The organism is Spirillospora sp. NPDC000708 (genome assembly GCF_040299565.1).
Lineage (GTDB): Bacteria > Actinomycetota > Actinomycetes > Streptosporangiales > Streptosporangiaceae > Spirillospora.
Map to the genome: position 1 here is coordinate 97,843 of NZ_JBEPCJ010000001.1, position 83,816 is coordinate 181,658.

The window sequence follows — 83,816 nt, forward strand, 5'->3', positions numbered from 1 at the left end:
CTGGCTTCCCGGGGCCGCCCCCCCCGCGGAGCCGCCGCGGGGGGGGGGCCCCCCGCGGGACCGCCCGGGGGGGGGGCCGGGCGGGGGCGAGGTCACTGCGGCCGGCTCTGCCGCTCCGGGTCGCACATCTTCCAGGTCCCGCCCTCTTTGCGCAGGTAGAGCGTTGCGGGCTGCTGCGAGGGGCGCGTCAGCCGCACCCGGGCCACGTCACCGGAGATCTTGATGTCGGACGTCTTCACCGGCCGTTCGTAACGGGAGCCGAGGCCGTGATCGGTCGTGGAGGCCCCGGACTCGACCGCGCTCTGCTCCTCCTCGGCGCACATCAGGCCGAGCGCCGTGGCCGAGTCCTCCCGGTCGACCGCGTGCGCGAAGTCCGTCACCGCGCCGCTGACCCGCCTCTCGTCCCGGTGCGTCCACCAGTGGACCCCGTAGACGGCGGCTCCGGCGAACACCGCCAGCGCGGTGAGCGCTCCGGCGAGCAGGACGAACCGACGGCGCCTCCGGCCGTGCGGGGGCGGGAGCGGCGGGCCCGGGTACTGGATCTGTTCGTACATCCCGGATCAGCTCCTCTGGCTCTTGAGCAGCGCGTCGATGAGTTCCTGGAGTTCGGATTCGGCCTTCTGCCGGAGCTGGGCCTGCTGCTGCCGCCACGCGGGCGAGGTGCCGGAGGTGAGCGCCGCGCTTCCCGAGCCCTTGGAGAGGTTCGCCGAGCCGGAGAGCCATTGGCCGTTGGCGGGCGAGTTCGCGACGATGTACATGTTGCCGGGAGTCAGTTTCAGGAAGTCGCGCATGGAGACGAGCCGCCGCAGCGGGACGATGTGGTCCATGTGCGTGCTGTTGACCACCCGCCCGCTCGAAGGCGGGTACGCGGGGTCCGGCGTCCCCGTCTTCGGCGCCTGCACTCCTTGCAGGTAGGCGGTCTTGGGGAACGCCGGGCGCGTCTGGTCGAGCGCCTTGTACACGCTGTAGACGGACGGCGGGAGCTTGGCGGGCCGCCGATCGACCCGCTTGGTCATCCCGGCCTTTCCCTGCCCGTACTTGAGATAGTCGTAGGTCTTGGCGTTCCAGCGCGTGGCGGCCTGCTTCTCCGCGTCGGTCACCTTCTTGAGCGCCGTCCCGATCTTGGTGACGTCGTCCGCCGACGGGCTCATGATGGTCGACTTCGGATACCTGGCCTGCATCTGGTCGAGACTCCGCTCGCAGGCCATGAGCCGCGAGAGCGCGCGGTTCTGTTCGCTCCTCAAGGTGGCCGCCTCGGAGTCGTAGGCGGCGGCCGCCGCGCTGTAGGGGCCGGTGTGGGGACGGGCGTTGTGCTCTCGGATGCGCGCCTGGATCGCCTGGAGTTCGGCGACCGGGCCGGCGCACAGTTCCTGGTAGGCGGGGTCGGCCAGCGCCTGCGACGACCCCGCGGCCGTCAGGAGGGCGGCCAGGGGCAGGGTGGCCAGGAGTCCGGCGATCCGCAGTGGAGTCCGCATCATGCTTCCTCGTCCTGTGGGGCAACCATACTCATATAGACGCCAGTGTCTGTATGAAGGTTCGACCCCTCCGATGAACATCCGGTGACGCAGCCGCCCGAAGCACTCCGGCCCGCCGCGGGACACAGCCGTACGTCTTGCTGCTGCGGGTGAGAGGTGGCGGGGTGGGGTGCGGTGAGTTTTCGGTGGGTCGGCGGTCTGAGTTTGCGAGTGATCGGGTGGTGGACGCTGAGGGGTGACGAGCTCATGCAGCGCCCCGTCCCGGCGTGGAAGAAGTGCTTGGAGGCATCGGATGCGGAAGTTGATTCTGGGCTTTTACGTCTCGCTCGACGGAAAGAGCGCTGACGGGGACAACGGGATCCGGGACGTCATGATGAGCATCGACGACCCCGAGCAGGAGGAGTACTTCGTCCGCCGGCTGTGGGAGGCCGGGGCCTTCCTCATGGGCCGCAACACCTACGAGATCATGGCCGGGTACTGGCCGGGCTCCGACCACCCGTCCGCCCGGGCCATGAACGAGATCCCCAAGGTCGTGTTCTCCCGCACGCTGGAATCGGCCGACGACTGGCCCGAGACCCGGATCGCCGGCGGTGACACGGCCGAGGAGATCGCCAAGCTCAAGGCCGAGCCCGGCAAGGACCTCGTCGCCGCCGGCGGCACCCGGTTCATGCATTCCCTGATCAAGCTCGGCGTCGTCGACGAATACCGGCTGTGGGTGCTGCCCGCCGCCACCGGCAGGGGCGCGCCGCTGTTCCCCGAGCTGGATCAGCCCGTGAACCTGCGCTTGGTGAAGAGCACGGCCTTCCCGTCCGGGATCCTCGAACTGGTGTACGTGCCGGCCGACGCGTAGCGGGCGGTTCGGCGCGGTCAGAGGTTGTGGCGGAGGAGGAGGTCGTCGGGGAAGGGGGCGAGGTAGGTCTGCTCGGCGATGTAGGCGAGATGTTCGCCTTTGGCGTGGTGACGCAGCAGGGCGATGGGGACGCTCAGTGGCGCCTGCCCTCTCCGGTAGGAGTCGATGGCGGTGAGGATGTCGTGGCGGCGCGCGGGGTCGAGGTCGCCGGTGATGAAGCCGAGGATGTGATGGAGCGCGTTGGTGTGGCGGCCGCGTCCGGCGCGGATGGCGAGGGTGGCGGTGAACGCGTGGCGGTAGTCGCGTTCCAGCTCGTCCTGGGGCCGCTCGCCCGCGCGGGCGACGATGCGTCCGGTCTCGCGGTAGCCGTCGGGGGCGTGCGCGAGCAGCTGGAACTTGTGCCGGCTGTGGAAGGCGACCAGGTCGCGCGGGCGCCAGTCGCCGGCGAAGAGCTCCCGCAGCCGAGCCTGAGCGAAGACCTGCTCGATGAAATGCTCGCGCAATACGGGATCGTTGAGCCGGCCGTCCTCCTCGGTGGGCAGGTCGGGGTAGGCGTCCAGGAGCAGCGCGGCGAACACGCCGCGGCCCTTCCGGTCGACCGGCTGCCCGTCGGTGCGCTCGTCCGGCCCCCCGGCGGCGTACCGGGGCAGGTTGGACAGGCCGCAGCTGGGAGAACGGGACTTCAGGATGTATCCGTCGATGCCGCCCAGGTCGGGGAGGCGGCGCTCGGCGAGGGCGGTCATGGCCGCGGTGTGGTCGGACGCGCCGTCCTTGGTGACGATGTGCCCATCGGTGCGCAGCCGCATCGCGGGCCGGGGCGCCGCGAGCCCGATCTCCATCTCCGGGCAGACCGGCACCCAGTCGACGTGCCGCGACAGCATGCCGGTGAGGAACCGGTTCCGGCTGTGGCCGCCGTTGTAGCGGACGGGCGCGCCGAGCAGGCAACTGGACACCGCCAGCCGCGGCCGGGGGTGCCCGGTCGGTGTGGTCACGCAAAGTGAGATGCCCGCGATGCGCTGGGACAACCGCCTGGCGCCGCACCCATCGGGCCGGGCGGTCACCAGCACCGTTCATCCGGGCCGCCCCGGGGAAGCACGCTCGTATGAACCGGGAACGGCGGCAAGGGCCTTCGGCGGCCACGCGATGGAAGACCTACGGCGCCACGACCGCGGCGGTGACGGCGGCCGCCGTGCTCGGTGCCACGGCGGTCGACACCGGTGACGGCTGGTACCGGTCGTTGTCCAAGCCGCCGTGGCAGCCGCCGTCGTGGGCGTTCGGCGCGGTGTGGACGCCGCTGTACGCGTCGATCGCCTGGGCCGCCGGACGCGCCCTGCTCAGGGCGCGCGGGCCCGAACGCCGGGCCCTGGCCGCCAGCGTCGGGACGAACCTGGCCCTGAACACCGCCTGGAACCACCTGTTCTTCGGGCTCCGCAGTCCGAAGGCGGGCGTGGCCGGGACGGTCCTGCTGGACGTCAGCAACGCCGAACTGCTTCGGCGCGCTGCGCGCGTCGACACCGCGGCGGCCATCGCGCTGGTGCCGTACGCGGCCTGGTGCGGTTTCGCCACCGCCCTGAACGCCGACATAGCCGTCCGCAACCGGCGAAGCGCGGCCACGGGCTGACGCGGCGGCCGAATCTTTGCCGCGCTTTCACGCCGGGACGCCGACCTGTCGCGGGCGCGGAGCCGAGGATTGCGGTGATGAGCACATCGATCATGCTGTTCACCCGTGATCTCCGGGTGCGCGACAATCCGGCGCTGGCGGCCGCGTGCCGGGCGGAGCGGGTCGTCCCGCTCTTCGTCTTCGACGACGCGCTGCTCGGCGGGCCGTTCGCCGCGCCCAACCGCGTCCGGTTCCTCCTCGACAGCCTTGCCGACCTGCGCGCATCACTCCGGGAGGCGGGGGGCGACCTGGTGGTGCGGCGCGGTGACCCGGTCACGGAGGTCGCCCGGCTGGCGGAACGGACGGAGGCGGCGGCGCTGTTCCTGGCCGACGAGCGGTCCGCCTACGGGGCGCGGCGTCTCGACGGGCTCCGCGGCCTCGGGCTCGAGGTGTCGGCGCATCCGGGCATCACCGTGGTCCCGCCCGGGGACCTCACCCCCGCGAGCGGCGACCACTACCGGGTGTTCACCCCGTACTGGAGGGCGTGGGACGCCGCCCGCCGCAGGCCGGTCGCGAAGACGCCGCGGAAGATCGCGCTGCCGCCCGGGCTCCGGCCCGGGGCGCTCCCGGACATGGCCGACCTGGTGCCCGGCACGCCGTCCCCTGACCTGGCGGACGGCGGGGAGCGGGCCGGCCGCCGCCGGATGGAGACCTGGCTGCGCGAGGCCGCCGCCGACTACGACCGCGTCCACGACGACCTCGCCGCCGACCGCACGTCCCGGCTCAGCCCGTACCTGAAGTTCGGCTGCGTCTCGCCGCTGGAGGCGGCGAAGGCGGGCCCGGAGGGGTTCCGGCGCCAGCTCGCCTGGCGCGACTTCCACCACCAGGTCGCCGCCGCCTTCCCCGCGCTCCCCCGGGCCGACTACCGGCCCCGCGGGCGCCGCTGGAACCGGGACGAGGACGCCCTGGCCGCCTGGTGCGAGGGCATGACCGGCATCCCGATCGTCGACGCGGGGATGCGGCAGCTGCACGCCGAGGGGTTCATGCACAACCGCGCCCGGCTGATCACCGCGTCGTTCCTGACCCGGAACCTCGACATCGACTGGCGGCATGGGCTGCGCCATTTCAACGACTGGCTGCTGGACGGCGACGTCGCCGACAACGCCGGGAACTGGCAGTGGGTGGCGGGGACCGGCAACAACACCCGCCCCAGCCAGGTCATGAAGCCGCTGCGCCAGGCGTCCCGTTTCGACCGCGGCGGCGACTACGTCCGCAGGTACGTGCCCGAGCTCGCCGAGATCGAGGGGTCGCGCGTCCACCGCCCCTGGTCCCTGCCCGCCGACCGCCGGCACGCGCTCGGCTATCCGCCGCCGATCGTCGACCCTGAATGACCCGCCCTCAAGCGCACGGTCGTCGTCCCATTGCCGGCGCGTTACCGTGCCCGGCCGGTTTCCGGAGGCGGGCGGCCGCTTGTCGGCAGGACGAACGGAAAGATCCTCGGGCGGGGCAGCCGATGGACGCCCGCGCCGATCGCCGGCCCGGGGCCGAGCGCGCATGTCCGCCCGATGCACGGATGTGGAGTTGACGGTGCGGCCTAAGAATCGGCGGCGAAAGGGCACGCGGCGAGGACCGGACGGGTTCGCCGCCGCCGGAGCCGGTTTCCTGGCGTCGATGGTGGCCGCGCAGGTGACGTCCGGGGTCGGTGCGGAGCCGGTGCGGTGGATCAACCCGGTGGTGGGCGCGCTCGCGGCAGCGGCCGGTTGTTTCGCCGCTTCGCGACGGGGCGCCGTGCGGGCGGCCGGCGCGGTGGCGACCGCGATGGCGTTGGGGCACACCGTGGAACGGATCGGCGTGCGGACGGGGCTGCCGTTCGGGCGGTACACCTACACACCGGTGCTGCGGCCCCAGGTGGGCGGTGTCCCCGTGGCGGTCGCGGTGGCGTGGTCCGGGATGGGGCTGGCGGCGCACGCGGTCGCGGCCGTTCTGGTCCCGGACCGGCGGCCGGTGCGCCGGATCGCGGTCGGAGCGCTGGCGCTGACCGCATGGGACGCGTTCCTGGATCCGCAGATGCTCCGGCACGACCTGTGGAGATGGGCGCGCCGCGGAACCTACCGGGGGGTGCCGGCGAGCAACTTCGCCGGCTGGCTGGGCGTGTCCGCGCTGCTCATGGCCGCGACCGAGGCGTGGGTCGGCGGGCCGGACGCCTCGGAGGGGCTCGTGGCGTCGGAGGGGCTCGTGGCGACGTACGGGCTCATGGCCGCGATGGAGACGCTGGCGTTCGCGGTGGTGTTCGAGCCGGCCGATCCGGTCGTGGCGGTGACGGGCGGGGCGGCGATGGGCGCGTTCGCCGTGCCCGCCGCGGTGCTGGCCGTGCGACGCCGGGGCACCGGAACGGACACGGCAAGGCCCTGATCCGGCGGAACGCGTTCGCGTTCCTGCCCAGACGGGCACCGCTCACTTCGAGCGCTTTCGCTTGCGCAGCGCCGAGCCCTTGTGGACGGCCTTCTTACCGCTCTTCTCGCTCCGCACGGCGTACTGCGGCTCTTCGGGCGAGGCCGCGACGGTGCGGCCGGCCTCCTCACGACGGTCGGTGATCTTCTCCTCCACCCGGCCCTCGGCCGTGGAGCCGTGGCTGCGCCAGGTGACCTCGTCGCCGACGGCCGGGTCCTTCTTCTTGTCCCCCATGTGCGTCGCGGTACCCGCCCCCGGCCGGGCTAGGCATGGGCGGCGGCAACGCCGGGAGCGGGTCCGGGAGCGGCCGCCATCGGAACGGTGCACGGCGGGCAAAATCCACTTCAGGCGCGCTTGTGCAGGTCAGAGGAGGGTACGGGCGGACGACCAAGGAGGGGACATGGTCGGCGCACTGCACATGACGGGCATCGGGCGCGGCTTCGTGTCCACGGTGCGCCGTGGCGGGCGCTGATGGCGGAGAGCGGTCCGGTCGTCGTCATCGGGGCGGGTCTGGGCGGGCTGTCGGCGGCGATCCATCTCGCCGCGGGCGGCCGCGAGGTCGTGGTGGTCGAGGCTCGGGACGAACCGGGCGGATGCTGCGGAACGGCGCACGCGGGCCGCTACCGGTTCGACACCGGTCCTTCGGTGCTGACCATGCCGCAGGTCCTGGCGGAAACGTTCGGCGCGGCGGGCGAGGACATGGAGAACCTGCTTCCGCTCCGGCGCCTGGACCCGTTCTACCGGCTGTCCTTCCACGACGGCTCACGGCTGGACGTGGTGGCGGGCGCGCGGCGGATGGCCGACAACGTCCGCGCCCTGTGCGGGCCGGACGAGGCGGCCCGCTACCTGCGGTACCGGCGGCGGCTCGCGGCGATGTTCGAGGCCGAATGGCCGTCGTTCATCGACGCGGACATGACCCGGCTGCGCGGCATGGCCCGTCCCGCCGCGCTGCTCAGGCTCGCGGCTGCGGGCGGGTTCCGGCGCCTGGACCGGTTCGTGGCGGCCCAGCTGACCGACGAGCGGCTCATCAGGGCGCACACGTTCCAGGCCCTGTACGTCGGGCTTCCTCCCGGCAAGGCGCTGGCCGTCTACGCGGTCGTCGCGCACATGGACACCATCGGCGGGGTGTACTTCCCGACGGCAGGCGGCATGCACGCGGTCCCGCAGGCCCTGGCCGCCGTGGCCGAGAAGGCGGGCGCCGTGCTCAGGTACGGCGTGCGCGCCGAGCGGGTGGAGACGGACGCGTCCGGGGTGGCGGCGGTACGGCTGGAGGGCGGCGAGCGCCTCACCGCCGGAGCGGTCGTGGTCGCGTGCGACCTGGCGCGGGCGCACCGGGGGCTGCTGCCGGACGCGGCGGGCGACTGGCGGCTGCGCCGTCCGCGGTACTCGCCGTCCTGCCTGGTGATGCACTTCGGACTCGGCCACCGGGCGCCCGGCCGCGCGCACCACACGCTGCACTTCGGCCGGGAGTGGGCCGGAACCTTCTCCGCCCTGACCGCCGGGCGGCCGCAGCCCGACCCGAGCCTGCTGGTCACCTGCCCCGAGGGGGACGCCGCCACGGCACCGCCCGGCCACTGCACGTTGAGCGTCCTGGAACCCGCCCCGAACACCGCGAGCGGAGCCGACTGGGACCGTCTCGCGCCGCGGCTGGAGCAGCGCCTGCTCGCCCGCCTGTCCGACCTGGGGTACGGCGACCTGTCGGCGGCCCCGAGACGGACGTTCGACCCGCGGGACTGGTCCCGCCTGGGCCATTCGGCGGGCACGCCCTTCGCGCTCGACCACCGGTTTTCGCAGACGGCCTGGTTCCGGCCCGCCGGCCGCAGCCGCCGCGTCCCCGGCCTGCATTTCGCCGGGATGTACACCGCGCCCGGTGTGGGCGTCCCACCGGCTCTGATCTCCGGACGGCTCGCCGCCGCCCGCATCCTGGAAGGCCGCCGATGACGCTGACCGCGAGCTACGAGCACTGCCGCCGTCTCAACGCCCGGCACGGCCGCTCGTTCTACCTGGCCACGATGCTGCTGCCGGCGTGGAAGCGCAGGCATGTGCACGCGTTGTACGGGTTCACCCGCCATGTGGACGACATCGTCGACGCGTGCGGCGGGACGGGCGCGGACACCGGCGACCGGGCGCGCGCGCTCGACGAAGTGACCCGGCGGCTGAGCGCGAGCCTGGCGGGCGAGACGGTCGAGGACCCGGTGCTACCCGCCTTCGTGCACACCGTCCGTTCCTTCGGCATCGAGCGCACCGATCTCGACGCCTTCCTGCGGTCCATGCGCTCCGACCTGACCGTCACCCGGTACGGCACCTACGACGACCTGCTGGTCTACATGGAGGGCTCGGGCGCCGCGATCGGGCTGATGATGCTTCCCGTCCTGGAGACGGTGCCCGGTGCCGGGCGGCGGGCCCGCGAGGCCGCCCGCGAGCTGGGACGGGCGTTCCAGCTGACGAACTTCCTGCGGGACGTCGCCGAGGACCTGGCCCGGGGCCGCGTCTATCTGCCGCAGGAGGACCTCGCCAAGTTCGGCGTCACCGAGGACGACCTCCAACGCGGCGCCCCGGCACGGGCGCTGCGCGACCTGGTCGCCTTCGAGTCGGACCGCGCCCGGGACCATTACCGCCGCGCCCTCGACGGCGTGGAACTGCTGGCGCCGTCCTCCCGTCCCTGCATCCGCGCCGCGTACGAGCTGTACGGCGGCATCCTGGACGAGATCGCCGCGGCCGGGCACGACGTGCTGACCGCGCGGGCGCGGGTGCCGCGCCGCCGCCGGGCCGCGATCTTCGCGCGGCACATGCTGGCCGCCTCCGCCGCCGGCCGCGCCGAACGGCGGCGGCCTCTCGAGGCGGCCTGAGATGGGCGGGACGGCGCGTCCGGTGGTGCTGGACGCGATGAGCGGCGACCACGGGCCGTCCGAGACGGTGCCGGGGGCGCTGGCGGCGCGCCGCGAGCACGGCGTTCCGGTCGTTCTCGTCGGACGGGCCGACGACCTGCACCGCGAGCTGCGGCGGCACGGCGGCGCCGGCGAAGTGGAGGTCGAGCACGCCGGGGAGGTCGTGCCGATGGCCGAGCGCGGCGCGCGGGCCGCCGCCCAGCGGGATTCGAGTCTCGCGGTCGGGTGCGCGCTCGCCCGCCGGCGGGGTGCCGCATTCGTCTCGGCCGGGTCCACCGGAGCCGTGGTGACGTGCGCCGTCCGTGCGTTCGGACGGCGGGAGGGCGTGCTGCGCCCGGCGCTGGCCGTGGCGCTGCCGACGCCGACCGGTTCCACCGTGCTGGTCGACGCCGGCGGGACCGCGGACCCGACTCCGAAGATGCTCGCGCAGTTCGCCCTGCTCGGCGCCTCGTACGCGCGCAGTGTCCTCGGCGTGCCCGACCCGTTGGTGGGCCTGCTGTCGATCGGTGCCGAGCCGGGGAAGGGCAACCGGCTCGCCCGGGAGGCCGCCGCGCTGCTGCCGGGCTTGCCCCTCCGCTTCCACGGCAACGTGGAAGGGCACGATGTGTTGGCGGGAACGGTCGACGTGGTCGTGACGGACGGCTTCACCGGCAACGTCGTGCTGAAGAACATCGAGGGCTGCGTCCGGACGACCCTGGGAATGGTCGCCGGAGCCGGTATCGCCCCGCCCGCCCGGCTGGCGGAAGTCGCGCGCCTCTACACCGCGGACACGCACGGTGGCGCCGCCCTGCTGGGGCTGGCCGGCACGGTCGTGGTGGGCCACGGCTCTTCGCGATCCACCGCCGTGGCCCGCGCCTGCGTGGTCGCGTCCGAACTGGCCGCCTCCGAACCGCCAGCGTCCGAACCGCCAGCGGAGGGCAGGCCCGTGCCCGTCGACGGCCGCGCTTCCATGGGACCGGTCGCGTGACGCGCTCACTCCGTACGGCGAGCACGCAGCGGGTCATGCCCGTCCCAGGTGCCCCGGCTCGCGTAGGGGGTGAAACGGGCGAACAGCTCCTCGGCGTACCAGCCTTCGCTGCGCACCCGCCCGATGACGGCGCGGTGCGCCTCCGCGCCGTAGGCGAACCGCGCGATGGCGGCGTCGCCGTCCCACAGCGAGAAGGTCGCCTGCCGGGCCAGCGGCCACTCCCCCACCCCGATCGACGCCAGGCAGCCGTCCTCCCGGCGCAGCCGCCGGTCCACGTCCGGAATCGACCGGTAGAACGCCACCAGCCGGCTGGGACGGATCGACGCCCTGGTCAGCACGGCCACCGGCCCGTCCCCGGGCTTCCTGACGGGCGCCGCGAAGGCATCCGCCGCGAACGGATCGCGCCCGCCCCAGCGGCCGCGGGAACCGAGTGGCGCGAGCCGCACATGCCAGGACTCCTCAGCCTCCTCCCCCCACCGGGCTGCCACCGGCGAGCGCGCGAGGAACTCCTCCAACGCGGGCTCCCCCTCCCACACCGCGAACAGCGCCCAGCGGCGCAGGTCCGCGCTCAGGCCCATGGACCGGCCGCGGCCCGTGCCCAGCAGCCGCCAGAACGACAGCCCGGCGGTGCGGCGCAGCAGCGGCCGATCGAACGCCATGTGCCGCATGGCGTCCACACCCGCGTACCTGATGAGGTGGAACGAGGCGATGACCCTGGTATCGGCGGCTCCCGTGCTCGGCGCGTCCATCGGCGGCTACCTGCTCGGCTCGGTGCCGGTCGCGGTGCTCGTCGGGCGCGCCCACGGCTTCGACCCGCGCGACGTCGGCGACCGCAACCCCGGCTTCTGGAACATGATGGAGCAGCTCGGCTGGAAGGCCGCCGTTCCCGTGTTCGCAGGCGACATGCTCAAGGGCACGGCCGCGGGCCTCGTCGGGCTCGCCGCGGGCGGAGGCGGGACCGGGGCGCTCGGGACGGTCGCCGGGGCGAGCGTCCTCCCCGTGTACGCGGCGGTGGCCGCCGCGATGGCCGGGCACGCCTGGCCGGCGTTCGCGGGACGGCGGGGCGGCCGCTCGATCCTCACCTTCGCGGGCGGTTTCGCGGTGATCTGCCCGCCCGCGTTCACGCTCGGGGTCGCGTTGCTGGCCGGGGTGGGCCTGGCGGCGCGCTCGTTCGCCTGGGGCACGCGCGCCGCGGTCTTCTCCCTGCCCGCGCTGCAGCTCCTCTTCGCGCCCGCCGGGCACGTCGCGGGCACCGGGGCGCTGATGTGCCTCATCGGGCTGCGCTTCGGTCAGGCCGCCGCGGCCGGGCGCCGCGCGTGACCGCCGGACGGCCGTAGCTCCGCCCCCGCCAGGTGCGCGGCGGCCGCAGCGCCGACCACGTCAGCCGCACCGCGGTCAGGACGTCGAGGAACGGCGAGACCGCCAGGCCCGGGCCCGGCCGGGCGTAGCTGCCCCGCAGCGCCGCGACCAGGAGCAGCCGCTGGGCGAGCAGGCCGAGGTCCAGCGCCGTCGGACGCCCCCTCGCCAGCCGCATCACCGGCAGGGCGAGGGTCAGCCAGACGACCGCGAGATCCGCCGCCAGCGCGCCGCTCCCCGTCACGTCCCGCAGGGAGATCGACCGTCCCCACTCGCGCCACACATCGGCGGCCGACTCGTGCATGTCGACCTCCAGCAGGGCGCCCGCGTCCCGGAAGGCGACCCGCCAGCCGTCCCGCGCGAGCAGCCGGCCGAGGGCGATGTCGTCGGTGAGGTGGCCGCGGACCCGGGCGAACCCGTCGGCCCGCAGCATCGGGGCCCTGCGGAAGGCCATGCACTGGCCGTTGAGCAGGAGCCGGCCGGGCGACGCGGCGGCCGGGCCGATGGGGCCGAGCCGGTAGACCAGCCCGGCCAGGAACGAGGCGTGCAACGCCTGCTCGGCCGCGCCGCCGCAGACGAACCTCGGCCCGGCCGACACCAGGTCGAAGGTGTCGAGCAGCGCCACCAGCTCCGCGCACAGGCCCGGCTTCGGACGCGTGTCGGCGTCCAGCAGGACCACGATCGGCCCCGCCGCGGCGCGCACGCCCTGATCCAGCGCCCACTGCTTGCCGACCCAGCCGTCCGGCGGCGGCGCCCCGGACACGACCTTCGCGCCCAGCCGCGCCGCGAGCCGCGCGGTGCCGTCGCGCGACTCGTCGTCCACGACGATCACCTCGGACACGTCGGGATCCGCGAGCAGGGGCCGGACGCAGCCCGCGAGCCGGGCCTCCTCGTCGCGTGCCGGGATCACCACGGAGACCGGCTGCGGCGGCGGGTCGGCGTGCCCGGGCACGAAGGGCGCGGGGCGGTTCCTGCCGCGCGCCAGCCGGGCGGCCACCACCGCGGCGGCCCATGCCTGGAGCGGTGTCAGCGTTCTCATCCCGCCCGCACGTCCTTCCGCACCGGAAGGTCCCGCTCGACGAGGGAGGCGACGATCCGGCCGCCCATCGCGACCAGCGGCAGCCCGCCACCCGGATGCGCCGACCCTCCCACCAGGTACAGCCCGCGCCGCGGCCCCCGGTTGCCCGGCCTGCGGAACGGCGCGAACGCGCCCTGGTAGGCGGTCCCGTAGATCGCCCCGCCCCACGCGCCGTACCGGTCGCGCAGGTCGGCGGGGGTGAACGTCTCCGCGAACCGCAGCCTTCCCGACAGGTCGTGGCCGCGGAGCGCCAGCCGTTCCAGCACCAGGTCGCGGTAGGCGTCCGGGGACATCGGCCACCGGCCCGGATCGCCGGCCGGGACGTTGACCAGCAGCACCAGGTTCTCGGCTCCGGCCGGCGCCTGGGACGGGTCGTCCACCGCCGAGCAGCCCATGTAGATCGTCGGGTCCTCCGGCGGCGTCCGCCGCTCGAAGATGTCACCGAACTCGCGCCGGTAGTCGGCCGAGAAGACGACGGAGTGGTGCGGCAGCCCCTCGGTGCGCCCCTCCACGCCGGCGAGCACCAGGAACGCCGACGAGGACGGGCCCAGCCGCCCGATCCGGCGCGACCTGCGCCGATCCGGCAGCAGCCGGCCGTACAGCGCCGCGGCGTCGGCGTTCACCACCACCGCGTCCGCGCTCGTACGCTCCCCCGACGCCAGCACCACGCCCGACACCGACGACCGGTCGGCGACCACCTCCGCCACCTCGCTGCCGGTGCGGACGTCGACGCCCGCCTCGACGAGCAGGCGGGTCAGGTCGTCGGCGAGCCGGGGCAGCCCGCCCGGCACGTACCAGCCCCCGTCCCCGTGCTCGATCGCCGGAACGCAGCCGAGCGCGGCCGGCGCCCGGTACGGGCTCGACCCGGCGTACGTCGCGTACCGGCCGACGTACTGCCGCAGCCTCGGGTCGCGGAAGAACCTGCGCGCCAGGCCGTCCAGCGTCCGGCCCGGCGCGACCGAGAAGAGGTCGCCGATCCGGGCCTGCTCGGGCCGGCGGCCCAGCGGCCCGGCGAAGAACGTCCGCCGCGACGCCTCCAGGCAGCCCGCCGCCCAGCGGTAGAAGGCGCGCCACGCGTCCCCCTCGCCGGGGGCCAGCCGCTCGACCTGCGCCGCCATCCGTTCCGGGTCACGGTAGGCGCGCAGTTCGGACCCGTCGGCGAAGCGGTAGCGGCACAGCTCGTCCAGCTCCACCAGCTCGCGTGCGACGCCCAGCTCGCGGAAGATCTCCGGGAGGGTCAGCAGCGACGGCCCCAGCGAGAAGACGAAACCGTCCCGCTCGCGCTCGGCGAGCTTCCCGCCGAGCCGGTCCAGCCGCTCGTACACCCTGACGCGGTGGCCGCTCCGCGCCAGCAGCAGCGCGGCGACCATCCCGCCGACACCGCCGCCGACGACGATCACCTCGGCCATCGACGCCTCCCCGCCAGGACGGCGAACGTCCCCGTCGCCACCCCGCCGAAGACCGCCACCCCGCCGAAGGCCGCAACCCGGCCGGTCGGCTCGTGCACCACCGCGAACGCCGGAGTCTCCCCCACCCTCATCCCCCCGTGGATCGCGGCGCTTCCCGGACACGGCCGTGCCCGTCCGGCCGGCGATCACCACGATCATTCCCACGACGAGCGGAAGCACCACCGGCACACCCGTCCATATAGTTGATTTACTAAATCAACTATGTGTAGGGTGCGGCCATGCCACCACGCGAAGAGGGAGTCACGCGCCTGACCGAGGCCCTGTTCGCGGTCTTGGAGAACATGCGGCGCGCGCGCAGGGCGATCCCCGACGCCGCGGCGCTCGCCGTCCTCCAGGTCATCGGCGCGGCCCAGCGGGACGATGCCTCCGGGGGCGTCCGCCCTTCGCAGATCGCCGACCGGCTCGAGGTGCACCGCTCGGCCGTCACCCACCAGCTGCGGACGCTGACCCGGGCCGGGTACATCACCGCGGGCCCCGATCCCGCCGACCGGCGGGCGTCGATCCTGACCCTCACCGATGCCGGGCGCGAGACGGTCGACCGGCTCACCCGGCAGGGCAAGGCCCGTTTCGCGTCCTTCGTCGCGGACTGGACCGACGAGGAGGTCACGGAACTGGCCCGCCTGCTGGAGAAGTTCCGCGCCTCCGCGCAGGCCGTCAACGAGAAAGAGCCCCCTCCCAGCGCCCCCGGCTGGAGAAGCCCCTAAGGAACACCGTTGAAGCGTCTCGCCACCCTCCTCCCCCTGCTGCTCGACCTGGTGGTCCCGACCGCCGGCTACTTCCTGCTGCACGCCCTGGGCATGGACGACGTCTGGGCGCTCACCGTCGCCGGCTCGGCGGCCGGCGTCACCACGGCCGTCAACAGCGTCCGCAGGCGCCGCGTCGACCTGCTGGGCGCCCTGGTCTGCGCGGAGCTGGTCCTCTCGGTCGGGCTCGCCCTGGCCACCGACAGCCCGCGCCTCGTCCTCGCCCGCGCCGCGCTCTACCTCGCCATCGGTGGAGGGGCGCTGCTGGCCTCCAGCGCGGCCGGGCGCCCGATCACCTACCCCGCGGCCGAGCCGATGGCCACCAAGGGCGACCCCGTGCGCGCCCGCGCGTACGCGGCGGCCTGGGACCGCTCGGCCGAGTTCCGCCGCATCCACGTCCGACTCAGCTCGATCGTGGGGATCGGGATGCTGGCGTACGCCGCCCTGCGCCTGGTCATCATCTTCACCGCCTCCTCGGTCGCCGACGCGGTCTGGGCCCAGGAGGTGCCCGGGATCGTCCTGCTCGCCGGAGCGCTGGGCCTGATCCGCCTCCAGGTGCCCAAGCTGAGGCGGATCGTCGACGCCGAAGAGGCCGCCCTGGCCTCCGGCGACCTGGCCCCGGACGCGGTCGGCACCGATGACCGGGCGCGTCTCACCAGGAACGCGGACAGCCGATGATCAGGCCGCGCGGGCCGGTGCACGGTGACCTCCGTGAATGATCTCCGCGTTCCGTCCGTGAATCAGTTCTCCGGGGCGACCAGGCAGACGCTCATCGCCCGGTCGATCCCGGCCATGGGGCTTGAGCCTGCGCCCGGGGTCTCAGGAGTCGTCCGCGCCCGCGAAGCGCACGGTGGCCAGTTCGCGCAGGCCGGAGACGGTCAGCACGGGCTCCAGGAGCGGCGGGGCGATCAGTTCGAGAAGCCCGGCGCGGGCGAACAGGACGCTCAGCCCGGCGCTGTCGAGGTACTCGACGGCCGTGATGTCCAGGACGAGGCGGCCTCCGTCGCGGCGCGCGGCGTCCAGGGCGTCGGCGAGGGCGTCGCTGTTGCTCATGTCGATCTCGCCGGAGGCCGTCACGAGCGGGGTCCCGTCCGGCCGGTGGACGGTCGTGAGCGTGAGAGGTGTGGTCATGAGCCAATCCGGGTGTGCATCTTGACGGTGGTGCCGCTGGGCCCGGGCGTGATCGTGAGCCGCTGCGTCAGCGCGCGCATGAGAGTGGTGCCGCGTCCCCGGTCGCGGCCCGTCCCCGGGCGCGGCGGCTTCCAGCGGCCGGTGTCGGTGACGGTGAGGTGGAGCTGGTCGACGAGCGCCTCGGCCCGCAACCGGATCGTGGGCACGTCGGCGCCGGCGCCGGGGCGGCCGTGCTCGACGGCGTTCGCGCAGGCCTCTCCGGCGGCGACCAGGAAGCCCTGGGCGGTGCGGCGCGGTATCCGGCACTGGGCGAGCCAGCCGCGCAGCGCGTCCCGGATGGGCGCGAGCTGCGAGGACTCGGCGGGGAAGGTCACGTCCAGCGGGGCCGGATGCCGGTACAGCATCAGCGCGACGTCGTCGTCGTAGCCGTCCGGCGGGGCGAGTCTCGCCATGATCCGGGAGGCGAGATCGTCGATCCCGTGCTCGCGGAAGTCCTGGACGGCCCGGCCCGCCCGTTCGATGCCCTCGGTCAGGGACCTGCGGCGCCGTTCCACGAGCCCGTCGGTGTACAGCAGGACGGTCGCCCGCGCGGGGATGGTCGTCTCGGCGTCGGACCGGGCGCCGCCCAGGGAGACGGCGATCGGGACGGACCTGCCGCCCTCCAGCAGCCGGGTCGTGCCGTCGGGCAGCGCGAGGATGGCGGGCGGGTGCCCCGCGCTGGAGTAGGTGAGGGCGCCGGTCGCGGGATCGAGGACGCCGCAGAAGACGGTGGAGCAGTGGGCGCCGGGGACGTCTCCGGCGAACCGGTCGAGGGCCGTGAGGGTCCGCGCGGGGCTGGCGTCCTGCAGCAGCAGGGCACGGCAGGCGCTGCGCAGCTGGCCCATGACGGTGGCCGCCTCCAGTCCCCGGCCGACGCAGTCGCCCACGATGATGCCGATGCGGCCGTCGGGAAGGGCGAAGGTGTCGTACCAGTCGCCGCCGACCTCGAGCGGCTGCGCGGCGGGCTCGTAGCGGACGGCGAACCCGGCGGGCAGTTCGGACGGGCCGAGGATGGCGCGCTGCAGGGCGAGGGCGGTCTCGCGCTGCTGGTCGATCTGGTGGGCGCGCGACAGCCCCTGCGCGAGATGCGCCGCCAGGAGGGTCAGCAGCAGCCGGTCCTGGTCGGTGAAGGGGCGCCCTTCGCCCAGTTCGAGCCAGATGACGAGGGTGCCGCGGGGATGTTCGAGGGTGATGGCGGTGGGGTGCTCGGCGACGGGCGTGAGCGTCGGGTGCTCCCGCAGCGCGAGCAGCTCGGCGCGGCGCTCCTCGGGCAGCGCCTCCCAGGTCAGCTCCGCGTCGGTGGACATCAGTTCGGGGGCGCCGCCGGTGACGAGGACGGCCAGCGCCCGGTCGGCGCGCCACTGGTCCCGCAGCTCCTCCAGCGCGCCGGCCAGCGCGTCGGGCAGGCTCACGGCCTCGGCGAGGCGCATGCCGAGGGCCACCTGGGCGCTCTCGCGCTGGATGGCGTACTGGTCGGCCGTGACGTCCCGGAAGGTGCCCACGATCACGCGCCGCCCGGTCTCGGGATCGCGGACGTAGGTGAACGCGGCGCTGACCCAGACCCGGTGCCCGTCGCGGTGGGTGACCGGGACGGTGCAGCCGCCCCGCTCCCCTTCGAGCAGGTCGGCGAAGGCGTCCGCGACGAGCCGGTGCGCCTCGGGATCGGTGCTCTCGTCCGGCCACCAGGGCTGCAGCGGCGGATAGGGCAGCCCCGCGGCGCCGTAGCCGAGGAGGTCGGTGAACGCGGCGTTGATCTCGATGACGGCGCCGTCCTCGTCGCAGACGAAGAACGCCTCCTGCAGCGAGTCGACCAGCGCCGTGCGCCAGCGGACGTGGTGGTCGCGCAGCCGCGCCAGCTCCACGCTGGCCCGCACCCGGGCCAGCAGTTCGGCGGCGGTGAACGGCTTGACCAGGTAGTCGTCGGCGCCCGCCCGCAGCCCGTCGATCGACGCCTCCTGCCCGGCGCGGGCCGACAGCAGCAGGACCGGCACCGACGCGGTGCGCCGGTCGCCGCGCAGGGCCGCGACGAGCCCCAGCCCGTCGAGGCGGGGCATCATCACATCGCTGACCACCATGTCGAAGGCGCCCTCGCGGGCCGCCTCCAGGGCGGCGCGGCCGTCGGCGACCGCGCTGACCTGGTAGCCGGCGCCGCGCAGCAGCCGGGTGAGGTAGTCCCGCATGTCGGCGTTGTCGTCGGCGACGAGCACCCTCGCCGGCGTCCCGGGCGCGGCGGCGGAGGAAGGGTCCGGGCCGGTGCCCGCCGTGCCGGCCGGGACGCCGTCCCCGTCGCCGTCCGGCTCGGCGGGAAGCCACCGCAGCGCCTCCTGGACGTACGGGTCGGCGGTTCCCGACACCGCGTTGGGACGGCCGGGCGGCGCGACGGCGTCGGCGGGCAGGTGGGCGGTTCCGAAGGGCAGCCGGATGGTGAAGGCGGTGCCCTCGCCCTCACGGCCGGCGGCGGTGATGGTGCCGCCGTGCAGGCCGACGAGCTCCTTGACGAGGGCCAGGCCGATCCCGCTGCCCTCGTTGGAGCGGGAGCGGGCGTTCTCGGCGCGGTGGAACCGCTCGAACAGGCGCGGCATCTCCTCCGCCGGCACGCCGACGCCGGTGTCGGCCACCGTCACCTCGGCCTTCCCGTCCACCGCGCGCACCCCGACCCGGATCGACCCCTCGAAGGTGAACTTCAGCGCGTTGCTGAGCAGGTTCAAGATCACCTTCTCCCACATGTCGCGGTCGACGTGGACCGGCCCGGGAAGCGGCTCGCACTCCACGGCGAAGTCCAGGCCGGCCCGGTCGACGGCGGACCGGAAGACGCTGGCCAGCTCGGTGGTGACCGCGGGCAGGTCGACCGGCTCGTAGCGCGCCTGCATCCGGCCGGCCTCGATGCGGGAGAAGTCCAGCAGGGTGTTGACGAGCCTGCCCAGGCGGAGCCCGTTGCGGTGGACGGCGTCCAGCTCCTGCAGCACCCGCTCGTCGGCGCCTTCCAGCCGGGCGCGCAACTCCTGCACGGGTCCCATGATCAGGGTCAGCGGGGTGCGGAACTCATGGCTGATGTTGGAGAAGAAGGCGGTCTTCGCGCGATCGAGTTCGGCCAGCTCCTCGGCGCGCCGCCGCTGCGCCTGGTAGCTGCGGGCGCCGGCGATCCCCGCCGCGACGTGCCCCGCCGCCAGCTCCACGAAGCCGCGGTACGCCTCGTCCAGCGGCCGGTACGGGTTCAGCCCGGCCACGAGGAATCCGTAGGGCGCGTCCCCCTGCCGCAGCAGCGGAACCGCCAGCGCCCGGATGGGCGGCCGGGTCCAGTCGCCGGACGGCAGCGCCCCGAGACCGTGGTCGTCGAGCCGCACCAGCACCGGTCGTCCCCGGGCCGGCACCGCGGCGGGCCAGACCGCGTCCCGCTCGTCGAGCGGGATCTCGGCGGGGGCCGCCGGATGCCCCTCGTCGATGCCGGCCGTCCCCGCGAGCCGTGCCGTCCCGTCGCCGAGCAGGTAGGTCAGCGTGAAGGGGAGGTCCTTGCGGTTGAGGCCCAGCTGCCGGTGCGCAAAGGCGAGCGTCTCCTCCTCGGTGCGGACCACGCTTGGATCCGATCCCAGGTTCCGCAGGGTCGTCATCCGGCGCTCGCCGATGACGCGCTCGGTCTCCTCGTTCACCACGCACAGCATCCCGACCACACGCCCCGTGTCGTCGCGCAGGGGGCTGTAGGAAAAGGTGTGGTAGGTCTCCTCGGGGTATCCCGACCGTTCCAGGAAGAGCAGCAGCGCCTCGTCCCAGGTGGCCCCTCCCGTGCTGAGCACGCTGTCGATGCGGGGGCCGATGTCGTCCCAGATCTCCGCCCACACCTCGCGGGCCGGGCGCCCCAGCGCCCACGGGTACTTGCGTCCGAGCGTGTCGCGCCGGTAGGCGGAGTTGCAGAAGAACGTGAGCTCCGGCCCCCAGGCCATCCACATCGAGAACCGGGACGACAGCAGGATGTCGATCGCCGTCCGCAGGCTCTGCGGCCAGCCGTCCGGCGGCCCGAGCGGGGTCGCCGCCCAGTCGACCGCGGCGAGGTCCCGGCCGAGCTCGCCGTCCGCCGAGAACACGCCGGAGCCGCGCGCCGACCGCGCCTCGCGCCCGGAGTCCTCGGGTCCCGCGCCCCCGGAAAGCGTCACCGCGTCCTCTCCCGCTCGAATGAACCGCCGCGGTTCCCCCGCTTGCCCGAGGCGCGGCGCCCCGTGCGCCTCGCGCCGTCCATCACGGTCGCAGCCCCAGTGATAAGTACCCCAAAAATAGGGTAAAGCGGTGTCGTTTACCGAACTAACGCGAGGTCGATCCGGATCGCGGTGGGCGAGTCGGCGGAACCCGGCCGCTCTCCCCTGCCCGCTCCGGACTGTACGGGGGGTGGACGGTCTGCCGGCGAATATCCATACACTGCTCACGGAACAGGTCCCGAGTTCTGGCGCCAGTACACCACCGGCCTTCCTCGCGTCCGCACGCCCAGCACCGTCCGCAGAGGAGCCCCCTCGGTGACCAAGCAAGGCCTCACCGTCACCCTTCCCGCCGAGGGGTCGGAGCACCCCGTTCTGCGCGTCGCGGGGGACCTCGACTTCCACACCTCCCCCCGCTTGCGCGAGGCACTGGAGTCGGTGACGTTCGCGGCGGGCGGCGGCGTCGTCCTCGACCTGTCGGGGCTGGCCTATTGCGACTCCACGGGCGTCACCGTGCTCGTCGCCGGCTACCGCCGCGCCCAGGCGGCGGAGAGCCGGATCCTGTTCGCGGGACTGAACCCCGACCTCCTCCAGATGTTCCGGATCCTCGGACTCGATCAGGCCTTCTCGTTCTATCCCGACCCAGACGAGGCCGTCGAGGCGCTGCGCCGTCCCTGACGCGGCCGACACCCACCGAAGGCACCGGCGCCACCGGAGGCGTCGGCTCGCGGCGCCTCATCACGCTGAGTAACGACCCAGGGTCGTCGCGCCTATGCGATACCGGCCACATAGTTGCCGGATGGCAAATATTCGTACTGGCCGGTACTGTGCAGCTCGTCCCCTGTTGGACCAGTTGATGCAGTGATGGGAGCGCGCCTGGTGAAGGGTGGTTCGGTGGAACACGTGGCAGGACTACTGCGGTCGGAGCGGGAGGGCGTGCTCGAGCGGTGGGTCCGGGTGGCCACGGAGGGTGTCCGAGGCCGGATCACCGAGCGCGAGCTGCGCACGGAGCTGACCGAGCTCTACGGGCTCGTCGAGGCGGCCGTCGCCGACGGGGACGGGTCGGGCGGCGGCGAGCTGCAGGCCGCCCTGGCCGAGATGTCGCGCAACCGGGCCCGGCAGGGCTTCAGCCCGGCGGAGACCGCGATCAGCGTCTTCTCCCTCAAGCAGGCCGTGCACGAGCACGTCGAGGCCGCCGGCGACACCGCCGCCTACGGCGAGTTCATCAGGTTCTCCTCGTTCATCGACGACCTCGGGCTCCTGACCTTCGAGACCTACGCCGCCACGCGCGAGCAGGTGATCGCCGACCAGGCCGAGCAGCTGCTGGAGCTGTCCACGCCGGTGGTGAAGCTGTGGGACGGCATCCTCGGCGTCCCCCTGGTCGGGACCCTGGACTCCGCCCGCACCCAGGTGGTGATGGAGACGCTGCTGCAGATGCTGGTCGACACCGGCTCGCAGTACGCCGTCATCGACATCACCGGGGTGCCCGCGGTGGACACCGAGGTCGCGCAGCACCTGCTGAAGACGGTGATGGCGGCGCGGCTGATGGGCACCCACTGCGTGGTGTCGGGCATCCGCCCGCAGATCGCGCAGACGATCGTCGCCCTCGGCATCGAGTTCGGCGACATCGTCACCAAGGCCACGCTCGCCGACGCGCTGGAGTACGCGCTGGACCGCAAGGGCATCCGCGTCGTCGGCGGGGAGAGCGCCTGATGGAGCGGGTGCCGATTCTCAAGATCGGTGCGGTCCTGCTGGTGTCCATCCAGGTGGACCTGCAGGACCAGACGGTGCTCGCGCTGCAGGAGGACCTCGCCGAGCGCATCGTCGCGACCCGGGCGCGCGGAGTGATCATCGACATCACCGCGGTGGACATCGTCGACTCCTTCATCGGCCGGATGTTCGCCACCATCGCCGCGATGTCGCGGCTGATGGACGCCGAGACGGTCGTGGTGGGCATGCGCCCCGCCGTGGCGATCACGCTCGTCGAGCTGGGGCTGTCCCTGGGCGGCATCCGCACCGCCCTGGACCTGGAGCAGGGCATGCGGCTGCTGGGCGCGCCGCTGCCGGCCATCGGCGCCGGCGCCCTGGACGGCCGGTGACGACCTCCGGGGAGGAGGCGCCGCTGCGCTCCAACGACGACGTGGTGCGGGTGCGGCAACTGGTGCGCGTCGCGGCCTCCGCGGCGGGCATGTCCCTGGTCGACCAGACGAAGATCGTCACCGCGGCGAGCGAGCTGGCCCGCAACACCCTCGTCTACGGCGGGGGCGGTGCGGTGAGCATCGAGCAGGTCGCGAGCCCGGGCGGGCGGGCCGGCATCCGGATCACGTTCCGCGACGAGGGGCCGGGCATCCCCGACGTGGACCTGGCCCTCACCGACGGCTGGACGAGCGGGAGCGGGCTCGGGCTGGGGCTGTCCGGCGCGCGCAAGCTCGCCGACGAGTTCGAGCTGGACACCGAGGCGGGCCGGGGTACGACCGTCACGGTGGTCAAGTGGGCGCGTTGACCGGCGGGGGCCGGGAGGGCGGCGCCGCGGCGGGCGACGTGCTGTGGATGCGGGTCGAGGAGCGCAGCGCCGCCGCGGGCGCGCGGCGCCGGGCGACCGTGCTCGCCGAACGGCTCGGCTTCACCGGCGAGCGGCTCGGCCAGGTCCAGCTGGCCGCGACCGAGATGGCCACCAACCTGATCAAACACGCCCGCGAGGGCGAGATGATGGCGCGGATCGCCCGGAACGGGGCGTCCGCCGAGCTCGAACTGCTCAGCGTGGACAGGGGCCCGGGCATGGCCGACGTGCCCGGTTCGCGGGTGGACGGCTACTCCACCAGCGGCACGCTGGGCCTCGGGCTCGGAGCGATCGAGAGGCTCGCCGATCGCAGCGGGCTGCATTCGGTGCCGGGCCACGGCACGGTCCTGTTCGCCCGCTTCCACCAGCCCGGTGAGGATGCCGCACCGGAACCGGTGTTCTGCGGGCTGACCAGGCCGATCGACGGCGAGCAGGAGTGCGGGGACGCCTACGCCGTCCGAGCCGAGGCGGGGGTGGTCTACGCCATGCTCTGCGACGGCCTGGGGCACGGGCCGCTGGCGGCGCGGGCCTCGCGGGAAGCGGTCGAAGCGGTGCGGAGGATGGCGCTGCCGGCGCGGCCGGCGGAGATCCTGCGGCACGTCCACCGGAGCCTCTCCTCGACCCGCGGCGGCGCGGTCGCCGTCGCGGCCGTGGACCCGGCGGCCCGGCAGGTGCGTTTCGCGGGGCTCGGCAACGTCGCCGCGTGGACGGTCGGCGCCGGCCGCCGGCACGGCATGATCTCCGTGCCGGGCATCGCCGGGGCGCAGGCCAGGACGTTCCGCGAGCACGTCTACGACCTGCCCGCCGGGGCGGCCGTGGTGCTGCACTCCGACGGGCTCACCGACCGGTGGGACGCCGCCCTGCAGCCCGATCCGTCCGGCCACGACCCGCTGCTGGTCGCCGGGGCCCTGATGCGCGACGCCGGGGTCCGCCGCGACGACCGGTGCGTCCTCGCGGTCGTCCCGCGGGACGGCCGGTGACCCCGGTGATCGTCGACCTGCTCCGCGTCGAGATCGCGGACGAGGAGGGCGTGTTCGCCGTCCGCCGGGCGGGCCGGCGGGTGGCCGGCGCCGTCGGGCTGGACCCGCAGGACCAGGTCCGGGTGGCCACCGCGCTCAGCGAGGTCGGCCGGGACCTGTTCGCGCACGCCGGGCGGGTGCTGGTCGTGTTCCTGCTCGACCAGGGGACGCGGCCCGGCCTGCTGGTCGAGCTGAGCCTCCGGCCCCGGCCCGGCGCGGACCGCTTCACCCCGGGGACAGCGGCCGCCGCCCGCCTGGTGGACCGGGTGGAGCAGGAGGACGGCGCCGACCGCCTGCTGGTCAGGATCCGCAAGGACCTGCCCGCGCCCTCGGCGCCGGCCTCCGAGGCCGCCGTGGCGGACCTGCGCGAGCAACTGGTGCGCCTGGCGCCGGTCTCGGTCCTGGACGAGCTGCGCACGCAGAACGCCGAGCTCGTCCAGGCACTGGAGGAGGTGCGGTCGCAGCGCGAGGAACTGCGCGCGCTGAACGCCGAGCTGGAAGAGACCAACCGCGGCGTGATGGCGCTGTACAACGAGCTATCGGAGGAGCTGGAGAAGACCAACCGGGGGGTCGTCGCGCTGTACGCCGAGCTGGAGGAGAAGTCCGACCAGCTCCGCGAGGCCGGAGAGGCCAAGAACCGGTTCTGGGCCACCGTCAGCCACGAGCTGCGCACCCCCGTGAACGGCATCATCGGCCTGGCCCGGCTCCTGCTGGACCCGGCCGCAGACCCGCTGACCGAAGAGCAGCGGCACCAGATCTCCCTGATCGCCGACACCAGCGACATCCTCGTCGCCCTGGTCGACGAGCTGCTGGACATGGCCAAGGCGGAGCGCGGGAAGCTCGAACCGCAGCCCGCCCCCGTGCGCGTCCCGGGCGTCCTCGCGCGGCTGCGGGAGCTGCTGGCGCCGATGGCCGAGGAGGCCGCGCTCACGCTGACCGTGGACGACCGGCTCGCCCCGCCCGTCCTGGTCACCGACGAGGTGATGCTGACCCGGATCCTGCGCAACCTGCTGGCCAACGCGCTGACCTTCACCGCCGAGGGCGAAGTCCGCCTCACCGTCGACGCCGCGCCCGCCCACGTGGAGTTCAGCGTGACCGACACCGGCATCGGGATCGCCCCTCAGGACCAGGAGCGGGTCTTCGAGGAGTTCTACCAGGTCCCGGGCAACCGCCGGGGCGGGACGGGGCTGGGGCTGCCGTACGCGCGCAAGCTCGCCCGGCTCCTCGGCGGCGAGCTGCGGCTGGAGAGCACGCCGGGGCGGGGCACCACGGTGACGCTGCGGCTGCCCCCGCACCGGTCCCTGCGGGAACTGGCGCTCGGCCGCGTCCTGATCGTCGACGGCGAGGAGGCCGCCCGCCGGGTCCTGCGCGGACTCGTCGAGGACGCGGCCGCGCGGGTCGGCGAGGCCGCCGACGTCCGGTCCGCCTCCGCCGCGGTCGCCTCCGCTCCCCCAGACCTGGTCCTGCTGGACGCCCGCCTCTGCGGCGCCGGGGACGTCCCGCCGCTGGACGGGCTGCCGGACGGCACCGCCGTGGTCCTGCTCACCTCGATCGACACGGCGAACGTGCCGGGAGCCCGTCCGGAACGGGCCGACGCGGAACTCGGCAAGGACCGCCTCGGCCCCGAGATGCTGGCCGACGCCGTGCTGCGGGCGCGGGCGCGGAGGGCGCGCGTCAGGGAGGACGCCCATGACCGCTGACCACTGCACCACCCTGGTCGTCGACGACATCGACACCAAGCGCTACATCATCGGCAGCTGGCTGCGGCGCGCCGGGCACACCGTGGTGGAGGCGTCGACGGCCGCGCAGACCTGGGAGCGGCTCGCCGCGCACCAGGTGGACCTGGTGATCCTGGACGTCCGCCTGCCGGACATGAGCGGGATCGAGGTCTGCGAGCGGATCAAGGCGGCGCCGCGGACCGCGTCGCTGCCCGTCATCCACATCTCGGCGTCGGCGGTCGACGTCACCGACCGCACCCACGGCCTGCGGCAGGGGGCGGACGCCTACATGGTCGACCCGATCGACCCAGGCGAGTTCATCGCCACCGTCGACGCCGTGCTCCGCTACTCCCGGGCGCGCCGGAAGGCCGAGCGGACGGCCGAGCGGCTCGCGGCGTTCACCAGGACGTCCCTGGCCATCAACGCGGCGGAGAGCTTCGACGGGCTCGCGGAGGTGGCGGCGTGCGGCGCCTTCGAGGTCTTCGGAACGCCGACGGCGGTGTTCATCATGCCTCCGCACCGGCGGCCCCGGCGGACCGTGTGCCTCGACGGCGACCCCTGGCACCGGGACTTCCCCGCCGGCCTGTTCGACCGGCTCGCGCGGCGCACCGGGCTCCGGGAGGGCACGGGGACGGAGGTCGTGCGGATCCCCGCGGCCGACTGGCGGGCGGCGCTTCCCGACACCGCCGCCGAAGGCGACGTCGTGGTGGTGATGTCGCTGGTGAAGACGGGCCGCCCGCCGATCTGCATCGCGCTCCAGGCGCCGGACGCGATGGACGAGGACGACACCAACCTGCTCCGCCAGCTCGGGCAGACGCTCGCCCTGGCGATGGAGGCGATGCGGTCCTACAGCGAGGAGCACCTCATCTCGCTGACCCTGCAGCGGAGCCTGCTGCCCGAGACCCACCCCGTCATCCCGGGCTGGACGTTCGCGGTCCGCTACGAGCCGGCCAGCGACCAGGCCGAGGTCGGCGGCGACTTCTACGAGGTGCTGGAGCAGGGCGACCATGTGCTCGTCGCCATCGGCGACGTCCAGGGGCACTCGCTGCACGCGGCCACCGTGATGGCCGAGATCCGCCACGCGCTGCGCGCCTTCGCCGACGAGGGCCACGACGCCATCACCATCCTCGGGCTCCTCAGCCGGGTCCTGCAGCGGTACCACGACAACGAGACCGCGACGATGTGCCTGATGACGCTCGATCCCCGCACGGGCGCCCTGCATGTGGCCAACGCGGGGCACCTGGCACCGCTCTACATCGACGAGGACGGGGCCCGGTACGGCAAGGGAGGCGGCATCCTGCTCGGTTTCCCCGTCGAGAGCGTCGGGAGCGAGGAGGTCGTGGTGCCGCCGGGGGGCACCGTCGTCCTCATCACCGACGGCCTCATCGAGGACCGCGGCATCTCGCTGTCCGACAACCTCGAACGGCTCGCCTCCGTCGCGGCCGACGTGGACGACGACCTCGAGGAGTTCAGCGACCGGGTGATCTCCGAGTTCGGTCCCCGCGAGGATGACGTCGCCTTCATCGCCCTGCGCCGGGCGCGCTGACCGGGCGGGTCACCCGCTCTCGTGCCCGGGGTCCATGGCGGGCAGGGAGCGGAAGGTGAGCGGCGCGGTCTCCGCCCCGGCCTGCACGTCCACGGGGTCGAGCAGGAAGCCGACGTGATCGCCGAGTTCGGTGCGCTCCAGGACGCGGCCGACCAGGTGGCGGCGGGCGGCGGTGAGCAGGGGGACGCCTTCGGGCCCGGGCCGCCACGAGCAGCGGGCGAACTTGTCGACCTCGTCGCCCGTCCGCTCTCCGAACAGGGCCGCCAGGTCCTGCTGCTCCTCGTCGAGGACGTGCACGGCCAGCACCGTCGCCTCCCGGGCCACCCGGTACGTGCGGTTGCGGCGGGAAATGCACACCAGGAACCGGAAGGGTTCGATGCTGGTCTGCGTGGCGAACCCGACCAGGCAGCCCGCACGCGCGCCCGTGCCGGGATCGACGGTGGTCACCACGAACATCGGGTAGTCGAACCCTGCGACGAACTCATCGGCGTCCACCGCACAAGCCTATGTCCGGGTCCGAACGCGCATGACGCGAAGACTGCCGCCACCGACAACGGTGTGATGGGCGAGGCGTTCGCCGTGCAGCGTCAGGGGGCCGACGACCGGGTGGTGCAGCCGGTACGAACGGGACCGGACCTGCGCCGCCGAATGTTCCGCCGCCCGGCTCAGCCGGACGGGTGGCGGCCGCGCCATTGGTCGGTGGTGACGCCGGACAGGATCACGGCCACGACGTCTTCGGCGAGGTCGGGCGTGACGGGCAGATGCCCGAAGAGGACCCGGTAGTAGGTCGTCGAGGCGAGCATGTCCAGCAGGAGATCGATGTCGATGTCCGGCCGCAGGTCGCCACGGTCGATGCCGCGGCGGAGCGCGGCGGCGGTGGTCGCCCGGCGCGGGTGGAAGAAGAGCTCGAAGAAGTGCCGTTCGAGCGCGGGGTCGCCCGCGAGGTCGGCGACGAGCGCGGGCAGCGCCCTGCGGCCGAGGGCGGTGGTGAAGGCCTCGCTGAGCGTGCTGATCCCGGCGACGAGATCGCAATGGGTGCAGCCGGTGTCCGGCGTGGGCGCGGTGCCGACGGTGGTGGCCAGGGCGTCGACGACGAGGTGCTGGCGGGAACGCCAGCGGCGGCGGATGGCGGGCTTCGTGGTGCCGGCGCGCGCCGCGGCCGCCTCCATCGTCAGGCCGCTGTATCCGGCCTCGTTGAGGATCTCGACGACCGCGCGCCGGACCGCGTCGTCGATGCGGGCGTCGCGAGGGCGCCCGCCGGCGGCGGGGGCGGGCGGGCCTGCGGACCGGCTTGTCGGGGTGGCCATGAGGGCAGTATAAGGGTTACGTTCCGTTCCGGAACGAAACGTAACCTGGAGGCTGCCATGGTCCGCCCCGCCGACGATCCGTCCACCGGATCCCCCGATCACCACGTCCACGAGGACGAGAGCGCGCCCGCGCCGCCGCTCAACGCGGTCCGCGCCCGCGAGAGCGTGTTCGGCGGCGCCCATCGCGCGCTGACGCTGGGCGTCCTGCTGTCGGTCGGGCTCGTGGCCTTGGAGTCCCTCGGAGTGGCCACCGTGCTGCCTGGCATCGCCGAGGACCTCGACGGCCTGGGCTCCTACGGCTGGGGCCTGTCGGCCCTCATGCTGGCCAACGTCATCGGCACCGTCGTCGCCGGGCGGGACGCCGACCGGCGCGGACCGCTGCGTCCGATGGCCTGGGGCATGCTGACGCTGGCGGCGGGTTGCGCGGTGGCCGGAGCCGCGCCCACGTGGCCGGCGTTCCTGGCCGGCCGCTTCTGCCAGGGGCTCGGCGTGGGCGCGGTGATGGCGATGGCCTACACCGTGATCGGGCTGGCCTACCCCGAGCACCTGCGAGCCCGGATGTACGCCCTGCTCTCGTCGGCGTGGACCATCCCCTCGCTGGTCGGCCCGGCCACCACCGGCACCCTCGCCGAACGGACCACATGGCGGTCGGTGTTCCTGCTCATCACGCCGATCATCGCGATCGCCGCCGCCCTCACCCTGCCCCCGTTGCGCGCACTGCGACGGTCCGGCGGCGCCGAGACCACCAGCGCCGCGCTGCCCTGGTGGAAGCGCCCGCTGGGCAGTGCGGTGCTGCTCACCGCGGGGACCGGCGTCCTGCTGGAGGCACTGCTGCTGACCGACGCCGTCGCCCTGGTCGTCCTGGCCGCCGTCGGCGTCCTCACCACGGTCCCCGCGCTGCGCTGGGCGACGCCGCCGGGCACGCTGAGCGCCCGTCGCGGCCTCGGGGCCGGCGTCGCCGTCCGCGCCCTGCTGTGCGGGGCCTACTTCGGCACCGAGGCGTTCCTTCCGCTCGGCCTCCAGGAGTCGCGGGGCATGAGCGCCACCGTGTCCGGCCTCGGCCTCTCGGCCGGGGCGATCACCTGGGTGGCCGGTTCGGCGCTGCAGGCGAGAAGGGACGCCGGCGGCGCCGGGCGCGCCGCCGCCACCGCGGCCGGCTTCGCCGTCCTGGCCGCCGGGGTCGCCCTGATCGCGGTGACGACCCTGTCCAGTGCGCTGCCGTCATGGACGGCGCTGCTGGGATGGTCGATCGGCGGCCTGGGAATGGGCGTCGGATTCAACGCCTCCACCACCCAGACGCTGCAGCAGGCTCCCGCGGAACGGCAGGGCGAGGCGAGCGGCGCGCTCCAGCTCGCCCAGACCTTCGCCACGGCCGTGGTCGCCGGGCTGGGCGGAGCGGCCATCGCCTTCGGGAAGGACCACGACTCCTCGATGCGGACCACGCTGCTCGGCGTCTTCGCCCTGACCGGACTGCTCGCCGTGGGCGGGATGCTTCTCGCCCATCGCCTGCGTCCCGGGACCGCCGATCGTCCGGCCTGACTCCCCCGTCAGAAGCGCTTGCCTTCCTCGCGGGCGCGGGCGTGGGCCTCGCGGCGTCCCGTCTCGGCGTCGGCGGTCGCGAGGTTGGGACGGAACTGCACGGTGGCGATGTCCGTGATCCCGGCCCAGCGCAGCCAGCCCTCGAAGAACGTGCTCTGGAAGTCGGCGCCGAAGCCCAGTCCGCGGCCGTCGCCGTAGACGGCGCTCGTGTAGACGACGGCCGCCTTCTTGTCCCGCAGAAGGCCGGTGTAGCCGTGCTGGGCGTCGAAGCCGAACACCCAGCCGGGCTGGGAGACCACGTCGATGAACTGCTTGAGGATGTACGGCACGCCGGAGTTCCACATGGGGACGCTGAACAAGTAGCGGTCGTAGGAGTCGAAGCGCTCGAAGACGGCGCGGGCGGCCGCCCAGGCGCGCTCCTGGGCGCCGGACGGGTCGGCGCCTCCGAAGACGGTCATCTTGGCCCCGGCTCCGGCGGGGCCGAACTCCGGGAGCGTGCCGTCCCAGAGGTCGTGGTGGTCGACGGTGTCGCCGGGGTGGGTCTCCCGGTAGGCGTCGAGGAACGTGGTGGCGAGCGCCAGCGACTCGGAGGACGTTCCGCGCGGCGAGGCGGAGACGTGCAGCAAACGGCTCATGACCTGATCCCTCCAGTAAGCGGACCGCAGTCCGAATCTCTCCGGGGAGATTAGCGGACCACGGTCCACTTAGCAAGGAAGGGCGGCTCGCCTTGACGGGTCGCGGAAGCGGGGCGCTACCGGCCGCGCCGATCGGCGCAGGTCGTCACGCCGTGAAGAAACCGATGAGGGCGTCGGCGATCCGGCCGGGGGCGCTCTCCGTGGGGATGTGGTCCGCCCCCGGTATCCGCACGAGCGTGGTCCGCGGCACCTCACCGGCGAACTTCTCGGCGTACTCCACCCTTTCGAAGCCGTCGTCCTCGCCCCAGATCAGCAGCTTGGGCGTCATGGACCGCCGCAGAGCGGGGACGAGGTCGAGGGTGTAGCGGCTGTCGGCCGCGCCCGCCATGGCCAGCCAGGAGCGGCGGACCCGCGGGTCGGTCCACGGATCCACGTAGTCGGCGATCAGGTCCTCGGTCGCGGCGCCGGCCAGCGCCGCCGCCACGGCCCGCCGCCGGGCGGCGAGGAGTTCTTCACCGGTGGTCGCCGCGGCGACCTCCGGGTCCCGGAACCTCGCCACGTGGGGCGCCGGCCAGGAGTCGTAGAGGACCGAGTTCACCAGGGCCAGCCGGGACACCTCCACCAGATCGTGGACGAGGAGGTGCTGGGCGACGGCGCCGCCGATGTCATGGCCCGCCACGGCGATCGGCCCGGACAGGCCCAGCGCGGACGCGAATCGCCCCACCCACCCCGCCAGAGCCGGGATCGTCGTGGTCTCCGGGGTCAACTCGCCTCCCGAGCGCCCCAGCCCGGGGAGGTCCACCGCGAGGGGCCGCAGCCCCGCCTTCGCGAGCCGGCCCACCACCGGAAGCCAGACCCGGCTCCAGTACGTCCCGTGCAGCAGCAACACCGGCGGACCGTCCCGCTCGGCGGTCAGGTAGCTGGCGGATTCCCCGTCGACCTGGACCGCGGTCCTCAGCACGTCCGTTCCAGTCGTCTCGCTCATGCGACCACTGTGCTCCGGCCCGGCCCCCGCGACCGAGAGTCCAAAAAGACATCCATGGGTAGATTCGTGCCATGGACCGTCATCGGGTCGTGGCCCTGCTCCATCCGCCCCAATCGCCCTTCGAACTCGCCTGCGCCACCGAGGTCTTCGGCAACGCCCACCTGGACGTGCCGGCCCGCTACGACTTCCGGATCTGCGCCGAGCGCCCCGGCCCCCTGCGGACGACCGCCGGCTACGCCATGCTCGTCGACGCGGGACTGGCGGCCCTGCGGGAGGCGGACACCGTGATCGTCCCCGGCTGGCAGCCGGCCGCCGAACCGGCGCCGCCGGCCGTGACCGAGGCGCTGCGGACCGCCCACCAGCGCGGGGCGAGGATCGTCGCCATCTGCACGGGCGCGTTCGTCCTCGCCCAGGCCGGACTCCTCGACGGCCGCCGCGCCACCACCCACTGGCGCCACACCGCCCGGCTCGCCGCCGCCTTCCCCGGCGTGCGCGTGGACCCGGACGTGCTCTACGTGGACGACGGCGACGTGGCGACCAGCGCGGGAACCGGCGCGGGCATCGACCTGTGCCTGCACCTCGTGCGTTCCGACCACGGCGCGGCGTACGCCGCCCAGATCGCCCGGAACATGGTGCTGCCGCCGCACCGCGAGGGCAGCCAGCTCCAGTACGCCGCACAGCCCGTCCCCGCCAAGGCGGACGCGTCGCTGGCGCCACTGCTGGAGTGGGCCGCCTCCCGGCTCGACACCCGGCTGACCGTCGCCCGGCTCGCCGAACGCGCCGGACTGTCGAGCCGGACACTCGCCCGGCAGTTCACCGAACAGCTCGGCACCAGCCCAGGGCAGTGGCTGCTCGGCCGCCGCCTCGACGCGGCACGAGTGCTCCTCGAACGGACCGACCTTCCCGTGGAGGCCGTCGCCACCCGGGTCGGCCTCGCCTCGGCGGTCAATCTGCGCCGCCACTTCCGGGCGCACCTCGGCACCACACCCGGCTCCTACCGGAGGACCTTCAGCGAAACCCGTTGACGGCCGCAGAGCCGACGCCGCACCCGCGAGCGGCGACGGACGCCTTTCGACGATTCGCGGACCGCGCCTGCCTCTCATCCGGAATGATGTCCTCGTGCCTGGATCTCTGACGGTCGCCGTAGCCCAGCCCGCGTGTGACGAGCTGGATGTCGTCCATAACGCCAGCCGCCAGGCCGGGGTGGTGCGGCGCGCGGGCGCGCGTCTGGTGGTCTTCCCGGAGCTGTCGCTGACCGGTTACGACCTTGCGGCTCCCGCCGTGGCCGCGGACGACGCGCGGCTGGATCCGATCCGGGCCGCGTGCGACAGCGCCGACGCGGTCGCCCTGGTGGGCGCTCCGGTGCGGGAAGACGATGGGCGTGAGTACATCGCGACGCTGGCCGTCACGGGCGAGAGCACGACGGTGGCATATCGGAAGATGCACCTTCACGGCGAGGAGGTCCGCCGGTTCAGTCCCGGCGAGAAGCCGGAGGTCCTGGAGATCGACGGATGGCGGCTGGGCCTGGCCGTCTGCCGGGACGCGGCGGTGCCGCAGCACGCGGCCGACACCGCGGCGTTGAGCATCGACGCTTACGTGGCCAGCACCCTGTACGGGGCAGGGCGGGAACGGGCGGCCCGCCGCGACGAGCACATGCGGGATCGGGCCGCCGCACACGGCGTCTGGGTCGTCCTGTCCACCGCTGCGGGAGCGAGCGGCGAGTACCGCGAGACGTCCGGCGGCTCCGGCGTCTGGGCGCCGGACGGGAACGTGCTCGTCCAGGCCGGCGCGGAGCCCGACGCCGTGGTGACGGCGACGCTCCGCTGACCCGGAACGGCGGCCGGGTCGACGGCCGGAACGGCGGCCGGGGCGCCGGCCGGTTCAGGCGCTGGTAAGGGATCGGGTGGAGGCCTGGAGGATGTCGCCCAGGGCCGCTCGGGCCTGGGCGAGGTCGGCGATGCGGGAGTCCAGCTCGGCCATCTGGGTTCTGAGGTGGTCGAGAACGCAGGCCTGCACCTCGGTGCCGTCGCCCGCGAAGCAGGGCATGATCTCCCGGATGACCCGGGTGGGGAGCCCGGCGGCGAGCAGGGCGCGGATGCGGGCGACCGCCGCGGGGGCCTCGGGGCCGTAATGGCGGTGGCCGCCCGGGCTGCGGTGCGAGGTGAGCAGGGCTTGGGCCTCGTAGTAGCGCAGGAGGCGGACGGACACGCCCGTCCGGCGGGACAGCTCCCCGATCTTCATGTGACCCACCCCATAGGCACGCGGCTTGAACCTCACATCGATGTCACATCCTACGTTGATCGCATGACGACGACTTCGGCCACCTCAGCGCCCGTTTCGCTCTACGGATTCCTGACCCCCAAGCCGGGGCACGCCCACGAACTCAGGAGGCTCCTTCTGGATCTCGTCGAGCCGTCCCGGGGACACGAGGGCAGCCTCCAGTACCACCTGCACGAGCAGGAGGACGGCCGGTTCTTCCTCTACGAAATCTGGCGTTCGCAGGAGGATCTCGACCGGCACAACGCGACGCCGCTGCTGCGGGCCTTCATGAGCGAAGCGCCCGAGCACATGGAAGGGGCACCCGAGGCCTACTTCGGCGCGATGATCAGCCCTTACCCCGGCGGCGCGGCCTGACCAGGGGCGCTGTCGCGCCTGAGCCGAGAACCGGCCCGCCTCGGCGGGCCGGGTCCGGGGCTTGACGGCCGGGTCCGGGGTGACGGTCGGGTCCGGGGTGACGGTCGGGTTCGGGGCTTGACGGTCGGGTTCGGGGCTTGACGGTCGGGTAGGGGCCGCCGAACGGACGCCCGAAACGGCGGTCCGTTCATCGAGCGTTGGGGAACGCGCCTTCGGGCCGCCCCGCGACCGTCCCGGCGCCGAGGAGCGCCGGTGACATCTTTCGGTCGCCGGGCTCACCCCCCGTCGCCCGGCAGCGGACGCATTCGCAGGAGGCCCCGTGCCCGAACGAAACGCCCTCTCCCGTGCCCCATGGCCGGCCCCGCGCCGGCCGCTGCCGATCGCCCTCGCCGCCGCCCTCGCCGCGCTGGTGTGCGCGATCGCGGTGACCGCCACGAGCGCGCGTCGCGAGGCGCACGCCGCCACCGTGCCGACCCCGGACCACGTCGTCGTGGCGATCTTCGAGAACCACTCGTACTCGCAGGTCATCGGCTCTTCGAGCGCGCCGTACCTCACCTCGCTGGCGAACGGCGGTGCCAACCTCACCAACTTCTACGCCGAGACGCACCCGAGCCAACCGAACTACTTCGCGCTGTTCTCCGGCAGCACGCAGGGCACCACGGACGACACCTGCCCGCCGCCCGGATCCCCCTACAGCACGGCGAATCTCGGCGCCGAGGTCCGCACCGCCGGCCGGACCTTCGGCAGCTACAACGAGGGCCTGCCGTCCGAGGGGTCCACGGTGTGCAGCAGCAGCTCGGGCAAGTACGCCCGCAAGCACAACCCGTGGTTCTCCTTCAGCAACCTGCCGGCGTCCACGGGCCACACGTTCACGCAATGGCCCACCGACTACACCACGCTCCCGACGGTGTCGTTCGTCGTGCCGAACCTGTGCGACGACATGCACGACTGCTCGGTCAGCACCGGTGACACGTGGCTGAAGAGCAAGCTCGACGGCTACGCCCAGTGGGCCAAGACCCACAACAGCGTCCTCATCGTCACCTTCGACGAGGACAACGGGCTCGCCGGCAACCGGATCCCGGCGGTCGTGTACGGCGCCCACGTCAAGACCGGCGCGGACGCCACTCAGTACAACCACTACAACCTGCTGCGCACCATCGAGGACATGTACGGCACCACCCACGCCGGGAACGCGGCGTCGGCCTCCCCCATCACCGCGATCTGGCAGTGACGACCACGGCCCCGGGGGGGCGTCGCGCGGCGGGACGCGGGACGGCGCGCGCTGCGGCTCGTGGCGCCTCACCGTCCTCGACCTGCGGGCCATGCGCGAGACCCCGCTGGCCGAGACCAGGAGCGTCGACGACCAGGCCGTCTGGATCGGCGGCACGCAGGTCGCCTACTCGCTGCCCGGCGACTACGGCTCCGACCTGTGGACCGTCCCCGCCGACGGCTCCCGCACCCCCCGCCGATTCCTGACCGCCGCCCTCAATCCCGTCTTCTGACCACGATCACTCGTCAGCTCGCGTCGGTCCTCCCGGGGTCAGGACGGCCGCCACGAGGGCCGCCGCGGCGGCGGCCGCGGAGGCGAGGACGAAGCCGTCGGTGAAACCGGACAGGGTGTCGCCGACGATGCTCGCCGCCGCGACGCTGGAGATCACCGCGGCGCCGATCGAGGCGCCGAACTCGTGGAAGGTGCTGACGATTCCGGAGGCGATGCCGGCTTCGTGCGGAGCCACCTGTCCGAGCGCGGTCGCCGACGCGACGACGAAGACGGCGCCGGTGCCCGCGCCCGCGATCGCGATGCCGGCCACCACGGTCGCGGGATGCATCGACAGGGCGGGCACGGCCATGCCGACGGCGGCGGTGAGCAGGCCGGCCACGCCCATCCGGCGGGCCCCCGCCTTGGCGATCACCCGTCCGGTGAGGTCCGCGCCCAGCATCGTCGCCCCCGCGACCGGGAGGAACAGCAGCCCGGTGAGCAGAGCGCCGTAGTCCCGGCCGTGCTGGAAGTAGAACGTGCCGAGGAAGAAGACCGCGACCATCAGGGCCGTCGCCATCGCGATGAGGAACGTGCCGGTGGCCACCGGCCGCCGCACCAGCAGCACGACGTCCATCATCGGCGACGCGGCGGTCCTCTGCCTGACGGCGAACGCCAGGTAGCCGACGACGGCGACCAGCGCGAACCCGCCGGTCGCGGCGGTGAACCAGCCGTGGTCGCCGGCGCGGTCGATCGCGTAGATCAGCACGCTGGAGGAGGCGGTGACCAGCGCCGCTCCGAGCACGTCGAGCCGGGGCCGGGGCGTCACCGCGGGCTGCCGCGGCAGCATCCAGGCGAGCGCGACGAAGATCGCCAGGCCGATGGGCACGTTGACGAAGAAGACCCACGGCCAGCCGGGACCGGCGGTGAGCAGGCCGCCCAGCAGCACGCCGAGGGCGGCGCCGCCACCGCCGAGCGCCGACCAGACGCCCAGCGCCTTGTTCCGCTCGTCCCCGTCGAACATGCTCACGACGAGCGACAGCGCCGACGGGGACAGCATCGCCGCGCCGACGCCCTGGGCGACGCGGCCGCCCAGCAGCACCCCGGCCGATCCGGCGAGCCCGGTGGTGAGCGACGCCGCCGTGAAGACCAGGAGCCCGGCGAGGACCACCCGCTTGGCCCCGATCAGGTCGGCGGTCCGCCCGCCCAGCGGCATGAGGCCGCCGAACGCGAGGGTGTAGGCGCTGACCGTCCAGGTCACGGCCTGGCGGCTCAGGCCGAGATCGGTCTCGATGTGCGGCAGCGCGATGGCCACGACGGTGACGTCGAGGATCAGCATCAGCTGGGCCACGCCCAGGAATCCGAGGATGCGCCATCGCAGCGGATGAACCGCTGCGACCTGCGCGGACGTGCCCTGGATCTCTTCTGTCATCGAACCCCTCCCCTAACTCGTATGCAGAAGTACGACTTACAACGGGGAGCGTAACATGTATGTTCCAGTACGAGTTAAGATGGCGGGCATGCCTTCCGCCGCCGGACCGCGTCGCCGTGCAGACGCCGAGCGCAGCATCGCCCGCATCGTCGCCGCCGCGCGCGAGATGCTCAGCCGCGATCCGGCCGCCGGGATCGACGACATCGCCAAGGCCGCCGGGGTGGGCCGGATGACGCTCTACGGCCACTTCCGCACCCGGGCCGACCTGGTCGAGGCCGCTCTTGCGGACGCGTTGCGCGCCGGTGACGAGGCGCTGTCCGCCGTCGACCTGACAGGCGACGCGCGGGACGCCCTCAGCCGGCTGCTCGGCTCCAGCTGGACCCTCGTCGCCGAATCCGCCGCCCTGCTGACAGCCGCTCAAGGCGTTCTTCCCGCCGAACGCATCCGCGCGCGGCACGCCGCCCCCGCTCAGCGGATGGAAGAGCTCATCAAGCGAGGCCAGGACGACGGCGTGTTCCGCACCGACCTGCCGATCTCATGGCTGGTCAACGTCATCCACTACGTCCTGCAAGGAGCCGCCGAGGAGAACCGCGCCGGACGCTTGAAAGCCGAGGAGACCGCCCAGGTCGTGACCGCCACCGTGCAGTCGATCCTCGCCCCGTCCACCGCCCGCCCCTGAGCGGTCGGCATCGGGCTGCCTGGAAACGAGGCGTCCCCGTCACCGGGGGGCAGGTGACGGGGACGCGGGCTCGGACGGCAGGCGATCGAGCAAGGCGGTCAGGCGAGGCGGACGCCTCCCGCGAACGGGCGGCCGGCGATCGGGGCGATCTTGACGACGTCGCCGGTCTGCGGGGCGTGGACCATCTTGCCGTTGCCGATGTACATGCCCATGTGGTGCAGGTCGCTGTAGAAGAAGACCAGGTCACCGGGCTTGAGCTGGCTCTGGCTCACATGGGTTCCGGCGCTGTACTGGCTCCCGGTGTAGTGGCCGAGGCTGATGCCGACCTGGGCGTAGGCGTACAGGGTGAGGCCGGAGCAGTCGAAGCCCTTGATGTTGGCGCCCTGCGCGGTGCCGTAGCTCGGCCCGGACGCGGTCCCGCCGCCCCAGGAGTAGGGAACCCCGAGCTGGCTCAGCGCCGCCCGCACCGCCCCCATCGCCTTGGCCGAAGCCCCTCCCGACCCCACGCTCGGGATGGAGCCCGGACGTGAGCCGGTGCTGGAGTAGGTCCCCAGCTGGCGTTCGACCTTCTTGAGCTTGACCTGGAGTTCCCCGCGCTTCTTCTTCGCTTCGTCGGTCAGCCGACGAACCTGGCTCGCGCGCGCTTCGGCGGCCTTGCGCGCGCGCTCGGCGCCCTGCATCGTCTGCAGCAGCTGGACGATGCGCGTGTTGTCCTGACTGGCGAAGTAGTTGAGCGCCGCCGACCGATCCAGCACGGCCTGCGGATCGCCGGCCGAGGCGAAACTGATCGCGGGGTCGACCGGGCCGTTCTTGTAGGTGTCCGCGGCGAGCTTCGCGATCCGGTCGCGCGCCTCGGCCAGCGTCTTCTTCTGGCGGTCGGCGCTCGTCTTGGCGACCGCGGCGGCCTTCTGGGCCTGCCGGAGCCGCTCCCGCAGCCCGTTGTACTGCTCGCTGAGCTTCTCGGCCTCGTCGGCGAGCTTCTTCTGCTGCGCCGTCAGCTCCTTGCGCGTCGGCTTGGGCTTCGCCTCGGCGGGCACCGGCGTCAGGAGCCCGACGGAGAGCACGACCGAGGCCGTCCAAGCCGTGCTCGCGGTGATCCGGCGGCGGGCTGACGTGCTGGTGCCGGCAGCTCGTCGCTGCATGCGCTGTCCTCTCCGGTAACGCCTACCGGTCGTCGGCCGTCCCCGGCGGGGACGCGTCACCGCGACCTCCTACGAAGCGTAGGAGGTCCCGTGCTCCTTCGCCACCCGAGTACCAGATTTCACACGAAGGCCGACAAGTCCCTCAGCAGGTCGTGGACAGCTCCGCGATCGCGACGGCCCCCACCAGGAGCGGCGTGGCCACGGCCGCCGCCGCGAAGGCGCAGGTCGCGAGGCGAACGGACCGGCGCGCCCGGACGGGGGCGGCCGCCTCCAGGCGCAGCACCCGCTCGACCAGCGCGGCCGACCCGGAATCCCCCGCCGCTCCCAGCGCCCCCGCCACCCCGGGGACGGCGGAGAGCCGGCACAACGCGTCGACCAGCGTCCGCCTGCCGTAGGCGCTCGCCGCGGCGTCGTCGGCGGCCATCTCCAGCAGGAGCGGCAGCCTCGACTTCGCGCGCCGGACCGTCGGCAGCCACGGCAGGAGCGCATGGACGACGTCCAGCATGAGCAGCAGTGCGTGGTGCCGCTGGCGCAGGTGGGCGCGCTCATGGGCCAGGACCGCGCCGAGCTCCGCCTCGGTGAGCGTCTCCTGCGCGCCGGTGCTGACCACGATCGCGCGCCGGCGGGCGGGCAGGGAGTACGCCACGGGGACGGGGTGATCGAGCACCAGGACGTCGGCATGCCGGCCGTGCTCCCGGGCGACCAGGCGCAGCAGCTCCCGATGCCGGCGACGGTGGCGCACGGCACGGCCGAGCCGCGGAAGGCCGCTCGCCAGCCGGGAGCAGCAGGCCGTCATCAGCACCAGGGTCGCCGCCGCCGCCATGATGACGGCCAGGGATCCGTGGTGCGGCAGGCAGTCGCGCAGCCACTCCAGGAGACCGTGGCCCGGCCCCGGCGGAGAGATGAGGGCGACCACCACGACGGCCGTGTTCGCGATGAACGTCCCGGCGAGAGCCGCCGCCCAGCAGGCGATGGCGGCCCCTGGGCCGACGGCGGGCCGGCGCAGCCGATCGAGCACCGGCCCGGCGAGGCAGCCCAGCAGCACCGCCGACGCGATCAGGGCGAGCACCGAGAAGAGCATGCGGTCAGGCCCCGTCGCCGGAGGCCCGCCGGCGCAGGACGTCCAGCAGGTGCCGGGCGTCCTCGGGCGGGACGCTCTCGGCGAACCTCGCCAGGATGGCCCCGTGGTCCGGGGCATCGGTGAGCACGTCGAGCATCAACTCGACCGCGTACTCCTCCCGCGGCCTGGTGGGGCTGTAGCGGAAGGCCAGGCCGTCGGGCGTGCGCTGCAGCATCCCCTTCTGCGCCAGCCGTTCGGCCACCGTCTGCACCGTGTTGTAGGCGAGCTTCTTCTCGGCGTTCTCATTCAGCCTCGCCAGCAGCTCGCGGACCCGCAGCGGGCCGGGCGCCGCCCAGAGCACGTCCATGATGGAGCGCTCGAGCGATCCAGCCAATCCGGCCACGCGGCCACCTCCGTCCTCCCCACATTGTGCCGGAACTCCCGCCTGCCACCGCCGTCCGGTGGATCAGTGGTGGTACTGATGCACCACGGCGTGCCCCCGGCCCCGGCCGATCATCCAGCGGTTCACCGGCGTGGTGAACACGAAGGCGATGACGAGGGCCGCGGCGAGCGCGCCCCAGAACAGCACGTCCCCGAGGCCCGCATGCATCGCTCCCGGGATCACGACCACGGTCGCGTTGTCCAGGATCTCCATCACCACGATCGACACGGTGTCGGCGGCCAGCGCCACCCCGAACGCCGCCCGCACCGACAGCCCCGCCTTGAGGACGCCGCGCATCGTCAACGCGTACCCGAACACGAAGGCCAAGATGACCGCCGCGACGATCGTGGCCGCGTTCGACCAGCCGAAGGCCGTTCCGAGCACCATGCCGAGCACCTCGCCGATGGCGCAACCGGTCAGGCAGTGCAGGGTCGCCCGCGCCGCCGTCCCCCAGGAGACCGGACCGCCGTGGCCCTCGTGGTGGGCATGTCCGGCGTCCATGGCGCCGTGCTCGGGCGGCGCAGGGTGATGATCTCCATGGCCCTCCGCGACATGCTGATGAGATCCATGCTGGTCATGAGTGGTCACCGATACCTCCGTGATCCGGTCAACGATCACGGTCAGTATGTCCTACAAGGCGTAGGAGGTCGACGTGGCGCCATCTCTCGCCGCGCGGACTCAGTCGTCGCGCCCGGTGCCGCGGTCGGGAGCGGTCATGTCCCCCGTCGCGGGAGTGCCGTCGGCGAGCCCGTAGCGCAGGTACACGGTGCCCTTCGGGCTGGCCGCCGGCGGTTCGAGGAGCGTGACGTTCGCGGGCACCGCTCCCCCGTCGAACACCTTCTTCCCGACGCCGAGCAGGATCGGATGCACCCACAGGTCGAGACGGTCGAACAGCTTCTCGCGCAGGAGCGTCTGCACCAGGTTCAGGCTCCCGACGACCTTGACGTTCTCGTGCCGGTCGCGGATCTCGCGCACCGCGGCGGCCAGGTCCGGGCCGAGCTGCGAGGACCCGGCCCAGGAGAGGTCGGGCCTGCCGCGGGAGGCCACGTACTTGGGGACCCTGTTGAAGAGCGTGGCGATCTCGTTGTCCTGGCCGCCCTCCTGGTGCGGCCAGTAGGCGGCGAAGATGTCGTACGTCCGCCGGCCGAGCAGGAGCGCGTCCGTGCCCTCGTACGCGGCGCCCACCTGGGCCCCGGCGACGTCGTCCAGCAGGGGCGCCTGCCAGCCTCCGAACGGGAACCCCACCGGGTCCTCGTCGGGGCCGCCGGGCGACTGCCCGACCAGGTCGAGGGTCGCGAACATCTCGATGTGGATGAGGCCCATGCTTGCTCCCGCTGAGTCGGCTGTCTCGGTTGAGAGGTAGACCCGGGGAGACCGGCGGACTCATCGCGCCGACGCCACCAGCGCGGTTCATCGCCGCCGGGCTCGCAGAACCCCGGGATCCCCTCCTCAGCAATGCCCAATCCCATGAGCGACTCCCCAGGTCAGGCGCTCGCCGCAGTGTTCAAGGCGATCGCTCCGCTGTCGGTGCGGACGGTGATCGAGCGGGAGGCCGAGGCGTCCTTGGGGACGTCAGCGCGGACGTCGCCGCTGTCGGTAGTAGTGGTGACCTTGTACGGGGCGCGCGGGACGGTCACGTTCACCTCGCCGTTCTCGGTGGTCACGGCCACCTGCCGCGGCGCGGCGGCGAACGACAGGTCGACCTTTCCGCTTTGGGAGGTGGCCGAGAGCTGCGGTGCCCTGGTCGCGGTGGAGCGCAGTTCACCGTTCTCGGTGCGCAGGTCGAGCGGGCCGGTCGCACCGGCGACCCTGATCGCTCCGTTGGTGCTGCGGATGCGCAGCGCGGTCCCGAACCCGGTGGCCGAGATCCTTCCGTTCTCTCCCTGGATCTCGACCGTGAGGTCGCGGGGCACCAGCACCTGGTAGCGCACGGCGCAGCCGCCGACCAGGGTGCCGCAGTCGGTGGACAGGGTGAGCCGGTCGCCGGTGAGATCCCAGGTCGCGGCCGGCTTCCCGCCGATCAGCGCCCACCGGTCGAACCAGCGTGTCACCTGCACCTTCCCGACGTCGGCGGGCCGGATGTCCAGGTCGCCCCGGTCCTTGGCGATGGTGAGGCGGGAGCCGGCGGGGCCGAAGTCGCGCCGTTCGGGAGAGGCGTCGCCGGCCGAGGCCCCGCAGCCGGTGAGGGACGCGAGCAGGAGCGCTCCGGTGGCCGGGAGCGCGGAGCGGCGGAATGAGGGGATCAACGAGCCTCCGAACTCGATACTGAAAGTATTGAATACTTTCAGTATGCTACGGTCCGGTCATGACCGACAACCCAGGGCCCGCGCGGCGGGTCCCCCGCGCGGAAGTGCGGCGGCGGCTGCTGGCCGAGGCGGTGCGGGCGTTCACCGAACACGGCTACGCCGACGCCCGGATCGAGGACATCGCCCATGCCGCCGGCTTCACCAAGGGCGCCGTCTACTCCAACTTCGGTGGAAAGCAGGAGCTGTTCGGGGCCGTCCTCGACCAGGGGGCGCAGGACGAGCTGGCCGCCGTGACCGCCGAGATCGACGGCGCCGCCGACGCGGGTGCGGTGATCGAACGGGTCGCCGAGCTCATCGCCGACCGGATCACCGGGGACATCCAGCACGGCCGGCTCGGGCTGGAGTTCGCCGCCCGCGCCGCGCGCGACGAGCGGACCAGGGCCGTGCTGGCCCCGATGCGCCGCGCGCAGCGCGACGCCGCCGCCCGCTCCGTCGCCGAGGTGACCGAGCGCACCGGCACCGGTGCCGCCGTCCCGGCGGAGCTGGCCGGCCTGATCCTGCACTGCCTCACCAACGGCCTGGTCAACGAGCATCTCGCCGACCCCGAGACCGTCACCGCAGACGTGATCAAGCAGGCGTTCACCGCCGTGCTCGGCGCACTGCTCCCCCCGCCCGCGAACGCAGGATGACCCTCGTCCCCGCCGTCCTCACCCTGACCGGCAACCCCCGCCACGTGACGCCACTCCCCGGCGACACCGCGGGCACCCGGACGGAGCGCGTGTCCTGTCCCCCAGTCGGGGGCTAGGGGGCGGTCGTCACGGGAGCGGCGTCCGGGTTGGTTTCGCGGGAGCCTGGGGCGTCGGTCAGGCCGAGCCTGAGGTGCTCGACGTGGTAGAGGGCTTGGTCCAGAAGTTCGGCGACGTGGTCGTCGTACAGCGTGTACACGACCGACCGCCCCTTCCGCGTGCCCGTGACCAGGCCGAGGTTGCGCAGCAGCCTCAGCTGGTGGGAGCAGGCGGACTGCTCCATGCCGACCTCGGCCGCCAATTCCGTGGCCGGGAGCGGGCCCTCTCGGAGCCGGGCGAGGATCAGCAGCCTGGAGGGAGTGGCCAGGGCCTGCAGTGTGGTGGCCACCCTCGCGGCACCGGCCGCGTCCAGGCGTCCGCGCGGGACGCCGCCGGCCGATCGATCAGCTCCGTGGCCCATGCGGCCATCGTACGCCGCGCCATGCATACATGAACCAATGTTCATTCGTCCCCGCATGGCGGCTCCGCCGGTACCGCGTCCGCCGGCGAAGCCTCACCGGTGTGCGGGGCGGGCGGCGCGGCGCCAGGCGCCCTCGGTGAGCAGGCGCAGCCCGTTGAGGCCGACGATGACCGTGGAGCCCTCGTGCCCGGCGACGCCGAGGGGCAGCGGCAGGGTTCCGGCCAGGTCCCAGATCACCAGGCCCGTGATGACCACGGCGGCGATGGCCAGGTTCTGCACCACCAGCCGGCGCGCCCGCCGCGACAGGTCGACGACGGCGGGGACGGTGGCCAGTTCGTCGCGGACGATGACGGCGTCGGCGGTCTCCAGGGCCAGGTCGGATCCGGCGCGGCCCATGGCGATGCCGGTGTGCGCGGCGGCCAGCGCGGGAGCGTCGTTGACCCCGTCTCCGACGAGGAGCACGTTGCGGCCGGAGCGTTCCAGTTCCTGGACGGCGGCGACCTTGTCGTGCGGCAGCAGGCCCGCGCGGACGTCGCCGATGCCGGCCTGGTCGGCGAGGTGGGCGGCGGCACGCGGGTTGTCACCGGTGAGCAGGACCGGTGCGGTGCCGGTTAGGGCGGTCAGGGCGGTGACGGTGGCGGCGGCGTCGGACCGGAGCCGGTCGATGATGCCGAGTACGCCGATCGGGGCGCCATCGAGTTCGACCAGCACCGCGGTGCGGCCCTCTTCCTCCAACCGCTCGGCCATGACGAGCGCGGGGTGGGCGCCGCGTCCGCTCCGAAGCCGCGCCGGGCTGCCGACCTCGACCCGGTGGCCGTCGACGGTCGCAGTGACGCCGGCCCCGGGGGCGGAGGAGAAGTCGGCCGCGGCGGGCACGTCCAGACCGCGGGCGCGGGCGGCCTCGACGATGGCGCGGCCCAAGGGGTGCTCGCTGGGATGCTCCGCTCCCGCCGCCAGCCGCAACAGGGCGTCCTCGGTCAGGCCCGCGCCCCTGAGCGGGCGGATGTCGCTGACCTGCGGGACGCCTTCAGTGAGGGTGCCGGTCTTGTCCAGAGCCACCTGGTCGACCTGCCCGAGCCGCTCCATCACCACCGCCGACTTGACCAGCACGCCGTGCCGTCCGGCGTTGGCGATGGCCGACAGCAGCGACGGCATCGTGGCGAGCACCACCGCGCACGGCGACGCGACGATCATGAACGTCATCGCGCGCAGCAGCGCCCCGGTCGGGTCGGCGCCGAAGGCCAGCGGGACGGCGAACACCGCCAGCGTCGCCGCGACCATTCCCGCGCTGTAGCGCCGCTCGACCTTCTCGATGAACAGCTGGGTCGGCGCCTTGGTCTCGGACGCCTCCTCGACCAGCGCCACGATCCGGGCGATCACCGAGTCCGACGGATCGCGTTCGACCTTCACCCGGAGCGCACCGGTGCCGTTGAGGGTGCCGGCGAACACCTCGTCGCCGGACTGCTTGGCCACCGGCAGCGGCTCACCGGTGATGGTCGCCTGGTCGACCTCGCTCGCCCCGGAAAGGACGCGGCCGTCGGCGCCGACGCGCTCGCCGGGCCGCACGAGGATGGTCTCGCCGACGGCGAGCCGGTCGGTGGGGACGGTGTGCTCGGTGCCGTCGTCGTCCAGGCGGGTCGCGGTCGCGGGGGCCAGGTCGAGCAGGCCGCGGACCGAGTCGGCGGTGCGGGCGGTGGCGACCGCCTCCAAGGCGCCGGAGGTGGCGAAGATGACGATCAGCAGCGCCCCGTCCAGGACCTGCCCGATCGCCGCCGCGCCGAGGGCGGCCACCACCATCAGCAGGTCCACGTCCAGGGTCCTGCCCATGAGGGCCTTCAGCCCGGCCCAGCCGGGCTCCCACCCGCCGGTGACGTAGGTCGCGGCGAACAGCGCGCCCCACGCCCAGGCCGGGCCGTCGAGCAGGTACACCGGAAGCCCGGCCAGGAACAGCACCAGCGCGGCCGCCGCCCACCGGGCCTCGGGCAGCGCGAGCACCCGAGTGCGGCGGCGTGGCGCTCCGCCGGCCGGTACGCCGTCCCCGGCCGCGGCGCGAGCGGGGCCGGTCAACGTGGAAGACATTCGGTGGGTCCTTCGGGAGCCGTCGGTCGAAGGCCGGCCCCGCCCCGGGGCCCGCCTGATCCACCGTAGCAGGAATACATGAACAAGGATTCATACCTTCATGGACGTCCCGCGCGACCACCACGCGCGGCGGAGCGGAGATGCGGTAGTCTCCTGGCGTTTGTGAAGGGGAGTAGTCCTGCGAACCGGTCGTCGACATGCTGGAACCCGATGGTTCCCGGTGGCCGGGCCCGCCGCTGAGGCGGGCGGACGAGACCTTCGGTCCTTTGACGATGGCGCATGCGCGTCGTCGGAGGGTCGAGGTCGCGGGCTCCCCGGATTCCTGCCCTGATGTTCCTCGCCCCCCGGCACGCCTTGCGCGGGAAGGCTTGAGGTGACGGGTCGTGTGGCATTTCGTGCTGCTGATCGTGTGCGCGGTCGTGATCTACCTGTCGTGCGAGTGGTTCGTCAACGCGGTCGAGTGGCTGGGGCAGCGGCTCAACGTCGGGAAGATGGCGGTCGGCACGATCCTCGCCGCCTTCGGGACCGCGCTGCCGGAATCGGTGGTGACGCTGGTGGCGGTGACGACCGGCGGGACGGCCGAGGCCAAGGACATCGGCGTCGGCGCGGCGATGGGCGGGCCGCTCGCGCTGGCGACCGTCGCCTACGCGGTGACCGGCGTGGCGCTGCTGCTGCGCCGCCGCAGGCTGGCGGGCGCTGAGGCCGCCGCCGTCCCGGCCGGGGCCGCGGTCGGCGGGGCGCACGCGGGCACCGGCGGCGCCACCGCCGCGGGCCGCGGCGGTACGGGCGCCTCCGACGGGCACCGGGAGGTCCTGACCGGGCCGGGCGAGCTGGCGCGGCTGGTGAAGGACCAGCGCTGGTTCCTGGCGGTGTTCGTCGTCAAGGTCGCGCTGGGGTTGGTGGCGTTCGCGTTCAAGCCCGTCCTCGGCCTGGCGTTCTTCGCGGTGTACGCGGTGTACTTCTGGCGCGAGATGTCCGGCGGCTCGGCCGCGCCGCACGCGGTCGACCACGCCGCCGGCGAGACGGCACCCGGTGCGCAGGACGCCGTCGCCGACGACGAGGACGAGCTGGAGCCGCTGAAGCTCCAGCCGCGCCGGGAGGTTCCGGCGACCTGGGCCGTGGTGGCGCAGACGCTCGCCACGCTGGCGGTGATCTTCGTGTCGTCGCAGCTGTTCGTGCACCAGCTGGACGCGATCGGGCCGATGATCGGCCTGCCCGCGGCGGTGACCGCGCTGCTGCTGTCCCCGATCGCGACCGAGCTGCCGGAGATCATGAACGCGATCATCTGGGTGCGGCAGGGCAAGACGAGGCTGGCGCTGGCCAACATCTCCGGCGCGATGATGATCCAGGCGACCGTCCCCTCGGGACTGGGCCTGCTGTTCACCTCCTGGAAGTTCGACCACGCGCTGGCCTGGTCGGGGCTGATCACCATGGTCGCGATCGTGTACCTGCTGGCCACCATGCGCGCGCACCGGCTCACCCCGGCCCGCCTGGCCTTCGCCGGGGTGTTCTACCTGATCTTCGCCGGCGGCCTGGTGCTCATCCTGTCCTGACCCGCACCCGCCGGTGCCGCGTCGCGGCGCCCCTTGCGGACGGACGCCGCCGGACGGACCTTAGGAGGGAGACGCTCGGCACCATCGAGCAGACGGAGGGTCCGGTGCGCGCTTCCGAGAACGACGAGCCGTTCGCCATCGATCCCACCGGGCGCGACGTCCAAGGCGACGCCGCCCGGATACGGGCGCGCGGACCCGCGACGCGCATCGTCCTCCCCGGCGGCGTGGAGGCGTGGGCGGTCAGCAGTCCCCCGCTGCTGCGGCGACTGCTGACCGACGACCGCGTCTCCAAGGACGCCTACCTGCACTGGCCGCCCCTGCTCAACGGTGAGGTCGGCCCGGGATGGCAGCTGTTCGCCTGGGTCGCGGTGCGGAACATGCTCACCGCCTACGGCCCCGACCACCGGCGGCTGCGGCGGCTGATCTCCAGCGCGTTCACCGTGCACCGCACGGCCGCGCTGCGTCCCCGCATCGAGGCGATCGTCGCCGAGCTGCTCGACGACCTCGACTCCGTCGCCCCGGGCGAGGCGGTGGACCTGCGCGACCGCTACGCCTACCCGCTGCCGATCAGGGTGATCTGCGAGCTGTTCGGCGTCGAGGACCCGGACGCGCGGGACGAGATACGCCGCTGCGTCGACGCCTTCTTCCGCACCACGACCGGGGCGGAGGAGGCCGCCGCTGCGTTCCCGCGTATGCAGGAGATCCTGCGCGGCGTCGTCCGGGACAAGCGCACGCGTCCCGCGGACGACCTCTCCTCGGCCCTCATCGCGGCAAGGGACGAGGGCTCGCCGCTGTCGGAGGAGGAACTGGTCGACACGCTCGTCCTGTTCCTGAGCGCGGGGCACGAGACGACCGTCAACCTTCTCGACAACGCCGTCCACGCGATGCTCACCCGTCCCGAGCAGCTGGCCCTGGTCCGGGCAGGACACGCCACCTGGGGCGACGTCATCGAGGAGACGCTGCGGGCCGAGCCCCCGATCGCCAACCTGCCCCTGCGCTTCGCCGTCGAGGACATCGAACTGGAGGACGGCACCGCACTGCGCAAGGGCGATGCGATCCTCGCCTGCTACGCGGCGGCCGGCCGCGACCCGCACGCGCACGGCGACGACGCCGACCTCTTCGACGTCACCCGCGCCGACAAGGAGCACATGGCGTTCGGCTACGGCGTCCATTACTGCCTCGGCGCGCCGCTGGCCAGGCTGGAGGCGTCGATCGCGCTGCCCGCGCTGTTCAGCAGGTTCCCGGGGCTGGAGCTGGCCGTGCGGCCGAGCGAACTCCTCCCGCTGGACTCCTTCATCTCCAACGGCCACCGGACCCTGCCGGCCCGCCTCAAGGCGGCCACCTGACATCGCCCGGCACCGCCCCCACGCCACCGTGGGCCGCGGCGGCGTACCCCCCCCCGAGACCCTCGTCCGAGCCGCCATGCTCTCAGCCGGGGCCAGGACGGCCATCGAGGCGGCCTCGTCGCGACCGGCCGGCGATGATCGGCGTCTCGGAGAACCCTGCACGTTCCACGTGCCGTCGGCCGGCCAGGTGATCGGCCGACGGCACGGCCCCCCTCGGAACGGGTCAGGCGGAGGTGGCCCGGACCGCCTCGCGGATCAGGTCGGCCACGTCCTTGGGACGGGAGACCGCAACGGCGTGGGACCCACCGTCGACCTCGAGGACGGTCGCGCCCGCGCGCTTGGCGCCGAACCGCTCCACGTCCGGGTTGATCGCCTGGTCGGCGGCGGCGACGAGCGCCCAGGACGGCTTGGTCTTCCAGGCCGCGGCGGAGGCCTTCTCGGTGAAGGCGGCGGCGGCGAGCGGACGCTGCGCGACGGCGAGGACCCTGGTGACGTCGCCGGGGACGTCCGCGGCGAAGACCTCCGGGAACGCCTCGGGGGCGATCGTGAGCTCGACGGCCGGGTCGCCGCCTTCGACGGGGTAGGTCGCCTGCTTCAGGTTGGCGCCGAGCGGCGAGCCGGGGAAGCGGTCCTGCAGCTCGCCGAGGCTTTCGCCTTCTTCGAGCACATACGCGGCGACGTAGACCAGGCCGACGACGTTGCCGGTGGTACCCGCCACGGTGATGACCGCACCGCCGTAGGAGTGGCCGACCAGCACGACGGGGCCGTCGATCTGGGCGGCGACCGAGGCGACGTACGCGGCGTCGGAGGCGAGTCCGCGCAGCGGATTGGGCGGGGCGACCACCGGGATGCCGTCGCCCTGCAACTCGGCGATGACGCCGGACCAGCTCGCGGCGTCGGCGAACGCGCCGTGCACGAGCACGACGGTGGGAACGGCCTTCTCGGCCATGGGCGAACTCCTCTGAGGATCGATGGCGCAGAGCGCGGTAGGTGGGGGGTCGGTCAGGCGTGCAGGGATCGGTCAGGCGTGCAGGGCGTCGTGGAGGAACTCGCCGCCCTGCCGGGTGGCGGCCTTGGCGGCGTGCGTGTCGCGCATCGCGTTGACCATGACGAAGTCGTGGATGATGCCCTGGTAACGGACCGCCGTGGTCGGGACGCCGGCGGCGCGCAGCTTGGCGGCGTACGCTTCGCCCTCGTCGCGCAGCACGTCGGCCTCGGCCACGATGACGAGCGCCTGCGGGAGCCCGGCGAGCTCTTCCAGGCTCGCGCGCAGCGGCGAGGCGGTGATCTCGGCGCGCTGGGCGGGGTCGGTGGTGTACTGGTCCCAGAACCACTTCATGCCCTCGCGGTGCAGGAAGTAGCCGGTGGCGAACTCCTCGTAGGAGCCGGTGTCGAATCCGGCGTCGGTGACCGGGTAGAAGAGGAGCTGCGCGGCCAGGTCCGGGCCGCCCCGGCGCTTGGCGAGGATGGTGGTCGCGGCGGCCATGTTGCCGCCGACGGAGTCACCGGCCACCGCGATGCGGGCCGGGTCGAGGCCGTGCTCGGCACCGTGCCCCGCGATCCACTGCAGCGCCGCGTAGATCTCTTCGATCGCGGTCGGGTACTTCGCCTCCGGCGACAGGCTGTAGTTCACGAAGACCGTCGCGGCCTGGGCCCGGACGGTGAGTTCGCGGACGAGCCGGTCGTGGGTGTGGGCGTTGCCGAACACCCAGCCGGCGCCGTGGATGTAGAGGACCACGGGCAGGACGCCCCGGGCGCCGGCCGGACGGAGGATCCGGATGGAGACCTCGCCCGACGGGCCGCCGGGGATCGTGAGGTCCTGCACGTCGGCGGCCGGAACCGGGATGTCGCCGTCCTGGACGCCGTCGACGGCCTTGCGTCCTTCGGCGGGGTCCAGCTCGTAAAGGAAGGGCGGGTTCTTGGTGGCCTCGACGAAATCCTGAGCGGCCGGTTCGAGTACGGGTTCGTTGATCGTCATGAGTCCAGCTTCGGGCGCCGCCGCCGCTGAACACATCGGTCGGCCGACTGCTCTGCCGAAGTACTGACGGTGCCGGGTCTTACTTAAGTCGGGTCTACTTGAGTCGGTCGTGAGGGCGGTCCGACAGGGCTTCGGCGACGAAGGAACCGCCCTGCTTGATGGCGGCGTGCGCGGACGGGCTGGGCTCAAGGGCGGCCAGCGACACGAAGTCGTGCACCATGCCGAGGTAGCGGACGGACGTCACCGCGACGCCGGCGCGCCGCAGGTGACGCGCGTACTGCTCGGCCTCGTCGCGGACGATGTCCCCCTCCGCGGAAACGATCAGCGTGGGCGGCAGCCCGGCCAGATCGTCGGCGGTGGCGCGCGACGGCGCGGCGACCGGCTCGGCGAGCTCCCGTTCGCCGCCGCCGTACTGCCGCCAGTACCACTTCAGCGCCGCGCGCGTCAGCAGGTGCCCCTCGGCGAACTGCTCCTGGGAGTCGCTGTCGCACCGCGGGTCGGTCATCGCGTAGTACAGCAGCTGGGCGCGCAGCCGCGGTCCGCCGCGCCGCTTGGCCAGCATCGCCAGCGCGGTCGCCATGGTGGCGCCGGCGCAGTCGCCGGCGACCGCGATCCGGTCGCCCCGCAGGGCCAGTTCACCGGCATTCCGGGCGGCCCACTCCAGCACCGCATAGCACTCCTCGATGGCGACGGGGTAACGCGCCTCGGGGGTGCGGGTGTACTCGGGGACCACGAACGCTGCGCCGCTGACCTTGACCAGCGCACTGATCAGCCGCCAGTGCGTGTGCGCGTCCCCCAGCATCCACCGGCCGCCATGCAGGTAGAGCACGGCGGGCAGCGGGCCGGGGACGGCGGCCGGGCGGAAGATCCACAGACCGGTCAGCCCGGACGGCCCGACCGGCGCGGCATGGAAGGCGGCCTCCACGCGGGGGTCGTCGGGCGCGTTCCCCTGCGACTCCAGCAGGGCGAGGCGCCCGTCGACGGGGCCGATCTGGTGCAGGTAGGGCGGTGCCGCCGACGCGTCGAGGAGGCTGCGCACGAGGGGGTCCGGGACGAACGGCGGCCGGGCACGGCCGCATCCGCCCGCCGGCGGTGTTCGTCCACTCATCCGCACCTGGCCATTGATGTGAGAGGAATCGCTCGGGCCGGTCCACTGTAGTGGCCGCCGACCGTCACGTGTCCGGTCGGTTTCCGCCGCATCATCGGCCGAGGGATGCTCAGCCCTCGACGAGGTCGCGCAGCTGGTGGCGGTTGCTGACCCCCAGCTTGGGATACGCCTGGTACAGATGCGAGCCGATGGTGCGCGGAGAGAGGGTCAGCAGCCGGGCGATCTCGCGGTTGCTCATCCCCTTGGCGGCCAGGCGGACGATCTGTTGCTGCTGCGCGGTCAGGACGCCCAGCGGATCCGCCACGCCGCCGCCACCATGGGACGCTCGCGGACCGTGCGGAGACGAAACGCCGCTCGCCCGCAGCTCGGCGGTCGCCTGCCCGGCCGCCGCGTGCGCCCCGAGCCGGGTGAAGGTGTCCGCGGCCGCGGCCAGCAGCGGGCGGGCGTCCAAGGGGCGGCGCTTGCGGCGCAGCCACTGCGCGTAGTGCAGCCGGGCCCGGCCCCGATCCAACGGCCACTGCTGCGCGGCGGGGTCGATGACCGCGAGACGGAAATGCCGCTCGGCACGCGGCGAGTCGTCCACCAGGGCCTCGGCGTGGTGCAGCAGCAGCCCCGTTCGCTTCGTCGGATCCGGCCCCGCCCCCGCTCGCACCGCCTCCAGCAGCGGGACGATCTCCTGTTGCCGTCCCGTCCGCCGCGCGACCGCCATCAGGTCCGCGATCGACCGCGCCGACAGGACGTGGTGCAGCGGGGTGCCGTTCTCGTCGAAGAGGCCGCGCAGATGGCGGAACGCCTCGTCGAGGTCGCCCGCCGCCTCGGCCTGTACGGCGGCGGCCCGTAGCAAGTGCGCGTGGGTCGCCCGGTTCTCGTCCAGGTCGATCGCCGTCCAGAGCGAGCCGGGCAGCGCGAACGGACGGCCGCGGAGCCCGGCGAGCGTCGCGCGCAGGGCGGCGGTGTCGATCTCCACGTGGGCGAGTCCGTGCACCGCCGCGATGGACGCCGCCTCCTCCAGCGCGGCATCGGCCTCGGCCCATCGGCCGGTGTCGATCAGGGACGCAGCCAGCGGGATCAGGTGGTTCGCCGCCGCCCCCTCCGCACCGGCTGGGCGCAGGACGTCCAGGGCCTGCCGCAGGGAGTCGGCGCACAGCCCCGGCTCGTCGGCGTACCAGGCGACCGTGCCCGTGGCCAGCAACCGGACGGCGTACGCGGGGTCGTCCGGCTGCGGTGCGTCCGGGCGCCGGGGCCGCCTGAGCAGCGCGGGGGCCACGGCCGGGTCGGCCGTGGCGAGGACCGCGTCACTGACCGCGTCGCAGGCGTCGTCGTCCATGGTCGACCGCAGCAGCGACGCGCCGGGCTCGATCCGGACGTCGCGCAGGAGACGCCTCAGGGGCCGCCGTGCCTCCGGCAGGCCGGACTGGTGCGCGACCGCGCCGAGCACCGAGACCAGGGCGAGCCGGGTCCGGCCGTCCGCCGGCGGGGTGTGTTCCAGCGTGGTGAGCAGCAGCCGGAGCGCCTCGCGCTGGCGGGCGGACAGCGACAGCGCCAGCGCGGAGCCGCCGGCCGCGATCCCGAGCAGGTCGGGGTCGCGGGTCAGGGGCACGATCCTGGCGGCCAGTTCGCGGACCCAGGTGCGGTCCCCGGCCATGTCGGCCGCGTGCAGCGCCCTGGCGTACCGGCGGGCCCGGTCCGCCGGGTCCGGGCTGAGCTCGGCCGCGCGCTGCAGCGTCCGCGCCGCGGCGCCCCATCCGGCGCCGCGTCCGGCCTGGCCGGCGGAATCCTCCAGGGCCGCGGCGACCGGCTCGTCGGGGCCGACGCAGGCGCCGGCCCGGTGCCAGGCGCGCCGCTCGGGGGCGTCGGCGAGCGCTCCGGCGAGGTCGCGGTGCGCCTCCTGGCGGAGCTGAGCGGCCGGTTGCCAGTAGGCCGCCGCGCGGACCAGCGGATGGTGGAAGTCCACCCGGTCCGCGGAGACGGCAATCAGGCCCGCCTCCTCGGCGGGCCGCCAGACCCCGAGGTCGGAGCCGTACCCGGCGGCGCGCATCACCGTCGCCAGGTCCTCCTGCTCGCCGGCGGCGGCGTACAGGAGCGCCCGCCGCGTGGCCGGCGGCAGCGCCCGCAGCCGGCCGGCGTAGACCTCCCGTGTCCACGAGCCGCCGGCCGCCGGACCGTCGCCGGGGCCGGGACGGTCGCGGCCGGCGGCCCGGCACAACTCGATGATCGCCAGTGGATTGCCGCGGGCCTGCCGGAGGAGCTCCAGGCGGGCCCGGCCGGTCGGCGGCAGCGGCTGGGCGTCCAGCAGTCGCGCGGCGTCCTGCTCGCCGAGCGGCCCCAGCCCGAGGAGGGGCAGCTCGGTGAACACCTGGTGCAGGTCCGCATGGCCGCGCGCGGCCACCAGGATCGACACGCTCGCGCCGACGAGGCGGCGCAGGGCGAACCCGAGCACGTCCGCCGAGTCGCGGTCCAGATGCTGGGCGTCATCGATGACGAGCGCGACGGGCTGCCGTGCCGAGACGTCGCCGAGCAGTGTCAGCACCGCGACGCGCAGGTGCATCGGATCCGGTGGCCGCATCGCGGGCGTCATCCCGAAGACCGTCTCCAGCGTCGCCCGCAGATGCTCCGGCAGGACGTCCATGCGCGGGAACAGCGGGAACAGGAGCTGGTGCAGGCAGGCGAAGGAGTACGGCGACTCGGCCTCGCTCCCCCAGGCGCGCAGGACGAGGACGCCCGTCCGCTTCAGGTGCTCGGTCGCGGCGGCGAGCAGCGCGCTCTTGCCGATGCCCGCTTCACCGAGCACGAGCAGCCCGCGCGGGCCGCCGGTGTCCGGCCCGCCCGCCGCGAGGGCGCGCGTCAGCTCCGCACGGCGGCCGAGCAGGGACGACTCCCCCGGCCGGACGGCCCCCGTGCCTCCGGACCCGGCTTCGCGGGGATCGGCGGCCCGTTCCGTCCTGTCCACGGCACTCCCTCCTCGTCTGTCGCGCACCTCCCGGATCGGGCGTTGTCCGCGATCGTGTCTCTCTCAAAGTCTGGTTTCCGAGCGGGGCAGGGCGCCCCTCTCCGTGGGCCACGAATGCAGGCGCGTCACGAAGGCGCGCCGCATGGCCTCGTAGCTGCCGTATCCCGCGACGCCGGCGGTCTCCGTCACCGTGCGGCCGGCCTCCAGGCTGTCCCGCGCCACGGAGAAGCGCACGAAGGCGACGTACTCGGCGGGCGAGCTCTCCAGTTCCGAGCGGAAAAGCCGGGTCAGGTGCCGGACGCTGATCCCGGCGTGGGCGGCGAGTTCCCGCACGGTGTAGAGATGAGCGGGGTCGGCCCAGATCAGGTCCGCGACGGCACGGACGACGGGGCCGCGCGAGGTCGACGCCGGCGGCGACGCCGGCAGAGGTGTAGACGTTGCCGTCACGGACGAAGATGGAGTCGGGTTCCACCAGGACGTCGGGATGCCGCCGAGCCAGGTCCTTGGTGAACTTCCAGTGCGTCGTCGCCCGCCTGCCGTCCAGGAACCCCGGTTCCGCCAGGACGAAGGCCCCGCTGCAGATCGACGTCAGGCGCCGGGCGCCGGCGGCGAGGGTCCGGGCGGCCGCGAGCACCTCCGGCGTGCAGAAGGCGTCGGCCGGGAGTTCGCTGCCGGGGATGATGACCGTGTCGAACCGCCCGGCGTCCCCGGCCGCGCACCGCACGCCGACGCGCGCGCCGATCGAGGTGGTGACGTCCCGCCCATCGGGTGACACGAGTACGACGTCGTAGGCCGACAGGGACTGGTCGGCCTCGACGAAGACCTCCGCCGGTCCGGCGAGGTCGAGCATCTTGATTCCGTCGAAGACCAGGAAGCCGATACGTCGCCGCGCGGCCGGTGATTGTCGGCTCATGGCAGGTCAGGTTATGGAGTAACGGCTCCAAAATCAATTTCGCCGACGATGACCGGATCGTGACCGGGGGTGCCCTTGGGTAGCATGCCCCCATGGCACGTCCCCGACGGTTCGACGAACCGGCCCTGCTCGACGCGGCGACGGACCTGTTCTGGAGCAACGGGTTCGATCGCACGTCCGTGGACGACGTCTCCGCCGCGACAGGCGTCGGCAACGGCAGCATCTACGCCGCCTACGGCAGCAAGAAGGGCTTGTTCCTCCGGCTGTTCGAGCGGTACTGCGAGCAGCGGGCCGAGTTCGTGTGCGAGGCCGTGAAGGCGCCCGGATCGGTCGCGTCCGCGGTGAGCGCGTACTTCGAGGCGGTCATCGCCGACTGCGCCGCCCAGCCCGGCCGCCGCGGCTGCCTGATGATCAACAGCATGGCCCAGCTCGGCACCCGTGTCCCCGAGGTCGTCGCGATCACGCGCCGGACGACCGAGCGGATGGAGTCCGGCGTCGCCGCCCGGATCCGCGCGGCGGCCTCCCGCCCCGGCCCGGCCGACGAGGAGATCGAGGTTCTCGCGGCTCACATCGTGCTGGTCTCGCAGGGACTGATCCAGCTCAGCCGTCAGGGCGTCTCCGCCGAGCGGCTGCGTGCCATTGCCGAGACCTCCCGCGCCGGCCTGCCGTCCTACTGCGCCGCATAGGATGCCGCAGGCCCGGCGACCGCGTCGGGCGCCGACTCCCGCCGCCGGCCCCTGGGAGAGCGCATCGAGCCCTGGGAAGCGGCGCGGCCGGGAACGTCCGACCCGAACGCTAGGGTGCGTCCTCATGAACACACGTCACGCCGGCCCCGATGAGACGATCCGGGCATGAGCCGGTACCGGGGGCCCGCCACCCTGATCAACAGCGGCGGCATCGAGACCGAGGTCTACGTCGATCTGCGCGCCAAGCAGCGGGAGTGGTCCGGAACCGCGACCATCGCCGACTTCGACGCCGACGACGCCCACGACCGGACGCTGAGACTTCCGGACGGCCGCGAGGCGCAGGTCACGCTCGGCGGTTCGGAAGCCTGGTCCGACGTCATCACCCTGGTCGGAAGCGGTCCGCCGCCCTTCGCCTGAGGTAAGGTCCGGGTGCGCGCGCGGCGCGGCCGGCGGCGCCGCTATGCCGACTCGCCGTTCACCGGGGTGAACATGCGGAGGCAGAACGCCGTGATGCGGCGGATGTCGCGGTCCGTGGGCTGATTCCGCTCCAGAGATAGCCGCCGAGCCTGCCGAAGGTCGCATAGGCGGCCAGCGAGGCGTCGAAGCCGGGATCGGCGCTGCCGAGTTCGGACAGCGGTCCGGCGGGGCGGTCGCTGGGAGTCGGGGCCGCCGAGCCGCTCACCTCGCTCACCGCCCGCGTTCCAGAGCACGGCACGCGTGGTCGCAGCGCTCGGCTCGCCCGAAGGAATGGCGGGCTTCGATCGGCTGCTGCGGGGCGAACTCACCGTTCCGGTGGTCGGGCACCGCGGTCGGCGGCGGCCTCGAACTGCTGCTCGGCTGCGACGTCATCGTGGCCGCCGAGAAACCGCAGAACTCGGCCTGGTCAACGCGGTCATGCCGAAGGCGCCGCGCCCTTCATGGAAAAGCGCGAGCCCGTGTGGAAGGGCCGGTGAACCGCCGCCCGCACCTGGAAGCCCGCAGGCCGCTGACGTGATCGGTGTCAGTCGAGGGCGGCCGGGTCGCGGGCGGGGGTCAGGTGAGGGGTTGGTCGAGTCGGTGTTGGAGGAGGGACTGCTGGGCGGGGTTGCGGGTCTGCGCCAAGGCCTGCTGGTCGGCGGCTCGGGCGGCGTTGTCGTCGCCGACGGCGCGCAGCAGTTCGGCGCGGGTGGCGTGGTAGAGCGGGTAGCGCTCCAGGATGCGCAGGTCGGTCGCGGACAGGGCGTTGAGGGCGGCCAGTGCGTTGGACGGGCCGCCGCGAGGCGGCGGGGCGTGGTGGACGGCGATGGCGCGGTGCAGGCGGTGGACCGGGGACGGCGCCAGCGCGAGGAGGATGTCGTAGAGCACCAGGATCTGGGCCCAGTCGGTGTCGTCCCAGGTGCGGGCTTCGGCGTGGCAGGCGACGATCGCGGCCTGCACCTGGTGGGGGCCGGGGCGCTTGGCGGTGGCGGCGCGTTCCAGCAGGCCGATGGCCTCGCCGATGGCGGCGTGGTCCCAGCGGCTCCGGTCCTGGTCGCGGAGCGGGACGAGGTCGCCGGCGGGGGTGAAGCGGGCGGCGGAGCGGGCCTGGTGGAGGCGGATGAGGGCGAGCAGGCCGAGGACCTCGGGCTGCTTGGGCATGAGCCAGGCGAGCTGGGCGGCGAGCCATTCGGCGTCGTCCGCCAGGTGGGCGGCCCGGGGCCGGTCGCCGGCGCTGGTCAGGTAGCCCTCGTTGAACAGCAGGTAGACCACGGTCAGCACCTGGTCGAGCCGGCCGGGCAGTTCGGTGTCGCCGGGGATCCGGTAGGGGATGCCGGCGGCGGCGATCTTGCGTTTGGCGCGGGAGATGCGCTGGGCGACGGCGGATTCGCCGACCACGAGCGCGGCGGCGATCTGGGCGGTGGTCAGGCCGCACACGGTCCGGAGCGTGAGCGCGATCTGCGCCTCCCGGGGCAGCGCGGGATGGCAGCAGGTGAAGATCAGCTTCAGCCGGTCGTCGGGGTCGGGCTGCGGCGGCCAGTCCAGCCGGGCGAGCTTGTCGCGGTAGTTCGCCTGGCGGCGCAGCACGTCGATGCCGCGCCGCCGCGCGACCGTCAGAAGCCATGCGTCGGGACGGTCGGGGACGCCCTCGGCGGGCCAGCGGCGCAGCGCGGTCTCCACCGCGTCGGCGACGACGTCCTCGGCGGCGGCGAAGTCGCCCAGCACCCGCACCAGGCAGGCCGTGAGCCGGCCCGCGTGCTCGCGCACCACGCGGGCCAGCTCACCGTGCACATCGCCGCGCACATCGCCGTGCGCGGGGCGGGGCGGGTCGGGACGGTGGTCGGGCACGGCGCTCAGTCGATGGGACGGATCTCGAGGACGGGGCAGGCCGGCCAGTCGCGGGCGATGGCCAGGGCCTGGTCCAGGTCCTCGACGTCGACCTCGGCATAGCCGGAGACGACCTCCTTGCCCTCCACGAACGGCCCGTCGGTGACGACCGGCCCGCCGTCCTCGAGCCGCACCGTGGTCGCGGTCTCGGCCGGCCGCAGGTGGGCGTGGTGGGTGATGTGGGCGGCGTGGTCGGCGAACCACTGCCCGACCCGCTCGAACGCCGCCTGCCGCTCGCTGTCGGTCATCGCCTCCAGCTCGCGCGCGAACGCCTCGGTCTCGACGAACATCAGCACGTACTTCACGGTCTCGATCCTTCCCTGTGGCCCCTGATCTCCGGTCGGCCGGCGGCTACCGGCCGGCGGACAGGGGGCAGTACAGGTCGACGCCGTTGCCGTCGGGATCGGCGACGGTGGCGTACCGCATTCCCCAGAAGGCGTCCCACGGCTCCTGGATCCCGCGGTGGCCGGCGCCGGTCAGCTCGGCGTACATGGCGTCGACGTCGGCGGGGGCGGGGAACTCGAAGGCCAGGAAGGAGCGGGGGTCGCCCTCGGGACGCGTCCAGCCCGAGGTCTGGGCCGAGGCGCGGAACTTCTCGGTGTCCAGCATGAGGTGCAGGCCGTTCGGCAGGTCGCAGCCCGCGTGGTCGGGGTAGGCGGGGTCGACGGTGAAGTCCACGCCGAGGCGGCGGTAGAAGGCGATCGCCGCGTCGATGTCGGACACGATGACGTCGATCGTGTTCAGCGTCGGAGGCATCTCCGGCTCCTTTGCGTAGGCGGATCTCGTGTCACCACCAAGACGAACGGCGACTCCCCCGATCCGACACCTCGCGAAAGAAATGCCGCAATGCGCACCCGCTCAGCATCCGCCGGCCACGTCGCCGGCATCGGCCGGGGCACCGCTGGTGACAGGGTGGCCGTCGGCGCACCATTCGGCCACGCCGGACAACAGCGGACGGGCCCTGCGGCCGTGGCTGCGCAGCAGCCGGACCGCTTCCAGCGACATCAGGCAGTAGCGTCCTCGGCAGTAGGCCACGATCTCGGCCTCGGCGGGGAGTTCGTCCAGCCGGCCGGCGAGCTGGTCGACCGGGATGCTGCGCGCGCCCGGCAGGTGCGCGGCGGCGTACTCGGCGGACGGGCGGACGTCCAGCACCACCACCCCGCCGTCGTCGCCGTCCCCGCCGCCGATGCCGTCCAGGAGGCGGGCCAGTTCGTCGCGGGTGACCGGCTCCAGATGGTCGACCTCGCCCAGCCATGCGCGGGCGGCGTCGCGGACCTCGGGCAGCCGGGCGTGCGCGAGATGCTTGGCCTGCTCGACGAACACCCCGACTTGTGCGTCGGCCAAGCGGTAGACGACCCGGGTGCCGGACCTGCTCGAGGCCACCAACCCGGCCCCGGCCAGTTCCTTGAGCTGGGCGGAGGTGTTGGAGACCTTCATCCCGGCGGCGGCCGCCAGCTCCTCCACACCGCGCTCCCCCTGCGCCAGCAGGTCCAGCAGTTCCAGCCGGGCCGGATTGGACAGCGCCTTCCCGATCCTCGCGAACCCCGCGTACACCCGCGCCTTCGCGCTCGACATGCCACCCCACCAGGCTATTCCAATAATCCTTGGAATATTGTAGACGAGGAGGACGGTGCAGGGCCGTCGAGAACCACCATCGGAGGCGGGCATGAGCGACGACCCCGGATCCGCCGGGCATTGGGAGGACGTGTACCGCGAGCGCGACCCGGACCAGGTGAGCTGGTTCCAGCAGCGGCCGCGGCCGTCCCTGGACCTGATCCTGCAAGCCGTCGGCGACCGGCGCGCCGGGGTGATCGACGTGGGCGGCGGCGCGTCCCCGCTGGCCGCCCGGCTGGTCGAGGCCGGCTTCGCCGACGTCACGGTGCTGGACGTGTCCGGCCGAGCATTGGCGGCCGCCCGCCGCGCGGCCGAGAGCGCATCGGGGGCCGCCGCAGAAACCGTCACCTGGGTCCGCGCCGACCTGCTGACCTGGCAGCCCACCCGGACGTGGGCGGTGTGGCACGACCGGGCGGTGTTCCACTTCCTCACCGACCCCGCCGACCGGGCGACCTACCTGGCCGCCCTGCGCCAAGCCACTGAACCCGGCGCCATCGTGGTGCTCGGCACCTTCGCCGCCGACGGCCCGACCCACTGCTCCGGACTGCCCGTCACCCGCTGGACGGCCGAGGAACTGGCCGCCGAACTCGGCGACGCCTTCGTCCTCCTGCACAGCCGCCGTCACCAGCACCGCACTCCGGCGGGCAGCGTGCAGCCCTTCACCTGGATTACCGCCCGCCGCATCTGAGCGCCCGCCCCGTAACGGCCGACTCGTTGAGCGCCCATCTCGCTGCCGCGGGTTTCGGCTTCTCGTGTTTGACAGGCAATGGCGGGGCAAAGTTCCGGCACGTCGAGGACGAAGGAGCCGCATGGTCGAGGGAACCGCTCAGTCGTACTGGATGGCGTCGACGCAGCCGAGGTCCTACCCGGTGCTCGAAGAGGACGCCGAGGCGGACGTGGTGGTCATCGGCGGAGGGATCGCCGGAATCGCCACCGCGTGGGAACTGGTCCAGGCCGGCCGATCGGTCGTCCTGCTGGAGGCCGATCGGATCGCGGCCGGCGTCACCGGCTACACCACCGGCCGGCTGTCGGCGGCGCATCCATGGATCTTCGCGCAGTTGCGCGACTCCTACGGCGCGGACACGGCGCGGCTGTACGCCCGTTCGCAGCAGGAGGCGGTCGACCACGTCGTCGCCACGGCGGAGCGGCTGGGGATCGAAGCCGACATCGAGCGGCGCCCGTCCCACGTCTACGTGGAACGTCCGGACCGGGTGGACGACCTGCGGGCCGAGGCCGAGGCCGCGCGGGAGGCGGGGCTGCCGGCGTCCTTCGTGACCGGCACGGACCTACCCTACCCGGTGGCGGGCGCGCTGCGGGTCGAGGACCAGGTGCAGTTCCATCCCCGGCGCTACCTTCTGGCTTTGGCCGAACGGTTCACGAGTGCGGGCGGGCGGATCTACGAACGCAGCCGCGCGGTCGAGCTGAGCCAGGGCCGGCCGTCACGGGTGGCGACCGATACGGGCGGGACGGTGCGGGCCCGGGACGTGGTGGTGGCGACCCTCTTCCCGGCGCTCGGCACCCGGCTGCTCGACTCGCGGCTGACGCCGCTCCGCGAGCTGGTGGTCGCCGCGCCGATCGCGGCCGAGTCCGACCCGGGTGCCCTGTACATCACCCGGGAGGAGAACACGCGCTCGGTGCGGACCGCGCCCTACCGGGACGGGCAGCGGCTGCTGCTGGTCACCGGCGAGTCGTTCCCGCCGGGCACCACCGACGTCGCCGACCGGCAGCGGCGCCTGGTCGAATGGACCCGGCAGCACTTCCGGATCGACGACGTCGCCTACTGGTGGTCGGCGCAGGACCTCGACACCGCCGACAAGGTCCCCTACGTCGGGCGCGTCGAGGACCACCTGTACGTCGCCACGGGATACGCGCGCTCGGGCATGAGCCACGGGGTCATGTCAGGCCGTCTGCTCACGCGGCTCATCTGCGGACAGGACTCCCCATGGGCGGACCTCTACTCCCCCACTCGGGAGCACCCGCGGCCGGAGGTGAGCGCGGTCTCCCAGACCGTGGTGACCAAGGCGAAGCGGAAGGTGATGGATCACCTGCACGCCATGACCGGGAACGCCGACGACCTCCGGACGGGGTCGGGCGCCGTCCTGCACCACAACGGCCGGCTCCAGGCGATCTACAAGGACGACGACGGCGACGTGCACGTGCTGTCGCCGCACTGCCCCCACTCGGGCTGCCTGGTGCGCTTCAACGACACCGAACGGGTCTGGGAGTGCCCCTGCCACGGCTGCCGCTTCGCCCTGGACGGGTCGGTCTTGCAGGGACCCGCCATCACCTCGCTCCCGGCGGCCGACGATCCCTCCGTGACCCGGTAGCCGCGTTCCGGAGCAACTCGTAAAGAACGCGTCATCGGCCCTCTGCGGACGTACAGAACGCAGGCGCTCGGGTAGTCGCACGGCCGCGCGGCATCCGGGTCAACAGCGTCGCTCCCGGCCCGATCCGGACGCCGCTGTTCCCCTCCACCATGCCGCCGTACGACGTGGAGCAGTTCGGCACCGGGACGCCCCTCGGGCGTCCCGGGCAACCCGCCGAACTCGCCCCCGTCTATGTGATGCTCGCCGCCGACGAGGCCGGCTACGTCTCCGGCGCCCGCATCACCGTCACCGGCGGCCGGCCGATCCTGTGACATGAACTGGTACCCGCTGCGGCTGACCACCCCGATCAAGTCGCACGCCTTCGGCGGACGCGCGATCGTCGAACGGCTCGGGCGGTCTCCCGCGCCGTCCGGCCGCAGCGGAGCCTGGCCACCGGCCACCCCGAGGAGCTGATGGGGCGCGGCTGGCGCGGCGACCTCTTCCCCGTCCCCGAATGGCACCACAACTTCTGCCCGCCGCCCTCCACGAGGCGTGGATCGACGGCCCCGCCGACGTCCTCATTGGCTCCCTCCCCGACCTGGAGACCGACGTCCGCGCCCCCTTGGCCGCCGCCGGATACGGCCCCCAGGTCATCGCCGGCCTGGACGGGTAGCCCGCGTTCGCGGAGGGAACCGGCCGCCGCGCAGGAGAGGTGCGTCAGCCGTCGAGCCTGCGCAGGAGGAAGCGCTGGACCTTGCCGCTGGGGGTCTTGGGCAGGGAGTCGACGAAGTGGACGCGGCGGGGGTAGGCGTGGGCGGAGTAGCCGGTGCGGACCCGCTGCTGCAGGTCGGCGACGAGGTCGGGAGAGCCCGCGGCGTCGCCGGTCAGGACGACGAAGGCCTCCACGACCTCTCCGCGCAGCTCGTCGGGGCGTCCGACCACGGCCACGTCGGCGACGGCCGGATGGGTGATCAGCGCGCTCTCGACGTCGAGCGGGGAGATCCGGTAGCCGGCCATCAGGATGAGGTCGTCGTCGCGGGCGGAGAAGAAGTAGTGCCCGTCCTCGTCCGCGGTGCCGACGTCGCCGGTCAGGTACCAGCGGCCGTCGGGCGTGAACCGCTCGGCGGTCCTCTCCGGTGCGCCGTCGTAGCCCGTGAACCACATCAGGGGGCTGGCGGTGGCGTCGAGGGCGATCGTGCCGTCGACGACCCCGGCGGTGAACCCCGGCAGCGGCCGGCCCATGGAGCCGGGCTTGACGGGCGCGGCCAGGTCGGGGTGCCAGGCGTTGGCGATCACCATGCCGTGCTCGGTCTGCCCGTAGTGGTCGCGGACCTCGACGCCGAGCGCGCCCGCCGCCCACGCCAGGACGTCGGGGGTCAGCGGCTCCCCGGCCGAGGAGGCGCGGCGCAGGCGGGCCCCGTCGGTGCTCTCCTGGCGCAGGGCCCTGTACACGGTCGGTGCCGCGGCGAAGTTGGTCACCCCGAACTCCTTGAGCACCGCGATCGTGCTCCCGGCGGTAAATCCGGCGTTCAGGAGCAGGTTGCGCCGCCCGAGCGCCAGCGGCCCGACGATGCCGTAGTACAGCCCGTAGGCCCAGCCGGGGTCGGCGGCGTTCCAGAACACGTCCTCGGCGGTGACGTCGAGCCCGTAGTGCATGTAGCAGGAGAAGGCGGCCAGCGCCTTGAGCGGCACCGGGACTCCCTTGGGCTCACCGGTGGTGCCGCTGGTGAACAGCCGGATCAGGGTCCCGCTCCCGCCGACGGCCGCGGCCTCGGCCAGCGGCGCGCAGCCGGTGACGAGCGCGTCGAGGTCCGGCCCGGTGACCAGCGCGGTCACGCCGTCCCGGAGCAGGCCCTCGATCTTCCCGTGCTGGCTCGGCTCGGTGACGATGAGCCGGACGTCGGCGGCCCTGACCCGCATCTCGATCGCCGGTGCGGCGAACGCGGTGAACAAGGGCACGTGCACCGCGCCCAGCCGCCAGATCGCCAGCAGCGTCACCACCAGCTCGGACCGCTTGCCCATCAGCACCGCGACGTTGTCTCCGGCGGCCACCCCGCGCGCCGCGAGCGCCGCGGCCAGCCGCTTGGACGCCTCGGCCAGTTCGCCGTAGGTGAGATCGCGAGCGCTCAGATCGGGCTCGACGAAGGTGAACGCGACGGCGGACGGGTCATGGCGGTCGCACAGCAGATGCGCCGCGCACGCCCCGGCCGCGTCGAAGTCGGCCAGCCAGGACTCGACCCGCGCGGCCGTCCGTGCGGCGGCGCCCGCGGAGTCCCCGCCGGTCTGTGATGTGTCATCCGATGTAGGCATAAGCCATACTCTGCGCTGTGGCGCGCGACACGCCTACCCTCCGAAGAGGGCATTGATGCCGCCTGCGCCTCCTCGGCGCCGGGACCCGGCACGAGGCGTGGTCATCGCCAGAAGGCACGGCCTCCTCCCCTGAGCCGGCGACCGGCATCCGCCCACTGGGCCGGGCCGTTCTTTTTCCCGTTGCGCCGGCCGGGACGGCTTCGCGATGATCCGGAGATGGATCCGCATGTGATCGAAGCGGGATGGCTGCGATTGCGGCCGTTCGTGCCGGCGGATATCCCGTGGGTTTACGAAGTGTCCCTGGACCCGGCGATGCAGCAGTTCGTGCAATTGCCGTCGCCCTACCGCATGGAGGACGCCGCGTTCTTCGTCGAGGAGATCGCCATAGCCGGCGGTACCACGGGACGGCGGCTGGAGCTTCTCGTCGAGGAGACCGCCACCGGGGCTCCTCTGGGCCGGGTGGGGCTGGGATTGGGCCGGAAAGGGTCGTCCGAGATCGGGTACTGGGTCGCTCCTGAGGCACGTGGACGAGGGGTCGCCTGCGACGCGGTCCGGGCCGTCTGCCGGTGGGCCTTCGTCGAGCTGGACTTGGAGTTGATCGAGTGGCGTTGCGAGGTCGGCAATCTCGCTTCGCGCCGCGTCGCGGAGAAGGCCGGATTCCTGATCGAGGCCACGCTCCGCAAACGGCTCGTCCATCGGGGGACGAGGGTCGACGCCTGGTGCGGCTCCCTTCTCAGAGAGGAAGCCCTCTGACAGGCCGAGGCGGGCGCTGGGAGGCGTCCCCTGCCGACCGCTCGGGCATCGCGCCACGTCCCGGCCGCACCACCCGGGCAGGACGGCCCCGGCGACATCAGCGGCTATAACTTGTTCCGGGTGGTTTGGCCTGCACGGACGCGCCAACGCGTGCGGCCCGGCCACCGGAGGGCCTCCTCTGTTCGGCCACGCTGGCGGGCTGACTCTGAATCGCGTAGGGAGAACGGCATGCGGACGGGACCTGAGCCGGCGCCGGCGCTGTTGGACAGGCTGCCCGAGCGCGCGGCCCTCGACGGCCTGCTGGAGGATCTCCGGGCGGGGCGCGGGCGGGCGCTGGTGATGCGGGGCGAGGCCGGGGTCGGCAAGTCGGCGCTGCTGGAGTACGCGGTCGGCGCGGCGGCGGACATGCGGGTCGCCCGGGCGGCGGGGCTGGAATCGGAGATGGAGCTGACGTACGCCGGGCTGCACCTGCTGTGCGTGCCGCTGCTCGACCGGCTCGACGCCCTCCCGGGTCCGCAGCGCGACGCGCTGAGCGTCGCGTTCGGGCTGCGGGAGGGTCCCGCGCCGGCGCGGTTCCTCGTCGGCCTGGCGGTGCTGACGCTGCTGGCGGAGGCGGCGGAGGAACGACCGCTGCTGTGCGTGATCGACGACGTGCAGTGGCTGGACCGGGCGTCCGCGCAGGCGCTGGGGTTCGCGGCGCGGCGGCTGCTGGCCGAGCCGGTGGGGCTGATCTTCGCCGCCCGCGAGCCCGGCGAGGAGTACCGGGGGCTCACGGATCTGGAGGTGCGGGGGCTGCCGGACCAGCACGCCCGCATGCTGCTGCGGTCGGTCGTCCGGTTCCGGCTCGACGAGCCGGTCCAGGACCGGATCCTGGCCGAGACGAACGGCAACCCGCTGGCGCTGCTGGAGCTGCCGCGGGGGCTGGACCCGGCGCAGCTGGCGGGCGGGCTCGGGCCGGTCGGGGCGCAGCCGGTGCCGGAGCGGATCGAGCGCGGCTTCCGCCGCCGGCTGGAGGCGCTGCCGGCCGACACGCGGTCGCTGATGCTGGTCGCGGCGGTGGAGGCGGCCGGCGATCCGGCGCTGATCTGGCGGGCGGCCGGACGGCTCGGCGTCCCGGCGGCGGCCGCGGAGGCCGCCGAGGCCGACGGGCTGCTGCAGGCCGGGACGCTGGTCCGGTTCCGGCATCCGCTCGTGCGGTCGGCGGTGTACTCGGCGGCGTCGCCGTCGGAGCGGCGGGCGGCGCACCGGGCGCTGGCCGAGGTGACCGACCGCGACCGCGATCCGGACCGGTGGGCATGGCACCGGGCGGCGGCCACGTCCGGTCCCGACGACGAGGTGGCCGCGGAGCTCGAGCGGTCGGCGGACCGGGCGCAGGCCCGCGGCGGCGCGGCCGCGGCGGCGGCGTTCCTGCGGCGCGCGGTGGAGCTGACAGAGGAGCCTGTCCGGCGGTCCGAGCGCGCTTTGGAGGCGGCGCAGGCGAGTTTCCAGGCCGGCGGGCTGGGCGCCGCGGCGGAGCTGCTCGCCGTCGCGATGGCGGGTCCCCAGGACGAGCTCCAACAAGCCCGCGCGGCCCTGCTGCGCGGGCGGCTCGCGTTCGCGTCCGGCCGGGGCGGCGACGCTCCGGCGCTGCTGCTGAAGGCGGCCAAGCAGTTGGAGACGCTGGACGTCGCCCTCGCGCGGCAGACGTACCTCGACGCGTGGTTCGCCGCCGTCTACGCGGGCCGGTCAGCGGGCGCCGGCGACCTGCACGAGGTCTCCCAGGCCGCGCGGTCCGCCCCGTCGCCCGCGGGCGAGCCCCGTCCGCTGGACCTGCTGGTGGACGGGCTGTCCCTGCTCGTCACCGAGGGACGCGCGGAGGCGGCGCCGGTGCTGAGGGAGGCGGCGCGGGTCGTCGCCGAAGAGGACGTCCCCCTGGCGGAGCGCCTTCAGTGCAGCCGGGTGGCGCTGGCCGCAGCGGCACTGGTGTGGGACGAGGAGCACTGGCGCGCGATCCTGGCCCGCGACGTCCGGATCTGCCGGGAGACGGGCATGCTCACGCAGCTGGCGCTCTACCTGGGGCCGATGGCGGTGATGGCGATCTGGCGGGGCGATTTCGCGGCGGCCGTCTCGCTGGCCGCGGAGGAGAAGGAGCTCGCGGCGGCGACGGGCGCGGGCTTCGTCCGCCACGCGGCCCTGATCCTGGCCGGCTACCGGGGGGACGAGGCCGAGGACGCCTCGACGATCGAGGACGTGGCCGCCGCCGCCCAGGCCGCGGGCCAAGGGAGCGGCGTCCAGATGGCGCAGTGGATCTCCGCCGTCCTCCTCAACGGGCTCGGCGCCTACGAGGAAGCGCTGGTGAAGGCACGTCAGGCCGCGGAGCAGGCGCCTGAACTGTACGTCTCCATGTGGGCCCTCCCCGAGCTGATCGAGGCGGCCTGCCGGAGCGGGCGGCACGGGGCGGCCAGGGACGCGCTCGCCCGGCTCACCGAGGTGACCGCCGTCGCGGGAACCGACTGGGCGCAGGGGATCCACGCGCGGTCCCGGGCGCTGCTCGGCGAGGGCGAGGACGCCGAGCGCGGGTACCGCGAGGCGGTCGAGCGGCTCGGCCGTGCCGGGTTCCGGTCCGAGCAGGCCCGCGCGCACCTGCTGTACGGCGAGTGGCTGCGCCGCGAGGGGCGGCGGACCGACGCGCGGACGCACCTGCGCGAGGCCCACGACATGTTCACCGGCATCGGCATGCGGGCGTTCGCCCGGCGGGCCGGCCGCGAGCTGCTGGCCACCGGGGCGACCGCCCGCAGGCGCGGCGCGGACGCCCCCGGCGAGCTCACCGCCCAGGAGGCGCAGATCGCCCGGCTGGCCCGCGACGGCCTGTCCAACCCCGAGATCGCCGCCCAGCTGTTCATCAGCCCGCGGACGGTGGAGTACCACCTGAGCAAGGTCTTCGCCAAGCTCAACGTGAGCTCGCGCAAGCAGCTCGACGGCGTCCCGCTCAGCCGCCTCGTCGCGACCTAGCCCGGCGGACCGGGCCGGCGGCGGCTCGCGATCCCGCCCCCGTATGGCCTCGGAGATAGGCGGTTGTTCCTGACCGCTCGTTCCCGGGACGAGCTCCCGGACCTCGTGTTACTACTTTCGGTGTCGCCTACGGAACGGTGAGTGCCGATGAGTCGCGATGAGACCGTCAAACCGCACGACGAGGTGGTGTATCTGGCGGCGGGCGTCGCCGACGCGGTGCTGGACGGCGCGCGGAGCGTCCTGCGGCGGCTGCCGGGCCTGGGCGAGGTCCGCCGGGAGCTGCGGGCGCGCGGCGAGCTGGCGTGGGCCCGGACGGCGGCGAGGTCCGAGCCCCACATGGAGGTCCTGGCCCGGCGGGCCGGCGAACGCGGTGTTCCCGGCGAACGCGGTGGTCGCGGCGACCGGGGCGCGGCACACGATCGGACCCGATGAACGAGCTGCGGGCCCGGGTCGACCTCGCGCTGGAGCAGTTCCTCGATGCCGAGGTCGCCGAGCTGGTGGCGCTGGACGCGGACCTGGCGCCGGTCGCCGAGCAGGCGCGCCTGTCGGTGGCGGGCGGCAAGCGGATCCGTCCCGCGTTCTGCTACTGGGGGTGGCGGGCGGCCGGACAGCCCGACGCCGAGTCGATGGTGCGGGCCGCCGCGGCACTGGAGCTGGTGCACGCGGCGGCGATCGTCCACGACGACATCATCGACCGGAGCCCGCTGCGGCGGGGCCGCACCACGGCCCACGAGCGGCTCGGCGACGGCCTGGCGATCATGGTCGGCGACCTGCTGCTGGGCTGGGCCGGGCATCTGTTCCACGCCTCGGGGCTGCCGCGCGCGTTCCTGGGACGTGCGGTGTCGATGTGGACGGCGATGGGCCGGGAGCTGATCGCCGGTGAGTGCCTGGAGCTGCTGAGCACCGGCGGGCCCGCCGACGTCCGGCGGTCGCTGCGGATCGTCCGGTTCAAGACCGCCTCCTACACCGTGGAGTGGCCGCTGCGGATCGGCGCGGTGCTGGGCGGCGCCGCTCCGGCGACGCTGGAGGCGCTGGCCGGGTACACGCGTCCGCTGGGCGAGGCGTTCCAGCTCCGCGACGACCTGTGGGGCGTGTTCGGCGACCCGGACGTGACCGGCAAGTCCGACCTCGACGACCTGGCGGGCCGCAAGCCGACCGCGCTGCTGGCCCTCACCCTCGAACGCGCCGGCCGGGACGATCGCGAGGAGCTGCGGGAGTTGCTGCGCGGCCCGGTCGGCGGCGCCGAGGCCGACCGGGTCCGGCAGATCATGGGCCGCTCCGGTGCCGCCGACCAGGTGCGGCAGATGATCGGCGAACGGGCCGGCGCCGCGCGGGCGGCGCTGGCCCGCGTCCGGCTCGCGCCCGAGACGGCCCGCGCCCTGACCCTTCTGATCGATGAGGTGACCGCAGATGCCTGACGCCCCGGCCTCCCCCGACCCGGCGGACACCGGCCGCTACGACGACGCCTTCATGGACGCCCTGCGGCTCCGGGGCGACGAGTTGGCCGACGCGACCGTGGAGGCGCTGTTCACCGGCGGCGACGTCGCGCGGTTCAACACGCTGATGCGCTGGTTCACCACGTCCGGGCAACCGCTCCCCGACGGGCTGCCCGAGCCCGCCCGCGACTACCTGCACGCCACCGCCACCGCGCCCGACTGGGTCGACTGGGCGGTGATGGAAGAGGCCCGCCGGTTCTTCATCGACAACGACGTGCACATCTCCACCGCGCTGTCGTTCGCGTCGATGCCGGCCTGCTACATGGTCCCGCACGTGGCGAGGCTGCTGTCGGCGACGCATTCGCTCGACTACCCGTCCCGCCGCATGGCCGAGACCGGACAGTTCACCGTCTACCTCATGCAGCCGGACGCCTTCGAGGCCGGCGGACGGTTCCTGCCGTCCGCGCAGAAGGTGCGGCTGCTGCACGCCTCCATCCGCCGCCACCTGCGCGAGGCCGGCCGCTGGCCCGAGCCCGTGGCGATCTGCCAGGAGGACATGCTCGGCGGGCTGATGATGTTCAGCATCCAGGTCCTGGACGCCCTGCACCGCCTCGGCGTCCACATGACGCCGCAGGGCGCCGAGGCCTACTACTACGCCTGGCGCGTGGTCGGCGCGATCCTGGGCTGCGACCACGCCGCCATCCCGCCGGACCTGCAGGCCGCCCGCGAGTTCTCCGACCGCTACATGCTGCGCCACATGGGCCCCTCCGACGAGGGCGCGCACCTGACCCGCCAGCTGATCGGGCTGTACGAGGAGGTCGTCCCGGGCACCCTGCTGGACCCGGTCGTACCGGCCCTGATCCGCTTCCTGATCGGCGATACCGCCGCCGACTGGCTCCAGGTCCCCCGATCCCGCTGGGACGACATCATCAAGGTCGCCCCCGCGCTGCTCGGCGTCATCGAGCGCTTCGAGGACCGGGGCCCGTGGGCCGCCCAGGCGTCCGACCGTCTCGGACGCCTGGTCACCCGCCTGGAACTGACGTCCCTCACGCGCGGCCGGGTCATGCACTACGCCCTCCCCGAAGACCTCAAACCCGCTCACGGCGTCCCCGCCACCAGCCGGTGGAGCCCGCCACCACCCATCACCACTCCTTGAGGCCGCGCCGTCCCCTTCCACGATGACCGGGCGTCCTTCCGTCAGCTGAACTCGGCGGCATGGTCGACGGCCCACCTCGCGAAGGTGCCGGCGGGCCGGCCGGTGAGGCGCTCGACATGGTCGGTGACGCGGTTCGACTCCGGCCGGTGCAGCGAGGCGGCGATCAGCGCTTCCACCAGCCGCTCGGGACGGCCGTCCGCGAGCATCCGCGACCGGGCGAGGTCGGCGGTGACCGCATGGAACCGCAGACGGCGCCCGAGCGCGGCACCGAGGAGCGCCACCTGGTCGGCGCGGCTCAGCACCTCGGGGCCCGTCAGCAAGTACGGTTCGCGCCGGTCGTGGCGCCCGAGCAGCGCGGCCACCGCCGCATCGGCGACATCGCGCTCGTCGACGACGGCCGTGCGCGCGATCTCGGGGCCTGACACCACGTCGCCTGCCCGCAACTGCGGCGCCCAGCCACGGGCGTTGGAGGCCAGCGTGTCGCTTCGCAGCACCGTGGGCCGCAGACCGGCATCGCGGAGCAGGACTTCCATGTCTGCGTGCACCTGGACGATGGGATCGCTCTGGCGAGCGGCCGCGTCGTCGATCGCCGTCGAGGAAAGGTAGACGACGCGCGGCGCCGCCGCGCCGAGTTCCGCGATCAGGGCCTCGGCAGGGGCCGAGTCGAGCAACGGCCAGATCAGGAAGACGGCGTCGATCCCCGCGAGCGCCGCACGCATGGCGGCGGGGTCCGTGAGGTCGCCGACCGCCCACTCGACTCCGGGGCGCGGCCCGCCCTGGTCCCGCGCAAGGCCGCGTACACGCGCGCCGTGTGCTCGGAGACGGTCGACGACCTCACGGCCGAGGTTGCCGGTCGCGCCGGTGACCAGGATCGATGAACGGCATGCGGAGCCCGTGGGGCCGGTGGTGTCAGGCATGATCGAGACGCTAAGGGTTCAGGTCGACATGAAGGCAAGGCGCGCGTGGTGAAGACGATCGGGGAAGTGGCCGCGGAACTCGGAATCGAAGCGCACGTGCTGCGGCACTGGGAGGACGTCGGAGCGCTCACCGTGCGCCGCGACGGCAACGGCTACCGCGTCTACGACGACAACGCCGTGGAGCAGGCGCGCACGGTCCTGAAACTGCGGCGGGTCGGGCTCTCGCTGCCCGAGGTCACCGCCGCCATGGCGCCGAAGAAGTCGGCGGCACAGGCGGTCGTGAAGGCGAAGATCGCCGAACTCGAAAGAGACATCGCCCAGAGGCGGCAGGCGATCACCTTCCTGCGGCACACCGCCGAGTGCCGGCATCGCTATCTCGACGACTGCCCGGACTGCGCGACCTTCGTCCGCGAAACCTGAGCCGCCACCCGCCGGAACCGAGCGTCTTCTTCAGGCACGGCCGGCGGCATGCCGACGCAGACCGCAGGCTTCGCCGCGCCGACCAGTGCGCTCCAGAAGCTCAGCAAGATTGAGCATGATGTCCGTGTTGGCCCGGTAGTCCTCGTCGTGGTCGTCGGGGTCCTCATGCGCGGCCATTTCCTCCAGGGCCGTCCGATACCAGGTCTCCGCCTCATCGTCGCGGCCCGTCAGTTCCAGCAGCAGGGCCAGCCGGTTGCGGCCCGCCGGAAAGTAGAGGCAATTGGCCGCCTGCCGATACCAGTGCTCCGCCTCCTGCAGATTCCCGTCCTCCTCTAGGAAGACGCCCAGGTTGTATGCGGCGGTGGTCTGGGAGCCCGTTTCGGCCGCACGGCGCATCCAGACGACGGCCTCGGCTCGGTCGCCGTCCTCCAAGCAGAGCGCCAGATCGTTCATCGCCAGGGTGTCACCGCCCTCCGCGGCGACACGCAGCCAGCGCACGGCCTCCTCCAGACGGCCGAGTTCTTGATAGCAGCGCCCCAACCGGTACGGGGCGTGCGCATGCCCTTCTTCGGCAGCGCGGCGGAGTAAGGGTTCGGCCTCGGCATACTCTCCGCCGAAGTACAGGGCCTCGCCCTGTTCGTAGGTGTCCTGCACGATCGAATGCTGCCCCGATCTCGATCACCGAGCAATGCCGGCGGTACACCTGTCGGTGGCTCGGAGGTAGCTTCGAGACCTGTGGATCACGCGTTCTAGACTTCGCGGATGACCAGCGATTCTCTCTGTTTCACGGTCCTGGGTTGCGCTACGCCGTACCCGACTGTGGACAATCCTTGTTCGGGTTACCTGGTGTCCGGCGGAGGCGCTCGGGTGTGGGTGGACGCGGGCAGCGGGACGCTGGCTCAGTTGCAGCGGTACGTCCGGCTGGACGAGCTCGACGCGATCTGGATCTCGCATCTGCACGCCGATCACAGCGCGGACCTGCTCACCGCCTACTACGGCGCGCTCTACGCCGACATCGAGCTCGCCGCTCCCATCCCCCTCTACGGCCCGCCGGGCGTCGCCGATCGGCTGGCGCACTTCCTCACCAACACCTCCACCCGCAGCCCGGTCGAATCCGCATTCGCCATCGAGGAACTGCACGACGGGCACGAGGTGCGGGTCGGCGCGCTCACGCTGGCCAGCCGGGCGGTGGCGCACGGCATGCCGGCCTTCGGTCTGCGCGTGGAGGCCGAGGGCCGCTCGCTGGTGTACTCCGGGGACACGGCCCCCTGCCCTGGCTTGACGACCCTGGCCGAGGGGTGCGACGTGCTGCTGTGCGAGGCCGAGAGCGCCCGGCCCCCGGCTGCGGGCGAGCAGGTGCACCACACGCCGGAGGACGCGGGTGACACCGCCCGTTCCGCCAAGGCGGGACGACTGGTCGTCACCCACGTCGGGCGATTCCTCACTCCGGAGCAGGCGGTGGCCCGTGCCTCGACACGTTTCGACGGTCCGATCGAACACGCCGCTCCTGGGGCCGCCTTCTCCGTCGGCTGAGCAGGGGAATCTCACCGAAGGTAATCGAATGGCACGCGCCGACGATCGGGACTTCGACCATCGGTCGGGACCACACTGACCACATGGGTGAGCTGGAGGGAGGACCGCAGCGGACGTTTCCCGCGCTGCCGGAGAGTGCGGCACACGCCCGGGAATTCGTCCGGGACCGGCTGGCGGCAAGCGTCGCCCTGGACGTCGTGTGCACCGCCGAGCTGCTGGTCGGCGAGCTGGTGACCAACGCGGTACTCCATACGCGCACCGAGGTCGGGGTGTCGGCCCGGTCCGTGGACGGCACGGTCCACGCCCGGGTCGTCGACGGCGATCCGCGTCGCGGGCTGGTGCCGCGGCGCCGTCATCCGTACACCGATACCGGACGGGGCCTCTACCTCGTCGAGCGGCTGGCGTCCATCACCGCGCAGGTGGGCGGCGACTGGTGCGACGGTTTCGCCCTCCCGGACGGCGGCACCGCCGTGGTCATCGGGGACGTCACCGGCAGCGACATCGACGCGACCGCCACCATGAGCCGGCTGAGCAGCATGTTGCGCGGCATCTCGGTGGTCTGCCAGGAGCCGCCCGAAGAGGTCCTGCGCCACCTCGACATGGCGAACCGGCCCCTGGTCCAGGAGGCGACCGGCACCTGCGTCTACGCCGGCGCCCACGGATCCCGAGCAAGCGGCTGGGAGCTGTCCCGACGGCCTCATCGAACGCCGCGGCGAGCCGCTCGACCGCGGCCTGGGCAGGCTCCGCGAGCCCGCCGCCGCGCTCTCCCGTGCCCCTCTCGAGGTGTTCTGCGACGAGTTGCTCATCAGGCTGGGTTCTGACAGCGATGACGACATCGCCCTCCGCCCGACCCCACCGTGACAAGCTCCGGCCAGGATCACTCCGCTGAACCGGGGTGTTCGCGCTTCCTGGCATTGAAGCGCGCTTTCTTCTGACGGTTCCCGCACGTGTTCATGTCGCACCATTTACGGGTGCGGCTCTGGCTGGTGTCGAAGAAGGCGGCTTGGCAGGTCGGTGACGCGCACAGGGCCAATTTCCCGTCCCGCTCGCCCGCGATGATCTCGATCGCATCGGCGGCGATGACGCTGAGCGCGTCTTCCACGCGGGAGGACGAGCCGAGCCGCCACTGCCGCTTGCCCTCGGGCGTCAGGATCGCCGCGGCCCGGCCCTGAACGCTGCGGTCGTTGATGACTTGGACGGCGGACGCGGGAAGAGCGTCCTGGAGCGCGGCCGCCGTCGCAGCGAGGTGGATCGACTCCCTCAGTTCCCGAGCGAGGTCGAGCTGGGCGGCGGTGCAGGAGTCCACGGCGAGGCCGTTCACCGCCAGCCAGTCGACGAGCCGCTGCGGTGTGGGAATGCGCTCCACGGCGTCGCCGCGGCGCTCCGTCAGGGTCGCCGTGAAGCTGGTCGCCAGCACGCTACCGAGGCGGAACTCAGGGAACCCAGCAGGCATGGAACCACCTTAGCCGGTTGCACGCCGGCAGGACGCCATGTTAGAACCGTCTTAGCCGGTTCCGTGATGGCCAGGAGGTCCCATGTCCCGTCCGACCAGCGACGTGCGAGCGTTCGAAGCCCGCGCGACCGACGCCGACCTCGACGATCTGCGTGCGCGGCTGGCCGCGGCGCGGCTACCGGAGGCCGAGACGGTCCACCGCGCCGCGCCGGGCGCTGGCCGATGGGATCAGGGCGTTCCCCTCGCCGATCTCGCCGACCTCGTGAACTACTGGCGCACCGGGTACGAGTGGCGGTCCTTCGAAGAGCGCCTCAACCGGCTCGGCCAGTTCCGCACGACCATCGACGGCCTAGGGATTCATTTCCTGCACCGCCGATCAGCGCGCGCGGACGCCACCCCGCTGATCCTGACGCACGGCTGGCCGGGCAGTATTGCCGAGTTCGTCGATGTGGTGGACGAGCTGGCGGATCCGAAAGACGCGGACGCGCCGGCGTTCCACGTCGTGGCCCCCTCGCTGCCGGGCTTCGGCCACAGCGACAAACCGACCGCCACCGGATGGGGAACCGAAAGGATCGCGGCCGCATGGGTGGAACTGATGGGGAGGCTCGGCTACAGCGAGTTCCTCGCGCACGGCGGCGACTGGGGCGGCAATATCACCACGGTTCTCGGCGGCAGGTTCCCGGAGCACGTTATCGGCATCCACTCGACGTTCGCGGAGGCGCCGCCCGGGCTGGCGACGGACGGGCTGACGGCGGTCGAGCGCAGGTGGACCGAGGAAACCCGCGATTTCTGGCACCGCCGCGCGGCGTACGCGAAGCAGCAGGCGACCCGGCCGCAGACCATCGGCTACTCGCTCGTCGACTCACCGGTCGGGCTTCTCGCCTGGATCCTCGACAAGTTCGCCGAATGGTCGGACACCGAGGACAGCCCGTTCGAGACGATTTCCAGAGACCGCGTTCTCGACGACGTCACCCTCTATTGGCTGACGCGGACCGGCGCATCGGCGGCCCGCATCTACTACGAGAGCCACAACTCGCTCGACCCCGAACTCCGGGTCGACGTCCCGTCGGCGATCACGATGTATCCCCGCGACATCGAGAAGTGTCCGCGACCCTGGGCGCAGGAACGGTACCGGCAGATCGTCCGATGGAGGTCGCCTGAAAGCGGGGGGCATTTCCCGTCGCTGGAGGTGCCCGAGTTCTTCGTCAAGGACCTTCAGGCGGGCCTCGGGGCAGTGCTGGCCGCTCATCGCTGAACGCGGGTCGGGCCGGAGAACCGCCTGAATGCTCGCGCCGCTCAAGCGCGGCGGTCCTCTGGTGGTGGCAGGTAGGGGCTGAAGTGGTCGGCAACGATGCCGGCGATGGCCGCGGCGTCGTGGGAGCCGTCGACCTCGATCACGCGGATGCCGAGGCGTTGGGCGGAGCGGACGGCGTCGTCGGCGACGAGGCGGTCCCGCTCCAGCCGGTTGCGTTGAGCCCGTTCCGGGTCGCTGACGTTGCCGCCCACGGTGGCGGCTCGCGGGAGGTCGCGGAGCTGGCGGTCACGGAAAGCGCGAGTGGGGACCATGACGACCATCCGCCGGGGAGAGTCGAGGATCGGGGCGACCAGCTCGGGGCGGAGCCCCCAGCCTTCGGCGATGATGGGGCGCCCTGACACCAGGCAGCGGAGGTCGTCCAAGGCCCATTCGAACCGGACCGGGAAGCCGGCCAGCGTCTCGGCGGCCATGTCCTCCGGGGTGGTGTTCACCCACATCTGGTCGGGGTCCGGGTCGGCGGGAGATCGGCCGAGCTTGACGCGGCGGGCGATCCGGCGGTCGTTGTGACCGCGGGCGTCGTGGTGGTCGTAGTGGTAGACCGTCAGCCCGTACCGGAAGGCCAGCAACCGTGCGACGGTGGACTTACCGGCCCATTGCCCGCCGCTGATCCAGAGGACCCGGCGGAGGGTGCCGAAAGGGTCCCACGGCTGCTTTTCGGCGTCATTCCCGGTCACGAATCTCCTCGGGTGTGGCGGCGGGCATCTAGCGCCGACGATCCTCGGACGGCGCTTCGTAGCGTGCGGCGATCGCGGCGGCGCGGTCGTGCAGGGAGTCGCGCAGCCACTGCGGGGACAGTGCCTCCGCGTTCGCGGCGAGCTGCCACAACGCCCATTCGGCGTGTCTCGGATCTTGGAAGGTGACCTCCATGAGCAACCGGCCGTCCGAGTCGGCTTCCTCGGCGCGGACGGCCAGCGCGGTGGCCACCAGGTCCTCCCGCCGTGCCGGGTCCACCCGTAGCAGCACGGTGACCTGGTCGCCGCCGGTCCGGAACCGCGTGCTGCGTTCCTGCCAGGCCCGGTCCAGATCGACCCGGTCCGGTCGCTGCGCGGGTTCGGCGAGTTCCTCGGCGGCCCGGATCCGGGACAGCCGGTAGGTGCGGTCCTCGCCGGACCGCGTGGCCAGCAGGTAGCCCTGGCCGCGGACGGTGACCAGGCCGATCGGGTCCACCGTGCGCCACTTCGGGGCCTGGTCCACGGCCGCGTAGTGGAGGCGCAGCCTGTGCCCGGCGAACACCGCGCGCCGGACCTCGGCCACGACGGCGTCGGGCACCTCCTCGGCGGCCGGCCGCCGCGAGAGGAGGTCGGTCTCCGGGTCGACGAGCAGTCGCCGGGCCGCGCCGGCCGCGATGTCCCGCTGGCCTTCGGGGAGCGCGTCGACCACCTTGAGCATGGCCGATGCGAGCGCCGAGCCGAGCCCGAACGCCTGCGCGCCGCGCCGCGATCCGGCGATCAGCAGGGCGAGGGCCTCGTCGTGGTTCAGTCCGGTGAGCTCCGTCTGGAAGCCGGGCAGCAACGCGAACCCGCCGTGCCGGCCGCGTTCGGCGTAGACGGGGACTCCGGCCGCCGACAGCGCCTCGATGTCGCGCAGGACGGTGCGGGTCGACACCTCCAGCTCGCGGGCCAGCGTGGCCGCGGACAGCCGACCGCGCCGGCGCAGCAGCAGCACCAGCGAGACCAACCGGTCGGCGCGCATGCGCGAACCCTACTGAAATACACGACACAGGATGTCGTGATTCGTTGGGAGGCTCATCGGCACGGCGTCGAAGCTGGGCGGCCACCGAGCCGATCGACGTCCGGGTACTCGACGAAGCGAAGGGAGCCGATGTGGCAGTGGAGCGAACGGCGGTCAACCCGTGGCCGTGGTCGGTGGAGGTGGGTTACAACCAAGGGGAGGTCGTCTCGGGGCACACCCGGACCCTGTACTGCTCCGGGCAGACCGCCATGAGCGGCGACGGCAAGCCCCAGCACGCCGGTGACATGGCGGCGCAGCTGGCGCTGGGCCTCGACAACCTGGAGGCCGTACTCAGCGAGGGCGGCATGTCGCTCGTGGACCTCGTCCGGCTGAACGTCTACACCACCGACGTCGATCTCCTGTTCCAGCACTACGGCGTGCTGGCGTCGCGGTTGGGCGCGGCCGGGGCGGCACCGTCCACGACGATGCTCGGGGTGACACGGCTGGCGATCCCCGAGCTGATGGTCGAACTCGAGGGGACCGCCGTGGCGTGATCCGGCCTCGCCGCCTCCGCTGCTCGTGCCGGTCGAACCGGCACGAGCAGCGGGCGTGCGGGACGGCGGGGCCGGTCGGCACGTGGCCGACTCGACGCGTGCCTCAGCGGGGCGGCCTCAGTTCGAGCGGCCCGTCCGCACGGTGAGGCGCCGGATGAGCTGCACGTCGGTTTGCGGTCCCGTGGACGCGGCGAAGCCGAGCTTGACGGTGTCCGGGACCGGCCTCGGCGCGGGGAACCGGAGCACCTGCCGAAAGCCCCGTCCGTCCTGGAAGTCGACGTCGACCGTCGCCATCGGCTCCGGTGGCGACGACACCCGGACGCGGACGGTCCTTTTCAGGGGTTCCAGCAGTTCTTCGGCCTCTTCGGGCGTCGCGCCGGAAGGCATCCTCTTCAGATTGCCGTGGAGCCGGCCGGGAAGAGTCGACGGCCAGAGTCCGTCGGAAGTCGCGTTCCCCGTCGTGGCGGCGAGCAGGCAGTAGCCGTCGCTCCCGTTGCCGGGGCCGCGGGCGCTCACGACATTGGGGCCTGGAGCGGGTCGGCGGAGCATCGTGCCGGCCGGAGAACGCCGCTCGCAGCCGTTTCCGCGCCTTTCTCCGTCGCCGAAGTAATCACCCAGCACGTCGAGCCCGATACCGAGATATCCGCCGTCGACCCCCGGGACGACCTGGCCCTCGCTGTTGTCGTCCGGCAGTTTCTGGGCGTAGCCGAGGCTTCCGCCGAAGGCGCCCGGTGTGGCGAGCCGCGCGGCGCCGTCGGTGAGGAAGAACGAGATCCCGTCCGCGGGCGCCCGCGTGGTGTTCCCGTACTGCCACTGCTCGAAGGTCACCTCCAGCCCTTCCCTGGCCGGGATCGGCGAGTCGAACAGCGCCGCGCCCGTCTGCTCGACATGGGCATCGGTGAGCTGCAGATACCCGTGCGGATCCGCGTCGCCCGGGGGCACGGGGCCGACCGGATCCCGGCGGCACCCTCCCAGAGGGTGGTTCGTGGCCTCCGCCGGTGCCTGTCCGCGCGGCGCGCCCGTCAGGCATGCCGCCCCGTATCCAATGAAACGCGGGTCGGCGCGCTCGCCGGTGAACGATTCGCCCACCAGTAGCGCTCCCGGCTCCCGGTGCACCGCCGAGCCATGCCCGTCGGACGCGGCTGCCGTCGCGGTCATGGCGACCGCGATCGACGCGACGACGCGAAGCGCCCCATTTCTCATATCGCCGACTCCCCTGTGCGAGTTTCGCACCGCCGCCTGCCACAGTCATGTGACCACGAATTCGCCCGGGAAGCCGCTCATTACCTCAGTCATGGAGATAGGCGCGACCGATCATGACGAAATCGCGTGTCGTGCCATGAGAAGGTCACCCGTTCGCCCTTACAGGTTGGAGGCGACGAGGCCCGCCAGGCAGACGCCGCCCAGCAGCGCCGCCGAGCCCGCCGTCAGGTAGCGCAGGGGCCGCCCCGGCCGGCGGCCGGCGAGCAGGTAGGTCAGCCCCAGGGGCATGGGGATCAGGAAGAGCAGGCCCAGTGCGGGCAGGATCAGCGCGGACAGGCGGCCCTTGAGGTCCGCGGGCCGCGCCCGCTCGCCATCGGGCTGGAGGCGGGCGCGGAAGCTCTCGCCCTCGTCCGACTCGGGAGGCAGCGCGACGGTGCGGGCGGCCGTCCCGCGGTCGTCGGGGACGAAGCGTCCGCGGCACTCGGTGCGCTCGTCCTCCCCCGAGCCGTAGTCGACGCACCGCTCCACCGTCGCCGTGCCGGGCGTGCCGGTGAGACCGAACGCCAGGCGCGCGTCCGAGAGGCCGTAGAGCAGGGGCAGGAGGGCTACGGCGAGCCAGACCACGATCGTGACGAGGGCGCCGGCAGGGCTCATTCTCCGCTGTGACATGCGTGTCCTTCGTGCGAGGGGAGCCCCGGCACCCGCTATGACGCGCATGGGAGGAATCCCGTTCGCACGCGAGAATCGCCGCATCCGGTCACCGGCCGGCCCAAGCGGCGCCACGGTCGGCTCGCGTGCCTTGCCAGGCCCCCTCAAGACAGCAAAAAGCTGCGCAATGCGCAGCTTGTGACGGGACCGACGTCGCTTAGGAGGTCACGCGGTGCTCTCGGCCGCTCGCGGCGTCGGCGAGCCGCCGGAGTCGTGCCGGGCGAAGGATGCCGGCCGGTGCATGCCGAGAACGGCGCAGGCCGACGCCCGCGCCGTCCCGTGGTGTCAGGCTTCGGCCCGCTTCGGCAGCTTCCAGCCGGGGCGGGGGAAGTGGCACGTGTACCCGTTCGGGTACTTCTGCAGGTAGTCCTGGTGCTCCGGCTCGGCCTCCCAGAAGTCGCCGGCGGCGGTCACCTCGGTGACGACCTTGCCCGGCCACAGGCCGGACGCGTCGACGTCGGCGATGGTGTCCTCGGCGACCTTCCGCTGCTCGTCCGACGTGTAGAAGATCGCGGAGCGGTAGCTCGTGCCGATGTCGTTGCCCTGCCGGTTCAGGGTCGTGGGGTCGTGGATCTGGAAGAAGAATTCGAGCAGCGCCCGGAAGTCGGTCTGGTCGGGGTCGTAGACGACCTCGATCGTCTCGGCGTGGGACCCGTGGTTGCGGTAGGTGGCGTTGGGCACGTCGCCGCCGCTGTAGCCCACCCGCGTGGAGATCACTCCGGGCTGCCGGCGGAACAGCTCTTCCATTCCCCAGAAGCAGCCGCCCGCGAGCAGGGCCCTCTCGGTTGCCATGTTCTCTCCCTCGTGTCCTCTGTCGATGATTACAGCAGGCGGCGCGTGGACGTTATTCCGGTGGGGCCCCTGGTGGCCGACGGGCCCGCGGCCGCGCAGGACGGGGCGCTGACCAGCAGCGAACGCTTCACGCCGCCGCCCGGCAATAGCCGGATGTAAGGCGATCCACAACGAGGAGGATCATGACATCCGGTCCGGAAGACGCGGAGCTGATCGCCCGATCGCTCGACGGCGACGAGGACGCCTTCGTCGCGGTGGTCCAGCGCCATGAGGCGGCGGTCGGGGCCTATCTCGCGCGGCGGGTCGGCCGCGACGCGGCCGAGGACCTGCTCGGCGAGGTGTGGGTGGCGGCGCTCCGGTCCCGCGCGTCCTACGACCGCTCTTTCCCCGACGCCGGGCCGTGGCTGTTCGGCGTGGCGCACAACACGCTGCGGCGGCACTGGCGGTCCCGGCCGGCGGAGCGGCCGGTGGCGGACGCGGCCGGGCCGGAGCCCGGATGGGACCCGTGGGCGGCCGTGGACGACCGCGTCGACGGCGAGTCGGTGCTGCGGCGCGCGCTCGCGCTGCTCGGGCCGCAGCAGCGGGAGATCCTGACCCTGGTCGTCTGGGAGGACCTGACCGTCGCCGACGCGGGGCGGGCGATCGGCATACCGCCCGGGACGGCCCGCCGCCACCTGCACGAGGCGCGCATGGCGCTGCGGGACGCGCCGGGGATGGCCGCGCTGCTGACCGAGCGCAACACGATCAAGGAGACCAGCTGATGATCGACGAGATGGACCTGCTGAAGGGGCTGGGGAACGCGGAGCCGCCGCGTCCGCGCGCCTACGAGGAGGCCAGGAGCGTGCTGCGGGCGGCGATGGCCGTCGAGGAGACGCCCGAGGCCGCGCCTGCCCCGCGGTCTCGGTGGAGCAGGCGCCGTGCGGCGGGCCTCGGCGCCGCCGCCCTGGTCGCGGCGGCCGCGGCGGGAGTGCTGGTCGTCACGTCCACGTCGGCGCCCGGCAAGCCCCCCGTAAAGGCGGCGGCGAACCCGGTCCTGGCCGAGCTGGCCGCGGACATCTCGCCCTTGCAGGCCAAGGCGCCGGGCAACGCGACGCTGGAGATCCGCAACCAGTCCCCTACCAGCGCGGAGCTGGGCCGGAACGGCATCGGCCTCTACACCGACGACGGCACCTACTACTGGGGGAACGACAAGAGGGCGCTGCGGCGTGCCGTCGTCAGGAAGGACGGCGGCGACGACCTGTTCAAGCGCGACATAGCGGCGGCCCTCTACGCCGTGAAGGGGGACCTCGGCGAGGCGCGCGCGCGGATGGCCGTTGCCAACATCGCCCCCGGGACGAACCCGGACCCCGATCGGGCCAGGATCGAGAAGCTCAAGGCCATCGCCAAGGCGCGCGGCGAGAAGTACGTGCCGCCGAAGCCGCCGACGGCCGCGCAGCAGAAGGAGATCACCGACAACCACATCTGGACGAACGCCGTCGACGCGCTCATCGCGGCGCCGGAGAACACGCAGGTCCGTGCGGGGGTGCTCCGCATCATGGCGTCGATGCCGAAGGTCAGGGTCACGAAGACCACCACCGCCGGGCAGCCCACGCTCACGCTGGCGGACGGCTGGCCCACCGCGGGCCGGTCGGCGGAGGAACTGGTGATCGACCCCGGGACGGGCCGTCCCATCGCCATGACCAGCAGCGGCTCGGGCGTCCGGCCGAGCACGATCTACTACCACACCTCCCGGGTCACGCTCGCCGACATCGAGGCCGGCAAGTTCTGACCCGCCCCCCGGGGAACCGTGCGGGGCGCTCGCCCCGCCGCGCGGCCCCCCCGGGTCAGGGGGGGCGGGGTGGGGGGGTGGGTGGTGAGGGGTGCGGGAGGT

At 73.2% G+C, this 83,816-nt stretch carries 88 protein-coding genes and 1 pseudogene; 46 read left to right on the forward strand and 43 right to left on the reverse strand.

Annotated features, from left to right (window positions below; all coding sequences use genetic code 11):
- Positions 1-92 precede the first annotated feature (92 nt).
- Both ABT299_RS00465 and ABT299_RS00470 read right to left on the reverse strand, forming a co-directional pair.
- On the reverse strand, positions 93-554 hold the full coding sequence (locus ABT299_RS00465) for an Rv0361 family membrane protein (protein ID WP_500190982.1): 462 nt from the start codon (positions 552-554) through the stop codon (positions 93-95).
- A gap of 6 nt (positions 555-560) precedes the next feature.
- Positions 561-1,478 carry a hypothetical protein gene (locus ABT299_RS00470; protein WP_500249260.1) on the reverse strand — a complete coding sequence of 306 codons (918 nt, stop codon included), beginning with the start codon at positions 1,476-1,478 and terminating at the stop codon, positions 561-563.
- A 289-nt stretch (positions 1,479-1,767) separates the two neighbouring features.
- Between ABT299_RS00470 and ABT299_RS00475 the strand changes: the two genes are divergently transcribed.
- Positions 1,768-2,325 carry a dihydrofolate reductase family protein gene (locus ABT299_RS00475; RefSeq protein WP_387020344.1) on the forward strand — a complete coding sequence of 186 codons (558 nt, stop codon included), beginning with the start codon at positions 1,768-1,770 and terminating at the stop codon, positions 2,323-2,325.
- A gap of 17 nt (positions 2,326-2,342) precedes the next feature.
- Here ABT299_RS00475 and ABT299_RS00480 read toward each other — a convergent pair whose 3' ends face one another.
- Positions 2,343-3,317 (reverse strand): YbgA family protein, encoded by a 975-nt coding sequence (locus ABT299_RS00480; protein ID WP_387020341.1) that lies wholly within the window; start codon positions 3,315-3,317, stop codon positions 2,343-2,345.
- A 110-nt stretch (positions 3,318-3,427) separates the two neighbouring features.
- Here ABT299_RS00480 and ABT299_RS00485 point away from each other — a divergent pair, with 110 nt between their 5' ends.
- The 3 genes from ABT299_RS00485 to ABT299_RS00495 all read left to right on the forward strand — a co-directional run bounded on the left by ABT299_RS00485 (position 3,428) and on the right by ABT299_RS00495 (position 6,337).
- Complete coding sequence (locus tag ABT299_RS00485) at positions 3,428-3,946, forward strand: TspO/MBR family protein (protein WP_500249261.1); 519 nt, start codon at positions 3,428-3,430, stop codon at positions 3,944-3,946.
- A gap of 77 nt (positions 3,947-4,023) precedes the next feature.
- Positions 4,024-5,316: a cryptochrome/photolyase family protein gene (locus ABT299_RS00490; protein WP_500249262.1), complete on the forward strand. Its 1,293-nt coding sequence runs from the start codon at positions 4,024-4,026 to the stop codon at positions 5,314-5,316.
- 196 nt (positions 5,317-5,512) lie between these two features.
- Complete coding sequence (locus tag ABT299_RS00495; protein ID WP_500249263.1) at positions 5,513-6,337, forward strand: carotenoid biosynthesis protein; 825 nt, start codon at positions 5,513-5,515, stop codon at positions 6,335-6,337.
- Positions 6,338-6,379: 42 nt separating this feature from the next.
- On the opposite strand, the gene ABT299_RS00500 is transcribed toward ABT299_RS00495, so the two are convergent.
- Positions 6,380-6,610, reverse strand: coding sequence for a hypervirulence associated TUDOR domain-containing protein (locus tag ABT299_RS00500; protein WP_433230375.1), 231 nt, complete (start codon positions 6,608-6,610; stop codon positions 6,380-6,382).
- A gap of 237 nt (positions 6,611-6,847) precedes the next feature.
- Here ABT299_RS00500 and ABT299_RS00505 point away from each other — a divergent pair, with 237 nt between their 5' ends.
- The 3 genes from ABT299_RS00505 to ABT299_RS00515 are packed head-to-tail and all read left to right on the forward strand — an operon-like array spanning position 6,848 to position 10,231.
- Positions 6,848-8,317 (forward strand): phytoene desaturase family protein, encoded by a 1,470-nt coding sequence (locus ABT299_RS00505; protein WP_387020326.1) that lies wholly within the window; start codon positions 6,848-6,850, stop codon positions 8,315-8,317.
- Complete coding sequence (locus ABT299_RS00510) at positions 8,314-9,225, forward strand: phytoene/squalene synthase family protein (protein ID WP_387020323.1); 912 nt, start codon at positions 8,314-8,316, stop codon at positions 9,223-9,225. Before ABT299_RS00505 ends, ABT299_RS00510 begins: the two co-directional genes overlap by 4 nt.
- 1 nt (position 9,226) lies before the next feature.
- A complete protein-coding gene (locus ABT299_RS00515; RefSeq protein WP_500249264.1) occupies positions 9,227-10,231 on the forward strand; it encodes a phosphate acyltransferase in 1,005 nt (334 codons plus the stop codon).
- A gap of 5 nt (positions 10,232-10,236) precedes the next feature.
- On the opposite strand, the gene ABT299_RS00520 is transcribed toward ABT299_RS00515, so the two are convergent.
- Positions 10,237-10,890 (reverse strand): spheroidene monooxygenase, encoded by a 654-nt coding sequence (locus ABT299_RS00520; RefSeq protein ID WP_500249265.1) that lies wholly within the window; start codon positions 10,888-10,890, stop codon positions 10,237-10,239.
- Positions 10,891-10,897: 7 nt separating this feature from the next.
- On the opposite strand from ABT299_RS00520, the gene ABT299_RS00525 reads away from it, so the two are divergent.
- Positions 10,898-11,551 carry a glycerol-3-phosphate acyltransferase gene (locus ABT299_RS00525; protein ID WP_387020315.1) on the forward strand — a complete coding sequence of 218 codons (654 nt, stop codon included), beginning with the start codon at positions 10,898-10,900 and terminating at the stop codon, positions 11,549-11,551.
- On the opposite strand, the gene ABT299_RS00530 is transcribed toward ABT299_RS00525, so the two are convergent.
- From ABT299_RS00530 to ABT299_RS00540, 3 genes are read right to left on the reverse strand one after another with little or no spacing between them, the layout of a single operon-like run.
- A complete protein-coding gene (locus ABT299_RS00530; RefSeq protein WP_500249266.1) occupies positions 11,502-12,626 on the reverse strand; it encodes a glycosyltransferase family 2 protein in 1,125 nt (374 codons plus the stop codon). The two genes, ABT299_RS00525 and ABT299_RS00530, sit on opposite strands and share 50 nt — an antisense overlap.
- Positions 12,623-14,074, reverse strand: coding sequence for a phytoene desaturase family protein (locus ABT299_RS00535; protein WP_500249267.1), 1,452 nt, complete (start codon positions 14,072-14,074; stop codon positions 12,623-12,625). The genes ABT299_RS00530 and ABT299_RS00535 overlap by 4 nt, the downstream gene beginning before the upstream one ends.
- A complete protein-coding gene (locus tag ABT299_RS00540; protein ID WP_500249268.1) occupies positions 14,062-14,199 on the reverse strand; it encodes a hypothetical protein in 138 nt (45 codons plus the stop codon). The genes ABT299_RS00535 and ABT299_RS00540 overlap by 13 nt, the downstream gene beginning before the upstream one ends.
- A gap of 153 nt (positions 14,200-14,352) precedes the next feature.
- On the opposite strand from ABT299_RS00540, the gene ABT299_RS00545 reads away from it, so the two are divergent.
- Both ABT299_RS00545 and ABT299_RS00550 read left to right on the forward strand, forming a co-directional pair.
- Positions 14,353-14,838 carry a MarR family winged helix-turn-helix transcriptional regulator gene (locus ABT299_RS00545; protein WP_387020310.1) on the forward strand — a complete coding sequence of 162 codons (486 nt, stop codon included), beginning with the start codon at positions 14,353-14,355 and terminating at the stop codon, positions 14,836-14,838.
- A gap of 9 nt (positions 14,839-14,847) precedes the next feature.
- Positions 14,848-15,555, forward strand: coding sequence for a VC0807 family protein (locus ABT299_RS00550; protein WP_500249269.1), 708 nt, complete (start codon positions 14,848-14,850; stop codon positions 15,553-15,555).
- A 141-nt stretch (positions 15,556-15,696) separates the two neighbouring features.
- Here the strand turns inward: ABT299_RS00550 and ABT299_RS00555 are convergent, their stop codons facing one another.
- Positions 15,697-16,008, reverse strand: a complete 312-nt coding sequence (locus ABT299_RS00555) for an STAS domain-containing protein (RefSeq protein WP_500249270.1) — start codon at positions 16,006-16,008, stop codon at positions 15,697-15,699.
- On the reverse strand, positions 16,005-20,195 hold the full coding sequence (locus tag ABT299_RS00560) for a SpoIIE family protein phosphatase (protein ID WP_500249271.1): 4,191 nt from the start codon (positions 20,193-20,195) through the stop codon (positions 16,005-16,007). The genes ABT299_RS00555 and ABT299_RS00560 overlap by 4 nt, the downstream gene beginning before the upstream one ends.
- Before the next feature lie 354 nt (positions 20,196-20,549).
- Here ABT299_RS00560 and ABT299_RS00565 point away from each other — a divergent pair, with 354 nt between their 5' ends.
- From ABT299_RS00565 to ABT299_RS00595, 7 genes are all read left to right on the forward strand, one after another.
- On the forward strand, positions 20,550-20,909 hold the full coding sequence (locus ABT299_RS00565) for an anti-sigma factor antagonist (RefSeq protein ID WP_190851876.1): 360 nt from the start codon (positions 20,550-20,552) through the stop codon (positions 20,907-20,909).
- Positions 20,910-21,134: 225 nt separating this feature from the next.
- Positions 21,135-21,944, forward strand: a complete 810-nt coding sequence (locus ABT299_RS00570; protein ID WP_347256507.1) for an STAS domain-containing protein — start codon at positions 21,135-21,137, stop codon at positions 21,942-21,944.
- Positions 21,944-22,330: an STAS domain-containing protein gene (locus ABT299_RS00575; protein WP_190851872.1), complete on the forward strand. Its 387-nt coding sequence runs from the start codon at positions 21,944-21,946 to the stop codon at positions 22,328-22,330. Before ABT299_RS00570 ends, ABT299_RS00575 begins: the two co-directional genes overlap by 1 nt.
- Entirely contained in the window at positions 22,327-22,734 is a 408-nt protein-coding gene (locus ABT299_RS00580) for an ATP-binding protein (RefSeq protein WP_190851870.1), read from the forward strand. The genes ABT299_RS00575 and ABT299_RS00580 overlap by 4 nt, the downstream gene beginning before the upstream one ends.
- Positions 22,722-23,771 (forward strand): ATP-binding protein, encoded by a 1,050-nt coding sequence (locus ABT299_RS00585; protein ID WP_500249272.1) that lies wholly within the window; start codon positions 22,722-22,724, stop codon positions 23,769-23,771. The genes ABT299_RS00580 and ABT299_RS00585 overlap by 13 nt, the downstream gene beginning before the upstream one ends.
- A complete protein-coding gene (locus ABT299_RS00590) occupies positions 23,768-25,510 on the forward strand; it encodes an ATP-binding protein (RefSeq protein WP_500249273.1) in 1,743 nt (580 codons plus the stop codon). The genes ABT299_RS00585 and ABT299_RS00590 overlap by 4 nt, the downstream gene beginning before the upstream one ends.
- A complete protein-coding gene (locus ABT299_RS00595) occupies positions 25,500-27,074 on the forward strand; it encodes a SpoIIE family protein phosphatase (protein ID WP_500249274.1) in 1,575 nt (524 codons plus the stop codon). The genes ABT299_RS00590 and ABT299_RS00595 overlap by 11 nt, the downstream gene beginning before the upstream one ends.
- A 9-nt stretch (positions 27,075-27,083) precedes the next feature.
- On the opposite strand, the gene ABT299_RS00600 is transcribed toward ABT299_RS00595, so the two are convergent.
- Together ABT299_RS00600 and ABT299_RS00605 are read right to left on the reverse strand one after the other, a co-directional pair.
- Positions 27,084-27,569: a flavin reductase family protein gene (locus ABT299_RS00600; RefSeq protein ID WP_500249275.1), complete on the reverse strand. Its 486-nt coding sequence runs from the start codon at positions 27,567-27,569 to the stop codon at positions 27,084-27,086.
- 170 nt (positions 27,570-27,739) lie between these two features.
- A complete protein-coding gene (locus tag ABT299_RS00605) occupies positions 27,740-28,381 on the reverse strand; it encodes a TetR/AcrR family transcriptional regulator (protein ID WP_500249276.1) in 642 nt (213 codons plus the stop codon).
- 57 nt (positions 28,382-28,438) lie between these two features.
- Here ABT299_RS00605 and ABT299_RS00610 point away from each other — a divergent pair, with 57 nt between their 5' ends.
- Complete coding sequence (locus tag ABT299_RS00610) at positions 28,439-29,920, forward strand: MFS transporter (protein WP_500249277.1); 1,482 nt, start codon at positions 28,439-28,441, stop codon at positions 29,918-29,920.
- A gap of 8 nt (positions 29,921-29,928) precedes the next feature.
- On the opposite strand, the gene ABT299_RS00615 is transcribed toward ABT299_RS00610, so the two are convergent.
- Together ABT299_RS00615 and ABT299_RS00620 are read right to left on the reverse strand one after the other, a co-directional pair.
- Positions 29,929-30,555: an FMN-dependent NADH-azoreductase gene (locus ABT299_RS00615; RefSeq protein WP_500249278.1), complete on the reverse strand. Its 627-nt coding sequence runs from the start codon at positions 30,553-30,555 to the stop codon at positions 29,929-29,931.
- 145 nt (positions 30,556-30,700) lie between these two features.
- Positions 30,701-31,540: an alpha/beta fold hydrolase gene (locus tag ABT299_RS00620; RefSeq protein ID WP_500249279.1), complete on the reverse strand. Its 840-nt coding sequence runs from the start codon at positions 31,538-31,540 to the stop codon at positions 30,701-30,703.
- Positions 31,541-31,611: 71 nt separating this feature from the next.
- Here ABT299_RS00620 and ABT299_RS00625 point away from each other — a divergent pair, with 71 nt between their 5' ends.
- Entirely contained in the window at positions 31,612-32,565 is a 954-nt protein-coding gene (locus ABT299_RS00625; RefSeq protein WP_500249280.1) for a helix-turn-helix domain-containing protein, read from the forward strand.
- 94 nt (positions 32,566-32,659) lie between these two features.
- Positions 32,660-33,367 carry a carbon-nitrogen hydrolase family protein gene (locus tag ABT299_RS00630; RefSeq protein ID WP_500249281.1) on the forward strand — a complete coding sequence of 236 codons (708 nt, stop codon included), beginning with the start codon at positions 32,660-32,662 and terminating at the stop codon, positions 33,365-33,367.
- A gap of 54 nt (positions 33,368-33,421) precedes the next feature.
- Here the strand turns inward: ABT299_RS00630 and ABT299_RS00635 are convergent, their stop codons facing one another.
- Positions 33,422-33,781: a MerR family transcriptional regulator gene (locus ABT299_RS00635; protein ID WP_190851854.1), complete on the reverse strand. Its 360-nt coding sequence runs from the start codon at positions 33,779-33,781 to the stop codon at positions 33,422-33,424.
- Between the two features lie 63 nt (positions 33,782-33,844).
- Between ABT299_RS00635 and ABT299_RS00640 the strand changes: the two genes are divergently transcribed.
- The 3 genes from ABT299_RS00640 (at position 33,845) to ABT299_RS00650 (ending at position 35,676) form a co-directional block, all read left to right on the forward strand.
- Positions 33,845-34,174 carry a putative quinol monooxygenase gene (locus ABT299_RS00640; protein ID WP_500249282.1) on the forward strand — a complete coding sequence of 110 codons (330 nt, stop codon included), beginning with the start codon at positions 33,845-33,847 and terminating at the stop codon, positions 34,172-34,174.
- 319 nt (positions 34,175-34,493) lie between these two features.
- Positions 34,494-35,405 (forward strand): alkaline phosphatase family protein, encoded by a 912-nt coding sequence (locus ABT299_RS00645; protein WP_500249283.1) that lies wholly within the window; start codon positions 34,494-34,496, stop codon positions 35,403-35,405.
- 91 nt (positions 35,406-35,496) lie between these two features.
- Complete coding sequence (locus ABT299_RS00650; protein WP_500249284.1) at positions 35,497-35,676, forward strand: hypothetical protein; 180 nt, start codon at positions 35,497-35,499, stop codon at positions 35,674-35,676.
- 6 nt (positions 35,677-35,682) lie between these two features.
- Here the strand turns inward: ABT299_RS00650 and ABT299_RS00655 are convergent, their stop codons facing one another.
- Positions 35,683-37,083: an MFS transporter gene (locus ABT299_RS00655; RefSeq protein ID WP_500249285.1), complete on the reverse strand. Its 1,401-nt coding sequence runs from the start codon at positions 37,081-37,083 to the stop codon at positions 35,683-35,685.
- Positions 37,084-37,171: 88 nt separating this feature from the next.
- On the opposite strand from ABT299_RS00655, the gene ABT299_RS00660 reads away from it, so the two are divergent.
- Positions 37,172-37,762, forward strand: a complete 591-nt coding sequence (locus ABT299_RS00660; protein WP_387020250.1) for a TetR/AcrR family transcriptional regulator — start codon at positions 37,172-37,174, stop codon at positions 37,760-37,762.
- A gap of 98 nt (positions 37,763-37,860) precedes the next feature.
- Here ABT299_RS00660 and ABT299_RS00665 read toward each other — a convergent pair whose 3' ends face one another.
- From ABT299_RS00665 to ABT299_RS00690, 6 genes are all read right to left on the reverse strand, one after another.
- Complete coding sequence (locus ABT299_RS00665; protein WP_190851847.1) at positions 37,861-38,904, reverse strand: NlpC/P60 family protein; 1,044 nt, start codon at positions 38,902-38,904, stop codon at positions 37,861-37,863.
- Positions 38,905-39,046: 142 nt separating this feature from the next.
- A complete protein-coding gene (locus tag ABT299_RS00670) occupies positions 39,047-39,985 on the reverse strand; it encodes a M56 family metallopeptidase (protein WP_500249286.1) in 939 nt (312 codons plus the stop codon).
- Positions 39,986-39,989: 4 nt separating this feature from the next.
- Positions 39,990-40,367, reverse strand: a complete 378-nt coding sequence (locus ABT299_RS00675) for a BlaI/MecI/CopY family transcriptional regulator (protein ID WP_500249287.1) — start codon at positions 40,365-40,367, stop codon at positions 39,990-39,992.
- A 63-nt stretch (positions 40,368-40,430) separates the two neighbouring features.
- Entirely contained in the window at positions 40,431-40,907 is a 477-nt protein-coding gene (locus ABT299_RS00680) for a DUF4396 domain-containing protein (protein WP_190851841.1), read from the reverse strand.
- Positions 40,908-41,084: 177 nt separating this feature from the next.
- Positions 41,085-41,729: a dihydrofolate reductase family protein gene (locus ABT299_RS00685; protein WP_500249288.1), complete on the reverse strand. Its 645-nt coding sequence runs from the start codon at positions 41,727-41,729 to the stop codon at positions 41,085-41,087.
- Positions 41,730-41,890: 161 nt separating this feature from the next.
- On the reverse strand, positions 41,891-42,652 hold the full coding sequence (locus ABT299_RS00690) for a DUF4097 family beta strand repeat-containing protein (protein WP_500249289.1): 762 nt from the start codon (positions 42,650-42,652) through the stop codon (positions 41,891-41,893).
- 59 nt (positions 42,653-42,711) lie between these two features.
- Between ABT299_RS00690 and ABT299_RS00695 the strand changes: the two genes are divergently transcribed.
- Entirely contained in the window at positions 42,712-43,341 is a 630-nt protein-coding gene (locus tag ABT299_RS00695) for a TetR/AcrR family transcriptional regulator (protein WP_500249290.1), read from the forward strand.
- 112 nt (positions 43,342-43,453) lie between these two features.
- Here the strand turns inward: ABT299_RS00695 and ABT299_RS00700 are convergent, their stop codons facing one another.
- Together ABT299_RS00700 and ABT299_RS00705 are read right to left on the reverse strand one after the other, a co-directional pair.
- Positions 43,454-43,858: an ArsR/SmtB family transcription factor gene (locus tag ABT299_RS00700; RefSeq protein ID WP_500249291.1), complete on the reverse strand. Its 405-nt coding sequence runs from the start codon at positions 43,856-43,858 to the stop codon at positions 43,454-43,456.
- A gap of 93 nt (positions 43,859-43,951) precedes the next feature.
- Positions 43,952-45,937 (reverse strand): heavy metal translocating P-type ATPase, encoded by a 1,986-nt coding sequence (locus ABT299_RS00705; protein ID WP_500249292.1) that lies wholly within the window; start codon positions 45,935-45,937, stop codon positions 43,952-43,954.
- A 383-nt stretch (positions 45,938-46,320) separates the two neighbouring features.
- Here ABT299_RS00705 and ABT299_RS00710 point away from each other — a divergent pair, with 383 nt between their 5' ends.
- Together ABT299_RS00710 and ABT299_RS00715 are read left to right on the forward strand one after the other, a co-directional pair.
- A complete protein-coding gene (locus tag ABT299_RS00710) occupies positions 46,321-47,490 on the forward strand; it encodes a sodium:calcium antiporter (RefSeq protein ID WP_500249293.1) in 1,170 nt (389 codons plus the stop codon).
- Positions 47,491-47,594: 104 nt separating this feature from the next.
- Positions 47,595-48,836 carry a cytochrome P450 family protein gene (locus ABT299_RS00715; protein ID WP_500249294.1) on the forward strand — a complete coding sequence of 414 codons (1,242 nt, stop codon included), beginning with the start codon at positions 47,595-47,597 and terminating at the stop codon, positions 48,834-48,836.
- Between the two features lie 223 nt (positions 48,837-49,059).
- Here the strand turns inward: ABT299_RS00715 and ABT299_RS00720 are convergent, their stop codons facing one another.
- The 6 genes and pseudogenes from ABT299_RS00720 to ABT299_RS00745 all read right to left on the reverse strand — a co-directional run.
- Positions 49,060-49,785 (reverse strand): alpha/beta fold hydrolase, encoded by a 726-nt coding sequence (locus ABT299_RS00720; protein ID WP_387020224.1) that lies wholly within the window; start codon positions 49,783-49,785, stop codon positions 49,060-49,062.
- A 72-nt stretch (positions 49,786-49,857) separates the two neighbouring features.
- On the reverse strand, positions 49,858-50,814 hold the full coding sequence (locus ABT299_RS00725; protein WP_500249295.1) for an alpha/beta hydrolase: 957 nt from the start codon (positions 50,812-50,814) through the stop codon (positions 49,858-49,860).
- A 94-nt stretch (positions 50,815-50,908) separates the two neighbouring features.
- Positions 50,909-51,922, reverse strand: coding sequence for an alpha/beta hydrolase (locus ABT299_RS00730; RefSeq protein WP_500249296.1), 1,014 nt, complete (start codon positions 51,920-51,922; stop codon positions 50,909-50,911).
- 109 nt (positions 51,923-52,031) lie between these two features.
- Positions 52,032-54,872 carry an AAA family ATPase gene (locus tag ABT299_RS00735; RefSeq protein ID WP_500249297.1) on the reverse strand — a complete coding sequence of 947 codons (2,841 nt, stop codon included), beginning with the start codon at positions 54,870-54,872 and terminating at the stop codon, positions 52,032-52,034.
- A gap of 63 nt (positions 54,873-54,935) precedes the next feature.
- Complete coding sequence (locus tag ABT299_RS00740; RefSeq protein WP_500249298.1) at positions 54,936-55,319, reverse strand: helix-turn-helix domain-containing protein; 384 nt, start codon at positions 55,317-55,319, stop codon at positions 54,936-54,938.
- Positions 55,320-55,326: 7 nt separating this feature from the next.
- Positions 55,327-55,785 (reverse strand): annotated as a pseudogene (locus ABT299_RS00745) (DJ-1/PfpI family protein); the annotation flags it as partial.
- 92 nt (positions 55,786-55,877) lie between these two features.
- Here ABT299_RS00745 and ABT299_RS00750 point away from each other — a divergent pair.
- Both ABT299_RS00750 and ABT299_RS00755 read left to right on the forward strand, forming a co-directional pair.
- A complete protein-coding gene (locus ABT299_RS00750) occupies positions 55,878-56,471 on the forward strand; it encodes a TetR/AcrR family transcriptional regulator (protein ID WP_190851819.1) in 594 nt (197 codons plus the stop codon).
- A gap of 165 nt (positions 56,472-56,636) precedes the next feature.
- On the forward strand, positions 56,637-56,888 hold the full coding sequence (locus ABT299_RS00755) for a DUF4873 domain-containing protein (RefSeq protein WP_433236898.1): 252 nt from the start codon (positions 56,637-56,639) through the stop codon (positions 56,886-56,888).
- A gap of 615 nt (positions 56,889-57,503) precedes the next feature.
- Here ABT299_RS00755 and ABT299_RS00760 read toward each other — a convergent pair.
- The 4 genes from ABT299_RS00760 to ABT299_RS00775 all read right to left on the reverse strand — a co-directional run bounded on the left by ABT299_RS00760 (position 57,504) and on the right by ABT299_RS00775 (position 60,389).
- The gene (locus ABT299_RS00760) at positions 57,504-58,775 is read right to left on the reverse strand and encodes an RNA polymerase sigma factor (RefSeq protein WP_500249299.1); all 1,272 of its coding nucleotides are present in this window, start codon (positions 58,773-58,775) and stop codon (positions 57,504-57,506) included.
- A gap of 5 nt (positions 58,776-58,780) precedes the next feature.
- Positions 58,781-59,119 (reverse strand): YciI family protein, encoded by a 339-nt coding sequence (locus tag ABT299_RS00765; protein WP_500249300.1) that lies wholly within the window; start codon positions 59,117-59,119, stop codon positions 58,781-58,783.
- Between the two features lie 46 nt (positions 59,120-59,165).
- Entirely contained in the window at positions 59,166-59,570 is a 405-nt protein-coding gene (locus tag ABT299_RS00770) for a VOC family protein (protein WP_190851813.1), read from the reverse strand.
- 102 nt (positions 59,571-59,672) lie between these two features.
- Entirely contained in the window at positions 59,673-60,389 is a 717-nt protein-coding gene (locus ABT299_RS00775) for an ArsR/SmtB family transcription factor (protein WP_387020205.1), read from the reverse strand.
- A gap of 91 nt (positions 60,390-60,480) precedes the next feature.
- Here ABT299_RS00775 and ABT299_RS00780 point away from each other — a divergent pair, with 91 nt between their 5' ends.
- The 5 genes from ABT299_RS00780 (at position 60,481) to ABT299_RS00800 (ending at position 63,407) form a co-directional block, all read left to right on the forward strand.
- Complete coding sequence (locus ABT299_RS00780; RefSeq protein ID WP_500249301.1) at positions 60,481-61,116, forward strand: methyltransferase domain-containing protein; 636 nt, start codon at positions 60,481-60,483, stop codon at positions 61,114-61,116.
- A 121-nt stretch (positions 61,117-61,237) separates the two neighbouring features.
- Positions 61,238-62,755, forward strand: coding sequence for an FAD-dependent oxidoreductase (locus tag ABT299_RS00785; protein WP_500249302.1), 1,518 nt, complete (start codon positions 61,238-61,240; stop codon positions 62,753-62,755).
- A gap of 92 nt (positions 62,756-62,847) precedes the next feature.
- A complete protein-coding gene (locus tag ABT299_RS00790) occupies positions 62,848-63,066 on the forward strand; it encodes an SDR family oxidoreductase (RefSeq protein WP_500249410.1) in 219 nt (72 codons plus the stop codon).
- 1 nt (position 63,067) lies between these two features.
- Positions 63,068-63,208, forward strand: coding sequence for a hypothetical protein (locus tag ABT299_RS00795; RefSeq protein WP_500249303.1), 141 nt, complete (start codon positions 63,068-63,070; stop codon positions 63,206-63,208).
- A gap of 40 nt (positions 63,209-63,248) precedes the next feature.
- On the forward strand, positions 63,249-63,407 hold the full coding sequence (locus tag ABT299_RS00800) for a hypothetical protein (protein ID WP_500249304.1): 159 nt from the start codon (positions 63,249-63,251) through the stop codon (positions 63,405-63,407).
- A 44-nt stretch (positions 63,408-63,451) separates the two neighbouring features.
- Here the strand turns inward: ABT299_RS00800 and ABT299_RS00805 are convergent, their stop codons facing one another.
- Complete coding sequence (locus ABT299_RS00805; protein ID WP_500249305.1) at positions 63,452-65,044, reverse strand: AMP-binding protein; 1,593 nt, start codon at positions 65,042-65,044, stop codon at positions 63,452-63,454.
- 216 nt (positions 65,045-65,260) lie between these two features.
- Between ABT299_RS00805 and ABT299_RS00810 the strand changes: the two genes are divergently transcribed.
- The 5 genes from ABT299_RS00810 to ABT299_RS00830 all read left to right on the forward strand — a co-directional run bounded on the left by ABT299_RS00810 (position 65,261) and on the right by ABT299_RS00830 (position 71,380).
- The gene (locus ABT299_RS00810) at positions 65,261-65,797 is read left to right on the forward strand and encodes a GNAT family N-acetyltransferase (protein ID WP_387020188.1); all 537 of its coding nucleotides are present in this window, start codon (positions 65,261-65,263) and stop codon (positions 65,795-65,797) included.
- Positions 65,798-66,025: 228 nt separating this feature from the next.
- Entirely contained in the window at positions 66,026-68,788 is a 2,763-nt protein-coding gene (locus ABT299_RS00815) for a helix-turn-helix transcriptional regulator (RefSeq protein WP_190851799.1), read from the forward strand.
- Between the two features lie 147 nt (positions 68,789-68,935).
- Positions 68,936-69,220, forward strand: a complete 285-nt coding sequence (locus ABT299_RS00820) for a hypothetical protein (protein WP_190851797.1) — start codon at positions 68,936-68,938, stop codon at positions 69,218-69,220.
- Positions 69,217-70,206 carry a polyprenyl synthetase family protein gene (locus tag ABT299_RS00825; RefSeq protein WP_500249306.1) on the forward strand — a complete coding sequence of 330 codons (990 nt, stop codon included), beginning with the start codon at positions 69,217-69,219 and terminating at the stop codon, positions 70,204-70,206. The genes ABT299_RS00820 and ABT299_RS00825 overlap by 4 nt, the downstream gene beginning before the upstream one ends.
- A complete protein-coding gene (locus ABT299_RS00830) occupies positions 70,199-71,380 on the forward strand; it encodes an oxygenase MpaB family protein (RefSeq protein WP_500249307.1) in 1,182 nt (393 codons plus the stop codon). Before ABT299_RS00825 ends, ABT299_RS00830 begins: the two co-directional genes overlap by 8 nt.
- A 41-nt stretch (positions 71,381-71,421) precedes the next feature.
- On the opposite strand, the gene ABT299_RS00835 is transcribed toward ABT299_RS00830, so the two are convergent.
- Entirely contained in the window at positions 71,422-72,297 is an 876-nt protein-coding gene (locus ABT299_RS00835; RefSeq protein WP_500249308.1) for an SDR family oxidoreductase, read from the reverse strand.
- Positions 72,298-72,342: 45 nt separating this feature from the next.
- Between ABT299_RS00835 and ABT299_RS00840 the strand changes: the two genes are divergently transcribed.
- Positions 72,343-72,717 carry a MerR family transcriptional regulator gene (locus tag ABT299_RS00840; protein WP_206699763.1) on the forward strand — a complete coding sequence of 125 codons (375 nt, stop codon included), beginning with the start codon at positions 72,343-72,345 and terminating at the stop codon, positions 72,715-72,717.
- Between the two features lie 30 nt (positions 72,718-72,747).
- On the opposite strand, the gene ABT299_RS00845 is transcribed toward ABT299_RS00840, so the two are convergent.
- Entirely contained in the window at positions 72,748-73,371 is a 624-nt protein-coding gene (locus tag ABT299_RS00845) for a tetratricopeptide repeat protein (protein ID WP_500249309.1), read from the reverse strand.
- Between the two features lie 108 nt (positions 73,372-73,479).
- Between ABT299_RS00845 and ABT299_RS00850 the strand changes: the two genes are divergently transcribed.
- Together ABT299_RS00850 and ABT299_RS00855 are read left to right on the forward strand one after the other, a co-directional pair.
- The gene (locus ABT299_RS00850) at positions 73,480-74,250 is read left to right on the forward strand and encodes an MBL fold metallo-hydrolase (protein WP_500249310.1); all 771 of its coding nucleotides are present in this window, start codon (positions 73,480-73,482) and stop codon (positions 74,248-74,250) included.
- An 83-nt stretch (positions 74,251-74,333) separates the two neighbouring features.
- A complete protein-coding gene (locus ABT299_RS00855; protein WP_500249311.1) occupies positions 74,334-75,071 on the forward strand; it encodes an ATP-binding protein in 738 nt (245 codons plus the stop codon).
- A gap of 56 nt (positions 75,072-75,127) precedes the next feature.
- On the opposite strand, the gene ABT299_RS00860 is transcribed toward ABT299_RS00855, so the two are convergent.
- Entirely contained in the window at positions 75,128-75,703 is a 576-nt protein-coding gene (locus tag ABT299_RS00860; RefSeq protein WP_190851783.1) for a CGNR zinc finger domain-containing protein, read from the reverse strand.
- Between the two features lie 82 nt (positions 75,704-75,785).
- On the opposite strand from ABT299_RS00860, the gene ABT299_RS00865 reads away from it, so the two are divergent.
- Positions 75,786-76,958, forward strand: a complete 1,173-nt coding sequence (locus ABT299_RS00865) for an epoxide hydrolase family protein (RefSeq protein WP_500249312.1) — start codon at positions 75,786-75,788, stop codon at positions 76,956-76,958.
- Between the two features lie 41 nt (positions 76,959-76,999).
- Here the strand turns inward: ABT299_RS00865 and ABT299_RS00870 are convergent, their stop codons facing one another.
- Positions 77,000-77,692, reverse strand: a complete 693-nt coding sequence (locus ABT299_RS00870; RefSeq protein WP_500249313.1) for a hypothetical protein — start codon at positions 77,690-77,692, stop codon at positions 77,000-77,002.
- A 28-nt stretch (positions 77,693-77,720) separates the two neighbouring features.
- Positions 77,721-78,710, reverse strand: coding sequence for a helix-turn-helix transcriptional regulator (locus ABT299_RS00875; RefSeq protein WP_190851770.1), 990 nt, complete (start codon positions 78,708-78,710; stop codon positions 77,721-77,723).
- A gap of 137 nt (positions 78,711-78,847) precedes the next feature.
- Between ABT299_RS00875 and ABT299_RS00880 the strand changes: the two genes are divergently transcribed.
- Positions 78,848-79,243, forward strand: a complete 396-nt coding sequence (locus ABT299_RS00880) for a RidA family protein (RefSeq protein ID WP_500249411.1) — start codon at positions 78,848-78,850, stop codon at positions 79,241-79,243.
- A 117-nt stretch (positions 79,244-79,360) separates the two neighbouring features.
- Here the strand turns inward: ABT299_RS00880 and ABT299_RS00885 are convergent, their stop codons facing one another.
- The 3 genes from ABT299_RS00885 to msrA all read right to left on the reverse strand — a co-directional run bounded on the left by ABT299_RS00885 (position 79,361) and on the right by msrA (position 81,946).
- Positions 79,361-80,401 carry an L-type lectin family protein gene (locus tag ABT299_RS00885; RefSeq protein ID WP_500249314.1) on the reverse strand — a complete coding sequence of 347 codons (1,041 nt, stop codon included), beginning with the start codon at positions 80,399-80,401 and terminating at the stop codon, positions 79,361-79,363.
- 204 nt (positions 80,402-80,605) lie between these two features.
- Complete coding sequence (locus tag ABT299_RS00890; RefSeq protein WP_190851756.1) at positions 80,606-81,115, reverse strand: hypothetical protein; 510 nt, start codon at positions 81,113-81,115, stop codon at positions 80,606-80,608.
- 324 nt (positions 81,116-81,439) lie between these two features.
- Entirely contained in the window at positions 81,440-81,946 is a 507-nt protein-coding gene (msrA, locus tag ABT299_RS00895) for a peptide-methionine (S)-S-oxide reductase MsrA (protein ID WP_500249315.1), read from the reverse strand.
- 182 nt (positions 81,947-82,128) lie between these two features.
- Between msrA and ABT299_RS00900 the strand changes: the two genes are divergently transcribed.
- Together ABT299_RS00900 and ABT299_RS00905 are read left to right on the forward strand one after the other, a co-directional pair.
- Positions 82,129-82,707, forward strand: coding sequence for an RNA polymerase sigma factor (locus ABT299_RS00900; RefSeq protein ID WP_500249316.1), 579 nt, complete (start codon positions 82,129-82,131; stop codon positions 82,705-82,707).
- Positions 82,707-83,714: a hypothetical protein gene (locus ABT299_RS00905; protein ID WP_500249317.1), complete on the forward strand. Its 1,008-nt coding sequence runs from the start codon at positions 82,707-82,709 to the stop codon at positions 83,712-83,714. The genes ABT299_RS00900 and ABT299_RS00905 overlap by 1 nt, the downstream gene beginning before the upstream one ends.
- The last annotated feature ends 102 nt before the right edge of the window (positions 83,715-83,816 follow it).

Excerpts from the sequence above, each read along its gene's own strand:
- ABT299_RS00465 (WP_500190982.1), bottom strand. The coding sequence starts at position 554 with ATGTACGAACAGATCCAGTACCCGGGCCCGCCGCTCCCGCCCCCGCAC.
- ABT299_RS00470 (WP_500249260.1), bottom strand. The coding sequence starts at position 1,478 with ATGATGCGGACTCCACTGCGGATCGCCGGACTCCTGGCCACCCTGCCC.
- ABT299_RS00475 (WP_387020344.1), top strand. The coding sequence starts at position 1,768 with ATGCGGAAGTTGATTCTGGGCTTTTACGTCTCGCTCGACGGAAAGAGC.
- ABT299_RS00485 (WP_500249261.1), top strand. The coding sequence starts at position 3,428 with ATGAACCGGGAACGGCGGCAAGGGCCTTCGGCGGCCACGCGATGGAAG.
- ABT299_RS00490 (WP_500249262.1), top strand. The coding sequence starts at position 4,024 with ATGAGCACATCGATCATGCTGTTCACCCGTGATCTCCGGGTGCGCGAC.
- ABT299_RS00500 (WP_433230375.1), bottom strand. The coding sequence starts at position 6,610 with ATGGGGGACAAGAAGAAGGACCCGGCCGTCGGCGACGAGGTCACCTGG.
- ABT299_RS00505 (WP_387020326.1), top strand. The coding sequence starts at position 6,848 with ATGGCGGAGAGCGGTCCGGTCGTCGTCATCGGGGCGGGTCTGGGCGGG.
- ABT299_RS00510 (WP_387020323.1), top strand. The coding sequence starts at position 8,314 with ATGACGCTGACCGCGAGCTACGAGCACTGCCGCCGTCTCAACGCCCGG.
- ABT299_RS00515 (WP_500249264.1), top strand. The coding sequence starts at position 9,227 with ATGGGCGGGACGGCGCGTCCGGTGGTGCTGGACGCGATGAGCGGCGAC.
- ABT299_RS00520 (WP_500249265.1), bottom strand. The coding sequence starts at position 10,890 with ATGGCGTTCGATCGGCCGCTGCTGCGCCGCACCGCCGGGCTGTCGTTC.
- ABT299_RS00525 (WP_387020315.1), top strand. The coding sequence starts at position 10,898 with ATGGCGTCCACACCCGCGTACCTGATGAGGTGGAACGAGGCGATGACC.
- ABT299_RS00530 (WP_500249266.1), bottom strand. The coding sequence starts at position 12,626 with ATGAGAACGCTGACACCGCTCCAGGCATGGGCCGCCGCGGTGGTGGCC.
- ABT299_RS00535 (WP_500249267.1), bottom strand. The coding sequence starts at position 14,074 with ATGGCCGAGGTGATCGTCGTCGGCGGCGGTGTCGGCGGGATGGTCGCC.
- ABT299_RS00545 (WP_387020310.1), top strand. The coding sequence starts at position 14,353 with ATGCCACCACGCGAAGAGGGAGTCACGCGCCTGACCGAGGCCCTGTTC.
- ABT299_RS00555 (WP_500249270.1), bottom strand. The coding sequence starts at position 16,008 with ATGACCACACCTCTCACGCTCACGACCGTCCACCGGCCGGACGGGACC.
- ABT299_RS00575 (WP_190851872.1), top strand. The coding sequence starts at position 21,944 with ATGGAGCGGGTGCCGATTCTCAAGATCGGTGCGGTCCTGCTGGTGTCC.
- ABT299_RS00595 (WP_500249274.1), top strand. The coding sequence starts at position 25,500 with ATGACCGCTGACCACTGCACCACCCTGGTCGTCGACGACATCGACACC.
- ABT299_RS00605 (WP_500249276.1), bottom strand. The coding sequence starts at position 28,381 with ATGGCCACCCCGACAAGCCGGTCCGCAGGCCCGCCCGCCCCCGCCGCC.
- ABT299_RS00610 (WP_500249277.1), top strand. The coding sequence starts at position 28,439 with ATGGTCCGCCCCGCCGACGATCCGTCCACCGGATCCCCCGATCACCAC.
- ABT299_RS00615 (WP_500249278.1), bottom strand. The coding sequence starts at position 30,555 with ATGAGCCGTTTGCTGCACGTCTCCGCCTCGCCGCGCGGAACGTCCTCC.
- ABT299_RS00620 (WP_500249279.1), bottom strand. The coding sequence starts at position 31,540 with ATGAGCGAGACGACTGGAACGGACGTGCTGAGGACCGCGGTCCAGGTC.
- ABT299_RS00625 (WP_500249280.1), top strand. The coding sequence starts at position 31,612 with ATGGACCGTCATCGGGTCGTGGCCCTGCTCCATCCGCCCCAATCGCCC.
- ABT299_RS00635 (WP_190851854.1), bottom strand. The coding sequence starts at position 33,781 with ATGAAGATCGGGGAGCTGTCCCGCCGGACGGGCGTGTCCGTCCGCCTC.
- ABT299_RS00640 (WP_500249282.1), top strand. The coding sequence starts at position 33,845 with ATGACGACGACTTCGGCCACCTCAGCGCCCGTTTCGCTCTACGGATTC.
- ABT299_RS00650 (WP_500249284.1), top strand. The coding sequence starts at position 35,497 with ATGCGCGAGACCCCGCTGGCCGAGACCAGGAGCGTCGACGACCAGGCC.
- ABT299_RS00655 (WP_500249285.1), bottom strand. The coding sequence starts at position 37,083 with ATGACAGAAGAGATCCAGGGCACGTCCGCGCAGGTCGCAGCGGTTCAT.
- ABT299_RS00660 (WP_387020250.1), top strand. The coding sequence starts at position 37,172 with ATGCCTTCCGCCGCCGGACCGCGTCGCCGTGCAGACGCCGAGCGCAGC.
- ABT299_RS00665 (WP_190851847.1), bottom strand. The coding sequence starts at position 38,904 with ATGCAGCGACGAGCTGCCGGCACCAGCACGTCAGCCCGCCGCCGGATC.
- ABT299_RS00670 (WP_500249286.1), bottom strand. The coding sequence starts at position 39,985 with ATGCTCTTCTCGGTGCTCGCCCTGATCGCGTCGGCGGTGCTGCTGGGC.
- ABT299_RS00680 (WP_190851841.1), bottom strand. The coding sequence starts at position 40,907 with ATGGACGCCGGACATGCCCACCACGAGGGCCACGGCGGTCCGGTCTCC.
- ABT299_RS00685 (WP_500249288.1), bottom strand. The coding sequence starts at position 41,729 with ATGGGCCTCATCCACATCGAGATGTTCGCGACCCTCGACCTGGTCGGG.
- ABT299_RS00695 (WP_500249290.1), top strand. The coding sequence starts at position 42,712 with ATGACCGACAACCCAGGGCCCGCGCGGCGGGTCCCCCGCGCGGAAGTG.
- ABT299_RS00700 (WP_500249291.1), bottom strand. The coding sequence starts at position 43,858 with ATGGGCCACGGAGCTGATCGATCGGCCGGCGGCGTCCCGCGCGGACGC.
- ABT299_RS00705 (WP_500249292.1), bottom strand. The coding sequence starts at position 45,937 with ATGTCTTCCACGTTGACCGGCCCCGCTCGCGCCGCGGCCGGGGACGGC.
- ABT299_RS00720 (WP_387020224.1), bottom strand. The coding sequence starts at position 49,785 with ATGGCCGAGAAGGCCGTTCCCACCGTCGTGCTCGTGCACGGCGCGTTC.
- ABT299_RS00725 (WP_500249295.1), bottom strand. The coding sequence starts at position 50,814 with ATGACGATCAACGAACCCGTACTCGAACCGGCCGCTCAGGATTTCGTC.
- ABT299_RS00730 (WP_500249296.1), bottom strand. The coding sequence starts at position 51,922 with ATGAGTGGACGAACACCGCCGGCGGGCGGATGCGGCCGTGCCCGGCCG.
- ABT299_RS00750 (WP_190851819.1), top strand. The coding sequence starts at position 55,878 with ATGGCACGTCCCCGACGGTTCGACGAACCGGCCCTGCTCGACGCGGCG.
- ABT299_RS00755 (WP_433236898.1), top strand. The coding sequence starts at position 56,637 with ATGAGCCGGTACCGGGGGCCCGCCACCCTGATCAACAGCGGCGGCATC.
- ABT299_RS00770 (WP_190851813.1), bottom strand. The coding sequence starts at position 59,570 with ATGCCTCCGACGCTGAACACGATCGACGTCATCGTGTCCGACATCGAC.
- ABT299_RS00775 (WP_387020205.1), bottom strand. The coding sequence starts at position 60,389 with ATGTCGAGCGCGAAGGCGCGGGTGTACGCGGGGTTCGCGAGGATCGGG.
- ABT299_RS00780 (WP_500249301.1), top strand. The coding sequence starts at position 60,481 with ATGAGCGACGACCCCGGATCCGCCGGGCATTGGGAGGACGTGTACCGC.
- ABT299_RS00785 (WP_500249302.1), top strand. The coding sequence starts at position 61,238 with ATGGTCGAGGGAACCGCTCAGTCGTACTGGATGGCGTCGACGCAGCCG.
- ABT299_RS00795 (WP_500249303.1), top strand. The coding sequence starts at position 63,068 with ATGAACTGGTACCCGCTGCGGCTGACCACCCCGATCAAGTCGCACGCC.
- ABT299_RS00800 (WP_500249304.1), top strand. The coding sequence starts at position 63,249 with ATGGCACCACAACTTCTGCCCGCCGCCCTCCACGAGGCGTGGATCGAC.
- ABT299_RS00805 (WP_500249305.1), bottom strand. The coding sequence starts at position 65,044 with ATGCCTACATCGGATGACACATCACAGACCGGCGGGGACTCCGCGGGC.
- ABT299_RS00810 (WP_387020188.1), top strand. The coding sequence starts at position 65,261 with ATGGATCCGCATGTGATCGAAGCGGGATGGCTGCGATTGCGGCCGTTC.
- ABT299_RS00815 (WP_190851799.1), top strand. The coding sequence starts at position 66,026 with ATGCGGACGGGACCTGAGCCGGCGCCGGCGCTGTTGGACAGGCTGCCC.
- ABT299_RS00820 (WP_190851797.1), top strand. The coding sequence starts at position 68,936 with ATGAGTCGCGATGAGACCGTCAAACCGCACGACGAGGTGGTGTATCTG.
- ABT299_RS00825 (WP_500249306.1), top strand. The coding sequence starts at position 69,217 with ATGAACGAGCTGCGGGCCCGGGTCGACCTCGCGCTGGAGCAGTTCCTC.
- ABT299_RS00830 (WP_500249307.1), top strand. The coding sequence starts at position 70,199 with ATGCCTGACGCCCCGGCCTCCCCCGACCCGGCGGACACCGGCCGCTAC.
- ABT299_RS00835 (WP_500249308.1), bottom strand. The coding sequence starts at position 72,297 with ATGCCTGACACCACCGGCCCCACGGGCTCCGCATGCCGTTCATCGATC.
- ABT299_RS00850 (WP_500249310.1), top strand. The coding sequence starts at position 73,480 with ATGACCAGCGATTCTCTCTGTTTCACGGTCCTGGGTTGCGCTACGCCG.
- ABT299_RS00855 (WP_500249311.1), top strand. The coding sequence starts at position 74,334 with ATGGGTGAGCTGGAGGGAGGACCGCAGCGGACGTTTCCCGCGCTGCCG.
- ABT299_RS00860 (WP_190851783.1), bottom strand. The coding sequence starts at position 75,703 with ATGCCTGCTGGGTTCCCTGAGTTCCGCCTCGGTAGCGTGCTGGCGACC.
- ABT299_RS00865 (WP_500249312.1), top strand. The coding sequence starts at position 75,786 with ATGTCCCGTCCGACCAGCGACGTGCGAGCGTTCGAAGCCCGCGCGACC.
- ABT299_RS00875 (WP_190851770.1), bottom strand. The coding sequence starts at position 78,710 with ATGCGCGCCGACCGGTTGGTCTCGCTGGTGCTGCTGCTGCGCCGGCGC.
- ABT299_RS00885 (WP_500249314.1), bottom strand. The coding sequence starts at position 80,401 with ATGACCGCGACGGCAGCCGCGTCCGACGGGCATGGCTCGGCGGTGCAC.
- ABT299_RS00890 (WP_190851756.1), bottom strand. The coding sequence starts at position 81,115 with ATGTCACAGCGGAGAATGAGCCCTGCCGGCGCCCTCGTCACGATCGTG.
- msrA (WP_500249315.1), bottom strand. The coding sequence starts at position 81,946 with ATGGCAACCGAGAGGGCCCTGCTCGCGGGCGGCTGCTTCTGGGGAATG.
- ABT299_RS00900 (WP_500249316.1), top strand. The coding sequence starts at position 82,129 with ATGACATCCGGTCCGGAAGACGCGGAGCTGATCGCCCGATCGCTCGAC.
- ABT299_RS00905 (WP_500249317.1), top strand. The coding sequence starts at position 82,707 with ATGATCGACGAGATGGACCTGCTGAAGGGGCTGGGGAACGCGGAGCCG.